Source organism: Acinetobacter sp. YH12064 (assembly GCF_013419735.1).
In the GTDB taxonomy this organism is placed as follows: domain Bacteria; phylum Pseudomonadota; class Gammaproteobacteria; order Pseudomonadales; family Moraxellaceae; genus Acinetobacter; species Acinetobacter amyesii.
Genome location: NZ_VOZP01000011.1, coordinates 56,633 through 168,654, shown reverse-complemented (window position 1 = coordinate 168,654; position 112,022 = coordinate 56,633). Strand labels below are relative to the sequence as shown.

99 protein-coding genes and 3 pseudogenes (1 of these 102 cut by a window edge) are annotated in these 112,022 nt (G+C 39.9%); 55 read left to right on the top strand and 47 right to left on the bottom strand.

Annotated features, from left to right (window positions below; all coding sequences use genetic code 11):
• Positions 1–108: pseudogene (locus FTU13_RS12175) on the top strand (IS5/IS1182 family transposase); the annotation flags it as partial.
• A 1-nt stretch (position 109) separates the two neighbouring features.
• Here the strand turns inward: FTU13_RS12175 and FTU13_RS12170 are convergent.
• On the bottom strand, positions 110–673 hold the full coding sequence (locus tag FTU13_RS12170; protein ID WP_180161113.1) for an acyltransferase family protein: 564 nt from the start codon (positions 671–673) through the stop codon (positions 110–112).
• A gap of 348 nt (positions 674–1,021) precedes the next feature.
• Between FTU13_RS12170 and FTU13_RS12165 the strand changes: the two genes are divergently transcribed.
• Genes FTU13_RS12165 through FTU13_RS12155 form a run of 3 tightly spaced genes read left to right on the top strand, consistent with a single transcriptional unit; the run spans position 1,022 to position 2,140 of the window.
• Positions 1,022–1,279, top strand: coding sequence for a holin (locus tag FTU13_RS12165; RefSeq protein WP_180026358.1), 258 nt, complete (start codon positions 1,022–1,024; stop codon positions 1,277–1,279).
• Positions 1,263–1,769, top strand: a complete 507-nt coding sequence (locus FTU13_RS12160; protein WP_180127186.1) for a lysozyme — start codon at positions 1,263–1,265, stop codon at positions 1,767–1,769. Before FTU13_RS12165 ends, FTU13_RS12160 begins: the two co-directional genes overlap by 17 nt.
• Positions 1,769–2,140 (top strand): hypothetical protein, encoded by a 372-nt coding sequence (locus FTU13_RS12155; protein ID WP_373684829.1) that lies wholly within the window; start codon positions 1,769–1,771, stop codon positions 2,138–2,140. Before FTU13_RS12160 ends, FTU13_RS12155 begins: the two co-directional genes overlap by 1 nt.
• A 140-nt stretch (positions 2,141–2,280) precedes the next feature.
• On the opposite strand, the gene FTU13_RS12150 is transcribed toward FTU13_RS12155, so the two are convergent.
• From FTU13_RS12150 to FTU13_RS12135, 4 genes and pseudogenes are all read right to left on the bottom strand, one after another.
• Positions 2,281–3,078 (bottom strand): hypothetical protein, encoded by a 798-nt coding sequence (locus tag FTU13_RS12150; protein WP_180127184.1) that lies wholly within the window; start codon positions 3,076–3,078, stop codon positions 2,281–2,283.
• Positions 3,071–3,295 carry a hypothetical protein gene (locus FTU13_RS12145; protein ID WP_180127182.1) on the bottom strand — a complete coding sequence of 75 codons (225 nt, stop codon included), beginning with the start codon at positions 3,293–3,295 and terminating at the stop codon, positions 3,071–3,073. The genes FTU13_RS12150 and FTU13_RS12145 overlap by 8 nt, the downstream gene beginning before the upstream one ends.
• Before the next feature lie 289 nt (positions 3,296–3,584).
• Positions 3,585–4,331: pseudogene (locus FTU13_RS12140) on the bottom strand (IS5 family transposase).
• Between the two features lie 404 nt (positions 4,332–4,735).
• Entirely contained in the window at positions 4,736–5,164 is a 429-nt protein-coding gene (locus tag FTU13_RS12135) for an OsmC family protein (RefSeq protein WP_078191820.1), read from the bottom strand.
• A 148-nt stretch (positions 5,165–5,312) separates the two neighbouring features.
• On the opposite strand from FTU13_RS12135, the gene crp reads away from it, so the two are divergent.
• From crp to FTU13_RS12095, 8 genes are all read left to right on the top strand, one after another.
• Positions 5,313–6,023: a cAMP-activated global transcriptional regulator CRP gene (gene crp / locus FTU13_RS12130; RefSeq protein WP_078191819.1), complete on the top strand. Its 711-nt coding sequence runs from the start codon at positions 5,313–5,315 to the stop codon at positions 6,021–6,023.
• A 203-nt stretch (positions 6,024–6,226) separates the two neighbouring features.
• On the top strand, positions 6,227–7,276 hold the full coding sequence (locus FTU13_RS12125) for an NADP(H)-dependent aldo-keto reductase (protein WP_180127180.1): 1,050 nt from the start codon (positions 6,227–6,229) through the stop codon (positions 7,274–7,276).
• Between the two features lie 347 nt (positions 7,277–7,623).
• Positions 7,624–10,203, top strand: a complete 2,580-nt coding sequence (gene clpB / locus FTU13_RS12120) for an ATP-dependent chaperone ClpB (protein ID WP_180023472.1) — start codon at positions 7,624–7,626, stop codon at positions 10,201–10,203.
• 225 nt (positions 10,204–10,428) lie between these two features.
• Complete coding sequence (locus FTU13_RS12115; RefSeq protein WP_306441826.1) at positions 10,429–11,265, top strand: hypothetical protein; 837 nt, start codon at positions 10,429–10,431, stop codon at positions 11,263–11,265.
• Positions 11,265–12,815 (top strand): GH3 auxin-responsive promoter family protein, encoded by a 1,551-nt coding sequence (locus tag FTU13_RS12110; RefSeq protein WP_180127178.1) that lies wholly within the window; start codon positions 11,265–11,267, stop codon positions 12,813–12,815. Before FTU13_RS12115 ends, FTU13_RS12110 begins: the two co-directional genes overlap by 1 nt.
• 1 nt (position 12,816) lies before the next feature.
• Complete coding sequence (locus FTU13_RS12105; protein WP_180127176.1) at positions 12,817–13,983, top strand: GNAT family N-acetyltransferase; 1,167 nt, start codon at positions 12,817–12,819, stop codon at positions 13,981–13,983.
• Between the two features lie 128 nt (positions 13,984–14,111).
• Positions 14,112–15,413 carry a DUF945 family protein gene (locus FTU13_RS12100; RefSeq protein WP_180127174.1) on the top strand — a complete coding sequence of 434 codons (1,302 nt, stop codon included), beginning with the start codon at positions 14,112–14,114 and terminating at the stop codon, positions 15,411–15,413.
• Positions 15,414–15,601: 188 nt separating this feature from the next.
• Positions 15,602–16,069, top strand: a complete 468-nt coding sequence (locus tag FTU13_RS12095; RefSeq protein ID WP_180127171.1) for a hypothetical protein — start codon at positions 15,602–15,604, stop codon at positions 16,067–16,069.
• A gap of 41 nt (positions 16,070–16,110) precedes the next feature.
• Here FTU13_RS12095 and rlmKL read toward each other — a convergent pair whose 3' ends face one another.
• On the bottom strand, positions 16,111–18,315 hold the full coding sequence (gene rlmKL / locus FTU13_RS12090) for a bifunctional 23S rRNA (guanine(2069)-N(7))-methyltransferase RlmK/23S rRNA (guanine(2445)-N(2))-methyltransferase RlmL (protein WP_180084798.1): 2,205 nt from the start codon (positions 18,313–18,315) through the stop codon (positions 16,111–16,113).
• Between the two features lie 221 nt (positions 18,316–18,536).
• Between rlmKL and FTU13_RS12085 the strand changes: the two genes are divergently transcribed.
• The 7 genes from FTU13_RS12085 (at position 18,537) to FTU13_RS12055 (ending at position 26,073) form a co-directional block, all read left to right on the top strand.
• Positions 18,537–18,893, top strand: coding sequence for a hypothetical protein (locus tag FTU13_RS12085; protein ID WP_180023478.1), 357 nt, complete (start codon positions 18,537–18,539; stop codon positions 18,891–18,893).
• A 369-nt stretch (positions 18,894–19,262) separates the two neighbouring features.
• Positions 19,263–20,279 carry an aspartate carbamoyltransferase catalytic subunit gene (locus FTU13_RS12080; RefSeq protein ID WP_078188620.1) on the top strand — a complete coding sequence of 339 codons (1,017 nt, stop codon included), beginning with the start codon at positions 19,263–19,265 and terminating at the stop codon, positions 20,277–20,279.
• A 9-nt stretch (positions 20,280–20,288) separates the two neighbouring features.
• Positions 20,289–21,521: a dihydroorotase gene (locus tag FTU13_RS12075; RefSeq protein ID WP_180127169.1), complete on the top strand. Its 1,233-nt coding sequence runs from the start codon at positions 20,289–20,291 to the stop codon at positions 21,519–21,521.
• Positions 21,522–21,637: 116 nt separating this feature from the next.
• A complete protein-coding gene (locus FTU13_RS12070) occupies positions 21,638–22,348 on the top strand; it encodes a hypothetical protein (RefSeq protein ID WP_180127168.1) in 711 nt (236 codons plus the stop codon).
• A gap of 15 nt (positions 22,349–22,363) precedes the next feature.
• Positions 22,364–23,266 (top strand): lysozyme inhibitor LprI family protein, encoded by a 903-nt coding sequence (locus tag FTU13_RS12065; RefSeq protein WP_257224780.1) that lies wholly within the window; start codon positions 22,364–22,366, stop codon positions 23,264–23,266.
• Between the two features lie 181 nt (positions 23,267–23,447).
• A complete protein-coding gene (locus FTU13_RS12060) occupies positions 23,448–24,923 on the top strand; it encodes an OmpA family protein (RefSeq protein WP_180127166.1) in 1,476 nt (491 codons plus the stop codon).
• 121 nt (positions 24,924–25,044) lie between these two features.
• Positions 25,045–26,073 (top strand): DUF1311 domain-containing protein, encoded by a 1,029-nt coding sequence (locus FTU13_RS12055; protein WP_180127164.1) that lies wholly within the window; start codon positions 25,045–25,047, stop codon positions 26,071–26,073.
• 49 nt (positions 26,074–26,122) lie between these two features.
• On the opposite strand, the gene FTU13_RS12050 is transcribed toward FTU13_RS12055, so the two are convergent.
• Together FTU13_RS12050 and FTU13_RS12045 are read right to left on the bottom strand one after the other, a co-directional pair.
• Complete coding sequence (locus FTU13_RS12050) at positions 26,123–26,569, bottom strand: universal stress protein (protein ID WP_078188616.1); 447 nt, start codon at positions 26,567–26,569, stop codon at positions 26,123–26,125.
• A gap of 141 nt (positions 26,570–26,710) precedes the next feature.
• Positions 26,711–27,154: a universal stress protein gene (locus FTU13_RS12045; protein ID WP_078191806.1), complete on the bottom strand. Its 444-nt coding sequence runs from the start codon at positions 27,152–27,154 to the stop codon at positions 26,711–26,713.
• 311 nt (positions 27,155–27,465) lie between these two features.
• On the opposite strand from FTU13_RS12045, the gene FTU13_RS12040 reads away from it, so the two are divergent.
• The 3 genes from FTU13_RS12040 (at position 27,466) to FTU13_RS12030 (ending at position 29,461) form a co-directional block, all read left to right on the top strand.
• Positions 27,466–28,473, top strand: a complete 1,008-nt coding sequence (locus FTU13_RS12040) for an alpha/beta hydrolase (protein WP_180127162.1) — start codon at positions 27,466–27,468, stop codon at positions 28,471–28,473.
• Positions 28,474–28,554: 81 nt separating this feature from the next.
• Positions 28,555–28,899, top strand: a complete 345-nt coding sequence (locus tag FTU13_RS12035; protein WP_180127160.1) for an SMR family transporter — start codon at positions 28,555–28,557, stop codon at positions 28,897–28,899.
• Between the two features lies 1 nt (position 28,900).
• Positions 28,901–29,461: a TetR/AcrR family transcriptional regulator gene (locus FTU13_RS12030; RefSeq protein ID WP_180007888.1), complete on the top strand. Its 561-nt coding sequence runs from the start codon at positions 28,901–28,903 to the stop codon at positions 29,459–29,461.
• Between the two features lie 330 nt (positions 29,462–29,791).
• Here the strand turns inward: FTU13_RS12030 and FTU13_RS12025 are convergent, their stop codons facing one another.
• The 4 genes from FTU13_RS12025 to FTU13_RS12010 all read right to left on the bottom strand — a co-directional run bounded on the left by FTU13_RS12025 (position 29,792) and on the right by FTU13_RS12010 (position 33,908).
• The gene (locus FTU13_RS12025) at positions 29,792–30,961 is read right to left on the bottom strand and encodes a benzoate/H(+) symporter BenE family transporter (protein ID WP_180127158.1); all 1,170 of its coding nucleotides are present in this window, start codon (positions 30,959–30,961) and stop codon (positions 29,792–29,794) included.
• Positions 30,962–31,215: 254 nt separating this feature from the next.
• A complete protein-coding gene (gene leuE, locus FTU13_RS12020; protein WP_180127156.1) occupies positions 31,216–31,866 on the bottom strand; it encodes a leucine efflux protein LeuE in 651 nt (216 codons plus the stop codon).
• 72 nt (positions 31,867–31,938) lie between these two features.
• Positions 31,939–32,928 (bottom strand): transaldolase, encoded by a 990-nt coding sequence (tal, locus tag FTU13_RS12015; protein ID WP_078191801.1) that lies wholly within the window; start codon positions 32,926–32,928, stop codon positions 31,939–31,941.
• Positions 32,929–33,017: 89 nt separating this feature from the next.
• Positions 33,018–33,908, bottom strand: a complete 891-nt coding sequence (locus FTU13_RS12010) for a LysR family transcriptional regulator (RefSeq protein ID WP_111884264.1) — start codon at positions 33,906–33,908, stop codon at positions 33,018–33,020.
• A 116-nt stretch (positions 33,909–34,024) separates the two neighbouring features.
• Here FTU13_RS12010 and aceI point away from each other — a divergent pair, with 116 nt between their 5' ends.
• Complete coding sequence (gene aceI, locus FTU13_RS12005) at positions 34,025–34,450, top strand: chlorhexidine efflux PACE transporter AceI (protein ID WP_078191799.1); 426 nt, start codon at positions 34,025–34,027, stop codon at positions 34,448–34,450.
• Positions 34,451–34,596: 146 nt separating this feature from the next.
• Entirely contained in the window at positions 34,597–35,544 is a 948-nt protein-coding gene (locus FTU13_RS12000; RefSeq protein WP_180127154.1) for an IS5 family transposase, read from the top strand.
• Between the two features lie 107 nt (positions 35,545–35,651).
• Here FTU13_RS12000 and FTU13_RS11995 read toward each other — a convergent pair whose 3' ends face one another.
• On the bottom strand, positions 35,652–37,172 hold the full coding sequence (locus tag FTU13_RS11995) for an acetyl-CoA C-acetyltransferase (protein ID WP_180127152.1): 1,521 nt from the start codon (positions 37,170–37,172) through the stop codon (positions 35,652–35,654).
• 241 nt (positions 37,173–37,413) lie between these two features.
• On the opposite strand from FTU13_RS11995, the gene FTU13_RS11990 reads away from it, so the two are divergent.
• The 5 genes from FTU13_RS11990 (at position 37,414) to dnaX (ending at position 44,078) form a co-directional block, all read left to right on the top strand.
• Positions 37,414–38,805, top strand: a complete 1,392-nt coding sequence (locus FTU13_RS11990) for a 3-oxoacyl-ACP reductase (RefSeq protein ID WP_180127150.1) — start codon at positions 37,414–37,416, stop codon at positions 38,803–38,805.
• A gap of 168 nt (positions 38,806–38,973) precedes the next feature.
• Positions 38,974–39,828 carry a MaoC/PaaZ C-terminal domain-containing protein gene (locus tag FTU13_RS11985; RefSeq protein WP_180127148.1) on the top strand — a complete coding sequence of 285 codons (855 nt, stop codon included), beginning with the start codon at positions 38,974–38,976 and terminating at the stop codon, positions 39,826–39,828.
• 75 nt (positions 39,829–39,903) lie between these two features.
• Positions 39,904–41,190 (top strand): serine hydrolase, encoded by a 1,287-nt coding sequence (locus tag FTU13_RS11980; protein WP_180127146.1) that lies wholly within the window; start codon positions 39,904–39,906, stop codon positions 41,188–41,190.
• Between the two features lie 84 nt (positions 41,191–41,274).
• Positions 41,275–41,724: a copper resistance protein NlpE N-terminal domain-containing protein gene (locus tag FTU13_RS11975; RefSeq protein WP_180127144.1), complete on the top strand. Its 450-nt coding sequence runs from the start codon at positions 41,275–41,277 to the stop codon at positions 41,722–41,724.
• 134 nt (positions 41,725–41,858) lie between these two features.
• Positions 41,859–44,078 carry a DNA polymerase III subunit gamma/tau gene (gene dnaX, locus FTU13_RS11970; protein WP_180127142.1) on the top strand — a complete coding sequence of 740 codons (2,220 nt, stop codon included), beginning with the start codon at positions 41,859–41,861 and terminating at the stop codon, positions 44,076–44,078.
• Between the two features lie 21 nt (positions 44,079–44,099).
• On the opposite strand, the gene FTU13_RS11965 is transcribed toward dnaX, so the two are convergent.
• Positions 44,100–44,531: a thioesterase family protein gene (locus tag FTU13_RS11965; RefSeq protein ID WP_180035283.1), complete on the bottom strand. Its 432-nt coding sequence runs from the start codon at positions 44,529–44,531 to the stop codon at positions 44,100–44,102.
• 35 nt (positions 44,532–44,566) lie between these two features.
• Positions 44,567–45,727: an iron-containing alcohol dehydrogenase gene (locus FTU13_RS11960; RefSeq protein WP_180127140.1), complete on the bottom strand. Its 1,161-nt coding sequence runs from the start codon at positions 45,725–45,727 to the stop codon at positions 44,567–44,569.
• A gap of 118 nt (positions 45,728–45,845) precedes the next feature.
• Between FTU13_RS11960 and FTU13_RS11955 the strand changes: the two genes are divergently transcribed.
• The 4 genes from FTU13_RS11955 to FTU13_RS11940 are packed head-to-tail and all read left to right on the top strand — an operon-like array spanning position 45,846 to position 49,612.
• Positions 45,846–46,361, top strand: coding sequence for a low molecular weight protein-tyrosine-phosphatase (locus tag FTU13_RS11955; protein WP_078193981.1), 516 nt, complete (start codon positions 45,846–45,848; stop codon positions 46,359–46,361).
• A 9-nt stretch (positions 46,362–46,370) separates the two neighbouring features.
• Positions 46,371–47,408 carry a UDP-N-acetylmuramate dehydrogenase gene (gene murB, locus FTU13_RS11950; RefSeq protein ID WP_180102511.1) on the top strand — a complete coding sequence of 346 codons (1,038 nt, stop codon included), beginning with the start codon at positions 46,371–46,373 and terminating at the stop codon, positions 47,406–47,408.
• A 21-nt stretch (positions 47,409–47,429) separates the two neighbouring features.
• Positions 47,430–48,569: a YdcF family protein gene (locus FTU13_RS11945; RefSeq protein ID WP_078188595.1), complete on the top strand. Its 1,140-nt coding sequence runs from the start codon at positions 47,430–47,432 to the stop codon at positions 48,567–48,569.
• Positions 48,569–49,612: an alpha/beta hydrolase gene (locus FTU13_RS11940; protein WP_180007903.1), complete on the top strand. Its 1,044-nt coding sequence runs from the start codon at positions 48,569–48,571 to the stop codon at positions 49,610–49,612. The genes FTU13_RS11945 and FTU13_RS11940 overlap by 1 nt, the downstream gene beginning before the upstream one ends.
• A gap of 453 nt (positions 49,613–50,065) precedes the next feature.
• On the opposite strand, the gene FTU13_RS11935 is transcribed toward FTU13_RS11940, so the two are convergent.
• Complete coding sequence (locus tag FTU13_RS11935) at positions 50,066–51,736, bottom strand: FMN-binding glutamate synthase family protein (protein ID WP_180023496.1); 1,671 nt, start codon at positions 51,734–51,736, stop codon at positions 50,066–50,068.
• Between the two features lie 573 nt (positions 51,737–52,309).
• Complete coding sequence (locus FTU13_RS11930) at positions 52,310–53,308, bottom strand: YafY family protein (RefSeq protein ID WP_180127138.1); 999 nt, start codon at positions 53,306–53,308, stop codon at positions 52,310–52,312.
• Between the two features lie 370 nt (positions 53,309–53,678).
• On the opposite strand from FTU13_RS11930, the pseudogene FTU13_RS11925 reads away from it, so the two are divergent.
• The 4 genes and pseudogenes from FTU13_RS11925 to FTU13_RS11910 form a co-directional block, all read left to right on the top strand.
• Positions 53,679–55,112 (top strand): annotated as a pseudogene (locus FTU13_RS11925) (circularly permuted type 2 ATP-grasp protein); the annotation flags it as partial.
• A 22-nt stretch (positions 55,113–55,134) separates the two neighbouring features.
• Positions 55,135–55,737 (top strand): alpha-E domain-containing protein, encoded by a 603-nt coding sequence (locus FTU13_RS11920; protein WP_180107481.1) that lies wholly within the window; start codon positions 55,135–55,137, stop codon positions 55,735–55,737.
• Positions 55,734–56,513 carry a transglutaminase family protein gene (locus tag FTU13_RS11915; protein WP_180127134.1) on the top strand — a complete coding sequence of 260 codons (780 nt, stop codon included), beginning with the start codon at positions 55,734–55,736 and terminating at the stop codon, positions 56,511–56,513. Before FTU13_RS11920 ends, FTU13_RS11915 begins: the two co-directional genes overlap by 4 nt.
• A gap of 16 nt (positions 56,514–56,529) precedes the next feature.
• Complete coding sequence (locus FTU13_RS11910) at positions 56,530–57,264, top strand: proteasome-type protease (protein ID WP_180023501.1); 735 nt, start codon at positions 56,530–56,532, stop codon at positions 57,262–57,264.
• A gap of 80 nt (positions 57,265–57,344) precedes the next feature.
• Here FTU13_RS11910 and alr read toward each other — a convergent pair whose 3' ends face one another.
• The 14 genes from alr to ppsA all read right to left on the bottom strand — a co-directional run bounded on the left by alr (position 57,345) and on the right by ppsA (position 72,843).
• Positions 57,345–58,418 carry an alanine racemase gene (alr, locus tag FTU13_RS11905; protein WP_180127132.1) on the bottom strand — a complete coding sequence of 358 codons (1,074 nt, stop codon included), beginning with the start codon at positions 58,416–58,418 and terminating at the stop codon, positions 57,345–57,347.
• 48 nt (positions 58,419–58,466) lie between these two features.
• Entirely contained in the window at positions 58,467–59,906 is a 1,440-nt protein-coding gene (gene dnaB / locus FTU13_RS11900) for a replicative DNA helicase (protein WP_180035272.1), read from the bottom strand.
• Positions 59,907–60,144: 238 nt separating this feature from the next.
• Positions 60,145–60,591 carry a 50S ribosomal protein L9 gene (gene rplI / locus FTU13_RS11895; RefSeq protein WP_078188585.1) on the bottom strand — a complete coding sequence of 149 codons (447 nt, stop codon included), beginning with the start codon at positions 60,589–60,591 and terminating at the stop codon, positions 60,145–60,147.
• Positions 60,592–60,600: 9 nt separating this feature from the next.
• Positions 60,601–60,828: a 30S ribosomal protein S18 gene (gene rpsR, locus FTU13_RS11890; RefSeq protein ID WP_004278792.1), complete on the bottom strand. Its 228-nt coding sequence runs from the start codon at positions 60,826–60,828 to the stop codon at positions 60,601–60,603.
• A gap of 12 nt (positions 60,829–60,840) precedes the next feature.
• Positions 60,841–61,227 carry a 30S ribosomal protein S6 gene (rpsF, locus tag FTU13_RS11885; RefSeq protein ID WP_004696436.1) on the bottom strand — a complete coding sequence of 129 codons (387 nt, stop codon included), beginning with the start codon at positions 61,225–61,227 and terminating at the stop codon, positions 60,841–60,843.
• Positions 61,228–61,384: 157 nt separating this feature from the next.
• On the bottom strand, positions 61,385–62,173 hold the full coding sequence (locus FTU13_RS11880) for a DUF3142 domain-containing protein (protein WP_180127130.1): 789 nt from the start codon (positions 62,171–62,173) through the stop codon (positions 61,385–61,387).
• A 6-nt stretch (positions 62,174–62,179) separates the two neighbouring features.
• Complete coding sequence (locus tag FTU13_RS11875) at positions 62,180–64,297, bottom strand: hypothetical protein (protein WP_180127128.1); 2,118 nt, start codon at positions 64,295–64,297, stop codon at positions 62,180–62,182.
• Positions 64,298–64,398: 101 nt separating this feature from the next.
• Positions 64,399–65,277, bottom strand: coding sequence for a heme o synthase (cyoE, locus tag FTU13_RS11870; RefSeq protein ID WP_180127126.1), 879 nt, complete (start codon positions 65,275–65,277; stop codon positions 64,399–64,401).
• A 10-nt stretch (positions 65,278–65,287) separates the two neighbouring features.
• On the bottom strand, positions 65,288–65,614 hold the full coding sequence (locus FTU13_RS11865) for a cytochrome o ubiquinol oxidase subunit IV (RefSeq protein ID WP_078188582.1): 327 nt from the start codon (positions 65,612–65,614) through the stop codon (positions 65,288–65,290).
• Entirely contained in the window at positions 65,614–66,234 is a 621-nt protein-coding gene (cyoC, locus tag FTU13_RS11860; RefSeq protein WP_078188581.1) for a cytochrome o ubiquinol oxidase subunit III, read from the bottom strand. The genes FTU13_RS11865 and cyoC overlap by 1 nt, the downstream gene beginning before the upstream one ends.
• Positions 66,235–66,238: 4 nt before the next feature.
• Positions 66,239–68,227, bottom strand: a complete 1,989-nt coding sequence (gene cyoB, locus FTU13_RS11855; protein WP_078193968.1) for a cytochrome o ubiquinol oxidase subunit I — start codon at positions 68,225–68,227, stop codon at positions 66,239–66,241.
• Positions 68,228–68,230: 3 nt separating this feature from the next.
• Entirely contained in the window at positions 68,231–69,298 is a 1,068-nt protein-coding gene (cyoA, locus tag FTU13_RS11850; protein ID WP_078193967.1) for a ubiquinol oxidase subunit II, read from the bottom strand.
• A gap of 301 nt (positions 69,299–69,599) precedes the next feature.
• Positions 69,600–70,382 carry an RDD family protein gene (locus FTU13_RS11845; RefSeq protein WP_078193966.1) on the bottom strand — a complete coding sequence of 261 codons (783 nt, stop codon included), beginning with the start codon at positions 70,380–70,382 and terminating at the stop codon, positions 69,600–69,602.
• Between the two features lie 82 nt (positions 70,383–70,464).
• On the bottom strand, positions 70,465–72,843 hold the full coding sequence (gene ppsA, locus FTU13_RS11840) for a phosphoenolpyruvate synthase (protein WP_078193965.1): 2,379 nt from the start codon (positions 72,841–72,843) through the stop codon (positions 70,465–70,467).
• Between the two features lie 153 nt (positions 72,844–72,996).
• On the opposite strand from ppsA, the gene FTU13_RS11835 reads away from it, so the two are divergent.
• Complete coding sequence (locus tag FTU13_RS11835) at positions 72,997–73,833, top strand: pyruvate, water dikinase regulatory protein (RefSeq protein WP_078193964.1); 837 nt, start codon at positions 72,997–72,999, stop codon at positions 73,831–73,833.
• Positions 73,834–74,831: 998 nt separating this feature from the next.
• On the opposite strand, the gene FTU13_RS11830 is transcribed toward FTU13_RS11835, so the two are convergent.
• The 5 genes from FTU13_RS11830 to FTU13_RS11810 form a co-directional block, all read right to left on the bottom strand.
• Entirely contained in the window at positions 74,832–75,404 is a 573-nt protein-coding gene (locus tag FTU13_RS11830) for a flavoprotein (RefSeq protein WP_180127124.1), read from the bottom strand.
• Between the two features lie 263 nt (positions 75,405–75,667).
• A complete protein-coding gene (gene yiaA / locus FTU13_RS11825) occupies positions 75,668–76,144 on the bottom strand; it encodes an inner membrane protein YiaA (RefSeq protein WP_180007913.1) in 477 nt (158 codons plus the stop codon).
• Between the two features lie 233 nt (positions 76,145–76,377).
• Positions 76,378–77,385, bottom strand: coding sequence for an LLM class flavin-dependent oxidoreductase (locus FTU13_RS11820; RefSeq protein WP_180127122.1), 1,008 nt, complete (start codon positions 77,383–77,385; stop codon positions 76,378–76,380).
• Between the two features lie 178 nt (positions 77,386–77,563).
• On the bottom strand, positions 77,564–78,091 hold the full coding sequence (locus FTU13_RS11815; RefSeq protein WP_168377731.1) for a hypothetical protein: 528 nt from the start codon (positions 78,089–78,091) through the stop codon (positions 77,564–77,566).
• Positions 78,092–78,380: 289 nt separating this feature from the next.
• Positions 78,381–78,809, bottom strand: coding sequence for a glycine zipper domain-containing protein (locus FTU13_RS11810; RefSeq protein WP_180127120.1), 429 nt, complete (start codon positions 78,807–78,809; stop codon positions 78,381–78,383).
• A 366-nt stretch (positions 78,810–79,175) separates the two neighbouring features.
• Between FTU13_RS11810 and prfA the strand changes: the two genes are divergently transcribed.
• Together prfA and prmC are read left to right on the top strand one after the other, a co-directional pair.
• A complete protein-coding gene (prfA, locus tag FTU13_RS11805; protein ID WP_078188570.1) occupies positions 79,176–80,264 on the top strand; it encodes a peptide chain release factor 1 in 1,089 nt (362 codons plus the stop codon).
• A complete protein-coding gene (prmC, locus tag FTU13_RS11800) occupies positions 80,264–81,082 on the top strand; it encodes a peptide chain release factor N(5)-glutamine methyltransferase (RefSeq protein WP_180127118.1) in 819 nt (272 codons plus the stop codon). The genes prfA and prmC overlap by 1 nt, the downstream gene beginning before the upstream one ends.
• Before the next feature lie 116 nt (positions 81,083–81,198).
• On the opposite strand, the gene FTU13_RS11795 is transcribed toward prmC, so the two are convergent.
• The 4 genes from FTU13_RS11795 to FTU13_RS11780 form a co-directional block, all read right to left on the bottom strand.
• Positions 81,199–82,029, bottom strand: a complete 831-nt coding sequence (locus tag FTU13_RS11795; protein WP_180127116.1) for an ABC transporter permease — start codon at positions 82,027–82,029, stop codon at positions 81,199–81,201.
• Position 82,030: 1 nt separating this feature from the next.
• Positions 82,031–82,999 carry an aliphatic sulfonate ABC transporter substrate-binding protein gene (locus FTU13_RS11790; RefSeq protein WP_180127114.1) on the bottom strand — a complete coding sequence of 323 codons (969 nt, stop codon included), beginning with the start codon at positions 82,997–82,999 and terminating at the stop codon, positions 82,031–82,033.
• Between the two features lie 314 nt (positions 83,000–83,313).
• On the bottom strand, positions 83,314–83,667 hold the full coding sequence (locus FTU13_RS11785) for a hypothetical protein (protein WP_111884287.1): 354 nt from the start codon (positions 83,665–83,667) through the stop codon (positions 83,314–83,316).
• Between the two features lie 200 nt (positions 83,668–83,867).
• Positions 83,868–84,902 (bottom strand): AraC family transcriptional regulator, encoded by a 1,035-nt coding sequence (locus tag FTU13_RS11780; RefSeq protein WP_180127112.1) that lies wholly within the window; start codon positions 84,900–84,902, stop codon positions 83,868–83,870.
• 141 nt (positions 84,903–85,043) lie between these two features.
• On the opposite strand from FTU13_RS11780, the gene FTU13_RS11775 reads away from it, so the two are divergent.
• The 3 genes from FTU13_RS11775 (at position 85,044) to FTU13_RS11765 (ending at position 89,223) form a co-directional block, all read left to right on the top strand.
• Positions 85,044–85,814, top strand: coding sequence for a 3-hydroxyacyl-CoA dehydrogenase (locus FTU13_RS11775; protein WP_180127110.1), 771 nt, complete (start codon positions 85,044–85,046; stop codon positions 85,812–85,814).
• 318 nt (positions 85,815–86,132) lie between these two features.
• Entirely contained in the window at positions 86,133–87,269 is a 1,137-nt protein-coding gene (locus tag FTU13_RS11770; protein WP_180127108.1) for an acyl-CoA dehydrogenase family protein, read from the top strand.
• Positions 87,270–87,579: 310 nt separating this feature from the next.
• A complete protein-coding gene (locus FTU13_RS11765; protein WP_180127106.1) occupies positions 87,580–89,223 on the top strand; it encodes an AMP-binding protein in 1,644 nt (547 codons plus the stop codon).
• A 162-nt stretch (positions 89,224–89,385) separates the two neighbouring features.
• Here the strand turns inward: FTU13_RS11765 and FTU13_RS11760 are convergent, their stop codons facing one another.
• Positions 89,386–89,901: a pyridoxamine 5'-phosphate oxidase family protein gene (locus FTU13_RS11760; RefSeq protein WP_180111882.1), complete on the bottom strand. Its 516-nt coding sequence runs from the start codon at positions 89,899–89,901 to the stop codon at positions 89,386–89,388.
• Positions 89,902–90,563: 662 nt separating this feature from the next.
• Here FTU13_RS11760 and FTU13_RS11755 point away from each other — a divergent pair.
• The 6 genes from FTU13_RS11755 (at position 90,564) to FTU13_RS11730 (ending at position 95,027) form a co-directional block, all read left to right on the top strand.
• On the top strand, positions 90,564–91,292 hold the full coding sequence (locus FTU13_RS11755) for a HesA/MoeB/ThiF family protein (protein WP_180127295.1): 729 nt from the start codon (positions 90,564–90,566) through the stop codon (positions 91,290–91,292).
• Between the two features lie 58 nt (positions 91,293–91,350).
• Positions 91,351–92,649: an AarF/ABC1/UbiB kinase family protein gene (locus tag FTU13_RS11750; RefSeq protein ID WP_078193949.1), complete on the top strand. Its 1,299-nt coding sequence runs from the start codon at positions 91,351–91,353 to the stop codon at positions 92,647–92,649.
• A gap of 83 nt (positions 92,650–92,732) precedes the next feature.
• Positions 92,733–93,113, top strand: coding sequence for a dihydroneopterin aldolase (gene folB / locus FTU13_RS11745; RefSeq protein ID WP_168377722.1), 381 nt, complete (start codon positions 92,733–92,735; stop codon positions 93,111–93,113).
• Complete coding sequence (locus FTU13_RS11740) at positions 93,070–93,519, top strand: 2-amino-4-hydroxy-6-hydroxymethyldihydropteridine diphosphokinase (RefSeq protein WP_111884984.1); 450 nt, start codon at positions 93,070–93,072, stop codon at positions 93,517–93,519. Before folB ends, FTU13_RS11740 begins: the two co-directional genes overlap by 44 nt.
• A gap of 243 nt (positions 93,520–93,762) precedes the next feature.
• Positions 93,763–94,260 carry a DedA family protein gene (locus FTU13_RS11735; protein WP_180127294.1) on the top strand — a complete coding sequence of 166 codons (498 nt, stop codon included), beginning with the start codon at positions 93,763–93,765 and terminating at the stop codon, positions 94,258–94,260.
• A gap of 77 nt (positions 94,261–94,337) precedes the next feature.
• A complete protein-coding gene (locus FTU13_RS11730) occupies positions 94,338–95,027 on the top strand; it encodes a hypothetical protein (protein ID WP_180127104.1) in 690 nt (229 codons plus the stop codon).
• A 69-nt stretch (positions 95,028–95,096) separates the two neighbouring features.
• Here FTU13_RS11730 and coq7 read toward each other — a convergent pair whose 3' ends face one another.
• Both coq7 and FTU13_RS11720 read right to left on the bottom strand, forming a co-directional pair.
• Entirely contained in the window at positions 95,097–95,732 is a 636-nt protein-coding gene (gene coq7 / locus FTU13_RS11725; protein ID WP_078188555.1) for a 2-polyprenyl-3-methyl-6-methoxy-1,4-benzoquinone monooxygenase, read from the bottom strand.
• 3 nt (positions 95,733–95,735) lie between these two features.
• Positions 95,736–97,055: an MFS transporter gene (locus FTU13_RS11720; RefSeq protein WP_180127102.1), complete on the bottom strand. Its 1,320-nt coding sequence runs from the start codon at positions 97,053–97,055 to the stop codon at positions 95,736–95,738.
• Between the two features lie 177 nt (positions 97,056–97,232).
• Here FTU13_RS11720 and FTU13_RS11715 point away from each other — a divergent pair, with 177 nt between their 5' ends.
• Together FTU13_RS11715 and FTU13_RS11710 are read left to right on the top strand one after the other, a co-directional pair.
• The gene (locus FTU13_RS11715) at positions 97,233–99,974 is read left to right on the top strand and encodes an autotransporter assembly complex family protein (protein ID WP_180127100.1); all 2,742 of its coding nucleotides are present in this window, start codon (positions 97,233–97,235) and stop codon (positions 99,972–99,974) included.
• Between the two features lie 21 nt (positions 99,975–99,995).
• Positions 99,996–104,516, top strand: coding sequence for a translocation/assembly module TamB domain-containing protein (locus FTU13_RS11710; RefSeq protein ID WP_180127098.1), 4,521 nt, complete (start codon positions 99,996–99,998; stop codon positions 104,514–104,516).
• A gap of 70 nt (positions 104,517–104,586) precedes the next feature.
• Here FTU13_RS11710 and xseB read toward each other — a convergent pair whose 3' ends face one another.
• The 4 genes from xseB to FTU13_RS11690 form a co-directional block, all read right to left on the bottom strand.
• A complete protein-coding gene (gene xseB / locus FTU13_RS11705; protein WP_180004957.1) occupies positions 104,587–104,781 on the bottom strand; it encodes an exodeoxyribonuclease VII small subunit in 195 nt (64 codons plus the stop codon).
• Positions 104,771–106,051: an exodeoxyribonuclease VII large subunit gene (xseA, locus tag FTU13_RS11700; RefSeq protein ID WP_180127096.1), complete on the bottom strand. Its 1,281-nt coding sequence runs from the start codon at positions 106,049–106,051 to the stop codon at positions 104,771–104,773. Before xseA ends, xseB begins: the two co-directional genes overlap by 11 nt.
• Before the next feature lie 136 nt (positions 106,052–106,187).
• The gene (locus FTU13_RS11695) at positions 106,188–107,483 is read right to left on the bottom strand and encodes a Y-family DNA polymerase (RefSeq protein ID WP_180127094.1); all 1,296 of its coding nucleotides are present in this window, start codon (positions 107,481–107,483) and stop codon (positions 106,188–106,190) included.
• A gap of 15 nt (positions 107,484–107,498) precedes the next feature.
• Positions 107,499–108,146 carry a LexA family transcriptional regulator gene (locus FTU13_RS11690; RefSeq protein ID WP_078193940.1) on the bottom strand — a complete coding sequence of 216 codons (648 nt, stop codon included), beginning with the start codon at positions 108,144–108,146 and terminating at the stop codon, positions 107,499–107,501.
• Positions 108,147–108,445: 299 nt separating this feature from the next.
• Here FTU13_RS11690 and FTU13_RS11685 point away from each other — a divergent pair, with 299 nt between their 5' ends.
• The 4 genes from FTU13_RS11685 to FTU13_RS11670 all read left to right on the top strand — a co-directional run.
• On the top strand, positions 108,446–108,880 hold the full coding sequence (locus FTU13_RS11685; RefSeq protein WP_180127093.1) for an I78 family peptidase inhibitor: 435 nt from the start codon (positions 108,446–108,448) through the stop codon (positions 108,878–108,880).
• A gap of 112 nt (positions 108,881–108,992) precedes the next feature.
• Positions 108,993–109,352 carry a hypothetical protein gene (locus FTU13_RS11680; protein ID WP_078193938.1) on the top strand — a complete coding sequence of 120 codons (360 nt, stop codon included), beginning with the start codon at positions 108,993–108,995 and terminating at the stop codon, positions 109,350–109,352.
• Positions 109,353–109,648: 296 nt separating this feature from the next.
• Positions 109,649–109,918 carry a hypothetical protein gene (locus FTU13_RS11675; RefSeq protein ID WP_078189189.1) on the top strand — a complete coding sequence of 90 codons (270 nt, stop codon included), beginning with the start codon at positions 109,649–109,651 and terminating at the stop codon, positions 109,916–109,918.
• Positions 109,919–110,214: 296 nt separating this feature from the next.
• Positions 110,215–112,022 carry the 5' portion of a bifunctional aconitate hydratase 2/2-methylisocitrate dehydratase gene (locus FTU13_RS11670; RefSeq protein WP_180127091.1) on the top strand. The gene runs 832 nt beyond the window's last position, so 1,808 of the gene's 2,640 nt are visible here — the first part of the coding sequence; it begins with the start codon at positions 110,215–110,217; its stop codon lies off the right edge, out of view.

The window sequence follows — 112,022 nt, the reverse complement described above, 5'->3', positions numbered from 1 at the left end:
AAAACCTTCAAAATTCTTGCTGAGCGATATCGCAATCGAGGCAAAAGACTAGCATTAAGATTCAATCTAATTGCTGGAATTTATAACTTGGAGCTGAGTGAAAAATGACTTATGAAAGAAATCTATTGTAAAGGTAGAGTAGAAAAAAAAGAATAAATGAACCGAATAGCTCGATTTGCATTGTCCACAACACACCATTTAATGGTACAGATCCAAATATAAAGGCACCAATCGTACCTTGATATAAGGCATCAAAAAATGTAAATGGATCTTGACCGTAAGTCGCCATCCATCTTGAGATATTAGACATATTAACATCAATGAATGATGTCACTATCCATGCCAAAACACATGAAACAAGAGCGGGAATTGCAAGTCTAGGAAATCTTTTTAATGACATGGAAATTAATTTTTTTTTAATGTCACTTTTAGACAAGATTGCATAAGACAGTATATATCCACTTAAAACAAAAAAGATAAAAACAGCAGCAGAACCGGAATACCAAAAATTAAATGGGGAATGATATATGGCACTTTCAACATTACTCATTTTTTGTAAATCAGTTTGGATATTATTGTGGAGTAGTGGGGCGAAGGTAAGCACTAAATGTGAGAAAACTACAGCCAAACAGGCTAATCCTCGAATACTTTCCGCAGAATTAATTTTAGACATACGCAAGTTAATTGAAAAAATTATTGATCGAATCATAAAGGAATTAGAGTTGAAATGCTTAATAAATATCGAAACTATTTTTGAATCCACGACTTGGATCACTATCCCTTATCATCATCAGGGTCGTGTCAATGAATGAATCAAAAATCAGCGGCACTACGTTGGTCGGGTGCAGAAAATGCATGCACGATTGGCGGTCTAACTTCTATGTGTGTCGCTACGCGTATATGGAAGTCAATTTTTGGAATTATTCAGCACGTATTACACAAGCAATTTCGAATAGTTAGAATTCTCAGTCAAAAAGCACCCAACCAGGTGCTTTTTTATTGCCAAAAATTAGGGGGTAACATGTCCGAAACGACAGCAGCGGTGGCAGAAACATCAGCTGCAGCTTTGGGATCAAAAGCAACAGTGACCGGTGGAGCAGCAAGCTTTGCCGGTTTTTTTATGGGCATTGATTGGATGGGGTGGGTAGGTATAGGCGTTGCTGTGCTGGGCCTACTCATTAATGTTTATTTCTCATGGCAACGAAATCAGCGCGAAAAAGAAATTCACGAGCTTACAAAGCGAAAATTAAACGGTGAATGCAATGTCAAACAAGACTAAATATTGGACGTATGGATTAGTAGCTTCGGCTGCTTTTTTTGTGGGCTTAGAAAAGTATGAAGGTTACTCAGCAAAACCCTATAAAGATAGCGGTGGGGTTGTAACGCAGGGCATTGGGTCTACAACCAAACCAGATGGTAAGCCAATCAAAATGACTGATCCGCCAATCACGCGCAAGACCGCTCAAGAATGGGCAAAAGCGCACGTGCCTAAAGATGAGGTTGTTTTTCGAAAGTCCCTTGAAGGCGTGAAACTTTCGCAAGTTGAATACGATGTGTACCTCGATTTTTCATACAACTTCGGTGCAGCTAACTGGCGCTCATCTTCAATGTTACGCAATTTGAAAGCAGGACAATATAAGCAAGCATGTAACTCATTGCTGAAATGGAAATATGTAGCTAAGCGCGATTGCTCGGTGCGGTCAAACAATTGCTATGGCGTTTGGACTCGACAATTAGAACGTCATCAAAAATGCATAGGAGCACAATAGTGCCATTATTACTTTGGAAATATAAAATATGGATCGCAATTGCGGTCTTTTTTGTTTTATACGTGGGGCAAATTGCTTATACCAATCACTTGTCTGGGAAGCTGCGCAAGGCAGATGAGCAATGTAATGCAAAGATCCAAGAAATTGAGCAGAAGCATCTTAAGGCTTTAGCTGAAAAACAAAATCAAATCAACCAAGTAAGTGCAGACTATGAAACACTTAAATCCGAGCAACGCATTAAAACAGAAACAGTCACACGTGAAGTTCAAAAAATCATTGAGCGGCCTGTGTATCGTAATGACTGCTTTGATGACGACGGCGTGCAGCAACTCAACTCACTTATCGCCAGTGGTGCCAGCAAACCTCCTTGAGCCTTGTGCAGATCTGCAACAACTTGAGTCGGGGCAGGGTAAATCCTTAATGCTTTGGTCTGTAGATACGGTTGCTAAATATAATGACTGCAAGGCACGTCATGGTGCAATTGTAAAAGCCCTCAAATGAGGGCTTTGATCTAATTGGTTGCTTTTAATTTTTCGATCAATTTCTCTTCGAATTTATCAATTTTTTCTATGGTTTCGATAATCATTGTTGGCAGATCTTTAAACGTGAAAACTTCTTCACAAGAGTTATTACTTTCAATGCTAAAACCTACAGATCTATCAAGAACCCTTTTTAATGAGTTGGCAATGCTTATATTATTTGGGTCTAACCCATAGCGGCAATAAGAAATAGGAGGAAAAACCTCAATATCCCTTTTTAAAGAAATTTGTGGTTCATCAAAATAATTATAGTACTTCTTGTACTCCTTGATTATTAAGATAAAAAATGTTTCGGAATGAATGTAGTGGTGATGTATTAGTGCAAATTCTTTAAACAAATTATTGTCAATAAATCTAATATTTTTAACTACTTCATAGATCTTTCTATGTATATCTTCTTTTTCATAAACAAGTAGCTCCTCATTAAATATTAAAAAAGCATTAATTTTATTTAATGTTCTAAGATTATCTTGCATCGTATTGAGTTTATATTTTACTTGAGACAAAACTCCCATTACTTCTAAAGCTTGTTCTTTTGTCGTTGTGTAGTTAGCTGGATCTCTCCAATCGCTAAATAATAAAGATGCAATATAGGCAGCAACAAGAGTGGCTCCACCACCAAATAAAGAGGAAACAATAGACCAAGTATCTTTTAGTGAGTTTGATGAGCCTTTAAATTCAAACAATATCCAAGATGAGGCAAAGCAGAAAAAAACCGCAGCCACCGTAATCGCAATAACATTAAAAATTTTTGTTTGAAGATCACTCATTAACTATCTCCACACCTTCCCAAAATTCACCCTTCTTTTTCGCCAAGAAAATATCAGCATCTCTTTTACTCATAAAATACTTGGCTTTCTCGTAATCACTGGTCCCATGCCAACCCGATTGATCTACAAAATTCACTTCTGATAATTCCCAATAACCCAAATCATCTTCTTGTTTTACATAAGAGAGATACTTTTTGTTTTTCTTCATGACAATCATTGTTAGCATCCGTATCTTAAGATGATGTGAGTATATGGTGCTCTTATTTGAAAAGCATCAAGCGGGTGTTGCTGATAATGCATATAAGCTCTAAAATGATAGGCGAATGATGGGCGCCAATTAAATATAAGTTGTTGGTTTTAAATGTGTGACATTGCTTTGACATCGTAGAGGTCAGCAGTTCGAGTCTGCTTATACCTACCAAATTCAAAAAGCAGAATCAGAGTGATTCTGCTTTTTTTATCTGAAATTATCAGGGTCTGTTGACATTTACTGTTCATAATTAACCCTATAAAGGTAGCCATAAAAATATACAGGCTAAAGCAACAGAACTTTGATAATTCCTTTTGAGCTTGTCATATCGAGTAGCTATTCCTCTAAATTCCTTTAATCTGCAAAACATATTTTCAACTAAATGCCTGATTTTATATAAATACCAGTCCATATGGTCATTGTTCGATTTGCTATTCGTTTTCCTTGGTATATTCGCTTTGGTGCTTGTTTTCCTGATCTGTTCACGCAGTGGTTCTGAATCATAGCCTTTATCTGCGCATACGACTTATGTCTCTTTTAAATCTAATGTTGATATTAAATCAGGTGCAACTTTAACATCATGTGTGGTTCCATCAGTAATCATGAAATCAATAGGATTGCCATGTGCATCAACAATCAAATGTATTTTTGAGGAGTTTCCTCCTACACTTTTAGAAATAGATTGATTCGCTATGCCGGCAGAATGTTGATGAGCACGTACATGAGAGCCATCAATAGAAATCCACTCCATATCGGGGCATGAGGCTAGTAATTTAAATAATCTAAGTAACTTACCACTGCTTGACCAACGATTAAAACGCTTGAAAATAGAGTTTGAATGACCAAAACAAGAAGGAATATCTCGCCACGGACAGCCTGTTCTAATTCTAAAGAGAATAGCTTCAATAAAATTGCGTAAATTTGAGTTGTGGTGAATGGATAAATTACGCAGAATAACTTTCAACTTTTGCCAGTGTTGATCTGTCAGCATGGTACGAGGCATAGCGAATAGTAAAATTGGGTTTGGCGATTTGATTTTACTACTTCGCTATTTTTTTAAGCTAAAAGTGTCAACACACCCTAATTAAAGTGTTATCAAGAATATAGTTAAATCAAATCTGCTTATATGAAAGGTGTTCATCATGAGTCGTTACCAAACTTAATTTTCTTTTATAGACTCATATGGACTGAGTCGTAAAATCATCATGAGATGGAATTGGGTGTAAATGCATCTATGTGCAAATACATCAATTTGGATATTGGTTGATTAAGTGATTAAGCCAAACTTCTTTGGCTCATATTTCTGCATTTATGACTATATAGTAGTGCTTCATACAATGTATGCTATAGCGGATTATTTGAAACAAAAAAGCCGCATTCTATGCGGCTCTTAATTGAACAAATAAATTATGCATCTTCAGTTTCTAAAATTTCGAAGTCATGGGTAATTTCTACACCACCATCCATCAGCATTTTACTAGCAGAACAGTATTTTTCAGCAGAAAGTTCAACCGCTTTTGCAACTTGCTTTTCCTTCACGCCATGACCAGTGACTACAAAGTGCAAATGAATTTTAGTGAATACAGCAGGAATAGTGTCGGCACGTTCTGCATTTAATTCACAACGAACATCAGTAATGTCTTGGCGTGCTTTCTTTAAAATCGTCACAATATCGAAAGATGCACAACCACCAAGTCCTGTTAAAATCAGTTCCATTGGGCGCGGACCACGGTTTTCACCGCCATATTCTTGTGATCCATCCATCATAACAGTGTGACCACTTTGAGTTTTTGCTTCAAAAGCAACATTCTCTAGCCAATGAACACTAGTTTGCATTGCAAGTCCCTAAAAAAAGCTATAAATTTACGCAGTACCTGTACACTAACATAAATTGAGTTGATAAGGAATTTCAACTCTTACGTGTGACAAGTTCACTTTAGGTCTTGTGCGATCTATAAATTATCCATATTCGGAAACTGTTAGCATGACTTCAAACTTTTCACAACTTAGCACAGATGCGCTATCTCCGGGGCAGTTACCTGAGTCGGTGAAGGCATTATTAAAACGTGCATATATTAATCGTTACCCAAAACGTACAACAATCATTGATGCGGGCTCAGAATCTAAATCTTTGTATTTAATTCTTAAGGGTTCAGTATCTATCATTTTACGCGAAGATGATGAGCGTGAAATTGTGGTTGCGTACTTAAATGCGGGTGACTTTTTTGGGGAAATGGGTCTATTCGAAGCAAATGCACAGCGTACTGCAGAAGTGCGTACGCGAGATGTATGTGAAATTGCTGAGATTACCTATGAAAACTTTCATGAATTAAGTAAACAATACCCAGACTTAAGTTATGCGGTATTTGCACAGCTTGTACGCCGTCTTAAAAATACGACGCGTAAAGTAACTGACCTTGCGTTTATTGACGTATCAGGTCGAATTGCACGTTGCTTAATTGATTTATCTTCACAACCAGAGGCAATGATTTTGCCGAATGGTCGTCAGATTCGTATTACTCGTCAAGAGATTGGTCGTATCGTGGGTTGTTCCCGTGAAATGGTTGGTCGTGTTCTAAAAACACTTGAAGAGCAAGGCATGATCGAAACTGATGGTAAAGCGATTCTAATTTTTGATGCATCGCTTGAAGAGAAAAGCCAATTGGCTTCTGACGATTTCGACGACGAAGAATAATCAGTCTTCCGAATCTAAAAAAAGCAAACTCAGGGGTTTGCTTTTTTTATGTCCATTCATTTCTCACTATTATAGCGGAAGCAACCTTTCTCACATTTTTTGACAAATAAACAGAAAATTATGATTTAAACAAAGCCGATATCTTAGGTAAGCTACTTCGTGACTTATATATTGATATTTAAAATAAAGAGGGAATTTGCGGCATGCAATTTAAACCATTGGCACATACTGGCATTTTAGTTCCAGAAATTTGTTTAGGCACCATGACGTTTGGTGAACAAAACACCCAAGCAGAAGCTTTTGCGCAACTGGATTATGCTTTAGAGCGTGGTCTTAACTTTTGGGATACTGCAGAAATGTATCCTGTCCCACCGAAACCTGAAACCCAAGGTTCAACTGAAACTATTATTGGTAACTGGATTGCAGCTCGCGGTGGACGCGATAAAATAATCTTAGCTTCAAAAATTGCAGGACCGTCACAAGGCGGTAGTCATATTCGTGACGGGCAAACTAAATTTATTGCTTCGGAAATTGAGTCTGCACTAGATCAATCTCTTCTGCGCTTACAAACAGATTATCTTGACTTATACCAGTTGCATTGGCCGCAACGTCCAACTAACTTTTTTGGTAAATTGGGTTATGGCAATGCCGAAGCGAACAGTACGCAAACTATTACCAATTTAGAAGAAACATTGGTTGCTTTAAGTCATGAAGTGAAAAAAGGCCGAATTCGCTCAATTGGACTATCTAATGAAACGCCATGGGGAACTTTAAAATTCCTACAACTTGCAGAAAAGCATGGTTTAGAAAAAATTGTCAGTGTGCAAAATCCATATAGTTTATTGAACCGTACTTATGAAATCGGTTTATCTGAAATTGCACACTACGAAGGCGTGGGCTTATTGGCATATTCACCTTTAGCATTTGGTTATCTAACAGGTAAATTCCGTCATGGTGCACGTCCTGCCAATGCTCGAGTGACACTATTTTCACGCTTCAGCCGCTATTCAAATGCGGAGAGTGAATGGGCAACAGAACAATATGCACAATTGGCTGAACAGCATGGTTTAACGTTGACACAGTTAGCACTAGCATTTATTAAGCAGCAATTTTTTGTCACCAGTACAATTATTGGTGCGACAAATCTAGATCAGTTGAAAGAAAATATTGATGCTTTTGAGGTGAATTTATCAGAAGACATTTTAAAAGGGATTGAAGATATTCATCGCCAACAGCCAAATCCTGCACCTTAAGCTGAACTTTTCAGTGGATTATGTAAAAGCCTGCATGTAAATGTGGGCTTTTTTGACATTTACGTGATTTAAGCTAGTGGAAAATCATTGAATTTTATTGTCAGAAAGTCAGTTGAGTTGACAAGAAAATTGTTTAAAAAAACATATGCATTTAAACAACATAATAAAGTACTAAATTCTTCAATAAATGACTTGAAAACTATTCTATTTATACCAATATTATAATTGAGATTTATCTATATCTTAAAATTAACTCATTGAAAAATATTTAAAAAATGTATTTGAAATTTTAAATATGACTCCCATATATGCTTCAAGTACAGAATTTGTTGTGAGGAATAACAAGAATGCGATTCGAAAAATTCACAAACCGTTTGCAGCAAGCATTATCCGATGCCCAATCTTTAGCAATGGGGAAAGACCATACAGCCATTGAAGGAATCCATATTCTTTCGACATTGCTTGAAGAGCCGTCGAACCAAAACTTGTTACAACAGGCAGGTGCTAATCTTCCTGAGTTAAAAACCAAGCTTCAGCAAGCCCTACAGGATACCGCCACCATTGCTACGCCGACAGGGGACATCAACCTAAATCCTGAAGCAGTCAAAGCGCTAAATTTAGCCGATAGTTTTGCGCAAAAAGCTGGAGATGAGTTTCTTTCTACAGATTGGGTGATTCTCGGTTTAGCTGAAACGGGTAAAACCAAAACCTTATTAAATAGTGTAGGCGTAACGACAGATAAATTACGCAATGCAATTGAACAAATACGAGGCGGTGAACAAGTCATGAGTAATAACCACGAAGATCAACGTGATTCACTCAACAAATATACCTTAGACCTCAATGCACGTGCATTAGAAGGCAAGTTAGATCCAGTTATTGGTCGTGATGAAGAGATTCGCCGTACCATTCAGGTATTATCACGTCGTAGCAAAAACAACCCTGTACTGATTGGTGAGCCGGGTGTGGGTAAAACTGCGATTGTAGAAGGTTTGGCACAGCGTATTGTCAATGGCGAAGTCCCTGAAAGTCTGAAAGGTAAACGTGTACTTTCGCTTGACCTTGGTTCATTGCTTGCAGGTGCAAAATACCGTGGTGAATTCGAAGAGCGTCTTAAAGCCGTTCTAAAAGATTTAGCCAAATATGATGGCGAGATCATTCTTTTTATTGACGAATTGCATACGCTTGTTGGCGCAGGAAAAGGCGATGGTGCAATGGATGCTGGTAACATGCTTAAACCTGCATTAGCGCGTGGTGAGCTACGCTGTGTAGGTGCGACAACACTTGATGAATATCGTCAATATATCGAAAAAGATGCGGCTCTAGAACGTCGTTTCCAAAAAGTGATCGTTGATGAACCGAGTGTGGAAGACACCATTGCGATTTTACGTGGTCTAAAAGACAAATATGCAACCCATCATGGTGTGCAAATTTTAGACTCTGCGATCATTGCTGCGGCAAAAATGTCGCATCGTTACATAACAGACCGTCAGTTGCCAGACAAAGCCATTGATTTGATTGATGAAGCTGCATCACGTATCAAAATGGAAATTGACTCAAAACCTGAGCCATTAGACCGTTTAGATCGTCGCCTAATTCAATTGAAAATGCAGTTAGAAGCAGTGAAAAAAGATGCAGATTCAGTCTCTAAAGCTGAAGTTGAGCACCTAGAGAAACAAATTGCTGAAGTTCAAAAAGAATATAGTGATTTGGAGGAAGTGTGGATTGCGGAAAAACGTTTGGTTGACGGCACGAATCAGGCTCAAATCGAGCTAGATAAAGCACGTACTGCCTTTGAAAAAGCACAACGTGAAGGTGATTTAGCAGAAGCTAGCCGTTTGCAATATGGTGTTATTCCTGAGTTGCAAAAACGCTTGAATGAAGAAGAAGTTGCCGAGGTGAATGAGGAACCGAAACTGATTCGTACCAAAGTCACTGAAAATGAAATCGCTGAAGTGGTAAGTGCGGCTACAGGTATTCCTGTTGCGAAAATGCTGCAAGGTGAACGTGAAAAACTCTTACACATGGAGGAGTTCTTACATAACCGTGTAGTTGGTCAAGATGAAGCTGTCGTAGCAGTGTCGAATGCGGTGCGTCGTTCTCGTGCAGGATTATCCGATCCAAACCGCCCAAGTGGTTCATTCTTATTCCTTGGGCCTACAGGTGTAGGTAAAACTGAGTTAACCAAAGCTTTAGGCAATTTCTTATTTGACAGTGATGATGCGATTATTCGTATCGACATGTCAGAGTTTATGGAAAAGCATTCGGTGAGCCGTTTAGTGGGTGCACCTCCGGGCTATGTAGGTTATGAAGAAGGCGGTGTATTAACTGAGGCTGTACGTCGTAAACCTTATAGTGTGGTGTTGTTTGATGAGGTTGAAAAAGCACATCCAGATGTCTTTAACATCTTACTTCAAGTGTTGGATGATGGTCGATTAACAGACTCACAAGGCCGTGTGATTGATTTCAAAAACACCGTGATCGTGATGACCTCGAACTTAGGTTCAACCGATGTTCGTGAATTAGGTGAAAACCCGTCGAAAGACGAAGTTCGCGCTGTGGTTATGGCTGCGGTATCTGAACATTTCCGACCTGAATTTGTGAACCGTATTGATGAGTTGGTAGTTTTCCACTCTTTACAAAAAGCGCAAATTCGTGGCATTGCGGATATTCAGTTGGATCGCTTACGTTCACGTTTGGCTGACAAAGACATGAGTTTGGCGGTTGAAGATAGTGCCTTTGAATTGCTTATCGATGCTGGTTTTGACCCTGTGTATGGCGCACGTCCTCTGAAACGTGCTATCCAACAACAAGTTGAAAATACATTGGCACAGAAAATCTTATCAGGTGCTTTCCAACCGGGCGATACGATTGTCGTTCAAGCGGAAGGAGATCACCTAACTTTTGAAAAGTTAAAACTCAACTAAAAAGCACAAATCTGCTACATCCAGTTGTAAAAACAGAAACCCGGTTTAGGCCGGGTTTTTTAATTTTACGCTTGTCGTAATTTTCGTTTAAATACGTAAAGTTCATTGCATTTCATCATTTTCACCCACTAAGATGACGTCCGCACACATCCAACGAGATGACTGTGTTCTGTAAAACAAAAACAATATCGCTCGTTCATTATGAATGAATGGCAACAGGAAATTATGATTATGATGGAATTTAAACTGCTTAGGCAGATCAAAAAAGAACCTTATAGTTTATATAAACGTACAGATGATATCACTGTTCAAGAACTCAAACGCATGTATGGTATTTACCAAAAATATTATGCCAATACCCGTTATGAAATTTTTGAACGCGACTTCTTAGAAAAAACCGGTGTTTTTTTCATTATTGAACCGAAAAATAATCAAATTGTCGGATTCTCGACGGTTATGGAGCGTGACTTTATTGTTGATGGTAAAGCCCGACATGCTTTTTTCAGTGGTGATACCATTATTGAGAAAGAGTATTGGGGGAATCGTGCATTAACTCGAGCAATGTTCCGTTATATTATTAGTTTTAAATTTCGTCATCCAAGAACCCCTGTATATTGGATTTTAATCTCTAAAGGCTTTAAAACTTATCTGCTCTTAGCCAATAACTACTACAGCTACTATCCACATTATGGTGAGAAAAATGCCCATCTCAAAGACTTTGTCGAATCGTACTGTAAAGAATATTTCTCAGAATACTATAACCATGAAACAGGTCTGCTGAATTTTGGCGAAGACTACCAGCCACTCAAAGCAGATGTTGCGCCAATCACCCATGAGATGCGCGAAAACAATACCAAGATTGCTTTCTTTGAAGACAAGAACCCAACGTGGGTCGATGGAACTGAACTACCGTGCATTGGTGAATTACGTTGGAGCGATTTATACCGTTATGTAAATCGATTCTTAACCAAGACCACCAGTGTGAGTAAACATGACAGCAAGTTACGTTATAAGTCACGTACATTGCATATTGCGACAGGTTCAGACTCGAAGGTGGCCTAATGGGATTGCTTCTCACCACTGCACATCAAGTTTTGAATATTGCCTGCCGTAAAGCATTTCAACGCTATACAGAGCAGGCAAATCAGCTGGAAAATGTGCAACGTAAAAAATTAAGCTATTTTTTAAAGCAGCACATTTCACAAAATTTAAGCTATGAGCAATTTGCCAAAAAATATCCGCTATCGCGTTATAGCAATTGGAAAAGCCAAATTGAACAATCCAGACAAAGTGGCAAAAATTGTTTGGGGCCTGAAAAAATTGTCCGTTTTCAACCCACCAGTGGGTCGAGTGAAGCAATTAAATTCATTCCCTATACTCAGGCTTTTTTAGATGAGCTAGATGAAGCTATTGGGTTATGGCTCACTAATTTATATCGCACTCATCCACAACTGAAAAATTCAACGCATTATTGGTCGGTTTCATGGTTGCCTGAAAGCCAGCGAAAGCTTTTAGAAAATAGTAATTTGAATGATGACAGTGCGCTGCTTAATCTGTCGAAGCGAGTGTTGAGTAAAATTACCCAATCGGTACCGACTGAAATTGCGATGGCGAATTCAGCCGAAGATGCCATGTTTGCAACTGCGGTGTATCTCGTTGCAGATAAGCATTTAGGCATGATTTCGGTATGGAGTCCTACATTTGCTTTGCAATTGTTGGATATCATTCAAGAACATCAAGCTGAAATTGTGCAGGTCTTGAAAACTGGACAATGGCAACGTGAGGGTTTGAGTTTTCTGCAAGTTCCTAAATCTTGCCAACAATGCTATCGCTTACAAGACTTGGATTTGACCCAAGCAACGGCGTGGAAAAAACTGTGGCCTAAACTCAGTCTGGTTTCGAGTTGGGATACAGCGAGCGCAGAGCAGTGGGCAGTACAACTCCAGCAACGAATTGCAGGTGTGGCATTTGAAGGTAAAGGTTTATGGGCAACTGAAGGCGTAGTGACGATTCCATTTGCAGAGCGTTTTGCCTTAAGTTATCAGTCACATTTTTATGAATTTATTTTGCAAGACAGCCAAAAAGTGGTGCCATCTTGGCAACTGAAAATAGGCGATATCGTTAGTCCTGTGATCACGACAGGTTCAGGATTAATTCGTTATGTGATTGATGATGAATTAGAAGTCACCAACTTTTATCAGCAAGTGCCATGTTTCAAATTTTTAGGTCGCAAAATGACGGTTGATCTGGTCGGAGAAAAGCTCGACCACAATGCTGCAGTTAAAGTGCTTGCAGAGTTTAAACAAGCGGATTATTTGCCGATTAGTATCTTGGGTATCGAACAATGTTCGGTTAAAAAACCGCACTATATTTTACTCAGTGAAGGCAATGTAGATAAACAACCATCCGCTCAAGCACTAGACCGTTTGCTTAAACATAATTTTCATTATGAATTGGCACGAGATCTAGGGCAGTTGGATGAACCTGAAGTGGTACATGTACAAGATGCTTGGGACTACTACAAAACACTAGCCATGAATAATGGCATGATTGAAGGGAATATTAAGCCTGAGCCGCTTAAGAAAATGAAAACAAAAATAATTGAGTATTGAGATGGATATCGATGTGTTAGATGCATCGTTCGATGAAACGGCGCTATATCATTCAAAGAATGAGACTAAGTTTGCGGTTCGAAATGCGACTGTTGAAGATGATGAGCAACTAATGAAAATTAGTGCTGAGACTGTGCCAAGTAATGGCATTACCTTATCTTATGAACGTCACCCGAGTTATTTGGCTGCTAGCCATGCACAGTATAATCGACCAGATTTAAAAGTGGTTGTCCCTGTGGATGATCCATCTATTGTGATTGCGATGATGAATTTGGGATGGCGTTATTGTTATATCAATGGTCAGCCTGACCTAATGCGTTATGTTGCCGATTTAAGAATGAATCCGGCGTATCGTGGTGCCAAAGTCATGCGATTATTAATGGACTATGTCCATGATGAAATCCCCCAAGATACGATTTTTGAAAGTGTAGTTTTAAACGCCAATATTGTCGCAGCTAGTATTTTACATCATGAAAGATCAGGTTTTCCGTTGCCATTTTTTTATGATGAAATTCGAACCTTTACTGTTTCACAGGCAATGAGACCAAAAACTTTCAATCAATATCAATTTAAAATGCTGACTGCTGAACGTGTAGATGAAGCGAATGATTTCATTTTAAAAATGAAAGACCATTATAATTTTTTACCTAGCTATGATTTTAATGCGTTGGTTGATGGTCAAAATCCATTTTGGGCAGGCTTAAATCTGGACGATTTTTATTTGATTTATGATCAGCATAATCTGTTGGTTGGACTCTACGGATTATGGAATCAAAAGAGTTTCAAACAAACTCGTGTGATCGACTATTCACGTCCATTAAAGTTGATGAAGCCTTTTTATAATGCCTATGCGAGTGTGCGTGGTGTATTATCACTGCCAAAAATTCAGGGAACTTTCGATTATTTAATGCTGCATAGTCCACTATGTCATCCTGAACATCTAGAAGTATTTGCAAGTTTGATTTTTCATGCCAAGCAACAGACCAAGCGACGTGGCAAAGAAACCTATTGCATCACTTTGGCAGAGAAGGACCCGCGTATAGGATGGATGAAAAATACCACCTCTCACGTGTTAAAAGCCAAGCACTATTTTCATAGTTTTAAAGGCAATCCATATGCCGCATTTGATCGTAAACGTATAAGTTATTTTGAAGCTGGGCGTATATAGTTGAAGTGATAGCCATCAAAAAATCAATTAAAACTGTCAAATCAATCATTTAATATCATTTTAATTGTGTACTTATGTAACTGAGTTCTTCAGTATACTGCGCAAAGAATAATCAGAATGAGAAAGGCATGTCAAAATTGATGTGGGGAATTGGCAGTTTAGCGGTGCTTTCAGCAGCTGTGGTGGGAGGGAATTTATATGCAGATAAATCTCTTGCCCAATTTTATACACAGAATAATTGGTCAGCAGCTGTGCAAGATGTTGATGTGAAGTACAGCAATTATCAAATGGGCTTGATGGGCGGAACAGTCGATTGGGTATTAACTCTGAAAACAGACCCGTGTAAACCCAAAGAAGTGATCGTATTGAAGGGTACCGATCAGATTCAACGTGGGTTGAAAGGCTATAACATCAACTCGAATTTTAAGATTGTTCAACAACAAAGTACGTCTGAATATGCCAAGCTTTTTGGTACGGACTTAACGGCAAAAACATTGGTCAATTGGATTGGTCAAAGTAAAACAGATCTACAGATTCCTGCATTTAAAACGACTGCACAAGGTGCAACGGTACAAGCTGATGCCAGCCAATTGCAAATTCGGATCAGTAGTCTACCGGGGCAAGCCACTAAGGTATCTGAGCTTTCAATCCATTTACCTGTGGTTCGGTTGAGTGAAGGTCCAATGCAAACCATGGTGCAAAATTTTTCGATGAAGACCAATCAAGGTCTAAATCAGGAAAATCTTGAAAATGGTTTTGTTGAAATCCAAGCGGGTTCTATCAAACGTTTAGATCAAAAGTTCTCAGGCGGCATGCGTGGTATGCAACTGCGTTGGGAGACCGAACTAAATAAACATGATGTGGACTTTGAAGGCTATTTAAAAGCTGATGAGATGGATTTCCCTGGTTCACCGGTCACCAAAGATTTCGCACTAAATTTGGCATTGCATAAAGTCAATCTGGATAAAGTCCGTGCATTTAGTGAACTTTTGCATCAGGTGGAAAATTCATGTGATGCAGTGGGTGAATCAAGTGAAGAAATGACTCAAGCTTTCTTAGCTATCGCAAGCCAAGGTTTTGATTTTGAGTCTAAAGATAACTCGATCAGCATTGGTGGAGGTAAAGCTTCTGCAAATGTCGTGGGGAAAGTCATGCCGGGTCACCATGCTTCAATGGAGTCTTTTATTAAAATGGTGCCGAGCTTACTGGATTTTCAAGCAGACTTAAGTTTTGATAAAAATATGATGACTGCAATCATGAATAACTTTTTGCAATTACAGGGCAAAAGTTTGTCAGGACAGGAAGCCGAAGCCATGTTTGCAGGCTTTGAAACATCAGGGCAAGGCAAGCGCGATGGTAATAACATGGTCATGAGTATGCAATATAAGTTCGGTCAAAAGCTTTTTGGTCAGGCTATACAAAAGAAATAAGCAACAAGTCGTTAGTCGTATAGTTTGAAAATATAAAACCGTCATAGATTGGCGGTTTTGTATTTTTGGCTACAGAATTATGATTTTCAGTTTATCGGAACACAGCGGCCTAGCCATTGTTGAACAGTTGAAAAGTTGCTAGCGTCAATGGGCAACTAGCCAATGAAAACAACAATAGGAAAGACACCATGTCACACGATTATTTTTTTAGACGGAAACTTGTTCATTCATCCATGCCTAAATGTTCTTGGGTAAAACATAGTTTTGTTATTAGCATTTTTTTAATCGCTGTTCAGTCTATAGCTTTTGCGGGTACTTCAATTTCAGATCAACGCTTGTCGAATGAAACGCAAGGTAAAAAACAGTTTAGTGAAGAAACCTTAGATATTATTGAGAGTGAAGCAGCTAAACCCAAAGAAGAGCAGCAGAAAAATTCAAATCATAAATCTAATCGTAATAATAAGATCATTCAAGAGACCCAGCTCGAAGGCTCAACCATGAGTGATTATTTGCTTCAAAAGAAAAGGGCAGCGGATCAGGTCGGGTTAATACAATCTCCAGAAGTCGCACCGATTAACCGTATTGTGCTGCAAGAGCGACATGAAAATATTCGAGTAACGTATCCAGATGGAGTCGTGGTTGAAATGAAGCACTGACGTGCTTCATTTCATAGATCAGGAATTGCTAAAGTTAAACCTTAGATTTGTGGATGGGTGATTTTCCATGCACGATGAATTTTGCTGTTACGTTTAAAGTCTAGACCAATGGTTTCATTGCTGATTTCTTCAACATCAAACATTGCCATGATCACATCGTCCATCTCAAAACCACGGTAGTTGTTTGAGAAGTAAAGCGTACCGTCAGTGGTTAAACGGTTCATGGCACGTTTAAGCAAAGACATATGGTCGCGTTGGACATCAAACGTACCATAGAACTTTTTAGAGTTTGAGAAGGTTGGTGGGTCAATAAAGATCAGGTCATATTGCTCGTGACCTTCTTTCAACCATTCAAAACAGTCGCTAGAGAAGAACTGATGTTGTTCATCTGCATGATCTACAGTCAAACCATTCAGTACAAAGTTCTCTTTAGACCAGTTTAGGTAGGTATTTGACAAATCGACACTGGTCGTACTTGCTGCACCGCCAAGCGCTGCATGTAAGCTCGCTGTAGAGGTATAGCTGTATAAGTTCAGGAAGTGTTTGCCTTTGGCTTCTTTGGCAATGCGTAGACGCATTTGACGATGGTCAAGGAACAAACCTGTATCGAGGTAATCTGTTAAGTTCACCAAAATCTTAGCTTTGCCTTCTTGAACGATAAAACGTTTAGACGCAGTACTTTGTTTAGTGTACTGATTTTTACCTTCTTGGCGCGCACGTGTTTTAATGAAAATCGCATCACGACCTAAGCCTGTCACTGCACGAATCGCTTGAAGTGCTAAGTTAAAGCGTTTTTTGGCTTTTTCAGGGTCAATTTTTTTCGGTGGTGCATATTCTTGTACGTGTAAACGATCACCATACAAATCTACCGCGACATTAAAGTCAGGCAAATCGGCATCATATAAACGTAGGCAGAAAATATTTTCTTTGACTGCCCATTTTTTAAGATTCTGCATGTTTTTTTGCAGACGGTTAGTAAAGTCTTCTGCACCTTCAATTTTTTCAAATTGTTGCGGTTCCCAATGCTCTAGGAAAGGCTTTTGAACTGCCGCAGGTTTGACTGTACCAAAACGGACGTAAATTGGTAGCTTACCATTCATCAAACGCAAAATTTGTGGATCATTAAAGGCAAGGACATCGGCCTGTTCAACTTGTGCTGCAATAATTGCAGCAGGCTGATTTGGGAAGTTCTTTTGTAATAATGCCGATAGACCTAAATATAGTGCGCGGTTAGAGGCTTTATCACCTAAACGCTCGCCGTATGGAGGATTAGTGACAACAAAGCATTTCTTACCTGTTGCTTGGAAATCTGGCCAGTCTGCAAGTGTACGTTCTTCAATTTTAATTTGATCAAGTACAGATTCGAAACCTGCAGCGATAATATTTTGTTTGGTTGCTTTTACTGCTTCCCAGTCTGCATCAAATGCATAGAATTGTGGGAGAGGGTTTTCAAGTGCGGCTTTATGACGTTCAGCAGCTTCGCCTTTGATCGACATCCAAAGTTCATGGTCATGACCATTCCAACCATTAAAACCAAAACGACGAACAAGGCCTGGCGCGCGGTCAGTCAAAATCATTAAAGATTCAATGATAAAGGTCCCTGAACCACACATTGGGTCCAAGATAATATCGGGTTGATGTTGTTTAAGTTTTGCTTTCTGTAAGATAGCAGCCGCTAAGTTTTCTTTAATCGGTGCATCTGTCATGTAGCGACGGTAGCCGCGTTTATGTAGAGAATCACCTGATAAATCTAAGCAATAAGTATGTTCAGTTTTGCCAGCTAATACATACAACGTAATTTCAGGTTGCTTAATGTCAATGCTAGGACGTTTGCCCACAGCTTCCATAAAGGAATCGACCACACCATCTTTAACACGTAAAGTTGCGAACTGAGAATTGACTTTAATGTCACGTTCGATGTGTAAACGAACGGCAAATGTACTTTGTGGTGCAAAAATAAGTGACCAGTCAAAGTTTATTGCACCTTCGTAGAGCTCTTCCGCTACATCACGTGCATCATGCGTGAACTCTAATTCATGTGTATGAATGGGGGTGAGTACACGTGAAGCCAAACGTGACCACATGCAAATACGGTATGCATCTTCAAGTGTGCCTTTGAATACAAGACGACCCGGGAACTGTTCAATATTTTGAACACCTAAACCTTCAATTTCCTCGCGGAGTAAGGTTTCCAGTCCATCTGCACAGGTAACCCAATATGTAGAAAGACGCGGTTTCGAATTCATGTAAATTTCCAAAGGCAAAAAAGCAATCGCATATTTTAACGTATTTTCGGGGATTTGGGCGGACGATATTGCGCTGAAACGGGAGAAATATCGGTAGATTTGAATGACTTTACCAAATTTATTCTGTGTACATTGTGAGAAATATCACTTAATGGTACAAAAATTGCTATAACCCTGATCAAAATTCGATCTTTATAATATTGATATCATTAGGGGTATTTATGACAGGGCTGGCAATCAATAGTCAATCAAACGCATTTTCAATCGCAACCTTAATCTATGCGCGTTTACGTCGTGTGTCAGGTCGGGTTATTGACGCATTATATGTAGTTGAAAATGTCGAATATGCACGCTTTGTTTCTAACTTGGCTTTGGAAACGGCTGATCCTGAATTATCTCGTTTAGTTGCACGTTTATATAGTGAGTTGAATTTGCATGAAGTTGCAGTTTCAGCACCAGAAGAACCAATAGTTAGCTCAGTTCAATCTGAAACAGCAGAAATTTTAATGAGCGAACCGACTGCGGAAGATATCTATAAAGCACAGGTTGCACATCGTTATATCGGCGCATTGCGTTAATTCAATCCTGCTGTGAGCAGTAGGTATATTTTTCTTGCTGCACACAGCCTGATGTATAAACCAACTTCCTTATTTCAAGAGTTGTTGAACTGCGCAGAAGGCGGCTGTTTATAGCTGAACTTTATCTGTTTGAAAGTATTCAAATCAATCAAAAATAAGGACAGATAGAAGTCCTGTTTGAAGGCTTTTTGAAAGGGGAAAGGTGAAGTTTAATTTAAAACGTTTAATTTATCTAATTGAAATGATAGATAGGAATTTGAAAATTCATTCTGAATAACATCATGCGTTTGCATTGAACGTTGAAAACTTCAACTGCCATTTGCCAAGATTCTCTGTATAATGCGTTAACTTAACGATAAGGAATCTCTCATGCACTTGGCGGCATTGCATACACCGAGCCAGATTCAACTCAACCAAGATGGTAACTTAAAACATTTCCTCACCATCGAAGGCCTTTCTAAAGAAACTCTCACAAAAATATTGGACACTGCACAGTCCTTTTTTAATGACCAAAATCAGCTAATTACCAACAACCTTTTAGAAGGTCGTACGGTGATGAACCTGTTCTTTGAAAATTCAACACGTACCCGTACCACTTTTGAAGCGGCAGCAAAACGTCTGTCTGCAAACGTATTGAACATTGATATTGCACGTTCAAGTACATCAAAAGGCGAGACACTGCGTGATACCTTGTGGAATTTAGAAGCGATGGCGACCGACATTTTTGTGGTTCGTCATTCATCGTCAGGCGCGCCGCACTTTATTGCCAAAGATGTTTGTCCGCATGTGGCAATCATCAATGCAGGCGATGGCCGTCATGCGCATCCTACGCAAGCCATGTTGGATATGTTGACGATTCGCCGTGAAACCAAAAAGAATTTTGAAGACATTTCCATTGCCATCATTGGCGATATTAAGCATTCGCGTGTTGCCCGTTCAGATGTCGCTGCATTACAAACATTGGGCTGTAAAGATATTCGTGTCATTGCGCCTAATACTTTGCTGCCTTACGGTTTTGATGATTATGGCGAAGGCATTCGTCTGTTCAACAACATGGAAGCCGGTATTCAAGACTGCGACGTGATTATTACTTTGCGTATTCAAAATGAACGTATTGATTCTCCTGCGCTGTCATCTCAAGCTGAATTCTACAAAATGTACGGTTTGAATAAAGAGCGCTTGGCTTTGGCAAAACCTGACTGCATTGTGATGCATCCGGGACCGATGAACCGCGGTGTTGAAATTGACTCGAGTATTGCCGATGGTGCTCAGTCGGTGATTTTACATCAGGTGACCAATGGTATTGCGGTACGTATGGCGGTACTGGCTTTGGCAATGCAAGGTCAGTTGCAAGAAAAAGGTTTAATTGAAGCGATTGCGGTTTAAGGGATAGTCATGAGTATTGTTAAAGTTGAAAATGTACGTGTCTTAGATCCAATCAATCAAACTGACAGCGTACAGACAGTTTATATTGAAAATGGCCGATTGGTTGCCGAAAGCAATGCCGCTGAAACCATTGATGGTCAAGGCAAATGGCTGATGCCAAGTATGGTTGACCTTTGCGCGCGTTTGCGTGAGCCGGGTCAGCAGCAGCACGGCACTTTAAAGTCAGAAGGGAAGGCTGCGCGTGCGAATGGTATTCTGCATGTGTTTACGCCGCCAGACTCTAAACCGATTGTGCAAGACAATGGCGCATTGATTCATGGTCTGGTGGAAAAAGCCATGCTAGATGGCGGCATTTACCTGCAGGTGATTGGCGCGCAGACTCAAGGCTTGTTAGGCAAGCAGCCTGCGAATATGGCAGGTTTGAAAAAAGGCGGCTGTACAGCAGTATCAAATGCCAATGCGCCATTTATGGACGATGATGTGGTGATTCGTACCTTAGAATATGCTGCGGGTCTGAACATGACCGTTGTGTTCTATGCCGAAGAACCGCAGATTGCCAAAGATGGCTGTGTGCATGAAGGCTTTGTCGCATCTCGTCAAGGTTTACCGATGATCCCTGCATTAGCAGAAACCGTAGCCATTGCAAAATATTTACTGATGATTGAAGCCACTAAAGTGCGTGCGCATTTTGGTCTGTTGTCATCAGGTGCATCTGTTGAATTGATTAAACATGCCAAAGCGAAAGGCTTGCCGGTGACTTGCGATGTAGCCATGCACCAATTGCATTTAACTGACCAGTTGATCGACGGCTTTAATTCACTTGCGCATGTGCGTCCGCCGCTGCGTTCTGAGCAAGATAAAGACTTGCTCCGCCAAGCAGTGAAAGACGGTGTGATTGATGCAATTTGTACGCATCATGAGCCGCTGAGCAGCTCAGCGAAAATGGCGCCATTTGCTGAAACACAGCCCGGTTTTACTGCATTTGATACCTATGTACCTTTTGGTATTCAATTGATTCAAGAAGGCCTATTAAGCCCACTGGAATGGGTTGAGAAAGTCACACTCGCACCTGCTAAAGTAGCCAATATGCAACAACGTTGGGCAGATGAAGCGGGTTGGGTGCTTGTTGATCCTGAGCTTGAGTGGACCATTAATAAAGACACGATTGTGTCAAATGGTAAGAACACACCATTAATTCAGCAAACGGTAAAAGGTAAAGTGGTTCACACTTTCTTTAGATAAACAAAAAATGAGTAGAACTTAATTAAAAAAAGCTGGCAATAGTCAGCTTTTTTTAATTAAATATGGTTGGTTTATGTAAATTTGTGTATATTTGATTCAAGTAAATAGGGGGTAATATGTCGTTTTATAAAAATATTTTAGCAATTGGTGTGGTTGCAGTATGTGTAACAGGTTGTAAGGGTAATTTATTTTCTAAGCATATAGCATGTGATGACACAGAAGCTTTGCTGCTTGTTAATCAAGTTTTAAAAGATAACCTAACAAACCAATTAGAAAGTGAGCTTAAATCGCTAATTTCGGATGGCGCAATCAAAGATTTGGATCCTGCTAAATTAAAACTTTCAGCACAATCAATAAATTTTACTTTGATGGATAGTCGTACAGAATTTATTGATCCGAATAGTTCAAAGACGAATTGTTCAATTGATTTAGCAACAATTTTACCTTCCGATGTTGTGAAAAAATCAGATGAAGCCCGTGTTAAAGTAGATCGCTATTCAACTGAGAGTCAAGCTAATGACTTAGGTGTTGATTTTGATAATAATAAAATCAACTTAACTTTAGAATATACGCTCCAACCCTCAGACAAGGGCGATAAAATTTTTACTCTAGTTAAGAACACAAATAATTTTAATACTTTGATTTCTGATACTTTAACTTATGCATTTTTAAAGCCTCAAATTGAGAAAAATCAAATTAAATTAAAAGAGGCTGAAACGAAGCAAGCAGTTAATGCAGCTTATGAGGCTAACTTGGCTGCGCAAGATGCAGCCGCGGCAGCAGCACAAGCAACTGCAGCAGAAACTGAATATTATTCAGAATATTAAGATGGTAAGATGAATATGAAATTTAAAATTATGTGTCTTGCGGTAGCATCTGTGTTTTTAACAGCTTGTGATAAAGTTTCATCAATTACTGGAACAACTGCCAAATGTGATAATGAAACTGCTAAAGAGCTTGTGGTTGAATCATTTAGTAAAGGTTTAAGCGATCTATCAAGTAATCGTATAAAAGAATTAATTGAGACGGAAAATATCACTATTGATATGGGTAAATTACGCAGTTCTTTGAAGCAAATTACTTTTCAAGTTACTGATGTTCGTACTAATAATTCGGATCCAAATAGTAAGAAAAGTTACTGTGCAACGGATTTTATTGTTAAATTACCAGAGCAAATGATTTTAGACGCAGATGCAGCAAGGGCTGTATACGAACAGAATAATGTTGCACAATCTGCTGTACTTTCGGATCTTAGTTTAGAACAAAATCAATTAAAAAAGGAAATTGAGTACTTAGTTCAACCAACTGATGATGGAAAAAAAGTATTTGTTACTTTGGAAAATTCCGATGCTTTAGTCCATTTTGTTAGTGAAGTTGCTGTAGACTCTTTACTAAAGTCTGCAAGGCAAAATGCAGCTGAAGTAGCTAAACAAGAAGAAGTGAAACGTATTGCTGAACAAAATGCAGCAGTACAAGAATATCAAGAAGTAGTGTTAGCAGAAGCTAAGTCGAATTTAGATACAGCAAATGAGAACTTGAATTTAGTTTGGAATGCGACCACAAAAGAGGTTCGTGACCAATTACTTGCGGAACAAAAAATTTGGCTAAAAAAACGTGATTTAGAGTGTAAGTTAGAAAGTTCAAATACAGAAAATCCAGAGGTTTATCGTTTAAACTGTGAAACAAATATGACTGTGACACGAACTACTGAGTTGCGCCAAAAAATATATTATCTAGAACCTTAATTTCATACTAAAAAGTCAGCTTCGGCTGGCTTTTTTTTATAATAATTAAAGCGAATAGATCGCAAATAGAAGAAGAGTTGAAAATCTTGACAAGTCCGAACAAATTATTACATTTGATCAAAAAATAAGCATATAAACTAAAGTACACATGAAAATAATGACAACTGCATGGAGTACAAATATGAATATAGACTTATTAGCGCTGATTAAGCAGCACGTCTCCTCGATTGTGCTGGACGGTGATACACAACACTTAAATGAAAAAAATTCAGCCATTAGCCAGTTTATTCCATTCCTGTTAAATATTTTTCGATCCAAACCTGAATTTATTGATGCCTTTCAAAAACAGTTAAACCCTCGTATTAGTGATATATTTTCAGCAAATCCCACATTAAAAGATCAATTTTTGCAACATCTCGGTGGCGGTACGGCCACAACGTCAGAAATAGAGCAAACCTTAAACCACTCTATAGCTCCAACTTTAGGGGCACTTGAAAATGAAGCGGGTTCATCTGATCCCGTCGCAATCACGCATTTACTTGATAATCATGCAGATAGCATTTTGGCGGCACTACCACAATGGGCAGTGCCTTTACTCGCAGGTTTAGGGGTAAACACTGCAGCTGGCCGTACGTTACACCAAGCGCCTGTTGTTGAACCAACACCTGTTATCGTTGAAGAAAAACGCTCGAATTGGTTATTGCCAATTATTGCGCTGCTTATATTATTGGGTCTGATCGCATTTTGGTTAAAGTCTTGTACTAATAAAGAAGAACCAACCACCTCTGCAACAACGGTTGCACAGCCTGCTGCATCTCAGCCAGCACATTTGCAATTTAGCACCGGTACAGATGGGCAGTTAACCAACTGTCAAATTCAAACTGGTGATTCAAATTATCTTGAAATTTTGCAGCAACAAGTCAAACAGATCTTTAACTTTAATACGGGTTGTGGTGCTTCATCTGATGCCAGTTACCATACGCAATTTATTGATCAAGATACCATTCCAACGGTTCTGCAAAAACTTAAAGGTGTGCCAAATACTACTTTAACCTGGACAGAAAATCAGTTATCGATTTTGTCGCAAAATCCTGCGGATGCTCAAAACCTTGCCAATCAAATTAAGCCTTTAGCAAAAAATATGACGGTATTGGTTCAAGAAGGTGTGAGTGAACAAACTGCAGTAGATAACAGTATTACTGATGCACAAAAAGCATTAGCAAGCATTAACCCTGAACAAGTTCGTGCGCTAGATGTTGCGACTGCGCTGAACTTACAAATTATTAATTTTGCGACAGGTTCATCTGATATTCCTGACGTGAATAAATCGATTTTGGATCAAGCGGCAGCGTTAATGCAGCGCGCTACAGAAGTACATCTGACTGTACAAGGTCATACCGATGCTGTGGGTAATGCGGAAGCGAATAAAGCTTTATCGCAAGAGCGTGCACAAGCTGTGGTGGATTACTTGGTGTCGAAAGGCGTTGATCCTGCACAGCTTCAAGCGGTGGGTTATGGTCAAGAAAAACCGGTAGCAGAAAACAGCACCAAAGAAGGTCAATTCAAAAACCGTCGTATTGAGTTTGAAGTTTTAAATACCGAGAATGGTAAAGTACGAGATGTCACCAGCGAAGGCGTAACTGAAAAGACCAATTAAAACCGTACTAAATGAGATGATATATAAAAAATCCCTGCACATGCGGGGATTTTTCTCGTTAAAGCGCTGTAATTTTGAGTAAAATACGCCCGAAGAATAAAATCATAATGGTACTTATACAATGAAAAAAATAGTCATCACGAGCCTCATGTTGTCTGCGGCATTGATATCCGGCTGTGATAATTTTAAAAATAAAAAAGATACTGAAGCCAAAACGGAAGCGCCTGCTTTGGAAGATTGGAGTTGTACTGCACAAGCCAATATTGACCAATTGCAAGATCATTTAAAAAAAGAATATCTCAAAGAATTAAACAAAGAAATACGTCAGTCAGATTATGAAGCCGATCAGCAACTCATGGATCTGATTGTAAAAAATCTAAAATTTAACATTCAAAATGTCACGACTTTAACTGAAGACCCTAATAAAGCCAAAACATTGGAATGTAGCAGTCAATTGTTGGTGGTTTTCTCGAAAGGATTACAAAAGCGGGCTGAAAACGCCTTTGCTGAACGACCATGTGATGAAGGCTGTGAAGAACGTGGTCATTATACTTTGAATGATTCACTCGAAGATGGTGAGTCAGGCTTAAGCATGGACAATGATCAGCTTAAAGGGAACTTTAGCTATAGCATCACTAAAACGGACAAAGATGGTTTAAGTTTAAGTGTCCCAAGTCAAAATGACGTAATTGATAGCGTTGTCACAGTGACACGTCATGCGGTGCTATATACGGCATATAGTGCTCAAAATAAGCGAAACGAAGAATCCTATCAGCAAGGGATGGAGAGTCAATCTCAACAAATGAGCCTTGCACAAAAGGCAATGGATATTCGAAAAAAAGAGCTAGATCAGGATAATGCCAAAGTGGTGGATCGTCTCAATCAGACTTGGGATCGTTTTAGTGATGAACAAAAGGCGCAGTTACAGCAAGATCAAGCAGACTGGTTTGAAAAGCGTGATATCGACTGTAAAGTGCTTGCACAAAAAAGTGTTTATTCATTAAATGAAAGTGAAAAAGAGACTTATCAAAAGCATTCACAATACTGGGATGATGCGATGAATACGCAAAATCAAGAGTTGCAATATACCAAATGTTTTAATCAGAAAACTACAGAACGAATTGTGTATTTAAATAACGTGTTTAATTGATCTAAAAGAAGAAAAGCCCTCAATTGAGGGCTTTTCTTTGAATCTTAGTTTATTGCTTGATGATCAAAACAGGAATTGGGCACTGCGTTAAAATATTTTGTGCCACGCTGCCTAGCATGGCTTTTTTCAAACCTGTGCGTCCATGTGAACCCATGATGATTAAATCCGCAGAGATTTCATCAGCCACTTGTAAAATCCCTTCAGTTGGCGATACACCATGAATCAAACGAGTTTTAACTTCGATACCATCACGTACAAAGGTTTGTTTGATATCTTCTAAACGCAGCTGAGCACTTTTTTCAGCCTGCATAAAATATTCAGTGATTGCAGGTGCAACAGCATAGAAATCGACACCAACGAATGGATCAACAGCAACAACACTAACAATGGTCACTTGTGCATTTTGACTTTTAGCCAAGCTGAGGGCATGTTCAACAGCAGAATATGAAATTGGAGATTCATCCACAGGGACTAAAATTTGTTGATATTGACTCATATCTGCTTCCTTAATATTTTAAATGTTATCAATCTAATCTTGCTCTATTCACGATATTGTATGAATTAGACAAAAGGGTAAGCTTATTGGTGAAGGGTGTGCTGAATACAAAAAAGCCCACATGATGTAGGCTTGGTCATCTTAAGCTTTTACAACCAACACAGGTAATTCAGTATTACTGAGTACATCTTGTGCGAAGCTGCCGAGCAGCATTTTCTTAAAGCCTTTACGACCATGTGAACCCATCACAATCAAATCGGCTTTGACTTCATTGGCAGCTTCTACCACACCTTCAGCAGAAACTTGGCCTTTAATGATTTTACTTTGTGCTTCTACACCCACTTCAGTTGTAATTTGCACAGCTTCTTTCAAAGCAGATTCAGCATTTGCATAAGCTTGTACGAAATATTCTTTCATGATTGATGAAGAATAATAGAAGTCTGCATCGGTAAATGGGTCTTCAGCAACAAGGCTGATTAAAGTGAGTTGGCTGTTAAACGCCTTGGCAATAATTGCAGCTTTTTTAACTGCAGAAAACGAGATTTCTGAACCATCGACAGGTACTAAAATGTTTTGATATGACATGGAACAATCTCCTGTAATTTTGCTTTTAAACCCTATAGATTATTGATAACACATTGTCGTGCATGGTTCAATTTATTAATCAAAAAAATATTGTAAATTCATAAAATTACATAAATTAATGTCGATAAGCCGTCAAATAAATCTGAGCGAAAAACTCGGACTTTGTTCAAAAAATACTAAAATAAAATCGACTAATTTTCTCGGATTTTGAGCCTAAAAGATCAATTTGAACTTTATAAAAATAAGCCTAAACTATATACAGTTTTAAATCTAAGATTTATAACAGAATTGATGCGATTGGATAGTTTGATATGTCATATAAAGCAGGGTTGGTTGTACTTAGCATGTGTTCAGTGTTGCATTTGTCTGGTTGTCAAAACACGCAAAGTAGTACCAAAGTGATTGCAGGTGCTTTTAATTTATCGACACAAGTTCAAAAGACCTTCATCAACCTACATGCTCCTGACAATGTTATTGTGCAGTCAAATATTCAATATCTACAAAATCCAAATTTAAACTTGGATATCTATCAACCTGAAACAAGTATGGCGATTGCACCAAGACCAACGATTGTTTGGATCCACGGTGGCGGTTGGGTCTCAGGCTCAAAAGAGCATGCAGGTGGATATTTTAAACGGCTCGCAGCCCAAGGCTATAATGTGGTTTCTGTTCAATATCAGTTTGCACCTGAAGCCATTTATCCTGCACAGCTCAACCAAATAGATGCAGCACTGACGTTTTTGAATCTACATGCGGCACAATATGGTATTGATTCTCAAAATATGTATTTGGCAGGGGATTCTGCCGGTGCAAATATGGCCAGTCATTATGCCGCCTTGGTTACGAATCCAGATTTTGCGCAAGCGTCAAAGATTCAACCTGTATTAAAGCCTTCACAGCTTAAAGGGCTGATTTTACATTGTGGTATTTATGATTTAAACAGCTTTGTAAATACTGCACCCGACGAGATTGGACTGATCGAGTGGGGCGTCTATAACTTGGTTCAGGCGTATACCGGAGACAAAAAAGATGATGCTGAGTTTTTAACGCGTATTTCAACGGCCTCAAATATTAATGCAAATTATCCGCCAGTATTTATCAGCGGTGGCAATAAAGATTTTTTAACCAAAACGCAATCTGAGCCTTTTGTAGAAAAATTGACGGCAAAAAATGTACCTGTGACGGCGGTATTTTATCCAGATTCGAAAGAATATTTGGTACATGAATATCAATTTATGATGAGTAAAAAGGCCAGCCAGCAGACCTTTGATCGCACTTTAGAATTTTTGCAACAACACGTACAGTCCGTTAAAAATTAAAAATAGGCTTAAAATGCTTGCAGAATAATCTCTAACTTAATAACATACCTACCAGTTGGTATGTTTATTTTGGAATGATTAATGAATTCGGTCACTTTAGCTTATGGCTTACTGTCATTGGCGATTATGTCAGAAGTAATTGGTTCGACATTTTTGGTGAAGTCAGAAGGCTTTACCAAACTTGCGCCTTCATTGGCTGTCGCAGTTTTATTCTGTTTGGCATTTTATTTATTGTCTCAGGTGATTAAAGTCATACCACTTGGTATTGCTTATGCCATTTGGGCGGGTGTTGGTATTGTTTTAACTGCACTAATTGGCTACTTTATCTTTCGTCAAAGTTTAGACCTCCCAGCCATGTTAGGGATAGGCCTGATTGTTTCAGGTGTGGTCGTAATTAACCTGTTTTCAACTTCTGCTGGACACTAGTATGGATAATCCGCATCAGCGCAAGAAAGAACCTCAACTGATACGCCAGAGTATTTTGCAGCATGCAATCCGTCTTGCTGCAGATAAAGGTGTCAACGGGGTGTCGATTCAAGCCGTTGCGGATTTAGTTGGGGTCACAAAAGGCGGTGTATTTCATCATTTTTCAAACAAACAAAAGCTCTTAGAGTCCATGATCGTCATGCTTTTGGCTCAATTAGACGAAGTCGTTGACCGTTTAATTGACGAAGACCCTGAGCCGTACGGTCGCTTTACCCGAGCCTATATTGAAATTACTTTAGAAAAACAAATCATGGGTTTGCAACAGTCTTGGTCCGCGATTTCGATGACCATGCTGACAGATAAAACTTTTAATGAATATTGGATCGAATGGATGAACTCACGTTTAGAGCGTCATCATCAGACAGATTCGGATATAGAGCTGAAAATTGTTCGTTATGCAGCCGATGGTATTTGGCTCACCGCTTTTACAGAAGTGGAAGACGAAATCGAAACCCAATTATTAAAACAAGAACTGATCGCCCGAACGTATCGAGCGAAATAGATTAAATAACTGATTTTAAATATGTAAAAGTAATTACGCATTTTTAAAATGATTTTTAAGTCTATTCGACAGAGTCTTACATCTAGGGATTGAATAAAGGGATTAGCCTTCGGCTGGAGGTGCTTTTGTTTAGGTAAAATGAGAAGCGTGCTTCGTATGGAAACCATCTTGCGGAGCATTGCTCCTCACCGCAAAACTTGTTCACTAGTGTTTAATTATTCAAAGTACCGCAAAAATATTTTTGATTAGAAATAGTCCTATATCAAACACTTGCGGATGACGTTACCGCGTATCATTCTTTTATTTGAAGCAAATTATTTAACTGAGGGCTTAATTTCTCTTATATTTGAAAATAGCATGTACGACTAAACCAAAGACCAACCCCCAAAACGCGGAACCAATACCAAAAAATTGTACGCCCGATGCACTAAACAAGAAGGTGAGTAGAGCAGCGTCACGTTCACTCGCTTCTTGGAAAGCAATGACGATGTTGTGTCCAATGGTGCCTAGTAGGGCAATGCCTGCTAAAGCGGTAATAAACACCAATGGGAAAGCGGTTAAGAAACTCACCAAAGTGGCTGCAAACAGGCCCATCAAAATATAAAAGACGCCACAGGTCATACCTGCGATATAGCGCTTTTTCTCATCGGGGTGGGCTTGGTCATCTAGACTGATTGCCGCACTAATCGCAGCAATATTGACACTAAAACATCCAAATGGCGCGAGTAGCGTTTGGGCTGTCCCAGTCCAACCGATCAGTTGATTGACGTGGGGTTGATAACCATAACTTTTAATCATGGCTAAACCTGGTAAATACTGAGAGGCCATATTGATTACAAAGAGTGGTAGCGCCAAACCCAGTATTGCTGAGATCGAAAATTCAGGCGTGACCCAAACCGGCTGTGCGAGTTCTAAATTAAGCGCAGGTAATTGAAAGCCAAGTAACAATGGACAAAGCATGATGCCAATGATTACTGTAATGACAATGCTATAACGTGGTAACAGTCGTTTACTGAGGACATAGGCCGCGAGTAAACCAAGAACGAATGCCCATTCATTTTGTAAACTGACAAATAGCTCAATACCAAATTTAAGGAGTACACCCGCCAACATTGCACTAGTTAGACTTTGCGGGATATAGCGCAGTATTTTTTCAAAAATGCCTAAAAATCCAAGTATTGCTGTCAATAAGCCACAGACCAAGAAAGCACCTAGGGCGGCATTCATGCTGTAACCATTTGCAGTCGCTAAAATCAGTGCCAGTCCTGCAGTGGACCATGAAGTCGCAACGGGATATTTAAATTTCCAAGACAGAATCAGCCCGCTTAAGCCGATACCCAAACCTAGAGCCCAAAACCAAGAGGTTATTTCTGCTGTGTTGGCACCGAGCAGTTGTGCAGATTGGATCACCAAAACAGCCGAGACACTGATCCCGACTAAGAACGTAATAAAACCTGCAAAAGCAGCTGGAATGGAAAAGTCTTGGAGCAGTTTTTGCATAATGATCGAGCTATGAGTATTGTTGGCGCAGATTTAGGATGACATTTTTCAGGATGATACGCTCAAGTTCTGTACAGTAAAAGTGCTCATCGAGATATTATGGAAATACTTTATTTATTCACAAACGACACTTTAACAAAAGGCACTTTAATAGAACGAATCGACAACCCACATTGAGGATGTTTTATCCATTCAAAACTTTAAAGGGATATGGAATTTCCTAAGAAAAAACAGTACTACTTTGCCCATGTCAGTTACATGGTAGATGTCGCAAGCTTTAGACCAAATCCACAAAATAGAAGACCAACCGCTGCCACGCAGCATGCCGTAAATTTATAACGATGGCTAAAATAGGTGGCCAGTTTTGCACCCGAAAAGATCAAAATCGTTAAATAGCTCATACTGATAATTTGCAGCACGATCGCGAGTGCGGTGAATGTAATCGCTGGATATGGATAGGCAGGATCGACGAATTGTACAAAGAACGATAAGTAAAAAAGAATGGCTTTAGGGTTTAAAATACTGATGGTTAATGCAGTCTTAAACGGTTTCAATTCATTCAAACTCAGTTGTTTAGTGTCGAGTTGTTCTGGCGTTTGAACGGCATTCCATGTTTGGTAGGCAGCCTTGAAAAGTTTGATACCTAAATAACTTAAATACAGCGCACCGACAATTTTTAATAATAAGAATAACCAAGGGAAGGCGTGAAGTAAGGATGCAGCACCGAGAGCAGTGAGTAAGATTAAGATCAAATCGCCAGTATAAACGCCAAAAGCGCCTAAATAGCCGACCTTAATGCCATAGCGAGAAGCAACAGACATGACATAAAGTGAATTTGGCCCGGGTAAAATCACAATTAATATCGTACCAATAATAAAGGTCGTTAAGTCTGTGATTCCAAACACTGAAGACACTCTAATAAAAACCGAAGCTGTAGTATACAACTTCGGTTCTAGATGAAACTGAAAATTTCTAATTTATGCTTTTATTTCAGCATCTAAGCCAAAAGTTTGACGCAGTAAGCTACTTAATTGCTCACGGGCTTTAATAAAACCATCAATACCGCCTTGTAATAGTTGGAAAGACATTAAGTCTTTTTCAACTTCAGCTTTGAAAGTTTGCTTGTCGAGCACTTGTACATCGTGTTGACAGTGTGCATGCGCATGATGATTAGACAGTTGCACTTCAACGGTACGCTGATCTTTTTCCAGTTCTGCCAATAAATTTGGTGAAACTGTCAATAAATCACATCCTGCTAAGCCGAGCACTTGATCAATACTACGGAAGCTAGCCCCCATAATTTCAGTTTTGATGTCATGTTGTTTATAGTAGTGGTAAATCTGTTTAACTGATAACACGCCTGGATCTTTCTCAATCGGGTAGCTATCCACATTTTCAGCTTTTTTGTACCAATCTAAAATACGACCAACAAATGGCGAAATCAGCGTGACTTGAGCATCTGCACAGGCTTGAGCTTGATGCAAACCAAACAACAGAGTCAGATTACAGTGAATGCCTTCAGCTTCAAGGGCTTTAGCGGCTTGAATGCCTTCCCACGTTGAGGCAATTTTAATTAAGATACGATTTTGATCGATACCATACTGTGCATATAAAGCCAGTAACTCTTTAGCTTTTGCAATGGTGGCATCAGTATCATAAGACAAGGCTGCATCGACTTCTGTAGATACACGTCCTTCGATCAATTTTAAGATTTCTACACCAAATTTGACCGTAAGAATATCGATGGTGCGCTCAACCAGCTCATCGTTTTGATAACCTTCTTTACGCGCTTGTTCAAAAGCACTTTCAATCAGTTCTTTATTTTCAGGTTGATTTGCCGCTGCTGTAATTAAAGATGGATTTGTGGTCGCATCCAATGGACGGAATGTATTAATCGCAGCTAAATCACTGCTGTCAGCAACAATCGTTGTTAGGCTTTTTAATTGGTTTAACGCATTTTGAGTCATTTGAAATCTAGTTCTTAATGTTCTTGGTGTACATACTTTTATAACACAATCTGTTTAGAACCCAACCAAAAACCGCCTAATAAGGTGGTCTAAATCGTAGTTTTTCGTGAATTTCGGATGTGATTAATCAAAAAATGAGCAGCCGAGCCGAGTGGTTTTTCACGGTTCCAGACCAAGTCGACGAAATATTCAAATTTGGGTGTGAAATCTTGAAAGCTTAAGATTTTGAGTTGATCTTTGAGCGTCGGATTTTCATTAAACATCTCTAATGGAAGCACACCCCAGCCCAAACCTTGAATAATCATCGAACAAGCAGAGTGGTGGTTATCTGTACGCCAACTGTGTTTGGAAAATAACAACTCTGGTTTAATGCTTTTATCACGACTCGCGACCACGATTTGTCGACTTTGCAAAATTTGCTCAAAACTGACTTGCTTAAATTTCGACAGGGCATGTTTTGTCGCAGCAACAGGAACCAATGCTTCACGCTTCAATTCGACAAATTGTTCATAACTCTCAAGCTGTTCACGTTCAAACATTAGAGCAAGCTGCGCTTGACCCTGTAATAACATCTTTTGGGCATCTTCTTGAGGCGCAGAAAAAATATTGATTTGCAAAGATGGAAAATGAGTTTCTAGCAAAGAGATATAGTCGGTCCACTGTGTATGTAGCAGTTCTGATACCACCACGATATTCAGTGAAGACTCTAAACCATGACTCAGTGCAATTGCATGCTGTTTCCATTGATTGATTTCTATCAATAATTGTTCAGTTTTTTCATACAGGTTTAGCGCTTGAGCTGTGGGCACAGGTTCACGACCAACCCGCTCAAACAGTTTAAGGTTGAGATCAATTTCGAAGTTGGCAATGGACATGCTGACAGCCGAAGGTACTTTGCCGAGTTGTCTGGCAGCTGCGGAAAATGATCCTGTTTCCATGACTGTTTTAAAAATCATCAGTTGTTCTTGATTAATATTCATGTGCATACAGAAAAAAAAAGGAATACAACCTTTCAATAATATTGAAAGAACCTAACTCGATTAATCAATAATATAAAAATAAAATAAGTTTTTTACAAATAATAGAGTGTTTCAAAATGACGATTTCCAAGAGAAGGATTATTCATGCGCTAAGCTATGAGATCATCCTATTGGTGATCATTGCTATTGCTTTAAGTTTTATTTTTAAAGTTCCGATGGAGGTGACAGGTACGCTCGGTATTGCAATGGCGGTCACTTCTGTGATTTGGAACATGATTTTTAATCATTATTTTGAAAAATTTGAAGCAAAAAGAAAGTTAAAAAGAACCTTTGGTGTACGTGTTTTACATGCAATTGGATTTGAGGGCGGTTTAATGCTTGCAACCATCCCAATGGTGGCTTATGCCATGCATATGACCTTATGGCAGGCGATTTTGCTCGATTTTAGTATGACCATGTGTATTTTAGTCTACACATTTATTTTCCAATGGTGCTATGACCAGATCGAAGCGTACCTAGGTTACCAACCACAATATCGTTAAATTTCAATAAGAAAATCACATTGGCCTGTATTGATAAGTACAGGCCTTTTTTGCATTAAAATAGTGCAAAAATTTAAAAATAACAATATATAGGCTTTGTTGCACAAACCTATCTGTAAAGGCTTTTTCAGCGATATAATTTTCAAATGAAGAAGCCTACACACAAAATCTATCGCACAACCAATTGGCCCGCATATAACCGAGCACTCATGAGTCGCGGAAATATTGCCATTTGGTTTGATCCTGCTACGCAATGGTATGCTCCATCAAAAGGCAAACAAGGGCGAAATCAAACCTACTCCGACGCAGCTATCCAATGCTGCTTAATGATTAAATCCTTATTCCGTCTATCTTTACGTATGGTCACTGGCTTTGTGCAAAGTCTGATTAAACTTTGTGGATTAAATTGGACCGCACCAGATTACAGTACTCTTTGTAGAAGACAAAAGCATATTGATATTGCAATCAGCTACCAAAAAAGTAGCGATGGGCTGCATCTACTCATAGACTCTACAGGCATGAGGTTTCTAGGTGAGGGCGAATGGAAACGCAAGAAACATGGACCTGAATATCGTCGCCAATGGCGTAAACTTCATATTGGTATAGATGCTGAAACCCTTCAAATACGCGCCATTCAACTCACTACAAATAATGTGAGTGATTCACAAGTGCTTGGTGATTTACTCGATCAGATTCCACAAGATGAGCAGATTGACTCTGTTTATACTGATGGCGCTTATGACACCAAGCAATGCCGTCAGGTCATTGCAGATCGGCAAGCGCATGCGGTGATTCCACCTAGAAAAAATGCGAAACCATGGAAAGATACAAAGATCAGCTCGCTAGCGCGAAATGAATTACTTCGAACGGTTAATCTTGCGAAGCAGTGCTTCTCAGGCAGGACATTATGGAAAAAATGGTCCGGCTATCATTGCCGAAGTTTTGTCGAAACTAAGATGCATTGCATCAAATTATTGGGGAATAAACTCAGTGCAAGAAAATTTGATAGCCAAGTCAATGAAATTCATGCACGTGTAGCAGTCCTCAACAGATTTACGGAATTAGGTCGACCACTTACCCAAGTTACGCCTTAAATTTGGCTCAATTAGGGGCGCTTTGCATTTCAAATCTTTGTGCAACAAAGCCATGTATAGGTATAAAAAAACCGCTCATATGAGCGGTTTTTTATAGTGCAGATTAATTATTTTTCAATAATCGCTGTTACGCCTTGACCACCCGCAGCACAGATCGATACAAGTACACGGCCGGAACCTTTTTGGTTCAATAGTTTTGCAGCAGTCGCGATAATACGACCGCCAGTTGCAGCAAATGGGTGACCTGCAGCAAGAGATGAACCTTTCACGTTCAATTTAGAACGATCAATTGAACCCAATGGGGCATCTAAGCCTAAACGTTCTTTACAGAATTTAGGATCTTCCCATGCTTTTAGTGTAGATAATACTTGAGATGCAAATGCTTCATGAATTTCATAGTAATCGAAATCTTGTAGCGTAATACCTGCACGTTCAAGCATACGAGGCACTGCATACGCAGGCGCCATCAATAAGCCTTCTTTTTTCTCTACAAAGTCAACCGCCGCTGTTTCTTGGAAGGTTAAATAAGCAAGCACTTCGTGACCGTTTGCTTTCGCCCATTCTTCAGAGGCAAGAAGGACACATGATGCACCATCAGTTAGTGGAGTCGAGTTACCCGCAGTCATGGTACGCGCATCGCCTTTACCAAACGCTGGTTTTAACTTCGCAAGTTTTTCTACTGATGAGTCTGCACGTAAGTTGTTGTCACGTTCTAAACCAAGGAATGGCGTAATCAGGTCATCGAAGAAACCTTCATCATATGCTGCTGCCATTTTTTGATGTGAAGATGCAGCAAGTTCATCTTGCGCTTCACGAGAGATACCCCATTCAAGTGTCGTAATGGCTTGATGGTCACCCATAGAAAGACCTGTACGTGGTTCACCGTTCTTCGGTGCATCCATCAAATCTTTAACATTAATTTTAGTTAATGCTTTAAGGCGATCTTTACCTGTTTTTGCGATGTTCAGTTCAAGTAGTGCTTTACGTAAACCATCACCAAAAGCGATCGGTGCATCAGAGGTTGTGTCTACACCACCAGCAACACCCACTTCGATTTGACCCAATGCGATTTTATTAGCAACCAAGAAAGCTGCTTGTAAACCTGTACCACATGCTTGTTGAATATCGTAAGCAGGTGTTTCAGGAGCAAGTTCGGTATTGAGTACACACTCACGGGTCATGTTAAAGTCACGACTATGTTTTAACACGGCACCAGCAACAACTTCACCAAGGCGTTGACCTTGAAGGTTGAAACGTTCAACAAGACCATTTAATGCAGCGGTGAACATATCGCTGTTTGATGCAGTGAAGTAAGCGCCGTTAGAACGAGCGAAAGGAATACGATTACCACCGATAATAGCAACGCGGCGAACTGTGTTTTGACTCATGGTATTATCCTGTTGAACAGACGTTTGAGTTGTTGATTTTGAAGCTGTTTTAGGGTTTGAAGCGGGTGTCTTAGTACGTGTAGATGCACGACGAGGACGGCTTATTTTAGCGGCATCACTTGTAGACTTGGTTGCTGTGCCCGTACTTTTAGCGGTACGTGGCGTACTCTTTGATGTATTTGACACAGTTTCCGTAGTCGGAATTTCGACTGCTGGATTTTCTTGAGTTGTTTTGCTCATAAGGCTTTTCCAAGCATGTTGATGATCTTCTTGACGGCTACATTAGCATATTCACCAAAGGGGTAAATTGACTAAAATGACATTCGCTAAAGCATTCAGGTCAAGCCATCTGCGGTTTAACTCAAGTATGATTCCATGGAAACTGATGGAACTATTGAAATATAAGTATCTGACATCATCTTGAAGTTAAAGGGATATCTTCAGATCCATCAAAAATTAATCTGTATGAGAGATAATAAACATGACTGATCAATACCAAACATTTGCAAAATCTCCTATTGGTAAATTTGTCATCAAAAATTTAGGTTTACCATCACCGACTTTTTTAGAGCGTTTTGAGTCTGCAACACCTGTAGTTAAAGGTGCGGTTTTATTCGGTGCAGCGCCTGCTTCAACATTATCTGGTGCTATTGCACAAGTCTTGGCAAATATTCATGCCAATAGCTATGCAGGCAATAATGCTGAATTACAACAAACTGCGGCAAAATCAGGTCTAAACTTAAGCGCATTCAACGAAGGCGATAAAGAGTCTAAGTTTAAAGTTGTGGTGTTTGATGCTTCAGGTATTCAAAACTCAGAACAATTGCATGCCTTATATGCCTTTTTTAACCCAATCGCACGTCAAATTCAGGCGTCTGGTCGCGTTGTCGTTGTTGGTACAACACCAGAGACTGCGAAAACTGTGAAACAAGCCATTGCACAACGTGCATTAGAAGGTTTTGTAAAATCAGTGGGTAAAGAGTTTAAGAAAGGGATTGCAGCACAATTAGTTTATGTGGACGAAGGTGCTGAAGCAAACTTAGAATCTGCATTACGTTTTGTGATTTCACCACGTTCAGCTTATGTATCGGGTCAGGTGATTCGTGTATCTAAAGCAGATGTTGTGGATGTTGACTGGAATAAACCGCTTGCAGGCAAAACAGCTGTAGTAACAGGTGCAAGCCGTGGTATTGGTGAAGCAATTGCACATGTATTGTCACGTGATGGCGCGCATGTGATTTGTTTAGACGTTCCACAGCAGCAAGCAGACCTTGACCGTGTTGCAGGTGAAATTGGCGGTTCTACGCTCGCGATTGATATTACTGCAAGCGATGCCGGTGAAAAAATCAAAGCGGCGGCAGCTGCTCAAGGTGGTTTGGATATCATCGTGCACAATGCCGGAATTACCCGTGACAAAACTTTGGCCAATATGAAGCCTGAGCTTTGGGACTTGGTGATTAACATTAACTTGTCTGCGATTGAGCGTGTAAATGATTACCTTCTTGAAAATGATGGCTTCAATGCAAATGGTCGTATTGTTTGCGTATCTTCTATTTCAGGTATTGCAGGTAACTTAGGTCAAACCAACTATGCTGCTTCTAAAGCTGGTGTAATTGGTGTGGTTAAATTTACTGCTCCATTATTGAAAAATGGCGTAACCATTAATGCTGTTGCTCCAGGCTTTATTGAAACGCAAATGACTGCTGCGATTCCATTTGCAATCCGTGAAGCAGGTCGTCGTATGAACTCGATGAGTCAAGGTGGTTTACCTGTAGACGTTGCTGAAACGATTGCGATGTTTGCTTCAACTGCATCGACTGGCTTGAACGGTAATGTGGTACGTGTGTGTGGTCAAAGCTTGTTAGGGGCTTAATACATTCCTCTTAAAATTCCCTCTCCTTTTAGGAGAGGGCTAGGGAGAGGTAAAAATTTGCTATAAATGAATGGGTCTAACCCTCATTCTAGCCTTCTCCTTGAGCTATATATGGCGCAAGAGAAGATGCTTTTAAAACATTGAAATAAAAACTTCCAAAGGTTTAGTATGAATACTCGCCATTTTAGTCAACTTCCAAAACCTTATTTAGCCTATCCAAAAGTGATTCAAGGCTTGATTTTTAAAAAGCCTAAAGCTGAAAAAGTGCTGCCGCAAGTTGAATATGTGGTGGATTCATTTAAGGTCGATCAAAAACATTTAAAAGCTTATAACGAAGTCTGTGGCTTTAAAAACAATGGTTATATCCCAGCGATTTATTTGGCTGTGCTTTCTCAAAGTTTGCAAATGCATATGATGACTACGGAAGCTTTTCCATTTGCGATCTTAGGTTTGGTACATATTCGTAACCAAGTGAAGCAATATCGCAAAGTTGGTGTGAATGAAACACTGTCATTGTCATGCAAATTTGGTGAATTACAGCCACATGATAAAGGCGTGCAATTTGACTTTATTACCACTGCAAAAGTGGGCGATGAAGTGGTTGTAGAATCATTAACCACGTATTTAGCACGTCAAAAAACCGACAACAAAGCTGCGGCAAAATCTACTGAAACAAAGTCAGCTGAGTTGCAAATTCAAGCTGAATGGAATGTTTCTGAAAATACTGGTCGCCGTTATGCGTTGACTTCTGGTGACTTTAACTTGATTCATATTCATGCTGTGACAGCTAAAGCGTTTGGTTTTAAACAAGCCATTGCACATGGTATGTGGAGTAAAGCCAAAGCCTTGTCGAGCTTAACTTTGCCAGATGCCTATGAAGCAGATGTCTGGTTTAAACTGCCGATGTATCTCCCATCACAAGTTGAGTTTTTAACGGCTCAAACTGGACAAGATACCGAGTTTGCAATTCGAAATAGCAAAAACAAAAAACCGCATGTCGCGGGAAGTGTGAAAGCACTGTAAGATTTAAGCCTAAATCGATATCGGTTTAGGCTTTTTTGTTTTAATCTCAAGCGATTCATATTCAAAGGAATGATGATGCAGGCGCTCAAAGAATATCTATTTGCACAGAAGAATAATTATCAAGGTACGGTTGACGAGGCGTTTCAAGATTTGGCGGCGCAATTTAGCCGTATGCAGGATGCTCGAACCCACTTAGGCGGAGCCGCCTTAGTGGTGTATTTTAAAGGTCAAAAAGTCGTGGATATTTGGACCGGTAAAAAGTCAGCCGAAGAAGCTTGGCAGTCCAATACGCCCTCGGTCTGTTATTCCACGGGTAAAGGTGTACTTGCAACGCTTGCACATATCTTAGTGAGCGAAGGCTTTCTAGATTACGATACTCCAGTTGCCGTATATTGGCCGGAGTTTGCTCAAAATGGTAAGTCGGATATCACATTAAGGCACATGCTGAGTCATCAGAGTGGTTTATACGATATTCGTAATATCATTCAAACAGCATCTGAAATGGCTGATTGGTCACATATGCTTAAAGTCATCGAACAAGCTAAGCCACGTTTTGAGCCATCAACTGATGCAGCATATCAACCTTTAACCTTCGGTTGGCAAGTGGGTGGTATACTTGAAAAGGCTACAGGTCGACCGCTTACAGAATTGATGCAACAGTATTTGGTTGAACCTTTAGAGTTGGATCATGCTTTTTTGGGTGTACCAGAGCATCAACTTGGTAAGGTTGCACGCTTGATTCCGAAAAAGAAAAAAGAAGAACGCACTATAGATGCTTCTGTTCAAGAAAATACCCAAGCGCAGACAACGAAAAAAAAGACCGAGACACGAAAACCGTCAATCTTTGATCAGCTCCTGCAAATTTCAGGACAAAATTTGCAAGACTTTCAAGATGGTATGATTCCAAAAGGAATGCGCAAGTTTTCATTTTTTAGTGATGAGGGTTTGCAAGCCATTATTCCTGCGGCAACAGGCGTATTTAGTGCCAATAGTTTAGCGAAAATCTATGCAATGCTAGCCAATCATGGTCAGTGGCAAGGACAGACCTTAATCACACCACAAGTTTTTGAATCTTTAAGTAAAATTCAATATAAAAAGCGTGATCGTATTATGCCTTTACCGATGAATTGGCGTTTGGGATATCATCGAATTTTAACTTTAGGCAAATCTAGTGAAGGTTTTGGACATATTGGTTTTAATGGTTCTGGGGCTTGGTGTGATCCGCAGCGTGATTTAAGTTTTGCTTATACACATAACTTTGCGACGGGTTCAATTACCGGCGATTATCGTTTATGGGGCCTAACTCAAGAAACCTTACGCTGTGCAGATAAAGTATTAAAAGGTCGTAAAGGCTGGATTTAAGATACTTCGGAATAGAACAGAAATTGGGGAAATGTGAAAAATATGCTATTTCCCCTCGCAGTTTTAGACTGCTGTGATATCCCTATGAAAAAAGTTGTTTTGATTCCCTTAGTCGCAACATCGGCAATGTTGGGTTGTCAGGATTCAACTCAAACGAAATCAAAGGAGATAGAAGCAATTACTGCTGAAAAACAGCATGCAGCATGGGTCGGTAATTTTAAAGGCATAACACCTTGTATGGGCTGTCTTTCTCGTTGTGAAGATTGTCCCGGCATGGCTGTGGCTCTTGAGCTACGTGAAGACCAAACCTATACACTCACTCGTGAAAGTCTAAGTGGTCATAACGAAGTAGAAGTGCTAAAAGGTGTAATTCGTTTTAAAGATGAATCAAAGCAGCAGCTAGAACTTATGAATGTGCAAACGCGTAATCTTTTGTATGTAGATTTGGATCAGCAATTGCTTGAAATTCGTGAAGACCAGACGGCGAAACGCTATCAAATGCAGAGTGATTTCCTTTTAAATAAAGCAGTTTAAGCATTCGTAATTTATATTAAATTTGCCTGATCATTGTGATAGCTCAAGATCGGATTTTTATTGTCCAAACTCTGCCATTTATTTCACTATTAGACAAAAAAACAGTATGCTTACACCTGTAAAAAGGAGCATACATGTATCAAGTACTTGCACGAAAATACCGTCCACGAAATTTCATTGAACTCGTGGGGCAAAACCATGTGTCACGCGCACTTACCAGTGCCTTAGAACGTGGTCGGTTACATCATGCGTATTTATTTACAGGTACTCGTGGCGTGGGTAAAACCACCATTGCCCGTATTTTGGCAAAATGTCTGAACTGTGAAACGGGTGTAACATCAACGCCGTGTGAAGTCTGCCCAACGTGTAAAGCAGTAAATGAAGGCCGTTTTATTGATTTAATTGAAATCGATGCGGCATCACGGACCAAAGTTGAAGATACCCGAGAGCTTCTCGACAACGTTCCTTATGCTCCAACCCAAGGTCGCTTCAAGGTTTATCTAATCGATGAAGTGCATATGCTCTCTACGCATTCATTTAATGCGTTATTAAAGACGTTGGAAGAGCCGCCAGAGCATGTGAAGTTCTTATTTGCTACTACAGATCCACAAAAATTACCGATTACTGTAATTTCACGTTGTCTGCAATTTACTTTGCGTCCTTTAGCGGTGGATGAAATCACATCGCATTTGACAGATATCTTACAAAAAGAACAAATTCAAGCGGAGCAAGATGCGATTTGGCAAATTGCTGAATCGGCTCAAGGTTCACTGCGTGATGCATTGTCACTAACTGATCAGGCGATTGCCTATGGTCAAGGTTCAATTCAGCACCAAGATGTTAAAGACATGTTGGGCCTAATTGACCGCACGATTATTTATGATTTGATTTTAGCCATTCATCAAAATCAGCGTGAACGCGTGAGTGCTTTACTTATGCAATTCCGTCAACAAGCACTGGATGTTTCACTGGTATTAGATCAGTTGATTTCAACGTTACATGAACTGGCATTATTACAATACTTGCCAGACTTAGCGTTGAAATATAGCGCTGAGATCAATCAAAAAATTATGCAATTGTCGCAGTTGATTTCAGCTCAAGATTTGCAGTTGTATTATCAAGTCGCATGCAAAGGTCGGGCAGACTTGCAGTTGGCAGTGACACAAGAGCAAGGTTTTGAGATGTGTGTGCTGCGGTTATTAGCATTCCGTCCATTACAGCCAAACGAAATGTTGGTCTCTGCCGTACAGCAAGAGTCAGCCGCACAGCCACAGCTTGTTCAAAATCAGGCCGAAACAGTTCAGCCGACTCAAACACAGTCTTTGCAGCAACCCAATACCGTTGTTGAGTCTGCTGCACAGGTTGCCACTGTTGAGCAGACTGAAGCTGTACCCGCTGTAGACACATCGCCAGCTTTCGATGATTTTGATGATTCACATTATGATGACGATGATGGCTATGTTTCTGCACCTGCAGTCGATGAACCTTCATCTGATGATTTTTTAGATGATCCTGAAGAAGACGCAATAAGCCAAACTTCTACAGCATCTACAGCAAATGGCACTCTAGATACGCAAGAGGTTGCACCGGTTGAATCTGTATCGACACAGCAAAATGACACGCTTGTTATGGATGCCGTGGCAGAAGATACATTATTTGATTTAGATCCGACGCCGAGTACTGAAACTGAAGAAGTTGATGTGAGCGCTATAAATTTTGAAGATATTGCACCTTTAGAACCAACAGCTTTAGAGTCAAAACGTGTAGAGCCTGAAACAGCTCAGCCACATTTGATCAATGCCATTGAACCACAACATGTGGTGAATGAATCAGTTTCGGGTGCTCAAGGCGACAATGGTTTTGATCTAGCATCACCACAAGTTACGCAAAGTTCCGTTTCTTCGGATGCTGTTCAAACGGGTTCATCTTCTACCTTGATGCCACAAGATATTTTGACTTTACAGCCTCAAACCCTTGAAGGTGAGTGGACGGTCGAAAAGTGGGAGTATTGGTTCCGAAATAGTCAACTTTCACCTGCGGTACAAGAGTTGGCTCAGCATGGCATTATGCGAGGTACGATTGACGGTGAATCGACTTTCCATATTCCAAAGCGATACGAAGCTTTAGTGACTCAATTACAGCATGTATTGGAACAAGCCATTCATGCACAATGGTCAAAATGTCGTTTCCATATCAGCTTTGAAGATGTCGAAGAAACCACACCGTTTGCTTTACAACATGTCCGCAAGGAAAAAGCCTTTGCACGTGCAAATGAGTTATTACATGCTGAGCCTGTTGTGAAAGACTTACTCAAAAGCTTTGATGGTGAGTTGAAAAATATCCAGCTCAAATAAGTTTCAAGCTGGATATAAAAATTAAAGTAAAAATTGAGTTAAAGCATCTCGCATATCTTCGGGTATCGAGGTGCTTTTTCGTGTTTGGCGGTCAACAAATACATGCACGAAATGTCCTTGAGCTGCAGCCTCATTTTGTCCTTGTTTAAAAATGGCTAAGTCATAGCGCAGTGAAGAATTACCAATTTTTTCAATCGCAACTCCAACTTCAATGATTTCTGGATAGGACAGCTCTTGTAAAAAGCTGCAGGCTGAATCGACCACTAAACCAATGATCGGGGTATTTCGCAAATCAAAACCGGCATGTTGAATCAAGAGTGCATTTGCAGCAGTATCAAAATAGCTGTAATAGGTGACATTATTGACATGACCATACATATCGTTGTCTGCCCAACGTGTTTGGATTGGAAATAAAAATCGATAGTTTTGGCGGCGTTTAGTTTCAGGTTTCATCGTTGGTATTTTCTTTATTTCAAAATGAGTGAACTTTAGGCATAGATCGCTTGGTAAATCTGGCGAGCGTCTTCAAACTGCAGTTCTCGCGGATTATTTTGTAATAGTCGCGTTTGTAATAGCGCATCTTCTGCTAAACGATCGAGCATATTTTCAGGCACATTCAGTTGACTGAGTTTAAGCACCAAACCGCTCTGATCTAAATGATTTTGCATATGATCAATAAATAAATCACATAAACCATCGGTACAGCCCGTACTGTATGGATCTAGCCAACTCATGAGTTCTGCATAATGCTGCTTGGCCTGAGGTGCATTAAACTTTAACACTTCAGCGAGAACCAGTGCATTGGTATGACCATGCGAGAGATGAAAGTGTCCACCGAGTGGATAGGCGAGTGCATGCACCGCTGCAACTGGTGCATTAGCAAAGGCCTGACCTGCAAGCATTGAACCGACTAGCATGTGCTGACGCGCTTCGAGGTTATGTCCATCTTGTAAAACCAGCGCTAAATTTTTATTTAATAAACGCAAAGCTTGTTTAGCAAGCATATCCGCATACGGATTTTTTTTAATTTTTGATGTATAGGCTTCAATGGCATGCACCATGGCATCGATACCGGTTGCTGCGGTAATGTGTGCGGGAAGATTTAATGTAAAGTTCGCATCGAGGATACAGACATCGGCATACAGTACAGGGGAGACGATACCTGTTTTGGTGGTTTCACCTGTAGTGACGATAGAGATTGGTGTGACTTCAGAGCCGGTCCCTGCCGTTGTCGGAATCAAAATGAGTGGCAAGCGTGGTCGTTTTGCATTAGCTACACCATATAAATCACTGATCTGCTGTGTTTGCTTAGGATGAGCCAAAATCGCAATAATTTTAGCCACATCCATTGAACTTCCACCGCCAAAACCAATAATCAAATCTACTTTTTCATTTTTGGCAAATTGAACTGCATCCAAAACTATATGTTCTGCAGGGTCGGCTTGGATACTAGAATAAATTACATAATCTTGATGGATACTTTCTAAAATATCCAAAATGGGTAAATGTAATTGTTGTTGCAACATACCGGGGTCGGTCACAAGCATGACACGTTTGGCTTGAAAGTCGCCTAGGACCTCTCTCAGTTGGGAAATAGAGCCTAAGCCTGAAATAATATTGCTGACGGTTTGAAACTGAAATTGACTCATTGGCTTATCCCTAATTTTTTATATCCAAATAAACATTATTCTTGAGTGTTGATATAGGATTCATCCTGTAAATAACTTAACATAAGACGCTTGAAATAAAAGTAGTCTTGAGGTTGTTATGTCATCCAGCACGCCATATAAGGTGTTGTGTGTTTGTTTAGGAAATATTTGCCGTTCACCTACGGCTGAAGTGGTTCTCAGACATTTTTGTGATGAAGCGCAACTCAATGTTCACGTCGACTCTGCGGGTACGAGCAATTATCATCCGGGCAAAGCGCCTGATCTTCGTAGCCAACAGCATGCAAAATTACGTGGCTATAACTTATCTGCATTACGCGCACGTCAGTTAACGGTTCATGATTTTATTGAATTTGATTTGATTTTGGCCATGGACTACGAAAATTTAGACAATATTCAAAACCTCATGCAAAAGGCGCAGCAACAATTCGGTCAACTACGTGCACAAGTGTCTTTGATGAGTCAACATGATCACCAATATCCGCAACAAGAAGTACCAGATCCGTACTATGGTGGTGATGCAGGGTTTGAACATGTATTAGATCAATGCGAATCTAGCAGTCAGGCTTGGGTCAATTATTTAAAAACTCAGTTACAAGCACAGCAAAAAAATTAAGGTTTAAGAATGCAAATTCAAACACAGGTTCAGCTTAAGCCATTTAATACATTAAGCCTCGATGCTGTAGCATCTCATTATGTACGTGTTCAATCGGTAGAGGATATCCAAGCAGCGCTCGACTTTGCCAAAGCTGAGCAATTAAATGTATTGGTACTTTCAGGAGGCAGTAATATGCTGTTGCCTGAGCAAATACATGCTTTAGTGATGCACATGGATATTCAAGGTATTGAATATGTACAAGACGATGCCGATACACAGACTTTAAAAGTGGGTGCAGGGCAAGTGTGGCATGACTTTGTGCTATGGACGACGGCACACCAGTTTTATGGCTTACAAAATTTAGCATTGATACCCGGTTTGGTCGGTGCTTCACCTGTGCAAAATATTGGAGCTTATGGTGTTGAAGCGGGTGAGTTTATTGAATCTGTACAGGTCTATGACCGAGTAACAGAACAGCAAAGTAGTATTAGCGCTGCCGATTGTCATTTTTCATATCGCCATAGTATTTTTAAAGATGAGCCAGAGCGTTTTATTATTACGCATGTCACGTTTAAACTTTTAAAACATGCAGATTTAAAATTAAATTATGGTGATTTAAAGCAGGCGGTAGGTGAAGACTTAAGTGCAGAAAACCTACAACAACAAGTCATTCATATTCGTCAAACCAAACTCCCAGATCCGAAAGAATTTCCAAATGTCGGAAGTTTCTTTAAAAATCCTGTGATTAGCCAGCAAGCCTTTGACCAAATTGCGCTGCAATTTCCCAATTTACCCCATTACCCACAACCGAATAATGCGGTAAAACTGGCAGCGGGCTGGTTGATTGACCAAGCAGGTTGGAAAGGGAAATCTGTGGGTTCAGTGGGTATGTTCCATAAGCAAGCTTTGGTGTTGGTCAATTATCAGGACGCCACGCTGCAAGATGTACGTACAACTTACAAAGCTGTACAACATGATGTTTTTGAAAAATTTAATATTGAATTACATCCTGAGCCTGTATTATTTGATACAAATGGCTTGATTCGATCTCACGCAGATCAATAAAAACACATAGGTTTTAGATTTATGCATAAAACACATTGGATGGTTCGCTTAGTACAAATTGCCGCAGTGCTATTTGTACTTTTGGGCTGTCTAATGATTTTTATCTATACGCCGTTTTATTCTAAATTGATCGTTAAAAGTTTAAATTATTTCGTTCCTGTAGAAGTCAATCAGCTCGCAGCGCAAAGTCAAAAACTCGGCGCCTTGAGTGATGATGATAACTATGAGCCGGGTTCTGACTTATGGATAGCGCGCCAAGCGTATTTAAAACTCATGGAGCAAGCCATACAGTCTGATGAGCCTCAAGATTTAACCCTTATACAAGCACGTTATAAGGCGTTACAGCAGCTCATTGAAGAAGAACATGAAAAAGAAAAGAATGATAGTCAAAAGGACATACCGAAAGTACCTCTGCTGAATCCTTCTGCGTCCGAGGCGGCTTCTTCTGAAGCATTGGCGGAAAATCCTGCTCAAAAAATGAAAGAGCTGCTTGAGCTCAATAGTGCGGAAAATAAAGGACTGATGACTCAATATACCGAGTTCTTAAAAACCCATGAAATTGAGCAAGCGGCTTCAGAAGCGGAACCGATCGATGATGAAACATATCTTGATCTTGCCAAAATGAAAGATAAAACCCTGAAGCAGCCAACCGCAGAGCCGTATGCGATCGTGGTGTTAGGTGGTGGTTTAACCTTAGATAAAAATGATAAAGATATCGTAGTGAATGACTACACACGACTTCGACTGGAAAAAACACTCGATGTTGAACGAGCCAATAAGTTACCGATTGTACTGAGTGGTGTAGAAGCACCGTATATGCAAGCATGGTTAAAGCAATATGATGTCGATGCGAAATTGCTTGAAGACCGCAGTATGAATACTTGCGAAAATTCGCGTTTTAGTTCGTTGCTTTTACAGAAAAAAGGTGGGGCACCGACGGTTATTTTAATCACTGACCAATATCATATGCCTCGAACACGTCGTTTATTTGCATTAAATGGTATCGAAACCATTCCTGTTGTTGCACCTATGCCAACAACATTAACTACATGGCGACCAAGTGAAAAAAATTATGACCATAGTCGTCGTGCCAATTATGAATTATTAGCCACCTTACGTGATGTTTGGTTTGGCTCAAGTGACTGTCGGGAGGTCCCATAATGTCAGATATCCCATTTCTTAATCCTTCAATCCTTAAACAATTAGATCTTCCTATTCCAAGTCGAGAATTAACCCCACAAGTATTAGAACCTCTAAATTTAAATCGACCTTTTGAGCCTAGTGTTGAAATACAGTCATATCGACGACTTTATGGTTTAGATGCCTTGAACTGTGAACATTGGCAAGGCTATGTAGAAATGCCTTTGTTCAAATTACATGTACAAGTATTTCAACCGAAACTGAAGACTGAAACGGATGTCATTAAAGGCACAGTATTTTTATTGCATGGTTATTTAGAGCATAGTGGAATATATCAGCCGATTATTCGTGAACTCTTAGATCAAGGTTTTAGTGTTTTAACCTATGATTTACCGGGGCATGGTCTAAGTAATGGATCGCCAGCCAGTATTCAAAACTTTGATCATTACCAACAAGTTTTGGAAGCAGTATATCGTTATGTGAAACATGCGGCTCAACTACCAACCCCATGGTTAGGGATTGGGCAGAGCACGGGTGGTGCGATTTGGCTGCATCATCTGTTAGATTTTGCTGAACATCGCAAAAACCCTTATGTCGAACGGGTTTTATTATTATCTCCGCTGATTCGCCCTGCAAAAACGGCATGGTGGCATAACTCGGTTGGATTAGGCATTATTCGTCGTATTAAACGTGAAGTGCCACGTCATTTTAGACGGAATAATCATAACCCTGAGTTTTTACGTTTTGTCCGCTTAAAAGATCCACTACAACCTCGAATGATGGGGATGGATTGGATTTTGGCCATGTCAAAATGGATGCAGGAGATGGAAGAACGCCCAGCGTGCCGTATTCCAGTGTGGTTAGCGCAAGGCGCACAGGATCAAACTGTAGATTGGCGTTATAACATTGAGTTTATACGTCGTAAATTTCGTTTACAGACGCTTCTCATGCTTGAAGAAGGTTCGCATCAGCTGATTAATGAACGTGCCGATATTCGTGCTGCATTAACAGGTTTGATCCCGGCATTCTTGCATGCTCAATCCAACAGTAAGTCTTATTACTAACTGATGTTACGCACGTAAAAGTAATTACGCATTTTTAAAATGATTTTTTAATTTTATTCGACGGAGTCTTACATCTAGAGATTAAATAAAAGGATGAGCCTTCGGCTGGAGGTACTCTTAAGAAACATTGTTTTTCATTAGGCAAAATGAGAAGCAAAGCTTCGCAAGGAAACCATCTTGCGGTGCAATGCACCTCACCGACAAAACTCGTTCACTAGCATCTACTTATTTAAACTATCGCAAAAACTTTTTTGATTAGATGTCGTCCTGCCTCAAACACTTGCGGATGACGTTGCCGCGTATCGTACTTTTATTTGAATCAAATTGCGCTTCTGGTGTTACTGCGTAACATCAGTTACTAATTGACGATTGAGCACAGCTTACCTTAATCAGTGTGATGGATCTAGACGAAAAAAAAGAGGCGTAGTCGCCTCTTTTTTTTGGGTGGAGGAATCAGAACTTTTCTAGATGAGCCATATTCCACATACGGAAATAGAAGTTTTCCTCATCTTTATTTTCACAGCTGAGTAACTCCCCATCTTTTAACCAAAAATGTAGCTGTGCATAGTTTTTAATTTCACGGTTATTAATCCGCTGCGCTAGATGGTGCGCACGGATATCGGATGGATGTTGTAAACCTGCTGAGGCAATAAGTTCAGATAAGCCATGCAAGGTATTTTTGTGGAAATTAAAAACACGTTCTGCTTTGGTCGGAACATGGATGGCTTTTTGACGGTCTTTGTCCTGCGTTGCAACGCCAACTGGACATTGGTTGGTATGACAGCTTTGAGCTTGAATACACCCGACTGCAAACATAAAGCCACGAGCTGAGTTCACCCAATCTGCACCAATTGCCATGGTACTGGCAATATCAAAAGCACTAATAATTTTACCACTGGCACCGACTTTAATTTTTGAACGTAAGCCTGCACCAATCAGGGTGTTATTAACAAAGAGTAGGCCTTCACGCAGGGGTGTACCCATATTATCAATCAATTCAATCGGTGCTGCGCCAGTCCCACCTTCAGAACCATCTACCACGATAAAATCGGGTGTAATCCCTGTATGTAACATAGCTTTTACGATACTCATAAATTGCCATGGTTGCCCGATACACAGTTTAAAACCCACAGGTTTGCCTTCTGACAGTTCGCGCAATTGCTGAATAAATTGCATCATTTCAATAGGGGTGCTAAAGGCAGGATGGCTAGATGGAGAGATACAGTCATGTTCACGGCTGACACCACGGATTTGAGCAATCTCTTCGGAAATTTTGTCTTTAGGTAAAATGCCACCATGGCCTGGTTTTGCACCTTGAGATAATTTGATCTCAATCATTTTGACTTGAGGGTGCTTGGCTTGTTCAGCAAAACGTACAGGGTCGAATTGACCATCAATCGTACGGCAGCCAAAGTAACCACTACCGAGTTCCCAAACAATGTCGCCACCATTTTCCAAATGATACGGACTAATACTGCCTTCACCGGTGTCATGGTAGAAATTGCCCATTTTTGCGCCTAAGTTTAAGGCACGAATGGCATTGGCACTTAAGCTACCAAAGCTCATCGCAGAGATGTTTAATATCGATGCGCTATACGGTTGCTTACATTGCTCATTGCCGATGTTAATACGGAATGTTTCAGGAATGGCAGGAATGCAAGGTGACAAGGAGTGATTGATAAAGCGGTAATCATTTTGGTAAACATCAACAATTGAACCAAATGGTTTATCTGCATTTTGGTTTTTTGCACGTTGATAGACCAAGCTACGTTGCATACGAGAAAAGGGCAGTGCATCTTGATCAGATTCAATAAAATATTGGCGAATTTCAGGTCGAAATTCTTCAAATAGAAAACGAAAGTGCCCCATGATGGGGTAATTTTTTAAGATCGAATGTTTGTTTTGTATGACGTCATACAAACCCAATAAACTCAAAAGCCCAGTAATGACCCAGATACTATTCAATAAGGTTTGTGGAATAAAATATTGAATATAATGCGGGGAATAACCTAAATGAAAACTCGAAATGAGTAGGAAGATAAAAATACAAGCAAACCAAATGGAATGCCGAGAAAAAAAAGTATTTAGTAGCTTGTGGCGAATAGTTTGCGCTGGACTGGCCATATTTTGAAAAATCTTATTCAGCTCATTTGCTCATAATTTGCCGAGTTTATGCACAATGCTCAAGCTTTAATTTGTTGATTCAGTGTAGCATTTATAAAAACAGCATTGAAGTTGGATGAATTTTCCATTTAAAGCCAAATCAGATAAGAAAAGCAGGAATGTTCTTTAAGAAAATTTGTGAAAAGTAGTGCGGTTCTTGTTATTTCACAGTGAGCAAAATGGAGGTTAAAGTGATTTTACTTTCTAAACACGAGGTGCTGAATATGACTATGAAATCTATTCGTTATAATAATGCCGACCTAGCCTGCCTATGTCAGTAATTGATTATAGCCATGAGAAATTAGCGCTATGGCATAAGGTATTCAGCAGATACTTATGCTGTAGTTCCTTTGACTTAAACGACTAAAATTACAAAAATATTCTAAGAAATTATCCAGTCCCAGCGTTGGGACTTTTTTATGTGTTGATATTTTAAGAAAATTTAAGCCTAGATTATGTGATAAGTATTCGTTGTGAAATAAAAGTTGCCACTTCAAATTTAACATTTCAGGTAGCAGAAAATCTTAGATCGATTTAGTCATTGCATTGTTGTACAACCATAGCGACTTCTTCAGGTTCAATTTTCTGAATCTTTTTACCAAAACTACGCAGCCACCATGTTAACTGAGAAGTAAAAGGTACTGTTGCACTAACTTCAACCGAGCCATCTTCGGTTTTTTGAATCACTTGATCTTTACTTAGCTGACTTTCTTCAAAATAAATTGCCTCTGCTTCAGACATGGTTAATTTGAGCTGAATCATTTCTGTCGGTTTATTAAAGTCAACACGGAAGCCAAGCGCTCCAGAGTCAATATAGGCATCAATATCAAAATCGACAGGGTGTAATGCACGTGAATTTAAGACAGTAGCTGATTTAAAACGATGTAAAGCAAAGGTTTGGATGTCTGTTTTGTCATGACGTGTGCAAACCAAATAGATAATTGCACCTTTTTGGACCAAAGCCAGTGGATTTAAAATATAGGTCTTTTCTTCACTTTGTTGTCCACGACCTTGATAAAGACATTCGAGTTGTTTGTCTTGTAGTAAGCCTTCATAAATTGATTGCTGTGCAGCTTTTTCAACCACAGGGGGAATCAATGGCTGAGTTGCTGGCACGATTCGCACGCGGTTAATCCACTGACGGACATTATTTTGCGTCGACAGGCTCCGACGTGCGAGGTCAAACCAAGGATTCATTTCTTCAATTAAGCTCGGCGGAAGCAAATGTTTTAGGTGTTCCTCAACCATCATAAAGGTGACCGCCTGCGAGCTGGTCATATGTGGCAAGCTTTGAATCGGTGCATCAGAACGCCAACGCCAGCCTTGCGGCGTTGTTTTACTGCTCTCAATTGGGAAACGTAGAGAAATTTGGTTTAAGTCACGCTGAATGGTGCGTAGGCTGATATCAATGCCTTCACGGTTCAGTATTTCTTGTAATTCACGCGTACCCATCCACTTACCTGTGGACAGTCGTGAAAGAATTTGCCACTGACGATAGAGGCTGTTTGACGTTTCTTTTTCTTGTGAAGACATAATCTAGTGCTTGAACTTGGAATTAAATAAAATGATGCTGTGGGACACAATAAGAAATCTTCCTGCGTTAAGCAAGTCTTCATCTGAAAAAACTAAGATGATTTTAATAACGCAATTTGACACAACTTGAGCAGTTAGATGCTGTACCGCTTTGCAAAAATGATGCATAAATAATCAAAGAGAAGCAACATATTTATTGATGGCATATATATTGCATTATCTAGTTCATAAAACATGACAAAAACATGGAGTTGCTATGCTGAAAGAAAATCGTAATACAACTTCAAATGGAATTGAGGGTTATGAGGCAAAGTTGGTCAATACTTCTGTCTCTACATTAAAAAATTTACCTCTTGCTCGAGGACATGCGCTGTTTAATCAATTTAATTCGGATTTTTTTAATGAAATGCGCGACTGCAAAACGGTAGCTAAAGAATCATGCCAACGGATAGAGCAGTGGTTATCACAGCATACACTTGATGAATTAAAACAACTAAATCAGGTTGCAAAACAACATTTTCTCTATGAAGGCATTACTTTTACAGTGTATGGCGAAGATGAGGGCATTGAACGCACTATTCCTTATGATCTTATTCCTCGTGTGATTGCACGAAAGGAATGGAATAATTTATCACTGGGCTGCGCACAGCGCGTGAAAGCTCTCAATCTGTTTTTACATGATGTCTATCATCAACAAGATATTTTAAAAGAAGGAATTATTCCTGAACTTCAAGTTTTAACGCATGAAGCCTATTTGCCACAAATGTATATGCATGGGCTAAAAGGTAAAATTTATAGCCAAATCAGTGGTATTGATATCATTCGAGATCAATCAGGCGATTTTTACGTCCTTGAGGATAATCTTAGAACACCATCGGGTGTGTCGTATATGTTGGAAAGTCGTAAGATCAGTCAAAAACTGATGCCTGAACTTTGCCAGCAAAGCAACATCATGGGGATTGAGCAGTATCCGCAGCTCTTACGTGAAATTCTTGCAGAAAATGCCTACGTCGATAACCCATTTATTGTGGTCTTAACCCCAGGGCGTTTTAACAGTGCGTATTATGAACATGCCTTTTTGGCAAGGGAGATGGATGTACCCTTAGTGACATCACGTGACCTTTATGTAGAAAACGATAAGGTTTATGTGAAAACCATCAAAGGTCGACAACAGGTTGATGTAATTTATCGTCGTGTGGATGATGCTTTCCTCGATCCATTATGTTTCAAACCTGACAGTACTTTGGGCGTAGCAGGGCTCATGTCAGCGTATATGCAACATAATGTGGTTATTGCAAATGCACCGGGAACAGGCGTAGCAGATGATAAATCGATTTATCCTTATGTGGATAAAATGATTCATTTCTATTTAAGTGAACAAGCGATCCTGAAAAATGTGCCGACCTATCAATGTCGTGAGCAGAACGACTTGGACTATGTGCTGTCGAATATCGAAAAATTCGTGGTCAAAGAAGCACAGGGTTCAGGTGGATACGGCATGCTGATCGGTCCGCAAGCCTCTTTACAAGAATTAAATAGCTTTAAAGATAAAGTGGCCGCAGCACCACATTTATATATTGCACAGCCGACTTTAAATTTATCTGTTAGCCCAACCCTAAGTGAGGCCGGTGTTTCGGAACGCCATATCGATTTGCGTCCATTTGTACTGAGTTCTCCATATCGAACTGGAATTGTACCGGGTGGCTTAACTCGTGTCGCGATGCAAGCAGGTTCATTGGTGGTGAATTCTTCGCAGGGCGGCGGTATTAAAGATACGTGGGTAGTAGATGATTTACGCTCATAGCACTCCAGTGAAGGAGCAAAACATGATTTTATTAAACAGTAATGCAGAACATATATTTTGGCTGGGACGTTATTTAGCACGTACTCAATATTTATGCAGTATTTTTCCATTTCAAGATGTCGATACAGCATTGAACTATGCACATGCTTTTTGTTTACCAGCATTTGATGCCGACTCAATGAATGAATTGGTTTTAAATTCCGAGCAACCGGCGTCATTTTACAGCCAATTTAAATATGCGCAAAGTAATATACAGGACTTAAGGGGTGTACTTTCAGCAAAAAGTTATGCAGAACTCAGCCGTTTAATTCGTAATGCGAGTGATAACCCAGGTTATATCTGTGACGTGGTAACAGATTGCCAAGATGTTTTAGAGTCCGAATCTGAAGATGTATTTTTATTTTTTAGTTTAGGACAAGCCATAGAGCAGCTTGATCGTCAGCTACGCATGCAGCAGGACATTCAACACACCATTGCGAAGATTGAACATATCGTAATCGCTTTAGTTCAGTTTGGCTGGGAAAGTGTGCAAGAGGCATGGCAGGCACTAAAGCAACAACCGAATAGCCAAAATTTTTACCATTTCAGTGATCATATCCAAAATATGTTTGAGGTGGCTGTATGAGGCTCATGATTAACCATCAGACCCATTATGTTTACACTGATGTGGTTAGCAGAAGCATTCAATATATCAAAATGACCCCATCCACTAATACGCATCAACAGGTGCAAAATTGGGATGTGAGTGTGCCGAGGCAACGTGATATGCAATTGGATACTTTTGGTAATGTGTGGTTGACCACAACGCAGAGCGAACCTTATCTTCAAATGACCATTATGGCGCAGGGCATCGTAGAGATGAATTTGAGTTTAAATGATTCAAATGCGGATGATTTAAACCCGAAATTGTTTTTACAGCCAACGCCGAGTACGCAATGTGACATTTACATGAAAAGTTTTGCCGATTGTTATGTCCCTCGTATCAATCGTGTCAATCTAATTCGTTTGGCTGAAGCGATCTTGGCGCATATTCCCTATGTTTCGAATCAGACATCTGTACATACTTCTGCAATAGATGCTTTTCATTATAAGCAGGGGGTATGTCAGGATCATACTCATGTCATGATCGCAATGTGTCGCTATTTGGGTATTCCTGCACGATATATTTCTGGGTATTTATTTGTACCGAATAGTAGCCATCTTGCTAGTCACGCTTGGGTAGAAGTCTATATCGAAAATAAATGGTATTGTTTTGATGTCAGTAATCAGCTATTTACACCACAATCACATATTTATGTCGCGATTGGGCGGGATTACTGGGATGTAGCTCCTGTTCGAGGTGTTCGTGATAAAGGTGGTATTGAGTCTATGAGCTCAATTGTACAAGTGTTGAGTTGTTAATCTTAGAGGGATAAAAATGACCTATTGTTGTGCCTTACGATTAAAAGATGGCATGGTATTTGTCAGTGATACACGTACAAATGCAGGAGTTGACCATATTTCAGTTTTTCGTAAACTTTATACCTTTGGTATTGCGGGTGAGCGATTTATTACTATCCAAACCTCTGGGAATTTAGCTACTACACAAGCGGTCATCGGGCATTTACAAAATCAGCTAGAGGTCAAACAAGAGCCGAATTTATATAGTGTAAATACGATGTTCGAAGTGGCTGAATTGGTCGGGCATACCTTAAAAAAAGTTATCTCTGATGTCACCTCAGATATTTTAGAACAAAGTAATTATTACTGTAGTTTATTAGTAGGTGGTCAAATTGGTAGCGCTGATATGCAGCTATATAATATCTATCCGCAAGGTAATTTTATTTGTGCGACACCGGATACCCCATATTTTCAAATTGGAGAAAGTAAATATGGTAAGCCGATACTTGACCGAACTTTGCGTTACGATATGCCACTCGATGAAGCAATGCGTTGTAGCTTAATTTCTTTTGATTCAACGATACGTTCGAATGTGTCTGTAGGTATGCCTTTAGATGCTTTGGTTTATAAAAAGGACAGTTTGGAAATACCAAATGGTAAGCGCATTTATGAAGAAGACCCATACTTCACCATGATCAGTAAAGGCTGGTCAGAAGCATTGCGTCAGGGCTTAATCGAATTGGCAAAACCAACAGCTGACTATTTTCAATAATGATTTGATTTACGAATAGATCAATAAAAAAAGCCAATAAAAAAAGCCCAGAATTGATCTGGGCTTTTTGATTCGGCTAATTAAGCTAATTTACGTACAGGGCGCGCGCTCATACGGCATAATAATTCATAGCCAATAGTTCCGTTCGCTTCTGCAACGTCGTCTACTAGACGGTCTTTGCCCCAAAGCTCAACTTCAGTACCTATTGGTGCATGTATACCGGTGATATCAATCGCAATCATATCCATAGCAACACGGCCAATTACACGCGCTCTCTGACCGTGGATCGATACATAGTTTTGTTTAGGGAAGGCACGTGGATAACCGTCACCATAACCAATCGACACAATCGCAAGATCCATTTCTTGTTCTGCAACGAAAGTCGATCCATAACCCACAGATTCACCAGCTTGAATGGTATTTAAAGCAATCACTTCAGCGGTAAAGGTCATCACCGGTTTAAGATCTAAGGCTTCTACAGAACGATCTGCGAAAGGTGTCGCGCCATAAAGCATGATGCCTGGGCGAACAAAATCAAAATTCAGTTCTGGCCATTTGAAAATTGCAGCTGAGTTACAGCACGAACCCATGATTGGCGCACAGGCTTCTTTTACGTGTAAAAATTGTTCACGTTGTTGGTCATTTAGTGGATGATTTTCTGCGTCAGCATTGGCAAAATGCATAGTCAGTACGCAAGTAAAACCTTCCGCCTTTAATGCATTGATAACATCAATAATTTCAGGCACTTTAAAACCTAAACGGTTCATACCGCTGTTGAGTTTAACCCAAACTTTCAGACCTTGAGCGATATAGGCATCTTTATGCTCACGTAACCAATCTAGTTGTTGCTGATGATGCACCACACATTCAATTTTTTTATCGATGATAATTTGCATTTCATCATCTGAAAAAATCCCTTCAATCAAGGTAATGGGTTGTTCATAACCCAGTTCGCGAATTTCTAAGGCTTCTTCTAGGCAGGCAACACCGAAGGCATCACTGTCTTTTAAGGCTGCTAAGCAGTCTTTAACTCCATGTCCATAAGCATTGGCTTTTACCATGCTTACAATTTTAGCGGTTGGGGCAAGTTGTTTGACACGGTTTAAATTATATTGAAGTGCTTGTCGATCAATATAAACTGTAGCTTGGCGCACCCTAAATACTCCTACAGGGTCGATGAATTAATGGATGATAAAGAGTCTTTACTCTTCATCATCATACTGAGCATAAAACTCAGGGGAGAGGTTACTAAATTTGGTGTATTGACCTTCGAAGGCAAGACGCACAGTACCAATTGGACCGTTACGCTGTTTACCAATAATAATTTCTGCAGTACCTGCTTCTTTAGACTCTTTGTTATAAACCTCGTCGCGGTAAATAAACATGATCAAATCGGCATCCTGCTCGATCGCACCCGATTCACGTAAGTCGGACATCACTGGGCGTTTATTAGGACGGTTTTCCAGTGATCGGTTCAACTGTGACAGTGCAATTACTGGGCAGTGCATTTCTTTAGCCAGTGCTTTTAAGCTTCGGGAAATTTCCGAGATCTCACCAACACGGTTATCACCCATACCGGGTACTTTCATAAGCTGCAAGTAATCGACCATGATACACCCGAGTTTACCGCCATGCATTTTTGCAATTCGTCGAGCACGGGCACGTACTTCCGTTGGCGGTAGTGCAGATGAGTCATCGATATACAAATTCTTTTCTTGTAGATGCACAATAGTACTGGTCACTTTTGACCATTCATCAGCATCCATTTTACCTGAACGTAAATGTCCTTGGTGTACACGACCGAACGAGGATATCAAACGCATCGCAATCGAGTCCGCGGGCATCTCCATAGAGTAAACTAGAGCGGGCAGGTTATTATTAAACAGTACACTTTCAACCAAGTTCATGGCAAAAGTGGTTTTACCCATCGATGGACGGGCCGCTACAATAATTAAATCGCCTGCTTGCATACCTGAGGTTTTATTATCAAGTTCTACAAATCCAGTGGTTAAACCCGTGATACTGCCTTCAGTTTGTGAAAGTTCATTCAACTTATCAAAAACACTAGCAACGACAGAGTTAATAGCTTTAGGACCTTGTGCTTTGGCGTTGTTGTTGTGTTGCTCGGCAATCGAGAAAATATTGGTTTCTGCGAGATCTAAAATTTCACTGACCGTACGACCTTTGGTGTCATAGGCATTTTGTAAAATTTCTGAGCTGACTTTAATCATGCTGCGTAAAGTGGAAAATTCTTTAATTTTTGCAGCATAAGTTTCAAGATTATAGAAACTTGAAGGTGAATCTGACATCAGTTGCATCAGATATTCTTCGCCACCTGCAGCATCGAGCAAGTTTTGTTTAATCAGCCAGTCATTGACCAAGACAGCATCATAAGGTGAGCTATCTTTTGATAGCTGGTCGATGGCACGGAAAATATATTTATGGCGGGTCGCATAAAAATCAGCTTCAGTCAGTACATCACCCACTTGCTCAAAAGATTCTGCAACGGTCATCAGTGCAGCAAGCACGGCTTGTTCAATCGCAAGGTTATGGGGTGGGGTACGAAACTCTTTCAACGAACTTTGTTCTGTGGTTTTTGCTGTTGGCGTAGAGTTTGGCTTGATGGCATTCGCCTGTGACATAAAAATCCCTGATGCTGAAACCATTTAATGTGATGGAAATGGGTGCTAATGACAGTTTTTCAACTCTTCATTTAACTGAAATGATAGGCGTTTTCTACAGAAATGCGAACAAGTATTTCCGATTAATTCGTCATTCATTGAATTGAATGAAGAGTTAAAAATATAAAAAAAGTTGGAGCACTATTTTTTACAGATAAAAAAAGAGCATGCGTAAGCATGCTCTTTTCTTTGCAAGAAATTACTCAGCTACGATAGTAACTAGAACTTCTGCAACAACATCATGATGCAATTGGATTGCGATGTTGAATTCACCAGTGTTGCGAAGCGCACCATTTGGTAAACGAACTTCTGCACGGTCTACAACAAGACCAGCATTAGTTAACGCGTCAGCGATGTCACGAGTACCGATAGAACCGAATAGTTTACCTTCGTCACCAGCTTTAGCAGTGATCACGATGTTAACTTCGTTCAATTGGTCAGCACGTGCTTGAGCAGCAGCTAATACTTCAGCTTCTTGTTTCTCAAGTTCAGCACGACGAGCTTCAAATGCAGCAGTGTTAGCTTCAGTAGCAGCAACTGCTTTACCTTGAGGGATAAGGAAGTTACGGCCGTAACCAGCTTTAACTGAAACTTTATCGCCTAATTTACCAAGGTTTTTAATGCGTTGTAATAAGATAATATCCACAGCTCAACCTCACTTATGATTGTCAGTGTAAGGGATCAAAGACAAGTAGCGAGCTTGTTTGATAGCAAGCGCTAATTGACGTTGGTAACGAGCTTTAGTACCTGTAATACGGCTAGGAACAATCTTGCCGTTTTCAGTGATGTACTGTTTTAAAGTGTCGATATCTTTGTAGTCGATGTACGTAACGTTCTCAGCTGTAAAGCGGCAGAACTTGCGACGACGGTAAAAACGTGCCATGTTATGTTCTCCTTATGCTTCAGCAGAGTCTTGAGCTTGTTGTGCTTCTTCACGTTGAGCTTTACGCGCACGTTTTTCTTCAGCACTCTTAGCCAATAGTGACTCTTCAGTGATAGCGTTTTCACGACGGATGATAAGGCTACGAATGATTGCATCGTTATAACGGAACAATTCTTCTAGCTCATCAAGAGTAGTTTGACCACACTCAACATTCATAAGAATGTAGTGAGCTTTGTGGATCTTGTTGATTGGGTAAGCCAATTGACGACGGCCCCAGTCTTCAAGACGGTGGATTTGACCTTCAGCTTCTTTGATGTGAGTTAGGTAACGTTCTACCATACCCACAACTTGATCGCTTTGGTCTGGATGTACCAATAGTACGATTTCGTAGTGACGCATTGTCAGCTCCTTACGGTTTAGGCAGCCCCAATCATTAATTGATTGAAGCAAGGAGTCACAACCAAAGTTGTGTCGCAAAGTTTGCGAAGCGTGAATTTTAGAGCGTTTAGGTTTGAAATACAAGGCATGGATTTAAAATGCTTGAATTATTTATGGTTTAATTCGGTTTTTCACTGCGCAATAAAAATACCACATAACCTTTAAAATAAGGATCTTGCGCTAAATGTGCAGGTGCTTGCCAAAGCCCGTTTTGTACAAGACCAATTTTATAGGGGAGTTTTAATTTTGAGACTTTATTTAAATAAAGCGTATAGTTTTTAATGGTGTGGCTGCCTTGATAGGTCTGTATAGCAATCTCATCAATATTTTGAGCAAGTAATTTTAAGGTTTGCTGATCCTGAACATTGGTCCAATCCATTAAACCCGTAATGCTTAAACGATATTTTTGAGGCATTTTCTTTCGTATCTTTTCAAGGAATACCGCATATCGATGGATATTTTGTATCTTTGCATCAAAATCAATTTGTAAGCCTTGAATCTGATTGCCATTTTTTTCCCAATGTTTAAGCCGCTGCAAAATTTGCTGAATATTGTTATTTGACCATTGTAAATGATGGCTACGGATTACAATCCAAATTTTCTGCTGTGGTTTATGGAGGACTTGAATACCTTGTGGGATAAACTCGGATTGCTTTAACGGTTTATTCCAATTCATTTCACCTTGTAAAATATAGAGCTCCGTGGCTTGCCGTAAGTAGGGGCTACTAGAAATATTGCCCCAAATCCAAAAACTTGAATAATGTGCTGCATTAACACGTTGCTGTATTTCGGTGTGAGCTTGTTGTGTATTTCCAGATTGGGCAGGTGAACAAGCGGAACACAAAACAATGCTCAATATGAACAAAAGTTCTAATGTATTTACCCGCCTCATCACCTGTAAAAGCATTGAAAATTACCAATAATATTTTAAGGATTTAGCCCAACTTGTTTCAGGATAATCCCGTTTGATTTGATCAAACCATTGTTTGCGTACAGAATTACTCACATCTTTGTCTTGGCATTCATTATTACCACTTGGTGCATAACATTGAATAGCGCGATAGAGCGCATAGGCGGTTAATTCAGATTTGGTTCCAGTTTTAATAATATTTTTATATACATCACCGCGTGCAAAATATCGACCTTTAAAACTTTGTGGCGAATCATCTGACTGATAGCTGAGATCGACCATGCTGTAGGCTTGTGAACTACGCGCATACTCACCTAAACACAATTGCAGGCTCAGGTCTTTCGGATTTGCTTGTAATTGCTTGGTCAATGTCGCTAAGTCAGGGCATTTGATTGAATTGCTGACAGTAATGCCTTTCCATAAGAAATTGGCAAATGGTGGTTGATAGCGATATTTCTCCGCAGTATTTTGCTCACTATTAAACTGGGCTGCATTAGTTGGTAATTCAGTATAGGCTTGATTGAATAAATCAAAATTTTGATAAGCCAGTGATTTGTTCAGTAAGGTATAAAGTGCTACATTTTTTTGATCCTGAGTCGCTGCATTATTTTTCACAACACTCACTAAGCTTTGTTCATTTGCAACTTCAACTAAATATAGTTGCTGCAAAAAAGCTTGTTTAATTTTTGCTGAGGGACCGATAAATTGTGCTGTATTTTGCTGCTGAGCATAGTAACGATACAGCATAAGTTCAGCCAAACCACGTTGTTCAGCTGTTTTGCTAATGGAAAGTAGATTTTCCCAATATTGCTGCGTTGTTTGATTTTGTCCACTTGCTTCCAAAATGCGACCTTTCAACATGACTTGGCTCAATTGAAGGTAGCTGCCTATGTTATTCGGCATTTGTTGGGGAAGGTATTTCAAGGCTTCTTGTGCTTTGTTTTGCACATAAAATAAGTGGTTCGCCTGCAAATACTGGAACAGTTCTGGCGCGTCTTTAAAATAATTTTTTTGTGCGTTTAATTCAGCCCAGGAAATGACAATATCATCGGAGCTTTGTATTTTCCGCATGTGCATCAGATCATAGATAGTAAGGAAAAACGGATCTTTCAAATTTTTGACATTCAGACGCTTACTTTGAAATACATGACGATCTAATTCATAGGGTAGATTGGGCAGCTCTAAGTTATAAACGCTGGATTTAGGATTATTGATTTGCCATACGTATTCATAAATCAGCAAATCATGTTTTCCACTGAGCCAAAATCCACGTCTTAATAAACCGCGTGCACTTGCGGCATATTGACCTTGGGGATAGAGCTTAAAGTACTGGGTGATATTATTGAAAAAATTGGTTAATAAACTTTGGTTAAGTTTGTCATGATCTAAATCGCCATATTCACCTAAACCACTTTGATAAGTCTCATTTAAAGCACTTCGAATCAACATGTATTGTGATGTTTCTTTCAGCCAAGGTTGATCCACTTTAGTTAATACTGAATAAATCTTAGTCGCTGTGGAAAAGTTAGCATTGTAAAACGAAATTGTGGCGTTTAAATACGATGCATATTGGCGTGCAGATACTGACCAATTGGGATTTACGCTTAGCAAAGTTAGTTCATTGTCGCAATCATTAATTTTTTGACGTTCGCTAATCAGGGTGTTTTTTTCACTACTTGAAAGCTTACTGTCTTTTTTGACTTGTTCAATAAAGGCTTGTGCGCCATTTTGAATGCTGTTGCAATGTTCGTTAAAACTTAGATCAGGTGTTTTTAAAGGTTTACGCGCATTCGGCAGTTTATTGCTGCTAGTGCTCATGATACTGGAAACTTCAAATGGAACTTTGCTGTAGCTAGTTCGCCAAAGTGTGGATTTATCTTCATGAATATTAAATTTGGCAATACCTAAATCGCTAAGCAACAGCAGCATGTTGGTTTGATTGTCATTTGCTGGTGTGAGCGCAGGGAGTTCATCGCATGCGGTATAAGCATTGGTTTGAATAAGTGTCGACGGTTCACAATAAATATCCATGCCTGCATGACTTTGCATACTAAAGAAAATACCGAATGGAATACTTGATGTGAAAAGGGCAGAGTGAATAAATTTTTTTTGATATGACATAAGGCACAGTTAATTATAGTTGTGTGTGCAATGGTATCAAGTTGGGCTTAGGGTTTGAAGCTATTCATAAATAAAAAAGATAGAGTAAAACTCTATCTCTTTTAAAAAAATACAATTGGCTTTAGAGGAGCAGTGGAAGTAAAACTAAAAATTAAACTAATCACTGTGATCAATTTGACTGAAAACATGAAATATTGTTTTGCCCAAATTTGATCATCTTCAGCTTTGAATCCTTGAATGGTTAAATAAATCCAATAGAGACTTAAGGCATTCAGGACAATCATATAAATCCAATTTGCATAACCAAAAAAGAATAAACCATTCATGGTCATGCAGAACAAAAACACATAAACCAAAGACTCAACTTTGGTACGGTGAATTGAACGAGCTACAGGTAAAATTGGAATTCCTGCATTTTTGTAGTCATCAAATCGGTAAACTGCAATTCCCCAAGAATGAGGCATTTGCCAAAATGCATAACCAATAAAAATCAGTAATGCACCTAAATCAAACTGGTTTGCAACAGCCGTATACCCGATTACAGGTGGCGCTGCGCCAGAAAGACTGCCGATAATGGTTTGATGGATTGTTGTTCGTTTTGTCCATAAGCTATAAAAAACAACGTATACGACAAAACCAATAACAGCAAAAAGAAAAGCGTAAGCATTTACCCAGAACCATAAAATGCTAAAACCAATTACACCTAAAACTAAAGCAAAAACTAAAGCAACAGGAATCGAGATTGATTTTTTAACCATCGCACGATTTTGTGTGCGTTGCATTTTTGAGTCGATGTCTTGGTCAATAACGTTATTGACAACACATCCAGAAGCGACCACAAAGAGGGTGCCTAAGAGGGTAAGAAGCAACAGAAGGAAATCTACAGAACCTTGGGCAGCTACAAAGTAGCCACCCAAAGCGGTAACAAAGTTACCAAAGAGAATTCCTGGTTTAGTCAGGAATAAATACTTTTTCAGCATGACGACCAGTTTAGATCATCATGTTGAAGTGAAGGTAGTTCATAATCCACACAGAACCTACTAAAAGGATAGCAATTGTGAGGATTGTATAAACAAATGCAATCACGTTCCAGCGTTGCTCTGAAGAAGAGTTCATATGCAGGAAGTAAACTAACTGAATAAGAACCTGAGCAACCGCAGTAATCGCGATTACGGCAACCAATAGACCACGGCTAAAACCACCTGCCATTACCATACCGAATGGAATTACGGTAAGTAGAACAGAAAGGATAAAACCGATTGTATATTGTTTAACGTTACCGTGAGCTGCACCAGCAGAGTTATGATCGTGACTCATTAGATAACTCCCATCAAGTAAACAACGCTGAATACACAGATCCAAACGATGTCAAGGAAGTGCCAGAACAAGCTTAGGCAAGCAAGACGACGAGTGTTTGGAAGTGTCAAACCATATTTCTTGATTTGGAACATCAACACAAGCATCCATACCAAACCAGAAGTTACGTGAATACCGTGCGTACCAACTAAAGTAAAGAACGCAGATAAAAACGCACTTGTGCTTGGGCCATGACCAGCATGAACTAAATGATTGAACTCATAAAGTTCCATGCCAATGAAGGCTGCACCAAATACCCAAGTAACTGCTAACCAAGTTAAAACTTGACCAACATTTTTCTTGTATGCTGCAAGAACAGCAAAACCAAAAGTTACAGAAGAGATAAGAAGGGCGAAAGTTTCAGTTAAAACGAAACCTAAAGATTCACCAAACAGCTCTTGTGCACTTGGCGTACCCACTGGAACGTGGCTACTTAATACAGCGAACGCGATGAAGAGTGTCCCGAAAAGAACCAAGTCACTCATCAAGTAAGTCCAGAAACCAAAGACAGTGATGTCAGTATCATCGTGATGATGATGTTCGTCATGTCCGTGGTTGTCGTGATGAAGTACTTCAGCCATTGTCTTAGTCCTTCTTCAAATGTTTTTCAAGAAGCGCGTAGCGTTCATTTTCAATACGTTCAACTTCTGCAGCTGGAACATAGTAGTCAACTTTCTTAGTGAAAGAAGAAACGATGAAGCTGATAATTGAAGCAATGAAAGTTACAACGACTAACCACCAGATATGCCAGATTAATGCGAAGCCCATAACTGTAATAAACATTGCAATTACGAAACCTGCCGCACGGTTTGTAGGCATATGGATGTCTTCGTATGTAGTTGGCTTAGCGTAAGCAACACCATTTTCTTTGTCAGTCCAGAAAGTATCAATACCATTGATCTTTGGAAGATAAGCAAAGTTATAGAATGGTGAAGGAGATGAAGTAGCCCACTCAAGAGTACGACCATCCCAGATATCGCCAGTAACGTCCATGTTGTCTTTGCGTTGAAGGAAACCAACAACGATTTGCATAACAAAACAGAAGATACCGATAGCAACCAATACAGAACCAAATAAAGCGATCGCTAAGTACGGATCCCATTCAGGGTTGTCATATGTATTCAAACGACGAGTCATACCCATGAAACCAAGGATATAAAGTGGCATGAATGCAAAGTAGAAACCGAAGAACCAGAACCAGAACGCTGCTTTACCCCAAGTTTCATTCAGTTTCCAACCAAACATTTTTGGCCAGTAGAAAATGATACCCGCGAACATCGCGAACACTACACCACCAATAATTACGTTATGGAAGTGAGCGATAAGGAATAAAGAGTTGTGTACTAAGAAGTCCGCTGGTGGAACTGCCATTAATACGCCTGTTAAACCACCAATACCGAAAGTCACAAGGAAGCCAAGTGTCCAAAGCATTGGAGTTGTATAGGTGATGCGGCCCTTGTACATGGTGAATAACCAAGAGAAGATTTTCACACCAGTAGGGATCGCAATGATCATGGTCATGATACCGAAGAACGCGTTAACGTTGGCACCAGCACCCATTGTAAAGAAGTGGTGAACCCAAACAACCAGTGAAAGAACACCAATTGCTACAGTTGCGTACACCATAGATTTGTAGCCGAACAACGCTTTGCGTGAGAACACAGCAGTAACTTCTGAGTAAATACCAAAAGCTGGTAATACCAAGATGTAAACTTCCGGGTGACCCCAAGTCCAAATCAAGTTTACATACAACATTGGGCTACCACCCATGTCATTTGTAAAGAAATGGAAGCCGAAGTAACGGTCAAGTGAAAGCATTGCAATAGTCGCAGTTAAAACTGGGAATGTTGCAACGATAAGCACTACAGTAACTAATGCAGTCCAAGTGAAAATAGGCATGTCCATAAGTTTCATGCCAGGCGCACGCATTTTGATGATGGTAACGAAGAAGTTAACACCAGTAAGAAGCGTACCTAAACCAGAAACCTGAAGTGCCCAGATATAGTAGTCTACACCTACGCCTGGAGAGTATTCGATGCCAGAAAGTGGAGGGTAAGCCATCCAACCTGTTGCAGCGAATTCACCAATTGCAAGAGAAGCCATCATCAAGCCCGCAGCGCCGGCGAATAACCAGAAGCTAAGAGAGTTTAATAATGGAAATGCTACGTCACGTGCACCAATTTGAAGTGGTACAGCAACGTTCATTAAACCAACAACTAGACCCATTGCTACGAAGAAGATCATGATTACGCCATGGGCAGTAAAGATCTGGTCATAGTGTTCTGGGTGTAAGTAACCTTCACCGCCACCTTTTGCAAGGAACAGTTGAAGACGCATCATAATCGCATCGGCAAAACCACGCACAAGCATGACAATTGACACGAGGATATACATGATACCAATTTTTTTATGGTCTACAGATGTGAACCATTCGTTCCACAAGTAGCCCCATTTTTTAAAGTAGGTGATACCAGCAACAATTGCGATACCGCCAAGGATCATCATTGCAACAGTAACCAACACGATTGGGTCGTGTGGAATTGCATCTGGTCCTAACTTACCTAATAAGCTCATGTCTTATTCCCCTGCAACAGTCGCATGTTCAACGCCTGCATGAGCTTCAGAAGCAGCAGCTTCGTGTCCAACAGTAGCTGTATGATCAGCACCGTGGTAGTTGCTCATGTATTTGTTAATCACTGATTCGAACAATTTAGGTTCAACTGAAGAATAGTAAGTCACTGGGTGTGGCTTAGTAGGGTAAGGCTTCATTGCTTCAGCTAGAGCCTTCTCTTCAGGAGTAGTTGCTTTGGCAACTAAAACTTCGATCTGGTGTTTAGAACGGTTGCCGTCACGTAAGGTTGCAAATTCAGCTTGGTCTAAAACAGTTTTTTGAACCGCTTCAGGATTAACTGAAGAACCATTACCAGCTTTAACAGCAGAAACCCATTCAGCAAACTGAGCATCAGTCACAGCATGTGCACGGAAGCGCATTTGTGAGAAGCCATAACCTGAATAGTTAGAAGAGAAACCACGGAAGCCTTCAGCAGGACTAGTTTCATCAGCTAATAAGTTCAAGTGAGTTTGCATACCTGCCATAGCATAAATCTGACCACCTAACGCCGGAATGAAAAATGAGTTCATTGTGAAGTTAGATGTTAAACGAAGGCTTACAGGAGTTTTCTCAGGGAAGCGGATCTCGTTTACAGTCGCGATGCCTTGTTCAGGGTAGATGAAGATCCATTTAAATTGTTCAGCAATAACTTGAACAGTTAAAGGAGCTTTATCTGACTCGAGTGGACGGTAAGGGTCATACTTGTGGGAACCCCACCAAGTTAACCAAGCTAAAATAGCGATAATAATTACGGGAATACCCCAAACTACAACTTCAATTGCAGTCGAGTGTGCCCAAGTAGGTGCATAGTCTGCATCTTTATTTGACGCGCGATATTTCCAACCAAACCAAAGAGCCATAAGTGCTGATGGAATAACTACCAACAACATTAGGTAGATCGCAGTAAGCATGAGGTTTGACTGACCTTCAGCAACTGGACCTTTTGAGTTTAGAAGTACCATATCACCACCACACCCAGTTAAGAGTGCAGCGATCGCAGATAAAGACAATACAGCTAAAATTGTTTGTCTCATTTTACAACCTCGGTGAAGAGTCCCATTCCCTAATTTTTAAAATTGGGATAGCGAATAAAGTGTCGCATGATTGTGATTTTTCAGATATGAAAAAAAGTTCACAATGATGTGACACCGCTACGTTGTAGGGCATTATGCCTGATATCGGCAAACTAAGCTATACATAAAGATGCTTTAAATGACTGTATTAAAACCCTATTTTGTTGGTCGGGATTGTGTTTTTTTTATCTGAATTTTATTTTAATTTCAATGTAATGCACAAAAAAGGGATGAGAAATTCATCCCTCAATAAAAGTGAAAGTTATTGGTTTATTACCTTGGTTTTTGCTAACTTGTCATGCAAAGTTTGACGCTTTTTGCCGAAAATAAAAACGGAATCAATGATTGCGCTTAAAGGCATCGATAAAAAGTTCAGAAAAATAAATAAAACACTACGTAAAGTGAAGCCACGCATGAGGTTTACAGGTTGGCTGGTTTCGGCATCTACGATTTTAATTTTGGTGATTTTTTTACCAATACTTTGACCAGATTTAGCAATCAAATACGCTTGAATGAAAAGCATAATGAAGAGGTAAGCAAACATTGCAATCCAAGCTTGGTTGGGAAACATCTCAACCATTTGTGTTTGTAGTGCTTGTAAAACATTAGGGTCAGCATTTGGGGTCATCACAGCTTGCATAAACTGTTCATTTAGATTGGCAAATTGTGTCTTTTCACTTGGATTAAAAAATGCCGTTAAGATAAAAGTTGCCGGTATCCAAAGCAGTAAATCAACGATCTTAGCCAAAACACGTTTAGGAATACTTGCTAGGCTAGTTTGCAATTGTACAGCCTGAGGTTGTGTGTAGGTATTTGATGGCGTAGTTGTAGTTTGATTTGATTCGAATGCTGTCGGTGCTATATAACCTGCAGGCATATAAACCAACTGACCTTGAGTGAGTTCACCCAAAGCTTTCCATTCGGTCATACCTTGGTGCCAAACCAAGTCCGTGAGTAACACTTGTTGGCTCGCGAGCATTTGGTTAAGTTGTTCTAAGGTATAGGGACCAGCTTGTTGGTTATTTCGTGCCAAGTAAATCTGCATAAAACTAAAATCTCAAAAAACGTCTGTAAAAGTATAAATAAAAAAAAAGACCCACATGTGGGTCTTTTTTTAACACAGTTTATTAAGCTTGTTGAGCTTTTTCTTCAGAAAGGAAGAACCAAGTGTCTAATACTGAGTCTGGGTTAAGCGAAACAGACTCAATGCCTTGTTCCATTAACCATTTAGCTAGGTCAGGGTGATCTGAAGGGCCTTGACCACAAATACCTACGTATTTGCCAGCTTTACGACAAGCATGGATTGCCATAGAAAGAAGTGCTTTAACGGCTGGATCACGTTCATCAAATAGGTGAGAAACGATACCAGAGTCACGGTCTAGACCGAGTGTTAATTGAGTTAAGTCGTTTGAACCGATAGAGAAACCGTCGAAGTGTTCAAGGAACTGTTCAGCCAATAATGCGTTAGTTGGAAGTTCACACATCATGATCACTTTAAGACCGTTTTCACCACGTTTAAGACCGTTAAGCGCTAACAATTCAATAACACGTTTCGCTTCAGCAACAGTACGTACGAAAGGAATCATGATTTGAATGTTAGTTAAGCCCATTTCGTCACGTGCTTTTTTCAGTGCGCGGCATTCAAGTTCGAAGCAGTCACGGAAATTGTCAGACACATAACGGCTTGCACCACGGAAGCCAAGCATTGGGTTTTCTTCTTCAGGTTCGTATAACTTACCACCGATTAAGTTTGCATATTCGTTTGACTTAAAGTCAGACATACGAACAATCACTGGTTTGTCAGCAAACGCTGCAGCAAGTGTAGAAATACCTTCAACTAGTTTTTCAACATAGAATTCGATAGGAGATGCATAACCCGCAGTACGTGACATTACAGCAGCACGAGTTTCACGTGGTAGGCTGTCAATATTAAGCAATGCTTTAGGATGTACGCCGATCATACGGTTGATGATGAACTCAAGACGAGCAAGACCAACACCTTCGTTAGGAATTTGAGCAAAGTCAAATGCGCGGTCAGGGTTACCTACGTTCATCATAATTTTGAACGGAAGTTTAGGCATAGATTCGATAGAATTACGTTGGATTTCAAAGTCCAAAGCACCTTCGTAAATAAAGCCTGTGTCACCTTCAGCACAAGAAACAGTCACTTCTTGACCGTCAGTCAATACTTCAGTCGCATTACCACAACCTACGATTGCAGGAACACCAAGCTCACGTGCAATAATCGCAGCGTGACAAGTACGGCCACCACGGTTAGTGACAATCGCAGCTGCACGTTTCATTACTGGTTCCCAATCTGGGTCAGTCATGTCAGATACAAGTACGTCGCCGTCTTGAACTTTGTCCATTTCTTTGATTGAAGTCACAATACGAACGCGACCAGAACCAATGCGTTGACCGATTGAACGGCCTTCACAAATCACATTACCTTTTTGCTTAAGCAGGTAACGCTCCATTGTGCCTACGTTTTGGCGGCTCTTCACAGTTTCAGGACGTGCTTGAACGATATAGATTTGGCCATCATCGCCATCTTTCGCCCATTCGATGTCCATTGCTGAACCGTAATGGTTTTCAATGATCAATGCTTGTTTAGCAAGTTCTTGAAGTTCGTGGTCATTTAAAGCGAATTGTTGACGATCTGCTTTTTCAACGTCTACAACAACCACTGATTTACCAGCAGCGCCTTCTTCACCATAAATCATTTTTTGGTGTTTAGAACCAAGGTTACGACGTAATACAGCGTGTTTGCCTGCATTTAAAAGTGGTTTAGATACATAGAATTCGTCAGGGTTTACAGCACCTTGTACAACCATTTCACCCAAGCCGTAAGAAGCTGTGATGAAAACTGCGTCGCGGAAACCAGATTCTGTATCTAGTGTAAACATTACACCAGCTGCACCTGTTTCAGAGCGAACCATACGTTGAACACCAGCAGATAACGCAACAACGTCATGTGCGAAGTTTTGGTGTACACGGTAAGAAATTGCGCGGTCGTTATAAAGTGAAGCAAATACTTCTTTAATCGCAATAAGGACGTTGTCGATACCACGGATGTTCAAGAAAGTTTCTTGTTGGCCAGCAAATGAAGCATCTGGTAAGTCTTCTGCTGTTGCAGATGAGCGAACGGCAACCGCGATATCAGGGTTGCCGTTTGAAAGAGCTGTGAAAGCCTCACGAATTTCTTTTTCAAGTTCAGCAGTAAGCGGAGTGTCTACAATCCATTGACGGATTTTTGCACCGGTTTCAGCAAGTGCATTTACATCGTCAACATTGAGTGCAGCAAGTTCAGCGTTAATTTTAGCGTTTAGGCCACTTTGCTCGAGGAATTCACGATATGCTTGAGCTGTAGTAGCAAAACCACCAGGAACAGATACACCAGCATTTGCTAGATGGCTGATCATTTCACCTAATGATGAGTTTTTACCACCCACGAGTTCTACGTCGTGTTTCCCTAATTTTTCTAGACCAATTACGCGCGCTTCCAAAGTTGTTACTCCACTTTTGCAGTATTAATCACTATCTTGGCATGAAATTATAACAAATTACTTAGCATTCTAAATTTACTAAGTGACAGTCATGTAAGATGGTTTACTATAAAGATTATATAGCACTAAGACAAATTTTGGAGGAGAATTTTAATGTCAGAAGGTAAACAGATTCAGCGTAGTGTTTTCTTTGTTTCGGATGGTACCGCGATTACCGCAGAAACACTTGGACACTCACTGTTAGCCCAGTTCCCTCATGTAGATTTTGACATTCATATTATTCCATATATTACCTCTGAAGAAGCAGCTACAAATGTGGTTGCAGAGATCAATCTTAGAGCGCAGCAAGACGGTCAAAAGCCTTTGGTGTTTGATACCCTTGTAGACCCGTATGTACGTGACATTATTAATACTGCAAATGCGATAAATCTTGATGTTTTTGAAGGGCTTATTAGTAAATTGTCGGACGAGTTGGGTACAGCTCCTACGACTTTAGTCGGTCAAACCCATGCAGTTACAGATTCTGAGTCTTATAAAGCACGTATTGATGCGGTGCATTTTGCTTTAGATAACGATGATGGGGCACGTACTCGTCATTATGATAAAGCAGATTTGATTTTAATTGGAGTATCACGTTCGGGTAAAACACCAACTTCAATCTATCTCTCTTTGCAATTTGGTATTCGTGTAGCTAATTATCCTTTGACAGAAGAAGATTTGGATGACAACCGTTTACCTGCAGTTTTACGTGAGCACAAACATAAGTTGTTTGGCTTGATGATTGATGCAGAGCGCCTTGTAGCAATTCGTTCAGAGCGTAAGGCCAATAGTCGTTATGCAAGTTTTAGTCAGTGCCAAATGGAACTACGTGCGATTGAAGGTATTTATATTTCTGAAGGAATTAAATACTTAAACGTGTCAGAAATGTCGATTGAAGAAATTTCAACACGTGTTTTACAAATGACCGGACTGAAGCGTCGCATTGGTTAAGTGTAAATTGAGCCACTTTGGTGGCTCTTCTGATGATAATAAATTACTGTATAAATTATATAAAAATAGTATTAATTTCTGGTTTGTCATACTTTTAATGAATGATAAATATTTAAGATATTGATGAAAATTTTCCTCAATATTTAGACTTAAATTTTAAGCAATTTTTGCATTCATTTGTGTACCAGTTCGATGAATTTCTTTGGCTGAAAATTTATAAAATATGGCCAAATTGACAGCACAAATCTTTTATAAAAATCCGTGTTTTGCTGTATTTTTATCTATGAATTAAGCCTGAATAATCCACTTGATATGAGTTGTATAAATACAAGATTTAGCTAATATGGTTTAATATTTAATCAATTTTTCAAAAATACTGATTTAAATGCTAAAAAAATAGGCAGAAAATAGAATAAAAAATAATCAAACAGTTGCTTTTGGATACTAAATATAAAGAAATGGCACCATTTATTTAATTGATGTGGGCGAAAAATAGTCAAATTAATAACATTCAGGCTCTAAACTCCGATATAAATTGATATTTAAACTGGATTTCAATCTGTTATTTTCCTATTAAATATAGATAACAATATAGGTAAATATCGGTTGAACATAAGCATCAATATAAATTTTTCAACTTACAGTTAAGGAGTAAATAGAGCTGTGTAAAAAAATAAGCACTGAAAAAATTATTGGTTTGAAATAAAGTTTTCATGAAGAATTGATCATAATTATTCCAAAATTACACCTCTATAAACTCGCTCTATCTGCAGGTGTAGTGCTGATGCATGATTTAAGTCTGAGAGCTGAAAAAGCATGTAGCACGATTAAAGCTATTTTCATTTATGGATTTTTAAGAATCCTTAGCCTTATCGAATGAAAGTATCCAATATAGTAGGGGAGTTACCAAAAGCCGCCAGAGATGGCTTTTGGTGTTGTGAGTTTTGATCAATCGGATAAATTATAGTAAATGTTATGTGAAAATCATTTCATTGTAATTACTTTTCTTCAGGCTGGTTAGATTCGCTGCGCACAATGACATCACACTCAAACGTATGCTCATCTAAAGCCGTGATTGAATTACTCTGAATTTTTGCAATTGGCCAAGTATTTAAGATGCAATTTGGCTGCTGTAATGCTGCATAATAATGATCAGATTTTAGGAAGGTTTTGTTTTGAATTGCGGTATTTGGACTGAGTAAATGTCTTAACCAATGGTTCGGCACTTGATCTTCTAAAAAGCGAATCGCCAAAATACTCTTAATACGATTGCTAAATAAACGTCGATTTTTTGCAATCAGTGGGTGCTGGATTAATTTATTCAGTAGACGTTCGGTGCGTGGTAAAACAAATTGCGGTTTGATTTGATAGACCATGATGTTATCTGCAACCTGACATAGATGATGTAATTCAGAGACCACATGCTGATCTATCCCAATAATGGCGATTTTTTGATTCTTAAAATCATAATCTTTGATCTGTTCTGAACCGATGATCGTTCCACGAAAGTGTTCAAAATCCTCTAGATGATTATTAAAAATATGGTGGGTTGCATCCTGCTTGTTGGCCATATTTATTCCTTATCTTTTGTTTTTTTAGTTGAGTCTTAGATAAGAATATATTCTGTGATGAGCCACTTGGCGTAAAGCGTTATTTCAGTCTGAAGAGTCATGCAATTTGTGTAGAATTGATTTGCTTGGCCCTTGTCATTTATACATTTCTAGGAGTGAACTGATTTTTTTATGCGTTGTAGTTCATTAACCGCTCAAGCAGATCGATAAAACAATGAGCGACCTGCATGAACAGCTTTTGAGATCTATAAATTTTGTGAGTTTTAAAGTGGTTCATCATCTGATGAGTTATAGTCAAGCTGACTCGTGGTTGAATGTTTAAGTTCGGGTTGGTCGGTATGTGTACGTAAATAGTCCATATCACGAATATTTTTTTGTACAGCAACTGCACCAAACAGACTCATTAGGAAAGCCATCATGTAAAAACCTTTTTCACTTAATGCCAGTTCAGCATTCCATAGACCAATGGCAAGAAGTACGAGGCAAATAATGACGGATGCCCAGCACAGTCCAAAGTAGATTGCAGTGACATGCATTCCTTCTAAACGGTCACGAATGATTTTTTGTAGTGAAACCGATGAAAATAATCCATAAAGCAATAAAATGAGATAAAAGCCTTTTTCATTCAACATCATATTTGCATTGAATAAACCTATGCAAAACACCACAGCGCCTAAGATCAGTGCACACCAACTTGCTGCGATAAATGCGGGTGTGGGTTTATTAATATATTGGCTCATCTGCTTATTTTTCTCTTTGTTTTGCTTATGTTTAATATTTATACAGCAATAAAAATGAGTAAAGCAATTATTTCGTTGAGGCAATGATGGTTTTTAAGTACAGGTTTGGTCGTTGTTAGCCGAAACCATATTATCTGTTGACTGCTATCCGTCTAAAGAGCCACAAAAGACGCAATCACAATTCTACCTTTAGACGGATTAAACGCTTGGATTAGATCATTAAGTTTAGAGTCTTAAGCGAGATCATTTTTGATTTGCATTAAACGCTCGAAGTTTTCAATGCGCTTATCGGTATCGTAAATGTCGCAGGTGAAAATAAATTCATCAACGTCATATTTAGTGAGTAGGTTTTCTAAACCTGCTCGAACGGTTGTATTTGAACCGACTTGTCCCATAGCGTAGAAATTATCAACAGACATTTTTTCTGCAGTAGACCATAAGCCTTGCATACTGTCGACTGGAGCCTTGAGTTTTAAACTTTGACCGCGCATTAAACCTAAAACGCGTTGATAAGCACTCGTTGCCAGATATTCTGCTTCTTCATTAGTTTCGGCGACAACCGTTGGTACGCCCATAGAAACATAAGGTTGATCTAAATATTCGGATGCTTGGAAATTCTCACGATAGAGCTGAATCGCTTGTCCAAGCATGCGTGGTGCGAAATGAGAAGCAAAAGAATAGGGTAGACCTAAACGTGCAGCGAGTTGTGCACTGAATAAACTTGAACCTAGCAGCCATACGGGAACATGTGTATTTTGTCCCGGTGTGGCAATGATGCGCTGCTGTGGCTCAGGTGCTTTAAAGTATTGCAATATCTCAAGAACATCTTGTGGAAATTGATCTTCGGTTTCCTGACGGCCACGGCGTAATGCGCGCATGGTGGTTTGGTCAGTACCTGGTGCCCGACCTAAGCCGAGTTCAATGCGGCCAGGATATAGCGTTTCAAGTGTGCCAAATTGTTCAGCGACAACTAAAGGCGCATGGTTGGGCAACATAATCCCGCCTGAACCGAGCTTGATGGATTGTGTATTTGCTAAGAGATAACCGAGTAAAACCGCAGTTGCAGAACTTGCTATGCCGTCCATATTATGGTGTTCAGCTAACCATAGACGCTCATAGCCAAGTTGTTCCGCTTTTTGTGCTAACTGGAGTGCATGTTTGAGTGAAAATTCGATGGTTTTATCATCTCGAACAGGTGCGAGTTCAAGTATTGAAAATTTTGTATCGGCTAGAGTACGCATGTTTTCTCTCAGAGATCTTTATATCGAAATAATACGATATAAAAAGCTGAATGTATATCGAATAAATTCGATATGGTGTGGGGCGGTGTAAAAAGACAACTTTAGATATATCTAAACTTTTTTTATATACAAAAAAAGCACCCGAAGGTGCTGATTTTTTTCCATTGAAATATATCGATTAACGTTTACCGTTTTTGTACCAACCTAAGTGACGACCATTGTCTCCACGGTAGCCTCGGTCGTTGTAGCTATAATTATTGGTACGATAGCCACGGTTGTTATAACGACGGTCATAGCGATCATCATAACGACCATTATAACGGTCATCATAGCGACGGTCTTCAGACACTTTTTTACCTAGTGCAGAACCACCGGCTGAACCAAGTGCAGCACCGATATAACCACCGTTTGTGCCGCCCATGTTTTTACCTACGGTATAACCACCTGCGCCACCAAGTGCACCACCGATGATGGCACCATTACGGTCACGTTTGTTTGCCGATGCTGCTGCACCTGCACCGCCACCAATTGCTGAACCAATCATTGCGCCAGTTTGGCCGCCAACTTGGTTACCGATTGCTGCACCAACAACACCACCTAAAGCAGATGTTAATGCAGTATTGGTGCTATTACCTGCATGTGTTGCAGTCATAGTAAGTGCTGAAGCGGCAATTGCTGCACTGAATAGAATTTTATTAATTTTCATTTTTAAACTCCTTACGAAGCATGATGTTTATCTGTTGATATCAATATATGAAAACACATAGCGAATATTTGGAGCGTGATGTGAAATAAAATACGTGTTCCGTTGCTGCAATGTAAATTTTGCACTTTATTTCTACATGATTGATGACTTGGTTGGAGGGAAGGCAAATCTAAATATTTATCAGGAGCAATAAATAAAGTTGTATTTATCATTTGAAAAAAGGCGATACATAAAAAAGCACCCGAAGGTGCTATTTTCACTATTCAATAAGGACTCACTAATTTTTGAATTAGTGACGACGACGGTAACGTTTTTTGTATTTACGTTCTTGGTGTTTGTCGTAAGCTTTATCTTTAGAGATTTTATTACCTAGAGCAGCACCACCAGCAGCACCTAGTGCAGAGCCGATGTAACCACCGTTTGTACCGCCCATGCTTTTACCAACAGTATAACCTGTACCACCACCTAAAGCACCGCCGATAGCAGATTCTGTACGGTTGCGTTTATTACTTGCTACCGCAGCACCACCAGCACCACCAAGAGCGGCACCAATTGTAGCGCCGGCATTACCGCCCATGTTTTTACCAATTGCAGTACCTGCAACACTACCTAATGCACTAGCTGCAGCAACGCGTGTTGTACTATCTGCATTTGCAGACACAGTGAACATAGAAGCAGTTGCTAGAGTGGCTGTCATTAAAAGAGTATTCAGTTTCATAGTTCACTCCATGTCCTTCATAAACGCGAGGACTTTTCTTAATCATTTCGATGGCAGTAAATGTAACAAAACTATTCGCTATAAATATGGAGAGCTTTCTCTTTATTTGGTGACTTGAGTGTCTAGTTTGTATAAGTTTTATTAATATTGTGAAAAAAATGGTCGAATGCAGAAAATCTGTACGACTTTGTGGAGAAAGGTAGGAGTGATGAAGTTCACACTTTGATATTTAGGTCATTGATAGGCCAAAAAACAATATATATGTCATTTCAGACCCATTATCGGTACACTAGCGCCATTATTTTGAATTTTGGCATATCCGTGAAAGTTTAGCGGTAGAGCCTGTGTATTGAGATTTTTTGAAAAATGAAAGAATCGTTACGTTTACGATTAGATCAGCTCTCTGACCGTCACGAAGAATTAAATGCATTACTCGCAGATGTAGAAGTTATTTCAGACAACAAACGTTTCCGTCAGTTGTCACGTGAGCATAGTGATTTATCTGAAATCACTGAAGTTTGGAAAAAATACCGTCAAGCTGAAGAAGATATTGAGACTGCTGAAGTAATGATGACGGATCCAGATTTTAAAGAGATGGCCGTTGAGGAAATCAAAGAAAATAAAGCTTTGATCGGTCAGCTTGAAGCAGACTTAAATATTCTGATGATTCCAAAAGATCCGAATGATGCGAACTCTGCTTATTTAGAAATTCGTGCCGGAACAGGTGGTGATGAAGCTGCAATTTTCTCTGGTGACTTGTATCGAATGTACAGTAAATATGCTGAATCACAAGGTTGGCGTATTGAAGTGCTGTCTGAAAATGACGGCGAACATGGCGGTTATAAAGAAGTGATTTGCCTCATCAATGGTGAAGGCGTATATGGTCGTTTGAAATTTGAAAGTGGTGCACATCGTGTACAGCGTGTTCCTGCAACAGAGTCACAAGGTCGTGTTCATACTTCGGCATGTACTGTTGCGATTTTGCCGGAAATTGATGTAGACACCAGTGTTGAAATTAATCCTTCAGAATTACGTATTGATACCTATCGTGCATCTGGTGCGGGTGGTCAGCACATTAACAAAACTGACTCTGCTGTACGTATTACCCATATTCCAACGGGTACAGTTGTAGAATGTCAGGACGAACGTTCACAACATAAAAACAAAGCCAAAGCGATGGCGCTGTTGGTTTCTCGTTTAGAAAATGCCAAACGTGCGGCGGCAGATGCCGCGACGTCTGAAATGCGACGTGACTTGGTGGGTTCTGGTGACCGTTCTGAGCGTATTCGTACCTATAACTATCCACAAGGTCGTATGACTGATCATCGTATTAACCTAACACTGTATAAGTTGGATGCAGTGATGGAAGGTGATTTGACTGAATTGCTAGATAGTTTGCATCGTGAATATCAAGCCGATCAGTTGGCGTTATTAGCACAGCAGAATGGTGGCTAATGAATATTGCACAGGCTTTGGCCTATCGTGGTGAACCTGAGAGTTATGAACGTCAGGAAAATGCGTGGTTGTTAGAGCATATCACCAAGATTGATTCTTTTGATTTAATCATGAAAAAGGATCAAGAATTGACGGCAGAACAAGAACAACTGTATGTCGACAGTCTTACTCGTATTGCTGCGGGTGAGCCTTTGGCTTATGTCACAGGTTCTCAGCCATTTTGGACGCTAGACTTAAAAGTGACTAAAGATACTTTGGTGCCACGTCCTGATACGGAAGTACTTGTTGAAACTGTACTGCGTTTAGAACTTCCTGAAGATGCTCGTGTGGTCGATTTAGGAACAGGAACTGGTGCTGTAGCGTTATCATTAGCCAGTGAACGTCCAGATTGGTCAATTGTGGCTTCAGATATTTACGAACCTACATTGGAAGTCGCTGAGTTTAATGCCAAAAAGCATGATCTTGAACATGTGCAGTTTGTCTTAGGTTCTTGGTTGAAACCCTTTGGTCGTGCTTTCTTTGATGTAATTGTGTCAAATCCGCCGTATATCGATGCTGATGATGTACACATGAAGGATTTGGCGACAGAGCCTGAACGTGCTTTGGTTGCAGACAATCATGGACTTGCAGATATTGAGCAAATCATTCTTCAAGCTAAAAAACATTTGACCGTGAATGGTTGGGTGGTGCTCGAACATGGTTATGACCAAGGGGAAGCAGTCAGACATTTGTTCTTACAAGCTGGGTATCGAAATGTTCGGACTGTAAAAGATTATGGTGGCAATGACCGTGTCAGTTTAGGCCAGTGGCAACACTGATTTGGTGTTAGAGAAATAGTCAAAAATAAAGCGCATTGAATGCGCTTTATTTTATTTTTTTTTCAATTCACATGTGAATATTTGCATGTGTGCATTTGCAAGTGTGGAAAAATACGTTACTTCACCACATCACGCCAACGCAATAGGTATTGTTCTAGATATTTCATCAGGCTATCGGTGATTTTCCCTAAGAGCGCCAATAGAATAATGGCAATAATTACGATATCTGGACGTGAGGTTTCACGACCATCACTGAGCAAATAGCCAATACCTTGCGTGGCTGCAATCAACTCTGCTGCAATCATAAACATCCACGCCAAACTTAAACTATTGCGTAAGCCTGTAAGTATACCCGGTGATGCTGCAGGTAAAATAATCTCACGAATCTGCCTGAAATATTTCAAACGATAAACTTGTGCAACTTCAATGAGTTTTCGGTCTACACCTTGAATCGCTGCAACGGTATTGGTATAGGTCGGGAAAAAAGCACCTATGGCAATGAGGGTGATTTTTGAAGATTCATCAATACCTAACCATAAGAGCAGTAAGGGAATCCACGCCAAACTGGGGATAGATTTAATTGCTGAAAATGTAGGTTCCAAAAATGCTTCGGCTTGTTTGTTCAAACCGACCAAGAGTGCAAAAATCAGAGCAAGTCCGCTACCAATAAAAAAGCCTAAAAATACCCGCCAAGTACTGGTCCAGATATGCTGCCAAAGTTCACCTTCAGATAACTCTATAAATGACTGCCAAAGACTACTCGGAGCAGGGAGTAGATACGGTTCGATAACACCATTTTTGACCAAGATTTCACATAGCAGCAATAAAACCACAGGTAGAGCAAGACCTTTTAAAATCAAGATCAACTTGGGTTTTATATGGTTTGATGAATCGGAAGCGGTCGAAACCGCTGTATCGACTTTGGGTTGAGTCACTGATAATGACATGTTATTTCACAACCTTTTTCGCATAACGTGCATCAAAAAGTTGGTCAATGACTTGATTGACATTGGTTCCTTTACGAACTAAATCTTCCTCAGTCAAAATCGTGCCAGATTTCTTTAAGGCCGCAATGTGTTTAGCTGTTGGGATATTTTGCTCAAAGTTGGTACGACTTAACTGGAGCTTGGCAACAGCCAATGGAAGCTTAGACTCACGTGCTAATAATTCGGCTAATTTATCTGGATTGGCTTTGGCCCATTGTCGTGCTTGTTCATAGGCTTTAATCACAGCTTCAACGGCTTCAGGACTTTGCTGGCTAAATTGTTGTTTGGTACTTAAAACACTATAGCTGTTAAAACCCACATTTCTATACAGCAAACGTGCGCCTGATTGTACTTGTGCAGATGCCATGAGTGGATCTAATCCCGCCCATGCATCGACTTGACCACGTTCTAAAGCTGTTTTTCCATCAGGATGTTGTAAATGTACCAATTGCACATCACGTTTATTGAGGCCGACTGTTTCCAAAGACTGCAAAGTAAACATGAATGGATCGGTTCCTTTGGTCGCTGCAATTTTTTTGCCTTTGAGGTCTTTCAGACTTTTAATCGGAGAGTTTTTTGCCACAAGCAATGCCGTCCATTCAGGCTGTGACTGGATGTATACAGTTTTAATCGGACTGCCATTGGCACGACTCAAAACGGCTGCAAGTCCTGCCGTTGAGGCAAAATCCACACTGCCACTATTGAGATATTCAAGTGAGCGATTACTACCTTGGCTAAAGACCCATTTAATTTGTGTTTTGGGTAATGCTTTTTCTAAGAGTTTTTGTTCCTTCACTACTAAACTGGTCGGTGCATAGTAGGCATAATCCAGTTTAAGTGTCGAAGGAATAGCAGCAAATATAGAGCTACTGAATAGGCTGAATGTCAGCGTAGAAAAAATTAGTTTTGAGCTTTTAAATAGGGAAGTCATATCGTTCACAATCAAGTGTTGAATTATGAGCACATAGATACGACGGAAATATTTCAGAAACAAAACAGAATAAATGCTAAGAATAATAGAAATCGAGATAAGCGTATAAATCAAATATAGGTATTTGATTTAAAATACTTTATTGGATTTAATTGTGGTGAAATTTCGTTATATAAATTAATGTGTAAACTTGCATGAAAAATGCTTAGATATTTTAGTGTAAAGAATATTCAAAAATTATAGTGAATTACAGACTTAAAATAACTTTTCCAATAAAAAAGCAGCTCTCGCTGCTTTTTATATGTGATCAATACTTACATTGGGTAATCTTGTAAGCTATCGAAAACTTCAACTTGTTCTAAAGCTGCTGTTTCTACTGCAAGACAGTAAGCAATAATTTTTGCAGTTGCACTCACTAAATTTTCATCTTTTAGATTTGCACCCGCTTGAATTGCTTCAATGTCATCCGCTTGAATATCCAGCGCATGAGCAACTTCAACTGCATTTTCAGTGCTAAAAAATTGTGAGATTAAATTTTGCAAATCGATATCTGCGACAGTTTTAAGCTGTTCATGAAACAGGTCATCAATTGCGTCAATCTGAGTGAAAAGAGAATCTGAAAAGTTTTGAACAAGTTGTTGTTCAAGAACATCAATCATCTTAAGCATAGGAAAGCCTTTCAAGGAGATGCAGGAGAATTGGAAAATAAATAAGCAAATCGCTTTAAATTGAGTGAAAAATAACCTAATTAGACTAAAGTAGCAATCACTCAAGGATGAATGGTCAGTCTATTTATTGAATGTTTTTAAGTTATTGATTTTCTATTCATTAGATGAATATTCAATTTATAAATAGTGAATATCAAATTTTAGGCCTTGAATTCAGGCGCATTATTTTGTCGATATGCACCGGGACTGACGCCTGTCCATTTTTTAAAAGCCCGATGAAAAGCACTCGGATCATGAAAATTCAGTTCTTCACTGATATCTTGTAAGCTTTTATCGGTATGGGTTAAAAAATCGATGGCGGTATCTCGTCGGATATCATTTTTGAGTTGTTGATAACTCACACCTTCACTTTTAAGACGGCGATGCATTGTGGCTTCCGACATATTCATTTTGACCGCCAACTCATAAAACTCTAACCATTCGGCAGGAGGAACGTCTAACAGTTGTTTACGAATTTGGCTGCTGAGCGCATACGGGTTTTTAAAGCGTACCAAAAGGTTTTCAGGTGTTTGTTGTAAGAATTGATACCACGAACGTGTGTCTTGTTTGATTGGTAGACTTAAATAACTGGCATCGAGCTGTATATAGTTTTGACTGGCTTGGTAATGAATATTTTCACAGAAGCGGACTTTATAGTCGTGATCATCAAGTGGTGCATCGCATTTAAATTGGATTTGGTTTAATAAAATCCGTTGACCACTTAGCCAGCACAGTAGCGTATGGATAAGCATTAAATATGTGGCATAGCTGAACATGCGTTTAGGCGCTTGTTGGTCATAGATCACGATATAAGCAAAGTGATCTTCAATGGTTAAATCACTATGCAAGTCATCTAAAACCAGATTTAAAAATTGTAGGATTTGCTTAAGTGCATCCCCCAAGGTGCTGTTATGCATGACCATTTTCGACAGTAGCTTAAAACTACCACGTCGCATGGCATGCCGATCCATGCCAAAAAATTCATCATCCATCACATCTGCAAGATGAGTCCATAAAGCCGCATATTGTGAAACGGAAACTCTGGTCTTACTTGATAGCAGTAACTCTGAGGGTATACCAGACTTTTGTAAAATAGAAGAAATATCAAAGTGCTTTTTTTGCGCATCGTGTAATGCTTCATGCACCAAGTCGATAGAAATCGTCCCTTTACTGTATTCGAGTCCATGCTTCGGCATATGTGCGGATAGGTCCTTGTTCAGAATTGTCCAAATACATCAGAAAAGATGCAACATTTGGAAATTGTACTGAATAAATTCTCTGTTTACTCTGCATCTTAAGTCGAATTTAAAACAAAGCATCATAAATAGGGAAATGCTATGGACATTAAAGGAAAAGTTTTTGTTGTGACAGGTGGTGCATCAGGACTAGGCGCTGCGACAGCAACACATCTGATTGGCCTGGGCGCAAAAGTGATTATTGTGGATATGAATCATGAGCATGGCGAAGCGATGCAACGTCAACTGGGTGATCATGCCAAATTTGTTCAATTGGATGTTACCGATGAACAAGCGGTCGGCGCTTTCTTTACACAAGTTGAAGCGGAATTTGGTCAACTTAATGGCTTAGTGAACTGCGCAGGTATCGCACCCTCTGCAAAAGTTTTAGGTCGTGACGGATTACATGATTTGGCGATGTTCCAAAAAGTATTAAATATAAATGTTTCAGGTACATTCAATATGCTGCGCTATGCGGCACAACTGATTGCTAAATATGAATTAAAAGCGGATGAAGAAGAGCGTGGCGTGATTGTGAATACGGCGTCGGTTGCGGCTTTCGATGGTCAAATTGGTCAGTCGGCTTATGCAGCATCAAAAGGGGCAGTGGTTGCAATGACATTACCTCTTGCACGTGAGCTTGCACGTGAATCAATCCGTGTGATGACCATTGCTCCAGGTATTATGGAAACGCCGATGCTCAAAGGCTTAGCACAAAATGTACAAGATGCTTTGGGGCAAATGGTGCCTTTCCCACCACGTTTAGCAAAACCACAAGAGTTTGCAAAATTAGTGACACATATTTTTGAAAATGCCTATCTCAATGGCGAAGTGATTCGTCTTGATGGCGCGATTCGTATGCAGCCTAAATAGTTATTTATTAAAACTGCTTATTCAGGCTTCTACGACGGAGTCTGATCGAGAATAACTTTGTTGACAGTAGCTTATCTCGTTACTTTTGTTTCGGCAAAAGTAACCAAAACCATAGTTATTTGTAAAACTCGTCATCAAGTATTTATTGATTTACAGGTTACAGAAACATTAGAGATTAATGGCGTCCTGCCTCAGACAGTTGCAAATGACGTCGGCGTGTATCCAACTTTGCTTTATACAGCCAAAGTATTTTTAATTCCGCAGTTATCCAAAATTTAAAGCTATACGCGCTATAAAAGATTTAGAAAAGGAAGTCTCATGATTTTAAATGATGAACAAAAAATGGTTCAGGACATGATGCGAAGCTATTCGCAAGAAAAACTGAAACCAACGGCAGCTGAGCGTGACAAAACGGCAGCATTTCCTGCACAAGAGCTAAAGGAACTTGGTGAGCTGGGTGCTTTAGGCATGACGGTTTCGGATGAATGGGGTGGTGCAGGTTTAGACTATGTGTCTTTGGTTGTTGCCTTAGAAGAAATTGCTGCTGGCGATGGTGCGATTTCCACAATTGTTAGCGTACAAAACTCACTGCCTTGTGGCATTACGCAGAGTTATGGTACAGAAGCACAAAAAGAAAAATACTTAAAAAAATTAGCCACAGGCGAATGGTTAGGTTGTTTTTGCCTAACAGAACCACAAGTGGGTTCAGATGCGAGTGCGTTGGAATGTAAAGCGGAGCGTGATGGTGATGAGTGGGTGTTAAATGGCACCAAGCAATTTATTACCACAGGAAAACATGCCCAAGTAGCCTTAGTTTTTGCGGTAACAGATAAGTCTGCAGGTAAAAAAGGGATTTCGTGCTTTTTAGTACCGACGGATGCGCCGGGTTATATCGTATCGCGATTAGAAGACAAAATGGGTCAGCATTGTTCCGATACAGCAACTATTGTTTTAGATGATTGTCGTATTCCTGCGGATAGTCTTTTAGGCCAAGAGGGTGAAGGCTATAAAATTGCCTTATCAAACCTAGAGTCAGGTCGAATTGGCATTGCAGCGCAGTCTGTGGGTATGGCCCGTGCGGCATTAGATGCAGCCGTTGAATATGCCAATGAACGCAAGGCATTCGGCGTAGAGATTGTACAGCATCAAGCCGTGGCATTTCGCCTCGCGGATATGGCCACCCAAATTGAGGCAGCACGCCAGTTAATTTTCCATGCAGCGACGTTAAAAGATGCAGGTTTTCCATGTTTAAAAGAAGCCTCGATGGCGAAACTTTTTGCATCGACGATGGCTGAACGGGTGTGTTCAGATGCGATTCAGATCCATGGGGGCTATGGTTATGTATCTGATTTCCCAGTAGAACGAATTTATCGTGATGTGCGTGTCAGTCAAATCTATGAAGGTGCATCGGACATTCAGCGGCTGGTGATTGCACGTGAAGTCACCAAAGGGTGAAAGGTTAAAAAATAGACTTTAGTCGATGTTCAAACCCTGCAATGGCGTTGATGGTTCTGGAAATTGCAGGGCACATCCAAACATGGTTATCTAGGTATAGACAGTCTAAGAATAGGTAATTTACGAATAGATTGTCGAAGAGTATAAGTTTCAAAACTAAAAAACCGACATTGCAATCGGTGTATAGAAAAGCAGTAAAAGCGGATGTGGCAAAGGAATCGTCACTAGTACGCAGCGGTACAACAACAAGATCAATAAACCTCAAAGTCATGCACTTTGAATCATAGAGAACAGGATAGGAATTGTCGTCATGAAGACACTAGAACAAGCATATCGTGATTTTAATTTTGAAAAAATGGTTGCAGAACAATTGGTCGGTACGCCAAGTTCAATCAATGCTTATGATGAATGTTGTGGGCGCTATGTTGGGCAAAATCGAACTGCACTGATCTGGGAAGGTAAAAATGGTGAATCTGAACAATGGACTTTTGAGCAATTAGATTTAGCTTCTGCACAATTGGCGAATTATTATCAGCGCATTGGGCTAAAAGCAGGTGATTGCATTGCAGGTCTATTACCCCGTACTGCAGAGTTATTGATTACTATTTTGGCAACATGGCGTATAGGGGCAATTTATCAGCCTTTGTTTACGGCATTTGAGTCCAAAGCGATTGAGCATCGGGTGCAAACTGCGGGAACAAAGCTGATTGTAACCAACACTGAGCAACGATCAAAACTTAATCACATTGATTTACCGCATATTTTAAACGTACATGCCGATCAAGCAATTCAAACAGATCCTGACTTTTGGTCAGAGTTGCAATTGCATGACGCCACATTTAACTCAGTTCCCCGTTCATTTGACGATGAATTTTTAATGATGTTTACATCGGGAACGACCGGTTTAGCCAAGTCTGTACCTGTGCCACACAAAGCGTTATTGGCATTTAAAGGGTATATGACACATGCGGTTGATTTGCGTGATGAAGATTCATTTTGGAATTTGGCAGATCCGGGTTGGGCTTATGGTTTGTACTATGGAATTGCAGGGCCATTAAGTTTAGGACACAGCATTATTATGGATGAACGGGCTTTTAGTGTTGATCATGCACTTCAAGTCATCAAAAAATATAAAGTCAGTAATTTGACTGGTTCACCAACGGCTTTTCGTATGTTCTTTGGCTTCAAAGAAAAATTTGATGAATCCCTAAAATCACATTTACGGGTTGTGAGTAGTGCAGGAGAGCCACTAACGCCCGAAGTGATTCAATGGTTTAATCACGATTTAAACGTCAATATTTATGACCAATATGGGCAAACAGAACTCGGTATGGTGATTGCAAATCATCACGCTTTAGAACACTACAAAAAAGTGGGTTCAGCCGGTTTTGCTATACCGGGCCATCGTTTCGCGGTGCTTAATAAAGACTATCAAGAAATTGAACGTGGTGGCATTGGAACATTGGCATTAGACTGGTCGCAATCTCCACTCATGTGGTTCACAGGCTATGGTGGCAATAATCGTAAAGCCTTTGTCGGGAACTACTATTTAACCGGTGATACCGTTCGTTTAAACGAAGAAGGCGGCATTGATTTTGTAGGTCGTGCAGACGATGTCATTACAACGTCAGGCTATCGTGTAGGGCCTTTCGATGTGGAAAGCACATTATTAGAGTGTGAAGAGGTTTTAGAGTCGGCAGTTGTTGGTAAGCCTGATCCTGAGCGAACTGAATTGGTCAAAGCTTTTGTGGTATTGAAACCACAATATCAAGCAAGTTCAGAACTCATGGATAAGCTACAAGCCTATGTAAGATCTCGTTTATCCAAGCATGCTTATCCAAAAGAAATTGAATTTGTAGATGGGTTGCCTAAAACATCGAGTGGAAAAATCCAACGTAATCTGTTGAAGCAACAAGAAGTGGCTAAAGCGCAATTAATTCAAAAGGTCAGTTGAGTCAATTTATATACGTAAAAAAGGCTGCATGATGCAGCCTTTTTTAAATTGATGTTTGAGCTGGTGAAACCATTCATTCGAGATCATATATGTATTTGACTACCTATGGGACAATCCAAATTAACCTAAAATTAAAGCATTAATTCGAATCAATAAAATCATTTATTTTAAGTTCAGGGTATTATGTTCAGTATCAAGTTCTTGAGTTTTACCCGTTAAATTGCCTTTCAAAACTTTGAATAAATGGGTGACTTTATTGTCTTTGACATTCCAGAATTCTGCACTAATAGCATTAGCTATCAAAACGCGAACAGTAGGATCAGTCTTGCCATCGAACCAGTTTTCAGCCCAAGGATTCCATAATTTATCGATTAGGGCCGCATCTGTACTGATTTCTCCATGAGCACTAATTGATACATAAATATCGTCTGAAGGTTTAGCGAATGCTAATCCAAGATGATTACGACCTGCATTGACTGCCTCTACAAGGTCATTGTTTTCTTTCATAAGAAAATAGATATTTTCATGCTCATTCATCTTATCAGAATTAAGCATAGTCATAGGTTGAGAATGAATTTCTTGCTTGTCAGTGACATGGCTAATCATGGTGAAACGCACGTCTTTAATGAGTTTCCATAATTTTTGTCGCTGATCTTGTTCAACGTATTCTTGTGACATTTTTATTCTCCACTTTTAAGTAATCACTTTGGGGTAAAGGGGTAAATATGACCGAGCACAAAGTATTTGAATAATGTGTGTTAGCTCATAAGTTTATCTAACATATTGTGTCAGCAATTTAATTCTCACTGAATTCATACATATACCTACGGATTAAATCTCTTCGCATACATAAACGCTTAAAATGTCTTGAATTAAGTTTTATTTTTTGAGGCTAAGGTAGAAAAGAATCATTAAAATGAACCTAATGTAAGTAGCTCTAGTGCAACTAAATATGTTTAAAAATATAACTATATTTTTTATTTATTATTTTTAAAACATGTATACGCTATACCTCTATGATGTTTCTACATACTTAAGGTGTCTGAGATACTGTATTTTAAATAGTGTAATTGAAGATACGCTAACTAAGAAAAATACCATGTCTACAGAGCATTTATTTTAACTTTAAGCTGTATATTGTCTTGCTCAAATAGCAGGGTGTTTTTACACTGTTTCGGGTTTGTACTCGAACAACATTTGATGGATATCGGTGTTTTAATCTTTTGCCTGCGATATAAACTCGCCCATTTTTCATGCTTGACGAATTTTAATAAGGAAATACTTTGTCTACGTTTAAATCGAATGAATCAACATCTGAATTTGAATTAAGTGATGATGAAATGCATCTATACAGCCGTCAAATATTGCTTGATGGTTGGGACATCGATGCGCAAGAGAAGCTAAAACTTGCCAATGTACTCATCGTGGGGTGTGGTGGAATTGGTTGTACTACAGCCGAATTATTGGCACGTGCAGGCGTTGGCCAAATCACTTTGATCGATGCAGATCGCATTGAAATCAGTAATTTGCAACGACAAATTGCGTATACCAAAAATGACGTAGGTTTTTATAAATCGGAAATTTTGGCTAAACGCTTACAAGCGATTAATCCGCATATCCGAGTGCAAAGCTATACCACAAAATTAGATGAAAGCAACGCAAGGGCATTGATTTCACAGCAAGATTTGGTTCTCGACGGTTGTGATAATTTCAGCACGCGTTATTTGGTCAATGTGAGCTGCGTAGAAAATAATGTGGCGCTGATTAGTGCTTCAGCGATTGGTTTCCAAGGGCAACTGTTTATGGTCGAAGGAAACGCGGCATGTTATGAATGTCTATTTCCAAAAGAACAACAAGCCAATGAAAGTTTGCGCTGTGCAGACTCGGGTGTGCTTGCAACCACACCAAATGTTATGGCAAGTTTGCAAGCTCATCATGCTTTACTTTATTTGGGTTTAGGAAAGACAGTATTGAAACAAAAACTTTTGTTGTGGGATGGTCTGTCAATGAAACAAAAAATTCTCGCTTTTGAAAAAGATCCAGATTGTCCAATCTGTCAGGCAAGATAAAGCAGCAAGCCCTTATTTTTTTGCTACACTCATGTTAATTATTTTTTTCTAAGACATTATGAAAAACAATATCTGGTTAGATGGAATTCGCTCGGTTGCCCGAATGGGTGAGACCGCAGTGGTCGCGGCTAAAGCCGGTTTTAAATACGCGACAGAAAAACCAAGTAACGCAAAACTCATGCGTGAAACTTTTGAATCACTGGGTTCAACCTATATTAAATTAGGTCAATTTATTGCAAGTACACCTTCTTTATTTCCACGTGAATATGTCGAAGAGTTCCAAGGTTGTTTAGATCAGACACCTTCATTGCCGTTTAGTTATGTGCAGCAGGTATTGGCTTCAGAATTTGCTGGTCGTAATTTAGATGAAATATTTGCTTCAATTGATGAAAAGCCTTTGGCTTCTGCATCGATAGCACAGGTACACGCTGCTAAATTGGTCAGTGGTGAAAATGTTGTTATTAAGGTGCAAAAACCGGGTGTCGAGACGATTCTCTATACAGATTTAAACGTCTTACATTGGGCTACTAAATTGGTTGAAAAAGCTGTACCTAAAGTTAAATTTGCCTCACTTGCAGATATTGTTGAAGAAATTAAAGTTCGCATGGTACGTGAGGTGGACTTTATTGAAGAAGCTCAAAATCTTGACGACTTTGTGAATTATCTGAATGTGACTCAAAACAAAGCCGCGACTGCACCAAAAGTTTATCACCAATATTCAACACGTCGTGTCTTAACGATGGAGCGTTTATACGGCGTACCATTGACTGATTTTGATGTGGTTAAAAAAGTCGCTAAAGATCCATCGCAAGTTTTGGTGACAGCGATGAATACATGGTTTGGCAGCTTGATGTTATGTAATAGTTTCCATGCAGACTTACATGCAGGCAACCTGATGCTGCTAGAAGATGGTCGAGTTGGCTTCATCGATTTTGGTATCGTGGGCCAGTTGAAACCTGAAGTGTGGACAGCATGTATTGCGTTTATGGATGCCCTACAAAAAACTGACTACAACTTGATGGCTGAAAATATGCTGAAAATGGGCATGACGGCTGTCAAAATTGATACACAAGTCTTAGCTGCCGACTTAGAGCGCTTATTTAGCGGTGTGCTTTTGGCCGATCCGCAAGAGTTATTAACCTCAAATCCTGCCGATTTGAATGACATCATGATGGATATGGTACAAGTCGGAGAGCGTCATGGTATTCGCTTCCCACGTGACTTCGCTTTATTATTCAAACAAATGTTGTACTTCGATCGCTTTATGCGCATCCTTGCGCCATATACTGATATTTATGCAGACCAGCGTATTCAAATGGTGCAGACTATGGACCCTAATTTATTGTTGAAGCAATAATTTAGTCGCAAGATATAAATAAAATCCTCTTGCTTAAACAGGAGGATTTTATCGATGTTTAAGATTTTATTTTGAGTGTAAGAATGGACGCAATTATCATTGAAGGTTTAAAAGTTGAAACTGTCATCGGCTGTTTCAATTGGGAGCGTCAGATTATTCAGCCTTTGATGCTCGACCTCAATATTCAAACCAGTTTAGCGCAGGCGGCTCAGTCAGATGAGCTTGAAGATACCTTGAATTATGCTGAAATTTGCGAAATATCAGCCAAAGTCATTCAAACTGCTCAACCTAAATTGATCGAACATGCAGCAAAACTGGTGATTGATGCACTTTTTGCTACCTATGACAGCATTGAATCTATTATGATTAGCATCCGGAAGCCTGCCATTATCGCGCAAGCCAATTCTGTAGGAATTCGTCTTGAACGCCACCGAAACGATTTTCGCCCTAGCTCTGGCGAGTAATTTCAATCCAAAACCGCATTTTCAACTGGCTTTACGTCAAATTCAGGCTTTGGGTCATGCTGAATTTTCCAAAATTTATGTGATTCCTTGTCGTGATGGCATTGGGGCGGATTATTGGAATGCAGCTTGTTTGGTGAAAAGCAGTTTATCTGTAGATGAAATCAGCACCTTACTGAAAAAAATGGAAGCAGACTCAGGTCGTGTTCGTCCGTCTCATAATATCGCTTTGGATCTGGATCTGATCGCGTGGGGCGAAGGCTTAGCGCACATGCAATTTAATCCGAAAAAACTGCCATTAGCACTCGATGTTAAAATTCCAATGTTCGACATTTGGAAAAATGAAATGTTTGAACATCCAGCACATCAATTTCCTATGGTGAGTTGCCAAAAAGTTTTAGTGGATTGAGCGAATGAAACGAAATGTTTTTAATGAACATGAGTGATATTTCAAACTGACCTTAAATACGCTAGATAAACAATAACAAAAATATTCAAATCCTGTCATGGTATGAGCTAGCGTATAGGCTGTCGCAGGATTACATTATCTTTTTAGCTTCAAAATACTGATATGAACTGGACGGATCTGATTCAGCACTATGGCTATATTGCGATTTTTATTGGCACATAGTTTGAGGGAGAAACAGTGCTGATGATTGGCGCCTATGCCGTCCATCAACACATACTTCATTTTCCAATGTTGATTGCAGTGGCGATGCTAGGCAGTTTTATTGGTGATCAGTTTTATTATCAAATGGGCGCTCGCTATGGGCAAAAACTTATCCAGTCGAATGCAGAATTTGCACAAAAATTCGATCGTGCGAGCCAGTTTATTGAACGTTATCCTATTTTGACCATTTTATTTATGCGCTTTGCTTGGGGCTTTAGAACCATTTTACCTATTGTTGTAGGTGTGCGTGCTTATCCTGTTTGGAAATATGTGCTGATTAATCTGGTCGCCTGTTTTATTTGGGCGATGTTGGTCGCTACGATTGGCTTCCAAATCAGTCATTATTTACATCTATTTTGGGCGAAAATGCTGCCTTATCATCAAGATATTTACATCGTTATTGCCGTTATTTTATGTATCGTATTCTTCCGTGTGCTCTATACGGTTTTGAAGTGGTGGTGTAAGCATCATCAACATTGATAAAGTGAACGTGGCTGATCAGATAAAGTCGTCAAGACATAATTAAAAGATTTAAAGGGATATTTAGTGAGAGCAATATGGGTTTAGGTTATGGTGCGGGTGCGATCGCCTTTATCATTATGTGTTTTTCGGTGTTGCTGGTCATATTCGTGATTCCTGCTTGGTTGTATTGGAATGCATGGCAGAAAAAACAACAGAAATTAAGCAAGTATCATCCTAAACTAGATAAAACTGTAAAATGGGGGCTATCGACTTTACTCATTTTTCCAATTTTTGTTCTCTTGAGTTATGCAGAGATTGCTTTTTCAAATCATCAATCAGATCGTGCTTATCAAGAGTATATGGCACAAATTATTATTCAGCTTAAACAACCTTTAGTTTATGGTGAGGTGATATTGCCTCAGGGGACATGGATTAACCGATCATTTGAAACCAACTATTCTCTTGAACAGATGACTGATATTCGTCAAGGTTTGACATCGGCTCGTTTTCCACAGCCTATTCAAATAGCTGGATTTGATGTTATTGCATTTGAGCTGCATCGGCATTTATTGCTTGAGTTGGCACATGATCAAACCGTTATGATGAATAACCAAAAAGAAATTTGTCCGGCAGGATGGCTGCTTGAGTTAGGTGGAGCTGGTTATCCGTCCACTGCACAACGTTATAGGTTGAATTTTGATTGGTTTACACCAAGTCGATGGCAGCCTATAAACTGTTTTGATGGCGAAGGAATTATTGTATTAGAGTCAAAACATTACTTATGAAAAAGCCTGCATCATTGCAGGCTTTTTGTTCACTATTTATAAAACTTAGCGACAATCATTAGAAAATCATTAAATGTAATAACTGGTTTTGGTCATCAGCTTTGAAATACCAGTCATGGCAATACGAACTGGAACAGGAAGGTCTACACCACCTGCATTGAGTGCTGTATCACGGTGATGCAGCTCATCTTCATTCATTTGCACTAAGATTTTACGTGAACGTTCGTCTTGTTCAGGAAGTTGGCGGATGTGATCTTCTAAATGCAGGCTCACTTGACGCTCAGTTTCAGCGACAAAACCTAAGCTGTATTTATCACCGGCAATACCTGCCAATGCACCCATCCCAAAAGAAAGGCCGTACCAAACAGGGTTGAGCAGACTGGTATGGCTGTCTAATTCTTTTAAGCGGTCTTCACACCAAGCCAAATGATCTTGTTCTTCAATCGCAGCTTGTTCCATTTCACGGCGTACGTTCGGCAGTTTCGCGGTGAGGGCTTGGCCATGATAAAGCGCTTGAGCACAAACTTCACCACTATGGTTGACCCGCATTAGACCTGCCACATGGCGTGCTTCGCTGACTGCAAGTTGAGTCTTTTCAGCAACAGACGGATTTTCACGATGTGCAGCCGTTGCTCCGGGAACTAAACTACGTAAGGCCTGATCAAATGAGTGAATAAGTTTGTCGACACCTGTAAATTGACGCATGGATTAATCCTCCAGAGAGACTTGCGTAGTTTGAAGCAAAGGTTTGATTCGTTTTAACAGCCAAATACAGAAAATGGCGCTAAGTACAGCAGTCGTGCAGAAAAGTATTTTAATATCAATCTGTAATATGCTCAAAATAATAATACAGAATAAAGCAGAAGATACCATAAATACCGCATTTAAGATGTTATTAGCGGCAACCACTCGTGCACGATGTGAGCGAGGTGAATAAGCTTGCATCATCGCATAGAGCGGAACGATATAAAAACCACCACTAATACCTAATAAAGTCACGGCAATCATGACATGGTAATAGCCCCAACCTTGATGAAAAACTTCTGAAAGGGTAATAAGTGGGCCAGTTTGAGTCGGGACAAGCGTTAAACTAAATGCTAAATACAGTGCAAATACCGTTAAACCGACAGCACCGATGGGAACCATCTTAATATTGACTTGAGTGCCGCCCAATTTACGACAAAGCAATGAACCTACGCCCACACCGACAGAGAAAAAGGTCAATAGCAAGCTAACGACATTTTCTGAAGCATGCAGGTATTGCTGAGTCATTTGTGGAATTTGGGTGAGGTAGGTTGCACCATAAAACCAATACCATGAATTACCGAGTAAAATTGTGAAGACTAAAGGCAAGCTTTTAGCGTATTTGATGGTTTGATAACTTGTTCGAAAAAAATTCCAGTCGATCTTTAAATCTGGGGCAGTCACATTTTGCTTAAGGATAAAACGACTTGAGATATAACCCAAAATAGCAATGCTTAAGACTGTCAGGCTGATCCAAGTGAGATTGCCATTTGAAGATGCAATGACAGTTCCACCTAAAATCATACCGATCAAAATTGCCATGGATGTACCAGATTGGAATAAGGCATTTCCAGACATGAGTTCATTTGGCTTTAAAATTTCAGGCAAAATGGCATATTTGATTGGACCAAAGAAGGTGGAATGGATTCCCATCATAAAGAGTGCCAATAACAATAACCAAATATGTCCCGTAATGAAGCCCAAACTCCCAATCATCATGATGATAATTTCTAAAATTTTGATACCACGGATAAGTTGTGAACGTTCAAACCGATCTGCGATCTGTCCCGCTGTCGCTGAAAATATAAAGTAGGGTAAAATAAAAAGTAATTGAGCTAGATTTGTAAGCGTACTTACTTGAAATGCTTGCTGTTGAATTAGTCCATAAGTGATAACGAGTAGTAAAGCCTGTTTATAGACATTGTCATTGAGCGCCCCAAAAAATTGGGTCAAAAACATAGGCAGGAAACGGCGTGTACCTAGCAGATGTTCGTTGTTATTCATAAGCGTCTTGCTACATTAAGTTTTATTAAGAAATGTGAGTGATTGGTAAAATCTCTAAAAAAATCATGTAATATGTTTTTGAGTTTGGGGATGGCGAAAAACCAATAGATATAAGATCTTTAGCTCTACATCTGATTGACTAAGTCCATTACATAATGAAATTTGTTAGAGTTTGCTATGCCTGCAAAAATCAAGTTTAAAAAAACAATGCTTCATCACAGTATGGCTCACTGCATACGACAGCATCATAGCAATAAAAGTCTATATATGAGCATCTTTTTGACCTTGTGTGCTCAGCATAGTTTCGCCCAAACTCCCGCGGAAACTGTTCCAACCTCTGCAGATACAAAAGCAGAGATTGTTGCTGAAATCAAGGATGAGGCTGTAAAGCAAGGGCTGTCGACGCCTGAAGCAATTGAAAAAATTGAAAATATAAATGAGCCGGAAGAATCTGTTGATAGCATGAAAATGCTGCAAGAACAGCAGCAAGCAGGAACACAACTACAAGAATTTAAACCCATTGAGTTTGAAGATTTAGAAAACTTACCCGTGACACCTGTTGATCAAAACATGGCGAATGAAATCTTCCAAGTTGCTGAAGAAGCCAAACGTCAGGCGCAGGAGTACCGTGCGACACAGCAAACAGAAGTTGCTGTTGCGGACATTACCCAAAAAGAGTTAACGGAAATTAACCAAGCGCCAGTCAATATTGATCAGCTCATGGGTGAAATTCGCTCTGACAATGAAATTATCGCAACACAAAATGAAAATGCCAGTACGCTGCAAGAGCTGAATAATCCAACCGTGGAAGATGACGCAGAGCCGGGTATTTTTAAGCGCTTATTATATAAAGTGCGTCCGCCACGTCAGATGAATACGGCAAAAGTGCCACGAATTAGTGCAGATGTTGAAATTACCTCAGCACATAATACCAGTCAAACGTCGAGTAAGGCCTATGGTGCGGCACTGGAGGATCTCAAAGCCAATATTAAAGGCAAGCTTTCAAGTTTTACTCAAGAGTCTTTTAGCGATTTTCCATCGGCTTTGCCTCAATTACGCAGCTTGTCCAATCAAGCTGCGCAAGCTGTGGGCTTCTATCAGTCTGAATTCAAATTTGAAAAGGTATCTGACAGTAAAGTTCGTGTATTGGTTACACCAAATACGCCTGTGCAAATTGAAAAGCAAAATATTGAATTTTCTGGGGCTGGAGCAAATCAAGCTCAGTTTCAGGTGATTGGTGTTTTACCAGATCAGGAAGAAGGTGACATTCTTAATCATGGTGAATACGAAACGACGAAAGGCCGAATTAATGATGCAGCAACTAATAACGGTTATTTCGACTCGTACTGGCGTTTGCACGATGTAAGAGTGGCTCAACCACAAAATACAGCCGATATCAATTTGCGATTTGAAACGGGTGAGCGTTATAAGCTTGGCGAAGTCGAATTTCGAATGAGTGATCCTAATGCAGAGTTTCCATTGGATCGAGATATTTTAGAAAGTTTGGTGACGTGGAAAGACGGTGCTGATTATACTTTCTGGCGTGTAAATGGTTTAGCCAATAACCTAACTAACTCTCGCTATTTTAACTACACCTTGGTTGATGCGATTCGTCCAGACCCAATTGAAAAGCCGCTTGAACTGCCACCAGATATTCAGACCTTGGTCGATCAAAATCAGTTGTCTGAAAGTTCACAAGTGGTGAAAGACAAAACGGAAGTGATGTCGAATAAGGAAGTCACGCAAAAAGTGGTTGATGAAGACCAATTTGCGGGGGTGAATGATGCAGAGCAATCCTCTAAATTACGCAGTTTGCAAGTTACGCAAGATGCTAAACAAGCAGAACAAGAACGTTTAAAAGCGCAAGCACGTGAAGATAAAAAAGTCCCTGTGATCGTGACACTAAATGCAGATAAGTTGAATAGTGCAGAAATTGGTGCTGGTTTTGGTACCGACACCGGTACACGTGTTCGTGGCCAGTATCGTCGTGCCATTGTAAACAAACGTGGTCATTCTTTTGACGCCAACATGGAAGTATCCAAAATCCGTCAATCGATTGATGGTCGCTATAACATTCCATATAACCATCCATTAAATGACTATGTCAGCTTGGTCGGTGGTTATGAGCGTGAAGAACGTGACGATGTCGGTCAAGGCGTTAATCTTTCGATTGAATCTGCTGTAGCTGGGGTTGACCGGATTATTAAAAACCCACGTGGTAGTTGGCAGCATACCTTTGGTTTACGTTACCGTTTGGACCGTATTACCGATGACGGCCTAAGTCCTAGTGATGACATTCCAGATGCGTTCTTGGTAAATACCAACAATGAACAGCAGTCTTTGATGTTTGGCTATGAAATTTCTCGAACCGACTCTGATAAACGTGTGAATCCGAGTAAAGGGATCAAGCAAACCTATAAAGTTGAAGTCGGAAGTGAAAGCTTACTTTCAGATGCTGACATGGCGATCTTGAATGCGGGCTGGCGCTTTATTTATTCATTGGGTGAAAATGATAATCACCAGTTCGTGGGGCGCAGTGATTTAGGTTATATTCTGACAGAGAACTTTGATAAAGTTCCTTATAACTTACGCTACTTTACCGGTGGTGACCAAACCATTCGCGGCTTTGACTATAAGAGTTTAGCTGCCGAAGAAAATGGCTATAAAATTGGTGGTCAAGTCTTGGCAACGGGTTCATTAGAATATAACTACCAATTTAAAGAAGGCTGGCGTGCTGCGGTCTTTAGTGACTTTGGTAATGCGTACGATAAAGACTTCAATACACCGACTGCATATAGCGCCGGTGTGGGGATACGTTGGGCTTCTCCAATTGGCCCAATTCGTTTAGATGTCGCTACTGGACTTTCTGACGACAGCAAACCAATTCGTTTACATTTCTTTATTGGTTCACAATTATAATTTTTAGGTGATGTGTTTTTTATGACTGAACAAGAACAGCAAGAACCAGAAAACGAAACGCCGGTAGAGCAACTGCCAAAGAAGCGTCGTATTCTTCGAAGTGTCATTTTGACCTTCGTGTTCGTGCTTATCTTTTTGGTGGCTGCATTAGCAGTCATGTTCTCTACAGACAAAGGCAGTAAGTTTTTACTTGACCGTGTTCTGGAACGTCAGCAAATCATTCACTATGAATATGAAGGTGGTAACCTGTGGCGGGGCATTATTTTACGAAATGTCCTCGTTACGCTAAAACCTGTCGATGTAAAAATTGACCGTGCCGATATTACACTCGGTTGGCGCGCCATTATTAATAAAGAAATTCATTTAAATAAAGCAGATGTTAAAAATCTGCAAATTATTACCAAGACCCCACCTAGCGATAAACCTTTTGCATTTAGTGAAATCCGTCTGCCTTTCGTCCTTCGTGTCGATCATGCAGATCTAGATCATATGCTGATTAAAACCCATAGTTCAGGTGTGGATTTTTATGACATTGAATTGAATGAAGCGCTTTGGTCAGGGACGGAATTAAAATTTGAAGATACCCGTATGGATATGGGCTATTTATCTGTGCGCCAAGCGTCTGGGAATATGAAATTTGAAGGCAAGTATCCGCTAAATGCTGTGGGTATTGTCAATTTACCTTCACTACGTGAAAGCTTGAACATTCATGATATTCAAGTGGTGGCTAAAGGATCTCTTGATACGATTCAAGCTGGTGTGGCAACTCATACCCCAGATCTTTTAACTGGTTGGGCTGTGGTTCATCCAATGCGTCCACATGTTCCAATGTTTGGTGCACTCAAATTTAAAAACTATCATTTACCTTTACTGACTGAGCAAAAGCTTTTTGCTAAAAATGGTCTGGCAAAATTCAAAGGGGATATTCAGCGTCTTAATTTAGATTTAGACACGGACCTGAGCGGTGCCAATATCCCTGAAGGTAAATATACTGCGCTCATGAGTACGGACTTGGTCAACCAACTTGATATTACTAACCTAAATGGACAAGTAATGGGCGGCGCTGTCAATTTGGGCGGCGTGGTGAGTTGGAAAGATCAGGTCACTTGGGATGTAAGCGGTCGTTTAGATAAAATTAATCCAAAACATAAGCTGATCCCGCAGGTGGTTCAAGATTTTCTACCTGTAAATTTAAACAGTAAGATTGCGTCTAAAGGCACCCTTGAAAAAGGCATGCACCTGACGGCGTTGGTGGATTTTGATCAATATGAAACTTGGAATTTAAAACTCGATCAAGCGCCTGCTAAAAATAATAAAGCTCAGCCGATGCTGATGGATGTGTCTTGGAAAAATATAGACCGTTCAGTGCCATATGTTGGATGGTTGAGTAGTGATTCGGGCAATGTGCAATTGGCGCTTACAGAAGGTCAGCAAAACATTAATGTGGCGACCACCGTGTCACGACATGAAAAAGGTGCTCTGCCTGCTGGACAATATCAAGCCAAACTGAATCTGAAAAATAACAATCTCAATGTCCCTGCCTTTAGTTATGTGGCCGACAAAGGTCAGCTCAAAGGTAACGCAGTTGTAGAATTGCCTGATGAAAAACGCATGCTGAAATGGCAAGCCAATGTACAAGCACAGCAGTTCAATCCGCAAACCATCGTGGCTGCTGCGCCTGTCGACCAAATTACAGGGTCATTAAAAGCCAATGGTTATGCAAAACCAAATCAACAGATTATTCAGCTGAATAATATTGATTTGTTAGGCCGACTAGCACAGCAAAATGAAACGGTTCATTTAACAGGTAAATCTACTGCTGCGCTGACTTTCCATGATGAGAAACAAGGTGGAGGCTTTAAAGCTTTTGCTGTGAATTATGATGGTGGCCTCAATGCAAGCCAAGTTGCCGCAAGTAAAGGCAGTTTGATTTTCAAAGTATCGGGTACACCTGAATTAATTAAAATAGCCGAGCTGCGTCATGATGGCGTGGCAGGTAAAATTTCTGCCAATGGACAAGTTTTACTACAAAAAGCCATTGGTTGGGATATCAATGCATCACTGGTGCATTTTAAGCCGCATTACTTTGCCTCAAATGTACGGGGTGAATTATCTGGAAATTTAAAAACCAGTGGTGTGTGGTCAGATGCGCTAAAACGTATTCAAATTGAACGTCTGAATTTGGCAGGTATGATCAATAACAAACCTGTCCGTGGTCAAGGTAACTTGGCGATGGTGATTAATTCAAATCAATCCGGCTTTATGCCAAAACAGTTTGAAGCGAATAATTTGCTGTTGGCTTATGCCAATAACCAAATTCAAGCCACTGGTAATGCACAAAATTTACAATTGAAAATTAATGCACCAGCGTTATATGAAATTTATGCAGGCCTACGTGGACGTGCTTATGGCTACTTAAATGTTCAAGCACAGCCAAGACTGCAAGCGTCTGCCAATATCGCAATAGATGACTTCGCTTTTAATAATTTATTCGGTGTAAAAAAAATACGGGTACAAGGCGAGTTGCCAACTTCTGCGACTTCACCAAGTTTATTAACGGCAACGATGGATAATTTACGCAGTAACAACCGTGAGATTGTGAAAGGTCAAATTTCACTGGCCGGTACACGTAATGCGCATTTATTAAAAGTCAGTGCTGAAAATAAATTAACAAAATTTTATGTGCAGTTAGCTGGTGGTTTTAACGCACAAAATAATTGGCTTGGTCAGATTCAAAAAGGCGATTTTGACTCCTTGCGTACACGTCTTGTGCAGCGTCAAAATGCATCGATTATTTACAACACTGCACAGTCTGACTTATTTGTTGGCGCACATTGTTGGATGAGTCAGCAAAGTGAATTATGTTTTGATCAGCCGATTCGTGTGAATAAAAACCGCGGCAATGTATCTTTTGTGACAAAGAACCTAGACTTAAATGATTTTGCAGCATTTATGCCTGAAGGCCTGGCGATTACGGGTAAAGTGAATGGTTATGCGAAAGCGTCTTGGGCGAAAGGTGCAAAACCTAAAATTGATGCACGATTAGTGACTCGTGACGGTTTACTCGGTTTAGCAGCGGAAGACCCACAGTATTTAGCATCCACTTTAAAATATGATGAAGTAGGTTTGATTGCGAAAAGTGTCGCTGAAGGGCTACAAATTCGACTCGATACCAAAGCTCCTGATATTGGTACAGGTTATGCCAATATTATTATTGATCCATATAAAGCCAATAAACCGATTCGCGGTGAAGTGGCCTTTAACCAAGTTCAATTGAAAATCTTAAAACCATTTATACAAGATGTCCGTTCAATGGGCGGCACGTTGTCTTATGCGGCAAAAATTAGTGGAACATTGTCTCAGCCTTTAATGGATGGTGAGATTCGAGTGAAAAATGGCTCGATTAGCATGATTTCATTACCTGTGAACTTGACCAATATTCAGTTGTATTCTGCTGTACGTCAAAACCACGCGACGATTGATGGTGCATTTAATAGTGGTCGTGGTGTGGGCAAATTAACCGGAAATATTGACTGGAAAAATGATCCACGTATCCAGTTGAATTTAACGGGTAAGGAAATGTTGGTCCGTCAAGCACCATTGATCACCGCTGTTGTAACGCCTGATTTATCTTTAGATGTGCTGCCTTTCAGTAAGAAATTAACCTTAAAAGGTAAAATTGATGTGCCGCGCGCATTGATTTCGATGCCAGAATCGTCTGCAACAGTGGTTGGGGTATCTTCAGATGTACGTGTGGTACATGAAGGTGATAATCAACTTGAAATCTTAAAATCAGCACGTCCTTGGGATATTCGCGCTGACGTACAGGTAAATATTGGTAATCAAGTGATTTTCCAAGGTTTTGATAGCCGAATTCCGTTGATTGGTCGTTTGAATTTGACACAACGTGGTTTAGAAACAGCAATGCGTGCCAATGGTGCAATCGGTGTTTCTCAGCGTGTGAAAATCGAAGCTTATGGTCAAAGTCTGGACTTGAACCGTGCGATTGCCCGTTTTAATGGACCATTGGCGAACCCTACTTTAGATATTGATGCCAATAAAGCCGTGCAAGGCAGTACTGTTGGTGTTCGTGTGACAGGTACAGCATCAAGCCCTGCAATTCAGGTGTATAACGATGCAGGTCTATCTGAACAAGAAGCCTTAAATGCCTTAATTACAGGTCGTATCAATGAAGGAAGTTCAGGTTTAAGTCAGGCGGAAGGTTTCCGTTCTGATGTGAACAACACGATTGCTGCAGCCGGTATTAGTATGGGCTTGGGTGGTACACGTGCATTGACCAATCAAATTGGTCGTACATTTGGTCTGAGTGGTTTGGCATTAGATGCTCAAGGAACAGGAGATGATACTCAGGTTTCTGTGACGGGTTATATCACACCTGACTTATTCATTCGTTATGGTGTCGGGGTATTTACACCAGTGAATAAACTGACCTTGCGTTATCAAATGAATCAACGTTTGTACTTGGAAGCGAGTCAGTCTTTAGAGCGTGCAATTGACTTATTCTATAACTGGCGCTTCTAAGTGAAGCAAAATTTGAGTATAAAAAACGCAGCTTAGGCTGCGTTTTTTATACAAATGATGAGCTGAGAAATCAATCTTTAAACGTATCATTCAGTGCCTGTTGTACCGCTTCAACACGAGACTTACAGGCTTTATAGGCTTGCATCGACTCTTCAACGATTTTCATAAGATTATCAATGTCGGGTTCTTGCTGAGATTCGAGTAATTCAGCATTACGTTTTAAAACTTCATAGCCTTCTTTAAAACTTAGTGTATCAGTCGTCATGATTTTTTACCTGTATATGTTGAATGTCAGCCGTGATGACACCGTCTTGCATTTCAATTTCAATCGGTGAATGCGTTGAAGGCTGAAGATTTTTCGTTGCACGAATGGCGTGACCTTGCTGTCGGACGATGGCATAACCTTTGGAGAGCACATGTGCAGGGTTTTGCAGCAAAGTCTCACGCATGAGTATTTCAATATTCTGTGCAGCTGATTTAAGTTGTAACTGAGCAAAATAAGCAGTGTTATCTTGGTATTGTTGTAATAGCCGAGTTGAGTCATTGATTTGACTCTGTGCCAAGGTCTTAATGGCCTGTAGCAACTGATCATTTTGATTTTGATAAAGGGCAATTTGATGTTGAGAGCGCAGTTGAATGCTTTGTAATGCCTCTAAAACTTCCTGAGTTCGCTCAACAATATGATTACGAATACCCCCAATCACTTTACTCGGGGTGTCGAAAGAACGATGTGCAATTTCATCTAAGATCGTACGGTCTTTTTCATGGCCGATACCGACCCAAATCGGTACGCTACGCTTAGATAGAAGTGCAGCCAAATCATAATCATTCAGATAGGCAAGATCATTAACGGCACCGCCACCACGAATAATCACGATCAAATCTGGCGCAGTTTGAAAGTCATTGGCCCATTGTCTTAAACCCAGTGCTAAAGCATCTCGGATACTTTGTGCTGCGGTATTTCCTTGAAAGGTGGCAGCATGATAGACAAATTCACACACGCCAGCATGTTGTAGCGCATCGGCATCTTTTTTAAAGTCACCTAAGCCAGCCGCATTTTCAGGCGCAATAACCAAGACATGCTGAATATCAAATGGCGCAGGCAAGTTTCGATTTTTATGAATCAGACCTTCGCTGGTGAGTTTTTCTAAAATTTGTTGATAGCGTCGAGCCAGATCACCCAAAGTAAAACTCGAATCAATTTCTTCGATATTGACTGAAAAGCCGTACTGCGGGTCAAATTTGGCACGCACTTTAACCAAGACATTTAAGTCACGACTGAGCTCAATGCCGCTTTCACGTTCAAATTTTCCGACAACTTTATTTGCAGTAAATTTCCAAATTGTGGCCTTACAACTGGCAATGACTCTATCACTTTCTTGTTCTTTTTCAGCTAATTCGAGATAGTAATGTCCACCTTTGATGTTTAAATTTCGAATCTCGGCTTTGACCCACACGGCATCATCAAAAGCCAATTGAATGACTTCTTTGACCGCAGATAGGTATTCGCTCAGCGTTAATTGAACATCAGACATAATTTAAAATAGGAGAATATACAAATGAATATTCATTTAAATACTAAATAAATATTCAGCAATTGCAAATGATCATTTCGGTTAACACAGCAGACATTAACAGCGCCACTACAGCGTAGCGTTTCAATCAAACGTTTTATTTCACACGAAGCAGTTCGTTCCAATTACTCAGGTAAGCGGGGGAACACAGATTTTTTTTCATCCGCCATGTTGCAGCATCGTCCTGCGCTAAGCCGATCGAGACAAAATGATGCCCAAATTTTTTTTGAATATCGTCGATGGTGTCGGACAGTTTCAAACGGCTTTGTCTTAACGCCATATCGCAAAACAAATCTGGGGTAAAGTTTTGTTTTGGAATGATTTCTAATAACACCACACCGGCTTTTTTATATTTAAATCCCGCTTTAAAGATTTTTTCGGCGGCACGCGTTGCTGCTTGGGTGATGCTAATTAAGTCATCGGTATGCTCATTCAGTGTAATGGCCAGATAAGGTGCGTATTTTTCAGTAGAATTAAAGCGACTCGTTTGAATAAACACTCCCACCATACGACATAGAGAATGATCTGCTCTTAAACGTGTGACGGCTCGCGCGATATATACACGAATAGAGGCTTTAATATCTTCCAGTTCGTAGACTGGCTGACCATAGGAACGACTACTGATAATTTGCTGTTTGCTCGGTGCTTCTTCTTCAATAGACAGACAAGATAGACCTTGCAGTTCCAAGACGGTTTTTTCCATCACCACACTAAATTTTTTTCGAATATCTTTAGGCTGTGCATTGATCAGATCTAAAACATAATGAATGCCAAGCTGATTCAGGGCTTTTGTATGATTGCGACCGACGCCCCAAACTTCATTGACTGGTGTCTGCGCAAGGAGTTGTTCTGAGGAACAAGGGTCCATTTCAACTAAATTGCACACACCGTTCAAATAAGCATTTTTTTTGGCAAGATGGTTGGCCATTTTGGCTTCCGTTTTAGAGCGACCAATCCCGACACAGCAGGTTAAGCCTAGCCATTTTAGGATCGTCTCTCGTATTTCTTTGGCATATAGGCTCAAATCAAACAGTTCTTGATAGGCAGTGAAATCTAAAAAACACTCATCGATCGAGTAAATTTCACGGTCTTCGGGGCCGACATACATGCCTAAAATATTCATAAATCGATTAGACATTTCGGTGTAGAGAGCATAGTTACTCGACAACACCTGAACATGATGTTGTTGGATTAAATCCTGAATTTGATAGACCGGCACAGCCATTTTAATCCCGAGGTCTTTGGCTTCCTGACTTCGAGATACAACACAGCCATCGTTATTGGACAGCACGACGACAGGGACATTATTGAGCTTTGGGTTAAAGACACGCTCACAACTGACGTAGCAGTTGTTAAGGTCAACTAACGCAAATATTTTATTTGCAGCTTTCATGGTGAATTCTTGTGTTTAGGTGTGTGATGAGCGCTTATAAAATTGCTTTAAATTAAAGGTCACAACACCCTGAACAACGATAGATTCGCTATCTGAAGGGATAATATGCGCATAGGCTGGATTTTCTGCTTTTAGCCAAATTTTGGGTAAGACTTTATTGGGGTCACCAAAAATGTCGGCAATTTCTTCTTTTGACATTTTTGCGGTGATCATCAATCGCTTTAAGGTGATTTCACGATTATCAATCAGTGCAACCACGATATCGCCATGTTTGGCTTCTAAGCTACGATCGACTAAAAAAGTATCATTAATTTCAAAGCCGGCATTGAGTAAAGACTCGCTATCGACATGCGCAATAAATGTAGCGAGCGGGTTAATTACCAAATAATCATTTAGGTCTAAGACTTTTTCAAAAACATCTTTATTGGCGAAAGCTGGGCCAGCAGGAATACGTTCCAAGGCAACGGGAAGTTCAATACGGGTATTTTTCTGAACAGGCTGAACATTGAGCGAAGAATCCAAAAATGGATCCATAGATAGTTCTTGAGATTGCCTTTCAAGCAGGGCATTGATTGTGGGACTGGGTTTGCCATCTGCGCCCATGAGCTGTTGCAAAGACGACCAAGCTTCGTCCGAAAAATAAATCGGCAGTTTTTTTGACATATTTTGCTCCTACGCAACGTGGCGTGTTTGAAGAAAAGTACTTTTTTTAGCATACGCGTTGAGCAGGTCATTTTTCAAATTTATAAAACCTTTAAAATCAAAGCTGCGACAAGTTTAGTCGTTTTAAATATTGCAAAAATCATCATCAGTTCAAAGAAAATGACGTTCTGTATTTTGAACATAGGGCACATTGCTGCCTAATTACAGAAAGTGGAATGACAACTAAAAATTTCAATAAACAACTCGTTTATTTGGCACAAACTTGGTAAGTTAAATTTTTATATTCAGAAATAGACTTGATGAAAAATGTATGGATTTTAGCTGCACTGACAGCATTTATGGCGGGTTGTAGCACAACACAGCAAACTGAAACTACATCAGAAAAAATTGGTATGGCAAATCCAGCCAGCCAGTATTGTGTAGAACAAAAAGGTAAACTTGAAATTCGTGATGAAGCAAATGCTCAGGTCGGGTATTGCCATCTGCCAAACGGACAAGTGGTTGAAGAGTGGGCATTATTCCGTAGTAGCCAAACTGAATGTGTAGCTGATAAGGCTAAGACGCTGATTGGTCAAGCAAAATTGACTGAAGATCAGATCAAGGCGATTAGCCAAGCTCAAATTGTCCGTTTAGTAAAACCTGGGCAGCCAGTAACAATGGATTATCGTGTAGAGCGCGTCACCGTCACTGTAAATCCAATCAATCAAAAGATTATTCAAGCAACTTGTGGTTAATTTAAACGCATAAAAAAGGCCCGAAAGGGCTTTTTTTGTTTGTTCGGCTATGACTAATTTAAATGACAAATCCATTACGATCTTTTATATTGCCCCTCGTAAGGAGAAGTTCATGAAAAAGTTATTTGCTTTATCCGTTATGGTGGCTTTGGTCGGCTGTGCTGAAAAAAAACCATTAACCCCTGAAGAGCAGTGGCAGGGTTACTGCCGCAGTGTAGGTAATGCTGCACGTACGATTATGTTAGATCGTCAAAATGCAATTGAAAAAGACAAAGCAGTTGAGCATGCCAACAAAATTGAGGATGAAACCACCAAAGGATTTATCCTGAACATCATTGATGAAGTTTATGCCTTGCCGCAAGCTGAGATTAATACTGATGTTGAAAAAGCACGTGAAAAAATTCGTGCTGAGTTTACTGAAAAATGTATCGCAACACCGCATACCGAAATGCCAGATTATAAACCGTTCTAAGGAACGGTTTTTTATGCGAGAAAGCGCGTAAAGCAAAACCTAAAGGCTGTATTCATCAGTGAGTAGTTACAACGGGGCAACTATCCGTTGTTTAGCCATATGATGGAGTTCATGCTTATTTTGCGAATGCATATTTATCTTCGGGTTACTTTGAATATGAGATGCTTAAAGATTTTAAAATAGCCTAAGCAGAGCGGAATACAAATTGTGACAACTTGCTAAATCATAAATATAGAAAAGCAAATCTTTTTAATGAATAATGAAATGGAGAATAAAAAACAGTAGAGGAGCAGAATATGGACGTTATAGGTTATATGCATCACTCAGATCTACTCCTAGAAGATGAACAAGGCGTAGCAATTATCGGTGGTGGGAACTACGTGCTCAGCATTGGAGATAAAGTCACATTACGCCAAAAAGTAGATGAATTTTCTCAACGCTATTTGGTCGATATCAGCTTTGCAAGTAATCAACATCAAACCACATGTCAGGACGAATGGTGCCTCAGATTTACAGGCGATCGAGCAGAACTTCAGCAATATATCACTGCAACCACTGTCCACTAAGGTGGAATATCCAATACTAATAAAAACAGGCAACATTTAGTTGCCTTTTTTTGATGGTTAATTTTAGTCAAAAGTTAATATGCGCAAGAAAAGCGTGTTCTAAGTATTGATTTTGCTTAATGTATAAACGATATGAGGATCATTTATTTATAAAATAACGGGCATCACGAAGAAACACTTGTAGTGCATTAACTTTTAACTGGAATTTTAGTAAAATTTAGCAGTCCATATTATTTGCGTAGCTTTATTTAAAGCAGGAATGCGTAAATAATTTTTTAAAAAAGAGGAATAACACCGTGCTAGAAGCTTACCGCCAACACGTTGAAGAACGTGCCGCACTCGGAGTCCCACCGAAGCCACTTGACGATGCTCAAACAGCTGCATTAGTTGAATTATTAAAAAACCCACCAGCTGGCGAAGAAGCATTTTTAGTTGATTTACTAGAAAACCGTGTTCCAGCGGGTGTTGACCAAGCTGCATACGTTAAAGCTGCTTTCTTAGCTGCTTTGGCAAAAGGTGAAGCGACTTCTCCACTAGTAACTAAAGAACGTGCGGTTTACCTACTAGGTACTATGCTTGGTGGTTATAACGTTGCTCCTTTAGTTGCACTTCTTGATGATGCAGAGCTTGGTGAATTAGCTGCTGACGCACTTAAGAAAACTCTTCTTGTATTTGATGCCTTCCACGACGTTGCTGATAAAGCAAAAGCGGGCAATGCGAATGCACAAGCAGTTATGCAATCTTGGGCAGATGCTGAATGGTTCACTAGCCGTAAAGACGTTCCTGAAGAAATCAAACTTACAGTTTTCAAAGTAACTGGCGAAACGAACACAGACGACTTGTCACCTGCACAAGACGCGTGGAGCCGTCCAGACATTCCGTTACATGCTAACGCAATGCTTAAAAACGTACGTGACGGTATCAATCCAGAAGTTCCTGGCGAAGTTGGTCCACTTAGCCAAATCAAAGAGCTTATCGCGAAAGGCAACCAAGTTGCTTACGTAGGTGACGTTGTTGGTACTGGTTCTTCTCGTAAGTCAGCAACTAACTCTGTACTTTGGTTCTTTGGTGACGAAATTGCTCACATTCCGAACAAAAAAGACGGTGGTTATTGCTTAGGTTCTAAAATCGCTCCGATTTTCTTCAACACTATGGAAGATGCTGGTGCATTGCCAGTAGAAATCGATGTTCAAAACATGAACATGGGCGACGAAATCACGCTTAAAATCGACCACGCTGCTGCTAAAGTAACTGCGTTCAAAGACGGCGTTCAAATCGCTGAATCTGAACTTAAAACTCCAGTTCTTTTAGATGAAGTACGTGCTGGTGGCCGTATCAACCTTATCGTTGGTCGTGGTTTAACAACTAAAGCTCGTGAAGCTCTTGGTCTTGCACCTTCAACTTTATTCCGTACTCCAGTTCAACCTGCAGCTACTGGTAAAGGCTTCACTCAAGCTCAAAAAATGGTTGGTCGCGCTTGTGGTCTTCCTGAAGGTCAAGGTGTACTTCCAGGTACTTACTGTGAACCTAAGATGACTACTGTTGGTTCTCAAGATACAACAGGTCCAATGACTCGTGACGAACTTAAAGATCTTGCTTGCCTAGGCTTCTCTGCTGACCTAGTTATGCAATCTTTCTGTCATACAGCTGCGTATCCAAAACCAGTTGACGTTCAAATGCAGCACACGCTTCCTGATTTCATCATGAACCGTGGTGGTGTTTCTCTACGTCCAGGTGATGGTATTATCCACTCTTGGTTAAACCGTATGCTTCTTCCAGATACAGTAGGTACTGGTGGTGACTCGCATACTCGTTTCCCAATCGGTATTTCGTTCCCAGCGGGTTCTGGTCTTGTAGCGTTCGCTGCAGCGACTGGTGTTATGCCACTAGATATGCCTGAATCTGTTCTTGTTAAGTTCAAAGGTAAAATGCAACCTGGTATCACTCTACGTGACCTAGTACATGCAATTCCTTACGTAGCGATCCAAGAAGGCGACTTAACTGTAGAGAAAAAAGGTAAGAAGAACATCTTCTCTGGCCGTATCCTTGAGATCGACCTTACAGAAATGGAAACTGACCTTACTGTTGAGCAAGCGTTCGAACT

Bases quoted from the DNA above. Each gene is read 5' to 3' on its own strand.
- FTU13_RS12170 (WP_180161113.1), bottom strand. From the start codon at position 673: ATGTCTAAAATTAATTCTGCGGAAAGTATTCGAGGATTAGCCTGTTTG.
- FTU13_RS12165 (WP_180026358.1), top strand. From the start codon at position 1,022: ATGTCCGAAACGACAGCAGCGGTGGCAGAAACATCAGCTGCAGCTTTG.
- FTU13_RS12160 (WP_180127186.1), top strand. From the start codon at position 1,263: ATGTCAAACAAGACTAAATATTGGACGTATGGATTAGTAGCTTCGGCT.
- FTU13_RS12150 (WP_180127184.1), bottom strand. From the start codon at position 3,078: ATGAGTGATCTTCAAACAAAAATTTTTAATGTTATTGCGATTACGGTG.
- FTU13_RS12145 (WP_180127182.1), bottom strand. From the start codon at position 3,295: ATGATTGTCATGAAGAAAAACAAAAAGTATCTCTCTTATGTAAAACAA.
- FTU13_RS12135 (WP_078191820.1), bottom strand. From the start codon at position 5,164: ATGCAAACTAGTGTTCATTGGCTAGAGAATGTTGCTTTTGAAGCAAAA.
- crp (WP_078191819.1), top strand. From the start codon at position 5,313: ATGACTTCAAACTTTTCACAACTTAGCACAGATGCGCTATCTCCGGGG.
- FTU13_RS12125 (WP_180127180.1), top strand. From the start codon at position 6,227: ATGCAATTTAAACCATTGGCACATACTGGCATTTTAGTTCCAGAAATT.
- clpB (WP_180023472.1), top strand. From the start codon at position 7,624: ATGCGATTCGAAAAATTCACAAACCGTTTGCAGCAAGCATTATCCGAT.
- FTU13_RS12115 (WP_306441826.1), top strand. From the start codon at position 10,429: ATGATTATGATGGAATTTAAACTGCTTAGGCAGATCAAAAAAGAACCT.
- FTU13_RS12110 (WP_180127178.1), top strand. From the start codon at position 11,265: ATGGGATTGCTTCTCACCACTGCACATCAAGTTTTGAATATTGCCTGC.
- FTU13_RS12105 (WP_180127176.1), top strand. From the start codon at position 12,817: ATGGATATCGATGTGTTAGATGCATCGTTCGATGAAACGGCGCTATAT.
- FTU13_RS12100 (WP_180127174.1), top strand. From the start codon at position 14,112: ATGTCAAAATTGATGTGGGGAATTGGCAGTTTAGCGGTGCTTTCAGCA.
- FTU13_RS12095 (WP_180127171.1), top strand. From the start codon at position 15,602: ATGTCACACGATTATTTTTTTAGACGGAAACTTGTTCATTCATCCATG.
- rlmKL (WP_180084798.1), bottom strand. From the start codon at position 18,315: ATGAATTCGAAACCGCGTCTTTCTACATATTGGGTTACCTGTGCAGAT.
- FTU13_RS12085 (WP_180023478.1), top strand. From the start codon at position 18,537: ATGACAGGGCTGGCAATCAATAGTCAATCAAACGCATTTTCAATCGCA.
- FTU13_RS12080 (WP_078188620.1), top strand. From the start codon at position 19,263: ATGCACTTGGCGGCATTGCATACACCGAGCCAGATTCAACTCAACCAA.
- FTU13_RS12075 (WP_180127169.1), top strand. From the start codon at position 20,289: ATGAGTATTGTTAAAGTTGAAAATGTACGTGTCTTAGATCCAATCAAT.
- FTU13_RS12070 (WP_180127168.1), top strand. From the start codon at position 21,638: ATGTCGTTTTATAAAAATATTTTAGCAATTGGTGTGGTTGCAGTATGT.
- FTU13_RS12065 (WP_257224780.1), top strand. From the start codon at position 22,364: ATGAAATTTAAAATTATGTGTCTTGCGGTAGCATCTGTGTTTTTAACA.
- FTU13_RS12060 (WP_180127166.1), top strand. From the start codon at position 23,448: ATGAATATAGACTTATTAGCGCTGATTAAGCAGCACGTCTCCTCGATT.
- FTU13_RS12055 (WP_180127164.1), top strand. From the start codon at position 25,045: ATGAAAAAAATAGTCATCACGAGCCTCATGTTGTCTGCGGCATTGATA.
- FTU13_RS12050 (WP_078188616.1), bottom strand. From the start codon at position 26,569: ATGAGTCAATATCAACAAATTTTAGTCCCTGTGGATGAATCTCCAATT.
- FTU13_RS12045 (WP_078191806.1), bottom strand. From the start codon at position 27,154: ATGTCATATCAAAACATTTTAGTACCTGTCGATGGTTCAGAAATCTCG.
- FTU13_RS12040 (WP_180127162.1), top strand. From the start codon at position 27,466: ATGTCATATAAAGCAGGGTTGGTTGTACTTAGCATGTGTTCAGTGTTG.
- FTU13_RS12035 (WP_180127160.1), top strand. From the start codon at position 28,555: ATGAATTCGGTCACTTTAGCTTATGGCTTACTGTCATTGGCGATTATG.
- FTU13_RS12030 (WP_180007888.1), top strand. From the start codon at position 28,901: ATGGATAATCCGCATCAGCGCAAGAAAGAACCTCAACTGATACGCCAG.
- FTU13_RS12025 (WP_180127158.1), bottom strand. From the start codon at position 30,961: ATGCAAAAACTGCTCCAAGACTTTTCCATTCCAGCTGCTTTTGCAGGT.
- tal (WP_078191801.1), bottom strand. From the start codon at position 32,928: ATGACTCAAAATGCGTTAAACCAATTAAAAAGCCTAACAACGATTGTT.
- FTU13_RS12010 (WP_111884264.1), bottom strand. From the start codon at position 33,908: ATGAATATTAATCAAGAACAACTGATGATTTTTAAAACAGTCATGGAA.
- aceI (WP_078191799.1), top strand. From the start codon at position 34,025: ATGACGATTTCCAAGAGAAGGATTATTCATGCGCTAAGCTATGAGATC.
- FTU13_RS12000 (WP_180127154.1), top strand. From the start codon at position 34,597: ATGAAGAAGCCTACACACAAAATCTATCGCACAACCAATTGGCCCGCA.
- FTU13_RS11995 (WP_180127152.1), bottom strand. From the start codon at position 37,172: ATGAGCAAAACAACTCAAGAAAATCCAGCAGTCGAAATTCCGACTACG.
- FTU13_RS11990 (WP_180127150.1), top strand. From the start codon at position 37,414: ATGACTGATCAATACCAAACATTTGCAAAATCTCCTATTGGTAAATTT.
- FTU13_RS11985 (WP_180127148.1), top strand. From the start codon at position 38,974: ATGAATACTCGCCATTTTAGTCAACTTCCAAAACCTTATTTAGCCTAT.
- FTU13_RS11980 (WP_180127146.1), top strand. From the start codon at position 39,904: ATGCAGGCGCTCAAAGAATATCTATTTGCACAGAAGAATAATTATCAA.
- FTU13_RS11975 (WP_180127144.1), top strand. From the start codon at position 41,275: ATGAAAAAAGTTGTTTTGATTCCCTTAGTCGCAACATCGGCAATGTTG.
- dnaX (WP_180127142.1), top strand. From the start codon at position 41,859: ATGTATCAAGTACTTGCACGAAAATACCGTCCACGAAATTTCATTGAA.
- FTU13_RS11965 (WP_180035283.1), bottom strand. From the start codon at position 44,531: ATGAAACCTGAAACTAAACGCCGCCAAAACTATCGATTTTTATTTCCA.
- FTU13_RS11960 (WP_180127140.1), bottom strand. From the start codon at position 45,727: ATGAGTCAATTTCAGTTTCAAACCGTCAGCAATATTATTTCAGGCTTA.
- FTU13_RS11955 (WP_078193981.1), top strand. From the start codon at position 45,846: ATGTCATCCAGCACGCCATATAAGGTGTTGTGTGTTTGTTTAGGAAAT.
- murB (WP_180102511.1), top strand. From the start codon at position 46,371: ATGCAAATTCAAACACAGGTTCAGCTTAAGCCATTTAATACATTAAGC.
- FTU13_RS11945 (WP_078188595.1), top strand. From the start codon at position 47,430: ATGCATAAAACACATTGGATGGTTCGCTTAGTACAAATTGCCGCAGTG.
- FTU13_RS11940 (WP_180007903.1), top strand. From the start codon at position 48,569: ATGTCAGATATCCCATTTCTTAATCCTTCAATCCTTAAACAATTAGAT.
- FTU13_RS11935 (WP_180023496.1), bottom strand. From the start codon at position 51,736: ATGGCCAGTCCAGCGCAAACTATTCGCCACAAGCTACTAAATACTTTT.
- FTU13_RS11930 (WP_180127138.1), bottom strand. From the start codon at position 53,308: ATGTCTTCACAAGAAAAAGAAACGTCAAACAGCCTCTATCGTCAGTGG.
- FTU13_RS11920 (WP_180107481.1), top strand. From the start codon at position 55,135: ATGATTTTATTAAACAGTAATGCAGAACATATATTTTGGCTGGGACGT.
- FTU13_RS11915 (WP_180127134.1), top strand. From the start codon at position 55,734: ATGAGGCTCATGATTAACCATCAGACCCATTATGTTTACACTGATGTG.
- FTU13_RS11910 (WP_180023501.1), top strand. From the start codon at position 56,530: ATGACCTATTGTTGTGCCTTACGATTAAAAGATGGCATGGTATTTGTC.
- dnaB (WP_180035272.1), bottom strand. From the start codon at position 59,906: ATGTCACAGGCGAATGCCATCAAGCCAAACTCTACGCCAACAGCAAAA.
- rpsR (WP_004278792.1), bottom strand. From the start codon at position 60,828: ATGGCACGTTTTTACCGTCGTCGCAAGTTCTGCCGCTTTACAGCTGAG.
- rpsF (WP_004696436.1), bottom strand. From the start codon at position 61,227: ATGCGTCACTACGAAATCGTACTATTGGTACATCCAGACCAAAGCGAT.
- FTU13_RS11880 (WP_180127130.1), bottom strand. From the start codon at position 62,173: ATGCTTTTACAGGTGATGAGGCGGGTAAATACATTAGAACTTTTGTTC.
- FTU13_RS11875 (WP_180127128.1), bottom strand. From the start codon at position 64,297: ATGTCATATCAAAAAAAATTTATTCACTCTGCCCTTTTCACATCAAGT.
- cyoE (WP_180127126.1), bottom strand. From the start codon at position 65,277: ATGCTGAAAAAGTATTTATTCCTGACTAAACCAGGAATTCTCTTTGGT.
- FTU13_RS11865 (WP_078188582.1), bottom strand. From the start codon at position 65,614: ATGAGTCACGATCATAACTCTGCTGGTGCAGCTCACGGTAACGTTAAA.
- cyoC (WP_078188581.1), bottom strand. From the start codon at position 66,234: ATGGCTGAAGTACTTCATCACGACAACCACGGACATGACGAACATCAT.
- cyoB (WP_078193968.1), bottom strand. From the start codon at position 68,227: ATGAGCTTATTAGGTAAGTTAGGACCAGATGCAATTCCACACGACCCA.
- cyoA (WP_078193967.1), bottom strand. From the start codon at position 69,298: ATGAGACAAACAATTTTAGCTGTATTGTCTTTATCTGCGATCGCTGCA.
- FTU13_RS11845 (WP_078193966.1), bottom strand. From the start codon at position 70,382: ATGCAGATTTACTTGGCACGAAATAACCAACAAGCTGGTCCCTATACC.
- FTU13_RS11835 (WP_078193964.1), top strand. From the start codon at position 72,997: ATGTCAGAAGGTAAACAGATTCAGCGTAGTGTTTTCTTTGTTTCGGAT.
- FTU13_RS11830 (WP_180127124.1), bottom strand. From the start codon at position 75,404: ATGGCCAACAAGCAGGATGCAACCCACCATATTTTTAATAATCATCTA.
- yiaA (WP_180007913.1), bottom strand. From the start codon at position 76,144: ATGAGCCAATATATTAATAAACCCACACCCGCATTTATCGCAGCAAGT.
- FTU13_RS11820 (WP_180127122.1), bottom strand. From the start codon at position 77,385: ATGCGTACTCTAGCCGATACAAAATTTTCAATACTTGAACTCGCACCT.
- FTU13_RS11815 (WP_168377731.1), bottom strand. From the start codon at position 78,091: ATGAAAATTAATAAAATTCTATTCAGTGCAGCAATTGCCGCTTCAGCA.
- FTU13_RS11810 (WP_180127120.1), bottom strand. From the start codon at position 78,809: ATGAAACTGAATACTCTTTTAATGACAGCCACTCTAGCAACTGCTTCT.
- prfA (WP_078188570.1), top strand. From the start codon at position 79,176: ATGAAAGAATCGTTACGTTTACGATTAGATCAGCTCTCTGACCGTCAC.
- prmC (WP_180127118.1), top strand. From the start codon at position 80,264: ATGAATATTGCACAGGCTTTGGCCTATCGTGGTGAACCTGAGAGTTAT.
- FTU13_RS11795 (WP_180127116.1), bottom strand. From the start codon at position 82,029: ATGTCATTATCAGTGACTCAACCCAAAGTCGATACAGCGGTTTCGACC.
- FTU13_RS11790 (WP_180127114.1), bottom strand. From the start codon at position 82,999: ATGACTTCCCTATTTAAAAGCTCAAAACTAATTTTTTCTACGCTGACA.
- FTU13_RS11785 (WP_111884287.1), bottom strand. From the start codon at position 83,667: ATGCTTAAGATGATTGATGTTCTTGAACAACAACTTGTTCAAAACTTT.
- FTU13_RS11780 (WP_180127112.1), bottom strand. From the start codon at position 84,902: ATGCCGAAGCATGGACTCGAATACAGTAAAGGGACGATTTCTATCGAC.
- FTU13_RS11775 (WP_180127110.1), top strand. From the start codon at position 85,044: ATGGACATTAAAGGAAAAGTTTTTGTTGTGACAGGTGGTGCATCAGGA.
- FTU13_RS11770 (WP_180127108.1), top strand. From the start codon at position 86,133: ATGATTTTAAATGATGAACAAAAAATGGTTCAGGACATGATGCGAAGC.
- FTU13_RS11765 (WP_180127106.1), top strand. From the start codon at position 87,580: ATGAAGACACTAGAACAAGCATATCGTGATTTTAATTTTGAAAAAATG.
- FTU13_RS11760 (WP_180111882.1), bottom strand. From the start codon at position 89,901: ATGTCACAAGAATACGTTGAACAAGATCAGCGACAAAAATTATGGAAA.
- FTU13_RS11755 (WP_180127295.1), top strand. From the start codon at position 90,564: ATGCATCTATACAGCCGTCAAATATTGCTTGATGGTTGGGACATCGAT.
- FTU13_RS11750 (WP_078193949.1), top strand. From the start codon at position 91,351: ATGAAAAACAATATCTGGTTAGATGGAATTCGCTCGGTTGCCCGAATG.
- folB (WP_168377722.1), top strand. From the start codon at position 92,733: ATGGACGCAATTATCATTGAAGGTTTAAAAGTTGAAACTGTCATCGGC.
- FTU13_RS11735 (WP_180127294.1), top strand. From the start codon at position 93,763: ATGATTGGCGCCTATGCCGTCCATCAACACATACTTCATTTTCCAATG.
- FTU13_RS11730 (WP_180127104.1), top strand. From the start codon at position 94,338: ATGGGTTTAGGTTATGGTGCGGGTGCGATCGCCTTTATCATTATGTGT.
- coq7 (WP_078188555.1), bottom strand. From the start codon at position 95,732: ATGCGTCAATTTACAGGTGTCGACAAACTTATTCACTCATTTGATCAG.
- FTU13_RS11720 (WP_180127102.1), bottom strand. From the start codon at position 97,055: ATGAATAACAACGAACATCTGCTAGGTACACGCCGTTTCCTGCCTATG.
- FTU13_RS11715 (WP_180127100.1), top strand. From the start codon at position 97,233: ATGCCTGCAAAAATCAAGTTTAAAAAAACAATGCTTCATCACAGTATG.
- FTU13_RS11710 (WP_180127098.1), top strand. From the start codon at position 99,996: ATGACTGAACAAGAACAGCAAGAACCAGAAAACGAAACGCCGGTAGAG.
- xseB (WP_180004957.1), bottom strand. From the start codon at position 104,781: ATGACGACTGATACACTAAGTTTTAAAGAAGGCTATGAAGTTTTAAAA.
- xseA (WP_180127096.1), bottom strand. From the start codon at position 106,051: ATGTCTGATGTTCAATTAACGCTGAGCGAATACCTATCTGCGGTCAAA.
- FTU13_RS11695 (WP_180127094.1), bottom strand. From the start codon at position 107,483: ATGAAAGCTGCAAATAAAATATTTGCGTTAGTTGACCTTAACAACTGC.
- FTU13_RS11690 (WP_078193940.1), bottom strand. From the start codon at position 108,146: ATGTCAAAAAAACTGCCGATTTATTTTTCGGACGAAGCTTGGTCGTCT.
- FTU13_RS11685 (WP_180127093.1), top strand. From the start codon at position 108,446: ATGAAAAATGTATGGATTTTAGCTGCACTGACAGCATTTATGGCGGGT.
- FTU13_RS11680 (WP_078193938.1), top strand. From the start codon at position 108,993: ATGAAAAAGTTATTTGCTTTATCCGTTATGGTGGCTTTGGTCGGCTGT.
- FTU13_RS11675 (WP_078189189.1), top strand. From the start codon at position 109,649: ATGGACGTTATAGGTTATATGCATCACTCAGATCTACTCCTAGAAGAT.